Annotated in this window: 95 protein-coding genes, 2 pseudogenes and 1 riboswitch (2 of these 98 cut by a window edge); of the genes and pseudogenes, 29 read left to right on the forward strand and 68 right to left on the reverse strand. The window is 70.6% G+C overall.

Features of this window, described 5'->3' with window-relative positions:
• Both ACIBCU_RS20520 and ACIBCU_RS20525 read left to right on the forward strand, forming a co-directional pair.
• Nucleotides 1-45: the 3' end of an LLM class flavin-dependent oxidoreductase gene (locus ACIBCU_RS20520; RefSeq protein WP_399232916.1), read on the forward strand. The gene continues 1080 nt to the left of window position 1, outside the view; only the last 45 of its 1125 coding nucleotides appear in the window; its start codon lies beyond the left edge, outside the window; it ends in the stop codon at nt 43-45.
• Nucleotides 42-632 (forward strand): NAD(P)H-dependent oxidoreductase, encoded by a 591-nt coding sequence (locus tag ACIBCU_RS20525; RefSeq protein ID WP_362931017.1) that lies wholly within the window; start codon nt 42-44, stop codon nt 630-632. The genes ACIBCU_RS20520 and ACIBCU_RS20525 overlap by 4 nt, the downstream gene beginning before the upstream one ends.
• Before the next feature lie 102 nt (nt 633-734).
• On the opposite strand, the gene ACIBCU_RS20530 is transcribed toward ACIBCU_RS20525, so the two are convergent.
• Both ACIBCU_RS20530 and ACIBCU_RS20535 read right to left on the reverse strand, forming a co-directional pair.
• Entirely contained in the window at nt 735-1400 is a 666-nt protein-coding gene (locus ACIBCU_RS20530; RefSeq protein ID WP_362931015.1) for a TetR/AcrR family transcriptional regulator, read from the reverse strand.
• Nucleotides 1401-1558: 158 nt separating this feature from the next.
• Nucleotides 1559-2487 (reverse strand): annotated as a pseudogene (locus ACIBCU_RS20535) (LysR family transcriptional regulator).
• 69 nt (nt 2488-2556) lie between these two features.
• On the opposite strand from ACIBCU_RS20535, the pseudogene ACIBCU_RS20540 reads away from it, so the two are divergent.
• The 3 genes and pseudogenes from ACIBCU_RS20540 to ACIBCU_RS20550 form a co-directional block, all read left to right on the forward strand.
• Nucleotides 2557-2907, forward strand: a pseudogene (locus tag ACIBCU_RS20540) (SDR family NAD(P)-dependent oxidoreductase); the annotation flags it as partial.
• A 1239-nt stretch (nt 2908-4146) separates the two neighbouring features.
• Entirely contained in the window at nt 4147-5349 is a 1203-nt protein-coding gene (locus ACIBCU_RS20545) for a hypothetical protein (RefSeq protein ID WP_399233064.1), read from the forward strand.
• Nucleotides 5339-6622, forward strand: a complete 1284-nt coding sequence (locus ACIBCU_RS20550; RefSeq protein ID WP_399232917.1) for a hypothetical protein — start codon at nt 5339-5341, stop codon at nt 6620-6622. The genes ACIBCU_RS20545 and ACIBCU_RS20550 overlap by 11 nt, the downstream gene beginning before the upstream one ends.
• 101 nt (nt 6623-6723) lie before the next feature.
• Here ACIBCU_RS20550 and ACIBCU_RS20555 read toward each other — a convergent pair whose 3' ends face one another.
• The 3 genes from ACIBCU_RS20555 to ACIBCU_RS20565 form a co-directional block, all read right to left on the reverse strand.
• A complete protein-coding gene (locus tag ACIBCU_RS20555) occupies nt 6724-7470 on the reverse strand; it encodes an SDR family oxidoreductase (RefSeq protein ID WP_362931186.1) in 747 nt (248 codons plus the stop codon).
• A gap of 69 nt (nt 7471-7539) precedes the next feature.
• A complete protein-coding gene (locus tag ACIBCU_RS20560; protein WP_362931013.1) occupies nt 7540-8610 on the reverse strand; it encodes an aldo/keto reductase in 1071 nt (356 codons plus the stop codon).
• A gap of 69 nt (nt 8611-8679) precedes the next feature.
• A complete protein-coding gene (locus tag ACIBCU_RS20565; RefSeq protein ID WP_399232919.1) occupies nt 8680-9405 on the reverse strand; it encodes an SDR family oxidoreductase in 726 nt (241 codons plus the stop codon).
• Between the two features lie 138 nt (nt 9406-9543).
• Here ACIBCU_RS20565 and ACIBCU_RS20570 point away from each other — a divergent pair, with 138 nt between their 5' ends.
• Nucleotides 9544-10107: a TetR/AcrR family transcriptional regulator gene (locus ACIBCU_RS20570; RefSeq protein ID WP_217235502.1), complete on the forward strand. Its 564-nt coding sequence runs from the start codon at nt 9544-9546 to the stop codon at nt 10105-10107.
• A gap of 233 nt (nt 10108-10340) precedes the next feature.
• On the opposite strand, the gene ACIBCU_RS20575 is transcribed toward ACIBCU_RS20570, so the two are convergent.
• The 3 genes from ACIBCU_RS20575 to ACIBCU_RS20585 all read right to left on the reverse strand — a co-directional run bounded on the left by ACIBCU_RS20575 (nt 10341) and on the right by ACIBCU_RS20585 (nt 14666).
• Entirely contained in the window at nt 10341-11345 is a 1005-nt protein-coding gene (locus ACIBCU_RS20575; protein ID WP_399232921.1) for a tyrosine-type recombinase/integrase, read from the reverse strand.
• 562 nt (nt 11346-11907) lie between these two features.
• Nucleotides 11908-13212: a YncE family protein gene (locus ACIBCU_RS20580; RefSeq protein ID WP_399232923.1), complete on the reverse strand. Its 1305-nt coding sequence runs from the start codon at nt 13210-13212 to the stop codon at nt 11908-11910.
• Between the two features lie 728 nt (nt 13213-13940).
• Nucleotides 13941-14666: a glycoside hydrolase family 11 protein gene (locus ACIBCU_RS20585; protein WP_362931005.1), complete on the reverse strand. Its 726-nt coding sequence runs from the start codon at nt 14664-14666 to the stop codon at nt 13941-13943.
• Nucleotides 14667-15024: 358 nt separating this feature from the next.
• Here ACIBCU_RS20585 and ACIBCU_RS20590 point away from each other — a divergent pair, with 358 nt between their 5' ends.
• Nucleotides 15025-15288: a hypothetical protein gene (locus ACIBCU_RS20590; protein ID WP_362931003.1), complete on the forward strand. Its 264-nt coding sequence runs from the start codon at nt 15025-15027 to the stop codon at nt 15286-15288.
• A 780-nt stretch (nt 15289-16068) separates the two neighbouring features.
• Here the strand turns inward: ACIBCU_RS20590 and ACIBCU_RS20595 are convergent.
• Entirely contained in the window at nt 16069-17412 is a 1344-nt protein-coding gene (locus ACIBCU_RS20595; RefSeq protein ID WP_362943566.1) for a class I SAM-dependent RNA methyltransferase, read from the reverse strand.
• A 111-nt stretch (nt 17413-17523) separates the two neighbouring features.
• Nucleotides 17524-19572: an APC family permease gene (locus ACIBCU_RS20600; RefSeq protein ID WP_362943563.1), complete on the reverse strand. Its 2049-nt coding sequence runs from the start codon at nt 19570-19572 to the stop codon at nt 17524-17526.
• A gap of 367 nt (nt 19573-19939) precedes the next feature.
• Here ACIBCU_RS20600 and ACIBCU_RS20605 point away from each other — a divergent pair, with 367 nt between their 5' ends.
• Both ACIBCU_RS20605 and ACIBCU_RS20610 read left to right on the forward strand, forming a co-directional pair.
• Nucleotides 19940-20608, forward strand: coding sequence for a TrkA family potassium uptake protein (locus ACIBCU_RS20605; RefSeq protein ID WP_014153600.1), 669 nt, complete (start codon nt 19940-19942; stop codon nt 20606-20608).
• On the forward strand, nt 20608-21285 hold the full coding sequence (locus ACIBCU_RS20610) for a TrkA family potassium uptake protein (protein WP_362943560.1): 678 nt from the start codon (nt 20608-20610) through the stop codon (nt 21283-21285). Before ACIBCU_RS20605 ends, ACIBCU_RS20610 begins: the two co-directional genes overlap by 1 nt.
• A 117-nt stretch (nt 21286-21402) precedes the next feature.
• Here the strand turns inward: ACIBCU_RS20610 and ACIBCU_RS20615 are convergent, their stop codons facing one another.
• The 8 genes from ACIBCU_RS20615 to ACIBCU_RS20650 form a co-directional block, all read right to left on the reverse strand.
• Nucleotides 21403-22248: a DUF3159 domain-containing protein gene (locus tag ACIBCU_RS20615; RefSeq protein WP_362941892.1), complete on the reverse strand. Its 846-nt coding sequence runs from the start codon at nt 22246-22248 to the stop codon at nt 21403-21405.
• Between the two features lie 3 nt (nt 22249-22251).
• Nucleotides 22252-22668, reverse strand: a complete 417-nt coding sequence (locus tag ACIBCU_RS20620; RefSeq protein ID WP_362941889.1) for an OB-fold nucleic acid binding domain-containing protein — start codon at nt 22666-22668, stop codon at nt 22252-22254.
• A 70-nt stretch (nt 22669-22738) separates the two neighbouring features.
• Complete coding sequence (locus ACIBCU_RS20625) at nt 22739-23446, reverse strand: response regulator (protein ID WP_356710295.1); 708 nt, start codon at nt 23444-23446, stop codon at nt 22739-22741.
• Nucleotides 23447-23504: 58 nt separating this feature from the next.
• Nucleotides 23505-26048, reverse strand: coding sequence for a sensor histidine kinase KdpD (locus ACIBCU_RS20630; RefSeq protein WP_362941886.1), 2544 nt, complete (start codon nt 26046-26048; stop codon nt 23505-23507).
• Nucleotides 26049-26186: 138 nt separating this feature from the next.
• The gene (locus ACIBCU_RS20635; protein WP_399232927.1) at nt 26187-26921 is read right to left on the reverse strand and encodes an ABC transporter ATP-binding protein; all 735 of its coding nucleotides are present in this window, start codon (nt 26919-26921) and stop codon (nt 26187-26189) included.
• A gap of 139 nt (nt 26922-27060) precedes the next feature.
• Nucleotides 27061-27828, reverse strand: a complete 768-nt coding sequence (locus tag ACIBCU_RS20640; RefSeq protein ID WP_362941880.1) for a DUF3710 domain-containing protein — start codon at nt 27826-27828, stop codon at nt 27061-27063.
• A gap of 1 nt (nt 27829) precedes the next feature.
• Nucleotides 27830-28357 (reverse strand): dUTP diphosphatase, encoded by a 528-nt coding sequence (gene dut / locus ACIBCU_RS20645; RefSeq protein ID WP_014153608.1) that lies wholly within the window; start codon nt 28355-28357, stop codon nt 27830-27832.
• Nucleotides 28357-28941, reverse strand: a complete 585-nt coding sequence (locus ACIBCU_RS20650) for a PaaI family thioesterase (protein WP_362941877.1) — start codon at nt 28939-28941, stop codon at nt 28357-28359. Before ACIBCU_RS20650 ends, dut begins: the two co-directional genes overlap by 1 nt.
• Nucleotides 28942-28999: 58 nt before the next feature.
• Between ACIBCU_RS20650 and ACIBCU_RS20655 the strand changes: the two genes are divergently transcribed.
• Nucleotides 29000-29455, forward strand: coding sequence for a DUF3093 domain-containing protein (locus ACIBCU_RS20655; RefSeq protein ID WP_399232930.1), 456 nt, complete (start codon nt 29000-29002; stop codon nt 29453-29455).
• Nucleotides 29456-29459: 4 nt separating this feature from the next.
• Here the strand turns inward: ACIBCU_RS20655 and ACIBCU_RS20660 are convergent, their stop codons facing one another.
• From ACIBCU_RS20660 to ACIBCU_RS20675, 4 genes are all read right to left on the reverse strand, one after another.
• Nucleotides 29460-30419: a hypothetical protein gene (locus tag ACIBCU_RS20660; protein WP_399232932.1), complete on the reverse strand. Its 960-nt coding sequence runs from the start codon at nt 30417-30419 to the stop codon at nt 29460-29462.
• Between the two features lie 12 nt (nt 30420-30431).
• Nucleotides 30432-30728 carry a DUF4193 domain-containing protein gene (locus tag ACIBCU_RS20665; RefSeq protein ID WP_003965732.1) on the reverse strand — a complete coding sequence of 99 codons (297 nt, stop codon included), beginning with the start codon at nt 30726-30728 and terminating at the stop codon, nt 30432-30434.
• 403 nt (nt 30729-31131) lie between these two features.
• The gene (locus tag ACIBCU_RS20670) at nt 31132-32373 is read right to left on the reverse strand and encodes an ATP-binding protein (RefSeq protein WP_362941868.1); all 1242 of its coding nucleotides are present in this window, start codon (nt 32371-32373) and stop codon (nt 31132-31134) included.
• Nucleotides 32374-32380: 7 nt separating this feature from the next.
• A complete protein-coding gene (locus ACIBCU_RS20675; RefSeq protein ID WP_031089418.1) occupies nt 32381-33034 on the reverse strand; it encodes a response regulator transcription factor in 654 nt (217 codons plus the stop codon).
• A gap of 363 nt (nt 33035-33397) precedes the next feature.
• Here ACIBCU_RS20675 and ACIBCU_RS20680 point away from each other — a divergent pair, with 363 nt between their 5' ends.
• Nucleotides 33398-33571 carry a hypothetical protein gene (locus ACIBCU_RS20680; RefSeq protein ID WP_164992724.1) on the forward strand — a complete coding sequence of 58 codons (174 nt, stop codon included), beginning with the start codon at nt 33398-33400 and terminating at the stop codon, nt 33569-33571.
• Nucleotides 33572-33672: 101 nt separating this feature from the next.
• On the opposite strand, the gene ACIBCU_RS20685 is transcribed toward ACIBCU_RS20680, so the two are convergent.
• On the reverse strand, nt 33673-34473 hold the full coding sequence (locus ACIBCU_RS20685; RefSeq protein WP_362941865.1) for an inositol monophosphatase family protein: 801 nt from the start codon (nt 34471-34473) through the stop codon (nt 33673-33675).
• Between the two features lie 71 nt (nt 34474-34544).
• The gene (locus ACIBCU_RS20690) at nt 34545-35669 is read right to left on the reverse strand and encodes a ferrochelatase (RefSeq protein ID WP_362941862.1); all 1125 of its coding nucleotides are present in this window, start codon (nt 35667-35669) and stop codon (nt 34545-34547) included.
• Between the two features lie 114 nt (nt 35670-35783).
• Here ACIBCU_RS20690 and ACIBCU_RS20695 point away from each other — a divergent pair, with 114 nt between their 5' ends.
• Together ACIBCU_RS20695 and ACIBCU_RS20700 are read left to right on the forward strand one after the other, a co-directional pair.
• The gene (locus ACIBCU_RS20695; RefSeq protein ID WP_399232938.1) at nt 35784-37028 is read left to right on the forward strand and encodes an MFS transporter; all 1245 of its coding nucleotides are present in this window, start codon (nt 35784-35786) and stop codon (nt 37026-37028) included.
• Complete coding sequence (locus ACIBCU_RS20700) at nt 36988-38307, forward strand: D-arabinono-1,4-lactone oxidase (RefSeq protein ID WP_362941856.1); 1320 nt, start codon at nt 36988-36990, stop codon at nt 38305-38307. The genes ACIBCU_RS20695 and ACIBCU_RS20700 overlap by 41 nt, the downstream gene beginning before the upstream one ends.
• A gap of 31 nt (nt 38308-38338) precedes the next feature.
• Here ACIBCU_RS20700 and ACIBCU_RS20705 read toward each other — a convergent pair whose 3' ends face one another.
• Entirely contained in the window at nt 38339-39397 is a 1059-nt protein-coding gene (locus ACIBCU_RS20705; RefSeq protein ID WP_399232940.1) for a hypothetical protein, read from the reverse strand.
• A gap of 498 nt (nt 39398-39895) precedes the next feature.
• Here ACIBCU_RS20705 and sepH point away from each other — a divergent pair, with 498 nt between their 5' ends.
• Nucleotides 39896-40960: a septation protein SepH gene (gene sepH, locus ACIBCU_RS20710; protein WP_104789620.1), complete on the forward strand. Its 1065-nt coding sequence runs from the start codon at nt 39896-39898 to the stop codon at nt 40958-40960.
• An 83-nt stretch (nt 40961-41043) separates the two neighbouring features.
• Here sepH and ACIBCU_RS20715 read toward each other — a convergent pair whose 3' ends face one another.
• Nucleotides 41044-41871, reverse strand: a complete 828-nt coding sequence (locus ACIBCU_RS20715; protein WP_399232942.1) for a sulfurtransferase — start codon at nt 41869-41871, stop codon at nt 41044-41046.
• A gap of 242 nt (nt 41872-42113) precedes the next feature.
• Here ACIBCU_RS20715 and ACIBCU_RS20720 point away from each other — a divergent pair, with 242 nt between their 5' ends.
• Nucleotides 42114-42890: a VOC family protein gene (locus ACIBCU_RS20720; RefSeq protein ID WP_399232944.1), complete on the forward strand. Its 777-nt coding sequence runs from the start codon at nt 42114-42116 to the stop codon at nt 42888-42890.
• Nucleotides 42891-42973: 83 nt separating this feature from the next.
• On the opposite strand, the gene ACIBCU_RS20725 is transcribed toward ACIBCU_RS20720, so the two are convergent.
• From ACIBCU_RS20725 to ACIBCU_RS20745, 5 genes are all read right to left on the reverse strand, one after another.
• Complete coding sequence (locus ACIBCU_RS20725) at nt 42974-43525, reverse strand: nucleoside deaminase (RefSeq protein ID WP_362941845.1); 552 nt, start codon at nt 43523-43525, stop codon at nt 42974-42976.
• A 290-nt stretch (nt 43526-43815) separates the two neighbouring features.
• Nucleotides 43816-44466, reverse strand: coding sequence for a thymidine kinase (locus ACIBCU_RS20730; RefSeq protein ID WP_362941842.1), 651 nt, complete (start codon nt 44464-44466; stop codon nt 43816-43818).
• 56 nt (nt 44467-44522) lie between these two features.
• Nucleotides 44523-45710, reverse strand: a complete 1188-nt coding sequence (locus ACIBCU_RS20735; RefSeq protein ID WP_362941839.1) for a nucleotide pyrophosphatase/phosphodiesterase family protein — start codon at nt 45708-45710, stop codon at nt 44523-44525.
• Nucleotides 45710-46306, reverse strand: a complete 597-nt coding sequence (locus tag ACIBCU_RS20740) for a DUF5998 family protein (protein WP_104789602.1) — start codon at nt 46304-46306, stop codon at nt 45710-45712. The genes ACIBCU_RS20735 and ACIBCU_RS20740 overlap by 1 nt, the downstream gene beginning before the upstream one ends.
• 61 nt (nt 46307-46367) lie before the next feature.
• Entirely contained in the window at nt 46368-49253 is a 2886-nt protein-coding gene (locus tag ACIBCU_RS20745) for a GNAT family N-acetyltransferase (protein ID WP_399232947.1), read from the reverse strand.
• Nucleotides 49254-49418: 165 nt separating this feature from the next.
• Here ACIBCU_RS20745 and ACIBCU_RS20750 point away from each other — a divergent pair, with 165 nt between their 5' ends.
• Nucleotides 49419-49700, forward strand: a complete 282-nt coding sequence (locus tag ACIBCU_RS20750) for an HPr family phosphocarrier protein (RefSeq protein WP_356710256.1) — start codon at nt 49419-49421, stop codon at nt 49698-49700.
• A 172-nt stretch (nt 49701-49872) separates the two neighbouring features.
• Here ACIBCU_RS20750 and ACIBCU_RS20755 read toward each other — a convergent pair whose 3' ends face one another.
• The 4 genes from ACIBCU_RS20755 to ACIBCU_RS20770 all read right to left on the reverse strand — a co-directional run bounded on the left by ACIBCU_RS20755 (nt 49873) and on the right by ACIBCU_RS20770 (nt 54719).
• Nucleotides 49873-50571, reverse strand: coding sequence for a GntR family transcriptional regulator (locus ACIBCU_RS20755; protein ID WP_399232950.1), 699 nt, complete (start codon nt 50569-50571; stop codon nt 49873-49875).
• A 222-nt stretch (nt 50572-50793) separates the two neighbouring features.
• Entirely contained in the window at nt 50794-51585 is a 792-nt protein-coding gene (locus tag ACIBCU_RS20760) for a M23 family metallopeptidase (protein ID WP_362940955.1), read from the reverse strand.
• Between the two features lie 12 nt (nt 51586-51597).
• Nucleotides 51598-51766, reverse strand: a riboswitch (cyclic di-AMP (ydaO/yuaA leader).
• Between the two features lie 191 nt (nt 51767-51957).
• Nucleotides 51958-53340, reverse strand: coding sequence for a pitrilysin family protein (locus ACIBCU_RS20765; RefSeq protein ID WP_362940999.1), 1383 nt, complete (start codon nt 53338-53340; stop codon nt 51958-51960).
• A gap of 26 nt (nt 53341-53366) precedes the next feature.
• Complete coding sequence (locus ACIBCU_RS20770; protein ID WP_399232952.1) at nt 53367-54719, reverse strand: M16 family metallopeptidase; 1353 nt, start codon at nt 54717-54719, stop codon at nt 53367-53369.
• A gap of 246 nt (nt 54720-54965) precedes the next feature.
• Between ACIBCU_RS20770 and ACIBCU_RS20775 the strand changes: the two genes are divergently transcribed.
• A complete protein-coding gene (locus tag ACIBCU_RS20775) occupies nt 54966-57416 on the forward strand; it encodes a DNA topoisomerase (ATP-hydrolyzing) subunit A (RefSeq protein WP_399232954.1) in 2451 nt (816 codons plus the stop codon).
• 24 nt (nt 57417-57440) lie between these two features.
• On the opposite strand, the gene ACIBCU_RS20780 is transcribed toward ACIBCU_RS20775, so the two are convergent.
• Entirely contained in the window at nt 57441-58502 is a 1062-nt protein-coding gene (locus ACIBCU_RS20780) for a CobW family GTP-binding protein (RefSeq protein WP_399232956.1), read from the reverse strand.
• A 20-nt stretch (nt 58503-58522) separates the two neighbouring features.
• Nucleotides 58523-59686: a citrate synthase gene (locus tag ACIBCU_RS20785; protein WP_399232958.1), complete on the reverse strand. Its 1164-nt coding sequence runs from the start codon at nt 59684-59686 to the stop codon at nt 58523-58525.
• A 141-nt stretch (nt 59687-59827) separates the two neighbouring features.
• On the opposite strand from ACIBCU_RS20785, the gene ACIBCU_RS20790 reads away from it, so the two are divergent.
• Complete coding sequence (locus tag ACIBCU_RS20790) at nt 59828-61171, forward strand: citrate/2-methylcitrate synthase (RefSeq protein WP_399232960.1); 1344 nt, start codon at nt 59828-59830, stop codon at nt 61169-61171.
• Between the two features lie 27 nt (nt 61172-61198).
• Here the strand turns inward: ACIBCU_RS20790 and ACIBCU_RS20795 are convergent, their stop codons facing one another.
• The gene (locus ACIBCU_RS20795) at nt 61199-62209 is read right to left on the reverse strand and encodes a LacI family DNA-binding transcriptional regulator (RefSeq protein WP_399232961.1); all 1011 of its coding nucleotides are present in this window, start codon (nt 62207-62209) and stop codon (nt 61199-61201) included.
• A 191-nt stretch (nt 62210-62400) separates the two neighbouring features.
• On the opposite strand from ACIBCU_RS20795, the gene ACIBCU_RS20800 reads away from it, so the two are divergent.
• Both ACIBCU_RS20800 and ACIBCU_RS20805 read left to right on the forward strand, forming a co-directional pair.
• Complete coding sequence (locus ACIBCU_RS20800) at nt 62401-64125, forward strand: sensor histidine kinase (protein WP_362940972.1); 1725 nt, start codon at nt 62401-62403, stop codon at nt 64123-64125.
• Entirely contained in the window at nt 64122-64799 is a 678-nt protein-coding gene (locus ACIBCU_RS20805) for a response regulator (RefSeq protein ID WP_399232964.1), read from the forward strand. The genes ACIBCU_RS20800 and ACIBCU_RS20805 overlap by 4 nt, the downstream gene beginning before the upstream one ends.
• Before the next feature lie 14 nt (nt 64800-64813).
• Here the strand turns inward: ACIBCU_RS20805 and ACIBCU_RS20810 are convergent, their stop codons facing one another.
• The 3 genes from ACIBCU_RS20810 to ACIBCU_RS20820 form a co-directional block, all read right to left on the reverse strand.
• The gene (locus ACIBCU_RS20810) at nt 64814-66406 is read right to left on the reverse strand and encodes a cation acetate symporter (RefSeq protein ID WP_399232966.1); all 1593 of its coding nucleotides are present in this window, start codon (nt 66404-66406) and stop codon (nt 64814-64816) included.
• Nucleotides 66403-66873 carry a DUF485 domain-containing protein gene (locus tag ACIBCU_RS20815; protein WP_399232968.1) on the reverse strand — a complete coding sequence of 157 codons (471 nt, stop codon included), beginning with the start codon at nt 66871-66873 and terminating at the stop codon, nt 66403-66405. The genes ACIBCU_RS20810 and ACIBCU_RS20815 overlap by 4 nt, the downstream gene beginning before the upstream one ends.
• Nucleotides 66874-67164: 291 nt before the next feature.
• On the reverse strand, nt 67165-69288 hold the full coding sequence (locus ACIBCU_RS20820; protein WP_362940979.1) for a DNA topoisomerase IV subunit B: 2124 nt from the start codon (nt 69286-69288) through the stop codon (nt 67165-67167).
• 433 nt (nt 69289-69721) lie between these two features.
• On the opposite strand from ACIBCU_RS20820, the gene ACIBCU_RS20825 reads away from it, so the two are divergent.
• Nucleotides 69722-69955 (forward strand): hypothetical protein, encoded by a 234-nt coding sequence (locus ACIBCU_RS20825; protein WP_104789587.1) that lies wholly within the window; start codon nt 69722-69724, stop codon nt 69953-69955.
• Between the two features lie 134 nt (nt 69956-70089).
• On the opposite strand, the gene ACIBCU_RS20830 is transcribed toward ACIBCU_RS20825, so the two are convergent.
• The 6 genes from ACIBCU_RS20830 to ACIBCU_RS20855 all read right to left on the reverse strand — a co-directional run bounded on the left by ACIBCU_RS20830 (nt 70090) and on the right by ACIBCU_RS20855 (nt 78124).
• Entirely contained in the window at nt 70090-70920 is an 831-nt protein-coding gene (locus ACIBCU_RS20830; protein ID WP_399232971.1) for a S1 family peptidase, read from the reverse strand.
• A gap of 130 nt (nt 70921-71050) precedes the next feature.
• On the reverse strand, nt 71051-72598 hold the full coding sequence (locus ACIBCU_RS20835) for an RNA polymerase sigma factor (protein ID WP_099176733.1): 1548 nt from the start codon (nt 72596-72598) through the stop codon (nt 71051-71053).
• Between the two features lie 323 nt (nt 72599-72921).
• A complete protein-coding gene (locus ACIBCU_RS20840) occupies nt 72922-73788 on the reverse strand; it encodes a FadR/GntR family transcriptional regulator (protein ID WP_399233068.1) in 867 nt (288 codons plus the stop codon).
• A gap of 181 nt (nt 73789-73969) precedes the next feature.
• A complete protein-coding gene (locus ACIBCU_RS20845) occupies nt 73970-75730 on the reverse strand; it encodes an ATP-binding cassette domain-containing protein (protein ID WP_399232973.1) in 1761 nt (586 codons plus the stop codon).
• Between the two features lie 148 nt (nt 75731-75878).
• Nucleotides 75879-76643: an NUDIX domain-containing protein gene (locus ACIBCU_RS20850; RefSeq protein WP_399232975.1), complete on the reverse strand. Its 765-nt coding sequence runs from the start codon at nt 76641-76643 to the stop codon at nt 75879-75881.
• 131 nt (nt 76644-76774) lie between these two features.
• Nucleotides 76775-78124 carry a DUF4192 domain-containing protein gene (locus ACIBCU_RS20855; RefSeq protein ID WP_399232977.1) on the reverse strand — a complete coding sequence of 450 codons (1350 nt, stop codon included), beginning with the start codon at nt 78122-78124 and terminating at the stop codon, nt 76775-76777.
• A gap of 110 nt (nt 78125-78234) precedes the next feature.
• Between ACIBCU_RS20855 and ACIBCU_RS20860 the strand changes: the two genes are divergently transcribed.
• The gene (locus ACIBCU_RS20860; protein WP_399232979.1) at nt 78235-80406 is read left to right on the forward strand and encodes a RecQ family ATP-dependent DNA helicase; all 2172 of its coding nucleotides are present in this window, start codon (nt 78235-78237) and stop codon (nt 80404-80406) included.
• Nucleotides 80407-80622: 216 nt separating this feature from the next.
• On the forward strand, nt 80623-81255 hold the full coding sequence (locus tag ACIBCU_RS20865) for a hypothetical protein (RefSeq protein WP_362940996.1): 633 nt from the start codon (nt 80623-80625) through the stop codon (nt 81253-81255).
• Between the two features lie 57 nt (nt 81256-81312).
• On the opposite strand, the gene ACIBCU_RS20870 is transcribed toward ACIBCU_RS20865, so the two are convergent.
• From ACIBCU_RS20870 to ACIBCU_RS20895, 6 genes are all read right to left on the reverse strand, one after another.
• On the reverse strand, nt 81313-81951 hold the full coding sequence (locus ACIBCU_RS20870) for a hypothetical protein (protein ID WP_362930009.1): 639 nt from the start codon (nt 81949-81951) through the stop codon (nt 81313-81315).
• Nucleotides 81952-82009: 58 nt separating this feature from the next.
• Nucleotides 82010-82720 (reverse strand): ribonuclease HII, encoded by a 711-nt coding sequence (locus ACIBCU_RS20875; protein WP_362930011.1) that lies wholly within the window; start codon nt 82718-82720, stop codon nt 82010-82012.
• A 222-nt stretch (nt 82721-82942) separates the two neighbouring features.
• Nucleotides 82943-84733 carry a DUF4153 domain-containing protein gene (locus ACIBCU_RS20880; RefSeq protein WP_362930013.1) on the reverse strand — a complete coding sequence of 597 codons (1791 nt, stop codon included), beginning with the start codon at nt 84731-84733 and terminating at the stop codon, nt 82943-82945.
• A 248-nt stretch (nt 84734-84981) separates the two neighbouring features.
• Entirely contained in the window at nt 84982-85893 is a 912-nt protein-coding gene (locus tag ACIBCU_RS20885; protein ID WP_362930015.1) for an ADP-ribosylglycohydrolase family protein, read from the reverse strand.
• A gap of 12 nt (nt 85894-85905) precedes the next feature.
• Complete coding sequence (locus ACIBCU_RS20890) at nt 85906-86565, reverse strand: histidine phosphatase family protein (protein ID WP_399232983.1); 660 nt, start codon at nt 86563-86565, stop codon at nt 85906-85908.
• A 92-nt stretch (nt 86566-86657) separates the two neighbouring features.
• Nucleotides 86658-87263, reverse strand: coding sequence for a YdbC family protein (locus tag ACIBCU_RS20895; protein WP_362930019.1), 606 nt, complete (start codon nt 87261-87263; stop codon nt 86658-86660).
• A 201-nt stretch (nt 87264-87464) separates the two neighbouring features.
• Here ACIBCU_RS20895 and ACIBCU_RS20900 point away from each other — a divergent pair, with 201 nt between their 5' ends.
• Nucleotides 87465-87998: a TerD family protein gene (locus ACIBCU_RS20900; protein WP_362930021.1), complete on the forward strand. Its 534-nt coding sequence runs from the start codon at nt 87465-87467 to the stop codon at nt 87996-87998.
• Nucleotides 87999-88144: 146 nt separating this feature from the next.
• On the opposite strand, the gene ACIBCU_RS20905 is transcribed toward ACIBCU_RS20900, so the two are convergent.
• A complete protein-coding gene (locus ACIBCU_RS20905; protein WP_362930023.1) occupies nt 88145-91054 on the reverse strand; it encodes a vitamin B12-dependent ribonucleotide reductase in 2910 nt (969 codons plus the stop codon).
• A 156-nt stretch (nt 91055-91210) separates the two neighbouring features.
• A complete protein-coding gene (gene nrdR / locus ACIBCU_RS20910) occupies nt 91211-91726 on the reverse strand; it encodes a transcriptional regulator NrdR (protein ID WP_362930025.1) in 516 nt (171 codons plus the stop codon).
• Nucleotides 91727-92260: 534 nt separating this feature from the next.
• Here nrdR and lexA point away from each other — a divergent pair.
• On the forward strand, nt 92261-93058 hold the full coding sequence (gene lexA / locus ACIBCU_RS20915; protein WP_104789571.1) for a transcriptional repressor LexA: 798 nt from the start codon (nt 92261-92263) through the stop codon (nt 93056-93058).
• Nucleotides 93059-93127: 69 nt separating this feature from the next.
• On the opposite strand, the gene ACIBCU_RS20920 is transcribed toward lexA, so the two are convergent.
• The 5 genes from ACIBCU_RS20920 to ACIBCU_RS20940 are packed head-to-tail and all read right to left on the reverse strand — an operon-like array spanning nt 93128 to nt 101147.
• A complete protein-coding gene (locus ACIBCU_RS20920; RefSeq protein WP_399232987.1) occupies nt 93128-95095 on the reverse strand; it encodes an ATP-dependent DNA helicase in 1968 nt (655 codons plus the stop codon).
• Nucleotides 95096-95145: 50 nt separating this feature from the next.
• Nucleotides 95146-97005, reverse strand: a complete 1860-nt coding sequence (locus tag ACIBCU_RS20925) for an IucA/IucC family protein (RefSeq protein WP_399232989.1) — start codon at nt 97003-97005, stop codon at nt 95146-95148.
• Between the two features lie 60 nt (nt 97006-97065).
• Nucleotides 97066-97785 (reverse strand): GNAT family N-acetyltransferase, encoded by a 720-nt coding sequence (locus tag ACIBCU_RS20930; protein WP_362930031.1) that lies wholly within the window; start codon nt 97783-97785, stop codon nt 97066-97068.
• 31 nt (nt 97786-97816) lie between these two features.
• Nucleotides 97817-99727 carry an IucA/IucC family protein gene (locus ACIBCU_RS20935; protein ID WP_399232991.1) on the reverse strand — a complete coding sequence of 637 codons (1911 nt, stop codon included), beginning with the start codon at nt 99725-99727 and terminating at the stop codon, nt 97817-97819.
• A 28-nt stretch (nt 99728-99755) separates the two neighbouring features.
• Nucleotides 99756-101147 (reverse strand): diaminobutyrate--2-oxoglutarate transaminase family protein, encoded by a 1392-nt coding sequence (locus ACIBCU_RS20940; protein WP_362930035.1) that lies wholly within the window; start codon nt 101145-101147, stop codon nt 99756-99758.
• Nucleotides 101148-101485: 338 nt separating this feature from the next.
• Here ACIBCU_RS20940 and ACIBCU_RS20945 point away from each other — a divergent pair, with 338 nt between their 5' ends.
• Nucleotides 101486-102697, forward strand: coding sequence for a hypothetical protein (locus ACIBCU_RS20945; protein WP_362930037.1), 1212 nt, complete (start codon nt 101486-101488; stop codon nt 102695-102697).
• Nucleotides 102698-102796: 99 nt separating this feature from the next.
• Here ACIBCU_RS20945 and hflX read toward each other — a convergent pair whose 3' ends face one another.
• From hflX to ACIBCU_RS20970, 5 genes are all read right to left on the reverse strand, one after another.
• On the reverse strand, nt 102797-104305 hold the full coding sequence (hflX, locus tag ACIBCU_RS20950; protein WP_362930039.1) for a GTPase HflX: 1509 nt from the start codon (nt 104303-104305) through the stop codon (nt 102797-102799).
• Nucleotides 104306-104438: 133 nt separating this feature from the next.
• Nucleotides 104439-105929: a M1 family metallopeptidase gene (locus tag ACIBCU_RS20955; protein ID WP_399232995.1), complete on the reverse strand. Its 1491-nt coding sequence runs from the start codon at nt 105927-105929 to the stop codon at nt 104439-104441.
• Nucleotides 105930-106037: 108 nt separating this feature from the next.
• A complete protein-coding gene (locus ACIBCU_RS20960) occupies nt 106038-108185 on the reverse strand; it encodes a RelA/SpoT family protein (protein ID WP_399232997.1) in 2148 nt (715 codons plus the stop codon).
• Nucleotides 108186-108321: 136 nt separating this feature from the next.
• The gene (gene dapF, locus ACIBCU_RS20965) at nt 108322-109194 is read right to left on the reverse strand and encodes a diaminopimelate epimerase (protein WP_362930045.1); all 873 of its coding nucleotides are present in this window, start codon (nt 109192-109194) and stop codon (nt 108322-108324) included.
• Between the two features lie 97 nt (nt 109195-109291).
• Nucleotides 109292-109729 (reverse strand): hypothetical protein, encoded by a 438-nt coding sequence (locus ACIBCU_RS20970; RefSeq protein WP_399233070.1) that lies wholly within the window; start codon nt 109727-109729, stop codon nt 109292-109294.
• Nucleotides 109730-109980: 251 nt separating this feature from the next.
• Between ACIBCU_RS20970 and ACIBCU_RS20975 the strand changes: the two genes are divergently transcribed.
• Nucleotides 109981-110124 (forward strand): hypothetical protein, encoded by a 144-nt coding sequence (locus ACIBCU_RS20975; protein ID WP_399232999.1) that lies wholly within the window; start codon nt 109981-109983, stop codon nt 110122-110124.
• A 214-nt stretch (nt 110125-110338) separates the two neighbouring features.
• Complete coding sequence (locus tag ACIBCU_RS20980) at nt 110339-110947, forward strand: transposase (RefSeq protein WP_399233001.1); 609 nt, start codon at nt 110339-110341, stop codon at nt 110945-110947.
• A gap of 538 nt (nt 110948-111485) precedes the next feature.
• Here the strand turns inward: ACIBCU_RS20980 and ACIBCU_RS20985 are convergent.
• Together ACIBCU_RS20985 and ACIBCU_RS20990 are read right to left on the reverse strand one after the other, a co-directional pair.
• Nucleotides 111486-112451, reverse strand: coding sequence for an isopenicillin N synthase family dioxygenase (locus ACIBCU_RS20985; protein WP_399233005.1), 966 nt, complete (start codon nt 112449-112451; stop codon nt 111486-111488).
• Nucleotides 112444-112971, reverse strand: a complete 528-nt coding sequence (locus ACIBCU_RS20990) for a nucleoside deaminase (RefSeq protein ID WP_362930055.1) — start codon at nt 112969-112971, stop codon at nt 112444-112446. Before ACIBCU_RS20990 ends, ACIBCU_RS20985 begins: the two co-directional genes overlap by 8 nt.
• A gap of 113 nt (nt 112972-113084) precedes the next feature.
• Between ACIBCU_RS20990 and ACIBCU_RS20995 the strand changes: the two genes are divergently transcribed.
• Nucleotides 113085-114407 (forward strand): PucR family transcriptional regulator, encoded by a 1323-nt coding sequence (locus tag ACIBCU_RS20995; protein ID WP_399233007.1) that lies wholly within the window; start codon nt 113085-113087, stop codon nt 114405-114407.
• 92 nt (nt 114408-114499) lie between these two features.
• Here the strand turns inward: ACIBCU_RS20995 and ACIBCU_RS21000 are convergent, their stop codons facing one another.
• A protein-coding gene (locus ACIBCU_RS21000; protein ID WP_399233009.1) for a purine-cytosine permease family protein crosses the window boundary here: on the reverse strand, nt 114500-115343 show its 3' portion. Its footprint extends 593 nt past the window's final position; only the last 844 of its 1437 coding nucleotides appear in the window; its start codon lies beyond the right edge, outside the window; it ends in the stop codon at nt 114500-114502.

The raw sequence follows: 115343 nt of genomic DNA on the forward strand, positions 1-115343 counted from the left end.
ATGCCCCGCTTCCGTACCTCCGCGCCGGCAGGAGACAAGCGATGAGTCACCTGATCGTTGGAATCGGCGGCACCACCCGCCCAGGTTCCAGCAGCGAACTCGCCGTGCGTGCGTCGCTCGCCGCCGCCGAGCGACGCGGCGCCCGCACCGAACACTTCGGCGGGGAGTTCCTGGCCTCCCTCCCCCACTACGCACCCGAGCGCACCGAACGTACGGACCGCCAACGCCAGTTGGTGGATGCCATCCGACGGGCGGACGGCCTGGTCATCGGGTCGCCCGGCTACCACGGCGGCGTCTCCGGCCTCGTCAAGAACGCCCTTGACCTGCTCGAAGACCTGCGTGCGGACCAGCGCGTGTACTTCGACGGACGCGCCGTCGGCCTCGTCGTCACCGCCGCGGGCTGGCAGGCGTGCGGCACCACACTCACGGCCCTGCGCAACATCGTCCACGCGATGCGCGGCTGGCCCACGCCGCTCGGTGTCACCCTCAACTCCGGTCAGGGGCCGCTCTTCTCACCCGACGGCGACTGCACCGATCGCAGCGCCACAGCCCAGCTCGACCTGCTCGGTGACCAGGTACACGCCTTCGCTCTCCGGAGCAGCACACTGGTGCCGTCCGTGCGCGCCGCCTGAGAACCAGACCGGCCGCCACCCACCGACCCCGGTGTACGCGCGTGACGACAACGCCCCGCAGCGGCGCGCGTACACCGGCATCGGCAGCCGGCTCCGCTCCCGTCAGCCTTCGCTCCTGAGGAACGCGAGCGTCATCCCGCCCAGGTCCTCGATGATCGTCGGCAGGTCCGTGCCGCTGCCCTTCGAGGCCTCGGCGGACACATCGAGCGCCATCGCCCGCGCGAGCGTGGCATAGGTGGTGACGAAGGAGGACAGCACCGCGCGCGCCGGATCAGGATGCCGGATCTCGTCACGACGGCTGAGCACCAGTTCCACGAAACGATCGCGGCCGTCGCGGTACGCCGCCTTGCCGGCCTCTGCGATGGCCTCGTCCACCGCGCCCCGCTGCAGAAAGGCGCCGAGCACCTTGCCGCGCCGGTTCAGCAGCTCGGCGAACGACGCGATCAGCTCCGGTACCAGCTGGGCGAGCCGTTTGCCCTCCCAGCGGTCGAGCCGCGTGAGCTCCTCCTGCTCGAAAAGCAACTGCTCCTGGAACCGGATCTGGGCCGCACGCAGCAGGTCGTCCTTGCCGTCCACACGCGTGTAGATCGACCCCACGGAGACGCCCGATCGCCGGCTCACCTCCGTCAGCGCGAAACCTTGGTAGCCCTTCTCGGCGAGCAGTTCAAGGGTCGTGTCCAGCACCCGGTCGAAGGACCGCTGACTGCGCTCCTGCTTCGGAGCACGGATTCCACCGGAGCTGCTCATCTGCCTCTGCGCGCTGGCCATTGGGCAATCCTACGCGGCAAGCAGCGCCTACCATCCGCGACTGTGCGTGCCAGGCGACCAGCCAACCGCTCCCGGAATGAGCGGATCTCCGGATACTGCAGATCCACCGGATCGATGTCCTCCCGTCGCGCCACCGCGAGCGCAACCACCTCGCTGCCTCAGGCAGGGATCTCACTCTCACGTACCTTTGCCAGTCTCCTGCCGACCCGGGCAGCTGTCTCACGCAGCCAGATGTGGGCCGCGTCATGGGTGTGCACGGGATGCCACCACATCGCTTCTTGCAGGGGGACTGCCGCGTACGGCGGCTCGATGACGCGCACGCCCGCCAGTGGTCCCAGCACCTGAGCGAGGCGGGCCTGAATCAGGGCGATCCGCCGGGTACCCGCCACCAGCAGCGGCAGGAGTGGGAAGCTGTCCACCGAGACCTCCACCTGCGGCGCGATGCCGAGCATTCCGAGCTGACGTACGGCGGGCGCGTCGTAGGTGCGCTGATACGTGACCCACGGCAGACGGGCCAGGTCCTCCCGCGTGAGCCGGTCGTCGACGCTCGGGTGGTCCTGCGCCACGAGGAAGACCCAACGATCGTCGTAGAGGTCGGTCGCGGGGAAGTCACTGATGATGCCGTGCGGCATCAACAGCCCATCGACCGTGCTGAGCAACATGGCGGTGTCCTCGACCGCGGTGGATGGGGTCTGCGTGAAGCGGAGCCGCATGCCGGGGGCCTCCTCGTGCACGACGCGGGCGAGTTCGGCGCCGAACACGGACACGGCGTAGTCGGACGCCACCAGCTTGAACTCGCGATTCTCGTTGGCCGCGTCGAACTCGGCCTGGCTGGCGAAGAGGCGCTCGAGCACGTCGTAGGCGGTGGACGTGCGGTCGAGGAGGACCTGGCCGAGGGCGGTCAGCTCGTAGTGACGCCGACCCGGGCGAGCAGGTCGTCATCGAAGTGCCGTCGCAGGCGGGCCGGAGCGGCGCTCATGGCGGGCTGGCTCAACCCGACGCGATGCCCGGCGCGAGTGACATTGCGCTCTTCCAGCAGGGCACGCAGGGCGACGACGAGGTTGAGGTCCAGGCGGGCCAGGTTCACGGGCTGCCCCTTACTGTTCGGCGCTGACCAGGTGAAATCTGTGCGATGGATAGCCATCATCCACATAATGCGCTCACCGCCCACTACCCGGTCGCGTACAACACCAGCAAATGGGCGCTGCGCGGCCTGTCCCGCACCGCGGCGATGGAACTCGGCCCGCGCGGCATCCGCGTCAACACCCAGCACCCCGGCTTCGTCGAGACCGAGATGACCGCCACCGCGCCCCCGGCCTTCCGCGACACGACCCTGCGCTACACCCCGCTCGGCCGCACCGGCACCGTCGACGACATCACACCGCTGGTCACGTTCCCGCTGTCCGACGAGTCGTCGTTCATCAGCGGTGCCGACATCCCCGTCGACGGCGGGTACACGACGCACGGCGGAGCCAAGGCGGTCTCCGACGCCCTCCGCCAGAACTGAACCATATGAACACGCTGACTCAGCACGCACCGGAAGGGCCCTTCGCATCACCAAGAGACGGTAAAGACGGGCTTCCCACAGGGAGCACCTGACCGTCCGTCACCTGCAAGAACAGCTGCCTGACGCCCCATCAGAACATGCGTCAAACGTGCGTCATGTGCGTCGTTCATGCGTCAAGATATCGCCCGTGACGCACGCAACGCCCATCATGCACACTGGACGAAACTGCAGTTCAGCGGCCCTTTTCAGCAGGCTCAAGGTTCGCGACACACTCAACATGGTGCGTCATCGGAAAGACGTTGGCCTGGGCGAGTCACGGAAAAGCCCAGGTCAGATGCTCTTTCTCGACTCATCGGTCTGTATACGGACGCCCAGAGCGTCAAACGAGCGTCATGGCCGACAGTCGAGACCAAGATCCATACCCTCCCCGATCGCGAAGCGCCCTGCGCCCTGATCGACCTGTTCGCAGTCTCCCACTGCTGGTCCAATGCCAAGCTCGAGGAGGTCGGCCGCCGCCATGCCCGCGGCCGCTTCGAGCACGAGGACCTGCAGGCGAACGTCACGGGCGCCGAGCGGACTGACGACCAAGCCTCGCCGCCTACGGTGTGGAGGAGGTAGGTCACCATTACCGCTCTCCGTATCTGGGCCGCGGAGTGGGCCAACAACCTCGCGGCCCAGCTCCTCAAGAAGTCCCATGATCCAGACATCGGGGCCGACTCCACCAGCTCCTCAATGTGGTTCCGGCAGGAGCATCGCCGAAACCAGCCGGGGCTACCGACAGTGCGGTGAGCGCCAGAAGGGCTCCGGCGACCAGGGCCGGAAGACATCCGAGAAACCTCACGATTGCTCCTAGGTGGGGAGGCGGCCCGGCCGGAACGCCGGGCGAAGCGCGGTGGGACGTCGGGAACGTAGCGGTGGTCCGGGACGCTGACAAGCGTGCGACGGGCTTCTTCGACCAGGAACGAATGGGTTGCGCGTCGGCCTGGTCCCCAGCACTCTGACGCCACGTGCCACAGCGTCACCGGGCCGCCGGCCGGGTGCGTCCGCGCCCCGAAGGAGCCCCCCACCCCCATGCCCCCGCTCCGCCCCGCCCGCCGTCCCCCACTTCCCGTCACCGTCCTCGCGGTGGTCGGGCTGCTGATCGCCGCGTTCACCGGACCGGCGGTGGCCGCACCCACCACGGCCCCGCCCTTTCCGACCGCCGCCGCCGGCAACGCACCGTCACCCGTCGGGCCCACGATGGCGGACGCCGGTGCCGGGCAGGTGACGGACAGAGCGAGGACCAGCACCGTCGTGGACATCCCGGCAGGCGTCACGGCGGGAGTCGCCGTGTACGACAGGCTCACCGGCCGCTTCACCGAGCAGTACCAGGCGGACCGCGCCTTCCGTGCCGCCTCGGTGGTCAAACTGTTGCTGGCACTGGACTTCTTATGGAACCGGGGCCCGGCCTACGACCTGCCCCAGGCCGACCGGGACCGCCTCGACGCCATGTTGCGCAGCAGCTACGACGACGCCGCGAACCACTACTGGTCCACGGGTGGCGGCAGTGCCGTGATCACCCGCATGGCGCTCCGCCTGGCACTCACCGGCACCACGCCACCGCCGGCCGCCCACCCCGGCTACTGGGGCTACACGGCGACCACCGCCGCAGACACCGTCCGGGTCTACCGCTACCTCCTCGACGAGGCGCCGACGCCGGTGCGGAGCCTCGTCCTGGGGGCCCTGCACCGGTCCACCCGCTGCGCCACCGACGGCTTCGACCAGCACTTCGGGCTGCCTTCCGCGTTCGACGCGCCGGGGGCGGTCAAGCAGGGCTGGTCCGGCTTCGCTTCCGGGGGCTGCACCGCCGCCGGGACCCGGACGGCCGCACCCGGCACGGCGTCCGCCGCGCCTCCCGGCACGTCCGTGTCCGCCGCGAACGGCACCGGCGGGAACGGGCCGCGGGGGACATCCGCCGGCGCCGTCGCGCCCGCGCTGGATCTGACGTCCGACGCGCTGCACACCACCGGCGCCGTCGGCCCCGACGACCGGACGGTGGTCGCCGTCCTCACCCTGCACCCCGACGGCACTCCGTACGGGTCCGCCTACAGCAAGGTCACGGCGCTCACCGACTCCCTGGACGTCCCCGGAGCCGTCCGCCCGTCCGGCACCCGGTTCACCACCTGGGGTAGTGGTGTCCGGGTCCGCAGCGACGCCACCACGTCGTCCACCGCCCTCACTACCCTGCCCGCCGGGGTGGACATCCTCGTCGGATGCCAGCGGCAGGGCGAACGGGTGTCGGTCCCGCCCTACGTCAACGACTGGTGGACCTACCTGCCCCAGTACGGCGGCTGGATCACCAACATCTACGTCGAATCCCCCGACAACACCCTCCCGGGCGCCCCCACTGCTCATGACGCCCCACCCACCCCCGCCGAGAAGGAGGCGCACCGTGCGCCATGACCACAGACCCCGTGCCGCCGCCGTCCACGTCCGCCGCGGCCCGGCCATCGCCGTGTCCCTGCTGGCCCTCGCCGCTCTGACCCTCGCCTCGGGGCCCGCCGCCGCCCGCGACGCCGCGCCCGACGACGACGCCCCGCTCGGCAGCGTCGGCTGGCGGGTGGACCTGTCCGCGCCGACCGGCGACGAGACCAACGTCAGCCGCGCCGACGGCACGCTGCGCCTCCGCGACCGCACCCTGCGGCCCGCGTCCGCCCGCTCCGCCCGGGGACAGGGCACGGTCCTGATGCCCGAACGCGTACTCGACCGCGCGGTGGACCGGATCACCCCGGAACTCGACGCAGCCCTTCCGGCCGGATCCGAGGTCGCCGTCGACGTGCGCGGGCGGGACGGGCTGGGCGCCTGGACCGAATGGCGTGAAGCGAGCGCCGACGCGCCGGCACTGCTCCCACGGGCCGCGACCCGGGTGCAGACCCGGATCACCCTGATATCCGCCCCGGGCGGCGCCGCACCGGTCGTGCGCGACCTGCGCCTGAGTGCCGAGCTCGACGACGAGGCACCGGGGGCCGTCGCGGCCGCCCCCTACACGGCCACCGTCTATGCCACCCGCGAGGGCCTGGTCGGCGGAACCACCGCGAACGGGCACATGATCGTGGCCGACGATCACTTCGTGGCGCTCCCGTCCCGTCGCGGCCTCTCCCCGAAGGGCAGCGCCCAGTACTCGGTCCGCGTGTGCGGTCCGGCGCGCTGCGAGACCGCCCCGGTTTGGGACGTCGGCCCGTGGAACACCCACGACGACCACTGGAATCCGTCCTCCGTCCGCGAGACCTTCAAGGACCTGCCGCAGGGAAAGCCGGAATCGCAGGCCGCCTACCAGGACGGCTACAACGGCGGGCTGGACGAATTCGGTCGCCGGGTGCTCAACCCTGCCGGCATAGACCTCGCGGACGGTACGTTCCACAACGTCGGCCTGAACAACAACGGTTACGTCATCGTCACTTACCTGTGGACAGGCACGGGCGCGACGACCACGCCCTTCCCGACCTGGGGCACCGACGTCAACGTCCGTCAACAGCCGGCCAGCACGTCCACCCGGGTCGCACAGCTCCCGGCTCCCACGACGGTGCGCGTGCAGTGCCAGGTGCACGGCCAGCTCGTCCGGGCCGACGGCCACAGCAACGACGCCTGGTCCTACCTGCCGGACCACGGCGGTTACGTCTCCAACATCTTCATCGACGTCACCGACAGCTGGCTTCCGGGCGTCCCGACCTGCTGATGCCGGACGGACGGCGAGCACGTCGCCGCACACGACCACGTGTTGCAGCTCCCCGCTGAAACCGCCGTGGCCTTACGCCCGCGGCGGGACGGCAGACAAGCTCAGAGCTGGGTTTCGCCGCCATCCACGGCCAGCTCGATGCCGGTGGTGTACGTGGCATCGAAGGCGAGGAATGCGGCCGCCTTGGCGAACTCTTCGACGGTGCCGTAGCGCTTCATAGGGTTGCTCGCGGTCCGCTCCGCCCTGAACTGGTCAGCGGCCTCTTTGGACAAGTTCATCGTTTCCAGAATCCCCGAGTCGATGGGACCCGGGCTGATCGCATTGACACGGATTCCCCGCGGAAGCAGCTCCCGGGAGAAGGTGCGGGCCATCGAGCGCAGCGCAGCCTTGCCGGCCGCATAGACGCTGGTGTCCACCATGCCGATGACGTTCGCGATCGAGGTGGTGAGGACGATGCCGGCGTTCGCGCTCAGCAGCGGAGCGAGCTTCTGCACAGTGAAGAAGGCGCCCTTGACGTTGATCGCGAACAGCTCGTCGTACACGTCCTCGGTCGTCGACTCGAGGGGCGTGAGGGGTGAGATGCCGGCGTTGACGAACAAAGCCCCGATCGAGCCGAGCTCGCTCTTCACACGGCCGACGAGCATATCCAGGTCGGACAGTGAGGCCACATCCGCCCGGACAGCCACGGCATTCTCGCCGAGCCGCTCGCGTGCCGCGTCGAGCTTGGTCTGAGAACGGCCGGTGATCACCACGCGGGCTCCGCCTTGCACCAGCAGCTCCGCCAGCGCGAGCCCCATGCCGCTGCTGCCACCCGTGATCACCACATTCTTGTCGCTGTACTTACCCATACCGAGGTTGCTCCGTTCCATCATCAAAAGCATGTCGATATATCTGGATGTCGCCATTCATGAAGCGAATCAGCCGAGGGTTTCGATCTTCATGTCGCCTGTGGTGACCGTGCGGATGTGATCGCTGGCGAGCAGGTCGTGCGGATTGCCGAGGTCGATGGAGCTGACCTCGTCGAGGCGGGCCAGCTGGGAAGGAGTGAGGTCGATCTGCAGAGCACCCAGGTTGTCCTCCAGCTGCGCGATGGTGCGGGCGCCGATGATGGGTGCCGTCACGCCCGGGGCGTTCAGGGTCCAGGCCAGTGCGACCTGGGCGGGTGTGCGGCCTAGCTCCGAGGCCACCTCCTTCACCACATCGGCAATGGCAAGGTTGCGGTCGGTGACCCATCCCAGGGCGACGTTGAGGCTCTTGCGGTTGCTGGCGGTTTCGCCGACAACGGAGCCCGCCTGGTTCTGGTCCTCCCGGCTGTACTTGCCGGTGAGCACCCCGCCGCCCAATGGGGAGAAGGGGACCACGCCGAGTCCCATCTCGCGTGCCATCGGGATCAGGTCACGCTCCGCGGTGCGCTCGATCAGGCTGTACTCGGTCTCCAGTGCGACCAGTGGTGACCAGCCGCGCAGGTCGGCGATCGCCTGCATGCGCGAGACCTGCCAGGCCGGGGCGCTGGAGATCGCGACGTACAGCACCTTGTTCTGCCTCACCAGGTCGTCCAGGCCCCGAAGGATCTCCTCCACCGGCGTCCTGAAGTCCCATACGTTCACGTAGAGCAGATCTATGTAGTCGGTGTTCAGCTGCCGCAGACTGGCTTCCACCGACGCCAGCATGCTCTTGCGGTGGGTACCCCCGGAATTCGGGTCACCGGACTGACGCAGCGTCGAGTACTTCGTCGCCAGCACCATCTTGTCGCGGTTGGTGCGGGCGAATTCGCCGAGCAGTCGCTCGGAGCTGCCGTTGGTGTAGGTGCTGGCGGTGTCGAAGAAGTTGCCGCCGAGCTCGGTGTAGCGGTCGAAGAGCTTGCGCGCCTCGTCGCGCTCGGCGCCCCAGCCCCACTCGGTGCCGAAGGTCGCCGTGCCCAGCGCCAGCGGTGAGACCCGGAGTCCGGAACGGCCCAGCAGCCGATAGGTGTCGAGAGTGAGTGCCATCGTGTTCTCCTGTGAGGTGCGGTCCGTGCCGTTCGAGAGGTGCGGATTGGTGGTCGACTCGCCCGGGTTTCAGGCGCCGAGCCCGTAGCCGCCGGCCACGGTGATGTCCTGGCCGGTGATGTAGCCGGCTGCGTCCGAGGCGAGGAAGGCGACTGCTTCCGCGACCTCCTGGCTGGTTCCGAAGCGCTTGAAGGGGATCTTCGAACGCATGGCGTCCCGGCCGCTCTCGGGCACCCCCAGCTTGTTGAGCAGCGGGGTGTCGGTGGCCCCGGGGCTCACGGCGTTGACGCGAATCCTGCGCGGGGCCAGTTCGAGCGCGAGGGAGGGCAGCATGGCCAGCAGCGCGCCGCGTGTCGCCGCCCCCACCGTGGCGCCAGGGGTGCCGCGACGGGATCCGATGCCGACGGTCAGCACGATCGAGCCGCCGTCGTTCATGAGGGGAAGGGCCTTCTGGAGAGAGAAGTACTGGCCCTTGAAGTTGAGGTCGGCGTGCTCGTCGAACGATTCCTCCGTCACCTCGGCAACCGGTGCCGGACGGAAGATCCCGGCGTTGAGGAAGAGCAGGTCCAACGATCCGAACCGCGCCGACACCGCCGACATCAGGGCGTCGGTGTCGGAGAGCACGCGCCCGTCGGATCGGACGACGAGCACGTCACCGGGGAGCTCGGACTGCGCCCGCGCGACGGATTCGGGATGCTGTCCGGTGACCGCGACCTGGTAGCCGCGGGCGTGCAGCAGCTCGGCCGTCGCTCTGCCGATCCCGGTCGTCCCCCCGGTGATGACCGCTGTAGGCATGGCAAACCTTTCGTCGCTGAAGCGATAAGTGAGACCACCCGTAATCGGGGAACTCCCCGGTTGTCTCACCGTACACTGAACCGGGGACTTCCCCGAATCGTTGCCGAGCCTCATCCGACACTCACGATCGCGAAGGTCATGACACCTCCACGCAGCACCCTGCGCGCCGACGCGCAGCGCAACCGCGAGCAGCTGATCGCCACGGCCGCCGAAGCCTTCGCCTCCGGACGCCCGATCTCGCTGGACGCGATCGCCAAACGCGCGGGAGTGGGGAACGCCACCCTGTACCGGCACTTCCCCACCCGAGAGGATCTGGTCGAAGAGGTCTACCGGGACCAGATCCGCCCCTTGCGCGAAGACGCGCGCACCCTGCTGGCTACCAAGCCGCCCGCACAGGCCCTCCACGCGTGGATGCTCCGATTCGCCGACTGGGCCGGCGAACGACGCGGCATCTGCGAGGCCCTGGTCGCCATGAGCGCTTCCGGCCGCTTCGGCACCGGACCGGTCTGCGACGAGGTCCAGCAAGTCCTGGCGATGGTGCTCGAGGCCGGCGCCACAGCAGGAGAACTGCGCAGCGACATCGACCCGGTCGAGGTAGGCGGCATCCTCGCCGGTTTGCTCTCCGTGGCCGGCGCACCCGAGCAGCGCCCCCAACTGAACCGCATGCTGGATGTCGTCGTCGACGGACTCAGGCCCCGCTAAGCGATACGCCAGCGGTTCGGCGAGGCGTCGGCCTATGCCGGACGGCATGGCTGCGGCCGCGGCGGTCGTGGCGCCCCAGACCTTGGTCAGGACCGTCGGGATGGTTGCCTACGTTCGGCTCGTTCCCCACCTCGCGACAGCGCCCGAACGGCTCGTCAGGTGTTCCTGCCGTCGCCGCTCAAGGGGGATCACCGAGGTGGACCCAGAGCCGCCAGTAGTTGATCTCGGAGGCGTCAGCGCTTCCGGCGGGCGGCGGCGTCGCGTTCGGCGACGTGTCGGGCGACTGCGTCGACGCTGGGGCGGGCGTAGCGTTCCAGGGAGCGGACGGATGCGTGGCGGGAGCGGGCCAGCAGCATCGGGGTGGAGGTGCCGCCCTCAGCGTCGTGTGTCAGGGCACTGTGGCGTAGCCGATGGAGCGTCCAGCCGTTCAGATCCTCGATGTCCTCGGGCGAGGCGAGAGGGTTGGCCAGTAGCCGGGTGTTCTCCTCGAAGATCTCCTCGGCCCGGCGATAGAAGAGCCGGGCCCGGCCGGTCTCGGAGCACACGTCCAGCGTGGGTGTTCCGGTCGGGGCCTTGCGGTCGGTGAGGAACAGCGGGCCGCGGGTGCGACGGGCGATCAGTCGGGGCAGAAGCTGGGCGGTGCCGGACTGCCAGTGAATCCACTCGATCGCCCCGCCCTTGGCGGTGATCCTGCCGCGCTTGTCCTGCGGATATAGGTCCTCCACGTTCAGGCACAGCACCTCATCGGCGCGGGCCGCCGACTCGTAGAGCATCTTCCAGAACGTCTTCTCCCGCAGCGAGACGTCCAGCCGCCACAGGGCGGCGATCTGTTCCTCAGCAAGGGCCTTGGTGCGGTCGGGCGGTGCCGGCCGTCGCTCGATGCCGATCGCGGGGTCGGATTCGATCCATCCCTGGCGCTGCCACCAGCCGATTGCCTTGCGCCCGATGGACAACTCCCGGTTGACGGTGTCGGCGTCCATCTCGTCCGCCCGCGCCGCCGCCAGCTCGGCCAGCACCTCGGGCAGGGCTGGGTCGTCGATCGCGGTGAGGGGGAAGACGGGCGGCTTCGCGCCTCGGCGGGTGGGTCCGGTCGGCGCCGGTTTGCCGGCAAGCATCCATCCCCATGTCGTCAGCGAGATCCGGTAGATCCGCGCGGAGGACTTCGCGATGCCCGCGCCGGTGAGGTACCGCTCGACCGCTGCGGTGTACGACGAGGACGGGGCGGACAGAGGGATCACCCGGACGCGCGGCGGCCGGAGCGCGCCCCGCTGGTTCGATCGTCACGTCCGTCCCGCCCTTCCAGTGCTGCCGCAGTAAATGCGTACACCTCGCCCCGGTGGCCGGAATCGTCCGTCGCAGGTCGCGATGATCACGGTAGGTGCTCTGCCGCAGTAAATCCGGTAATTACAGCCTGGGGCTGGGATGGCGGCTCGCACCGCCGCTGTAAAGGCGCAGCGGAATGCCGTACCGGCGTCCCTCCCCACCTCCGTGCCGATGGTCCGGTCCGCACGGCCACAGCCGAAGAGGTCCACGAGGTCGAGACTTCTGCTCGAGCACCATCCGAGCGCCGAGAATCTCCGGACGACACCCTGAAGATATCGCCGACGCAAGCGTCCCCCTCATGAATTCGCAGGCAGGAGGCTTGCGATGGTCGTTCCGTCCGCTCGGCCCGCCGCAGGAAGGGGAAAGAGGTCGAGCGATCCACCCGGGCCACAAACCCGTCGGATCCGGTGCGGCGGGGCGAGACCGGATCCGGCGGGTGCGGGTCGGAGCGGCGTGAGACTCGGGCCCCGAAGCACCTCAGCCCGTGGTGGGGCCGGTCCAGTCCGTGGGGACATGGCCGAGGCGGACCCGCTGCGGGTGGTCGCCGACGGGGATCGAGGTGACCTTCCTGCCGGTGGCAAAGTCGATCGCCGTCACCTGGTCGGCGCCGCTCTCGGACACCACGCAGTGCTTGCCGTCTCCGCTCACGGTGGCCCAGTACGGCTTGGAGGTGGTGACGAGCGGGCCTTCCTGGAGCGTCTCGCGGTTCACGACGGTGACGTAGTCGTCCATGGTCCCGGCGATGCAGAGCTTGTCACCCCGGGGGCTCATGGACATGCCGTGGTGGCGGGAGTCGTTGACGTAGGTGGTGCGTTCGTCGCTGGTGTCCGGGTTCTTCGGCAGTGTCTTCACTCGGGTGATCTCGTCGTTGCGCACGTCGTACTCGACGAAGCCGTTGAAGAAGGAGACCTGGAAGTACATCTTCGACTCGTCGGGCGTGAAGGCGACGGGGCGCAGCGCGTCGGACAGGTCCTTGCGGCCGAAGGCGTCGAGCCGCTCGCGCATGTCGATGATCTTCTTGACCTCGAAGGTCTCCGCATCGGCGACGGTGATGCGGCGGTCGCCCTTGGTGAAGTCCTGCCAGGGCGCGTCCATGTCGGTGTTGACCTCGCCGATGGCCATGTTCCAGATGTTCTTGCCGCCATCGGTGTACACGTTCTCGTGCGGCTTGTCACCCGTCTTGAAGTTGCCCGCTTCCTTGCCCGTCGCCATGTCGAGGACGTGCACGGTGTTGGAGATGGAGGAGGAGACGGCGACCTGGGTGCCGTCGGGGGAGACCGCCATGTGGTCGGAGCGGAAACCGGACACCGGGAAGCGCCAGTTGACCTTGCCGCTCTCCACATCGATGGAGACCACGTCGGCGAAACTCGGCCGGGAGGCGACGACGGACCTGCCATCATTAGTGGTGTACATGTCATCCACGTACTGGTCGTGACCCTCGCCCGGGCCGAGCCGGACACCGAGGAAGAAGGCCAGCTTGACGGGGTTGAGATAGATCTCCCGCAGACGCTCCTTCTTGTCGGGGATCATATCGATCCGGCCGATTTTGGCGTAGTCACCACGGGAGTTGATGATGTCGGCGGTGCCCTCCCAGTTGTTGCCGACGAAGAACACCTCCTTGAGATCCTCCGAGGCGGCCGCCCGCACCTGCTTCGGGGTCTCGCTCGCGCCGGCCGGGCCGGGGACGGTGGGCAGCGCGCCTGCGGCCAGTCCCGCGGCGACAAGGGCGACTGCGGCGATGGGGCGCCTACGGCGAGGGCGACGGGTGGCGGAACGCGTCATGGCGAACTCCAGAGGCAGGAATGGGCGGCGCGCCGTCAGACAGGCCCGCATCTGTTACTGGAGGTAACGTATCCAGGAGAGGGGAGCTTGAACAGGGTCCGATCGAGATCCCTCGGCGGGTGCGATCGGGCCTCCCGAGGATCCGTCACCATGGGCAGGCTCGCCCGAGCCGCCTCGTGCACGATGGACGAGCTCCGGTTGACGGCGCGGCATCCGTCTCGTCCACCCTCGCCGCAGCCGACTCGGCCGGCGTCCCTCGGGGCGTCGGACTCGACGACAGGGCAGACGGGCGGCTTCGCGACCCGGGCGGCGGGCCAGGGCGATGCCGGTTCTCCAGCCGCAGTCCCGCATGTCGTCAGCGGGATCCGGAAGTCCCCCGCTCACGCCGGACGCGGGTTCGCGCGTCATGCCCCGCGACGAGCGGGGCTCTCGGACCCGGCCTCCGAGGACCTCGCGCTGCACCAGGAGAAGTTTCGGCGACGTCCGCCGGAGTCACCGGACGAGTTGCGCGGCCCGGCACGGGGAATCGCGGAGGAAGCGGGAACCTGAAGCCGGTCCGCCCGCCGCAACGACGTCCCGCAACGAGTTGCCGAGCGTCGCGCCGCGACTGGGACGCCGAAGTGGCAGGAGTTCGCGCCCGCCTTGAACCCACCCCGGCGTCCGCAACGACCACGGCTGCGGGACCCGTCACGCGGACGGGACCCGCAACCGTGATCGCCGGACGGAGGTCAGCCGCTGACCGTGATGTTCGAGCTTCCGCTGCTCTGGTAACCCTCGGTGGCCATGATCATGTAGTACTTGAACTGGCCCATGTTCATGCCCGCGCGGGCCCAGGCGTCGAAGTGGTTGCCGGTGGTGATGGTGCCGGAACCGCTGGTCACCTTCGACTGCCGGACGCTCCAGTACTGCTGGAAGGTCTTGGTGCCTTCCACGGAGGGGGCGTTGTACCGGGTCGTCTGGTAGATGTCGTACGTGCCGCCGTCACTGGAGACGGTGCCCTTGTAGGTGCCGGTGGGCCGGTAGCTGCCCCAGTTGTCGACGATGTAGTACTCCACCAGCGGGTTCGAGGTCCAGCCGTAGAGGCAGCCGTAGCCGTTGCCCGACGGGTTGAAGTAGCCGCTGTAGCGGACCGCCCTGCGTCCGCCGGTGCTCCAGCCCTTGCCGGCGACGAAGTTGCCGCAGTTGGTCCACCTGGTGCTGTAGCTGCCGCCGCCGTTGAGCGTCATGGAGACGGAGCCGCCGCCGTCGGTCCAGAACGAGTAGTACATGCCGTCGGTGCCGGTCTGGTTGGTGGTGATGGTGGTGGCGGCGTGGGCGGTGCCGGGCAGCAGCAGCCCGGACGCGGTTGCGAGCGCGACGGTGCCGGCGCCGCCGAGGAAGCCTCGTCGGCTCCAGCCGTTGAGGGGAGCGGGGTTCTGCTGGATCTGGTCCTGCTGCGTGCCGTCCTGCTGCATGCATCCTCCCGATGAAGGCTGGTGGGGACCGGGCGGCTTCTGCTGCCCGGCGGCCTTGCATGAAACACGGCGGGGGTCGCCCGTCGTCGTGCGGTAACGACCGACCGCCATCCCGGTCACATGACACGAGGGGAACGACGGACTCCTGTCGTCCGGTGGCCACAGTTTTCGTAGAGCCTCATGACCCTGTCAATACTTTCGGCAATCTTTCGGAAAGATTGCCTTACTAGAGGAAGTCTTGAAGAGTGCGTCCTCGCTGGTCAAGCCGCCTTTCACGCGAATTGACGTGAGGGGTGGGCTGGAATCCAGGAGAGGTGGGGTGCAAGCAGGTGCGCGGCTTCGAAACTTTCGGACAGGCGTGGACGCGACCAGGGTGATCTGCCACCGGGAACGACTGCGCGTGATCGGCCTGGCCTGGTACACCGCGTACGACGCGGCGAAATCCGCGACCGCCGCCTACGGCGAGGTGCGGTGCCGCGCGCGGACCCTCGAATCCGTCAGCCTCGCCCTGGCCGGCATGCCCTGGGTCTTCACGTCGACGAGACCGCGGGTGACTTCGATCTCCTGGCGTCGGTCGCCGCCACCGACCTGTCGTCCTCCGACCGCTCGGTCCACGGCCTGATCGGCGGTCCGGGCAGCGCACGGCCCACCGCACCCGCTTCGGGACCACGCTGCACATCGCAGGGCGGCGACTGGCGTATGCGGGCCATGGAACCCGCCGGGCACGCGGAGCTCTCCGCTCCGTTCGGCGTACCTCACGCTCGACCGTGTGCAGCGCCCACATGCACCACCCGCCCGCGCCGGGGACCAGGCCACCCTTCTGACCGACCCCAGCGGCCGGACCCCGAAGACCCCAACAGCCCAGGAGCGATCCTGGGAGACTTCGGCTCGGACTTCCTCCAAGGGCTGAAGGCGCCCTTCCAGTTCCTCGGAGACGCCCACGACGCCGTCACCGGCCAGAACGGCGGCGCCGGCGTCTTCCTCGACAAGTACCTCCCCGTCCGCCCCGCCTACCGCCTCTACCGCGCGGAATACATGCTCCGCCGGCAGAGCTGCGACGCACTCGCCGACCTGTACGCGGAAGCAGCCGACGAGCTGACCCGGCAAGTGGCCCTCGTCGGGGGTCGGCGACCTCACGGGGTGGAGGCGACAGGCGTACGAACCGGAGACCTCCGTCCTGAGATCCGGGGGACCGCCGAACAGCTCCGCCGGGTCGAGACTTCCGCTGCGAGCGTCATCCGAGCGTCAAGAATCTCCGGACGAGTCCCTGAAGGCGTCGCCGCTGCAAGCCCTCAGCTCGTGAATTCGCAGGTCAGTGGCCTACAAGGGTCGATCCGTCCGCTCGACCCGTTACACAGAGGGAAACAGGTCGAGAAACCCACCCGGACCACAAAACCGCAGGTCAGGCGCCCTTGTCAGCAGGCTCCAGAATGGCCACGCACTCCACGTGCGACGTCATCGGGAACAGGTCGAACGCCCGCAGCGTCCGCACCTTGTACCCCCCGTCGCGGAAGTAGGCGATGTCCCGCGCCAGCGCCGCCGGGTCGCACGCCACGTACGCGATGCGGCGGGCGCCCAGCGACGCCAGGTGCTTGACCGTGGCCTTGCCGGCGCCGGCGCGCGGCGGGTCCAGGACGATCAGGTCGCACTCGGTGATGCCCGTGCGCGGCAGCACCTGGTCGACCTTGCCGTGTTCGATGCGGACCCGGTCGAGGTCCTTCAGGTTGTGGCGGGCGTCCTCGACGGCGCGCTTGCCGGACTCGATGCCCAGCACCGCGCCCTTCTCGCCGATGCGCTGGCCGATGGCGCCGGCGAACAGGCCGACGCCGCAGTAGAGGTCCAGCGCCATGTCGTTCTTGCGCGGCAGCAGACCCTGCATGACCGCGCGGACCAGCGTGTCGGCTGCCTGCGGGTGAACCTGCCAGAAGCCGCCCGAGCCGACGCGGTACGTACGGTCGTCGGCGCGCTCGCGGACGAAGGCGCGGCCGTGGACACGGTGGACGCCGCCGTCCTTCTCGTCGACACGGAGCACGGAGACGGGCTTGTCGAGCTCGACGAGCGGGAGGCGGCCGCCCTCGCGGGGGGTCAGGATGACCTGGCGGTCGTGGGAGCCCGTGGCGGAGATGGCCTCCACCGTGGCCATCTGCGGCCAGTCCTGCTTCTCGATGCCGAGCTCGGAGACGCCGGGAGCGGCGATCAGGCAGTGGTCGATCGGCTGGACCTCGTGCGAACGGTGCTTGCGCAGTCCGACCAGGCCGTCCGCGTCGACGGCGTACTGCACGCGGGTGCGCCACGCGGGGACCTCGCCCGGCGGGAGCTTGTCGCCCTCGGCCGGCATGACCGTGCCGTCCCAGCCGGCCTCCTCGGGCGTGAGACCCGCCAGGCGCTGGAGCTGCTCGGCGATCACTTCGCCCTTGAGGCGGCGCTGGGCGCCGGGCTTGGCGTGCTGCCAGTCGCAGCCGCCGCACTTGCCGGGCCCTGCGTACGGACAGGGGGCCTCGACCCGGTCCTTGGAGGCCTCGATGACCGTGACCGCGTCGGCGCGCAGGAAACGGGAGTCGCTCCCGCCCTCGGTGACCCGGGCGACGACCTTCTCGCCGGGGAGAGTGTGGCGCACGAAGAGCACCTGGCCCTCGGACGTACGGGCGATGCAGTGGCCGCCGTGGGCGACGGGTCCTACCTCGACCTCGTACTCCCGACCGATCAGATCCTCCCCGGCCTGCGACGACGTTGATTCGTTCTGCATGAGGGGGTGGCTCCAGAGGTCAGGAAAAAGGAAAACGGCAAAACGGCCGGACAACAGCCCACCAGTCTACGTGGGCGGAAGCCGGCCGCTTACCACAGGCGGAGCGTGGAGTCAGCCCTTCTGGCTCGGATCCTTGTGACGCCGCTCCACGGGGCCGCGACGCACCGATCCGGGGGCGATCCAGTCCGCGCGCCTCCTGGCCCGCACCTTCGCGGCCTCGGAGGACTCCAGCTGGTAGGGCACCGAGGTGACCATCACGCCTGGCGTGAAGAGGAGCCTGCCCTTGAGCCGCAGCGCGCTCTGGTTGTGCAGCAGGTGCTCGTACCAGTGGCCGACCACGTACTCGGGGATGTAGACGCTGATCACATCGCGCGGGCGGTCCTTGCGCAGGCTCTTGACGTAGTCGATGACCGGCCGGGTCACCTCTCGGTAAGGCGAGTCCAGGATCTTCAACGGGATGTCGATGCCACGCCTCTCCCAGTCGTTCCTGAGCGCCTTCGTCTCGTCCGGGTCGACGCTGATGGACAGCGCCTCCAGATGGTCCGAGCGCACCAGCTTGGCGTACGCGAGTGCGCGCAGCGTGGGCCGGTGGAGCTTGGAGACCAGGACGATCGAGTGGACCCGCGAAGGCCTCACGGTGTCGTCGGACGGGGTGTCGGACGCGGCGATCTCCTCGGCGACCCGGTCGTAGTGCTTGCGGATCGCGGTCATCGTGCCGAAGAAGATCACCATGCCGAGCAGCGCGACCCAGGCGCCGTGGGTGAACTTGGTGGCCAGGACGACGACCAGGACCAGTCCGGTGAAGAACGCGCCGAAGGTGTTGATCGCCCGGGAGCGGACCATGTGCCGGCGCGCGGCCGGGTCCTTCTCGGTACGCAGATGGCGGTTCCAGTGCCGCACCATGCCGGTCTGGCTGAGCGTGAAGGAGACGAAGACACCGACGATGTAGAGCTGGATCAGCCGGGTCGAGTCGGCCCCGTAGATCCAGACGAGCAGGATCGCGGCCCCGGCGAGCAGCACGATGCCGTTGGAGAAGGCGAGCCGGTCACCGCGGGTGTGCAGCTGGCGGGGCAGATAGCGGTCCTGGGCGAGGATCGAGCCGAGGAGCGGGAAGCCGTTGTACGCGGTGTTCGCGGCGAGGAAGAGCACGAGGGCGGTGGCCGTCGCGAGGAAGACGAAGAAGAACGTCCCGTCACCGAAGACCGCCGCGGCGACCTGGGAGATGACCGGGTCCTGGGTGAAGTCCGCGCCGACCGCGACACCGTTGTGGAGCAGGTCCTTCGCGGGGTTCTCCGCCATCTTCACGTCGGTGGCCATGGCCAGGCCGATGATGCCGCAGAACATGGTGACGGCCAGCAGGCCCATCGCCGCGAGGGTGGTCGCGGCGTTCTTGCTCTTCGGCTTGCGGAAGGCGGGGACGCCGTTGCTGATCGCCTCGACGCCGGTGAGGGCCGCGCATCCGGAGGAGAAGGCGCGCAGGAGCAGGAAGACGAGGGCGAAGCCGGCGATCCCCTGGTGCTCGGGCTTGATCTCGTAGTCCGAGGTGGGCGCGTGCATGGTGTCGCCGAGGGCCAGCCCCCGGAACGCGCCCCAGAGGATCATCACGAAGACCCCGGCCACGAACAGGTAGGTCGGGATGGCGAAGAGCTTGCCCGACTCCTTGACGCCCCGGAGGTTCATCAGCGTCAGCAGCACGATGGCGCCGACGGCGCAGAGCGTCTTGTGCTCGATGACGAAGGGGATGGCGGAACCGAGGTTCTCCACGCCCGAGGAGATCGACACGGCGACGGTGAGGACGTAGTCCACGAGGAGGGCGCTGGCGACGGTCAGACCGGCCTTGGGGCCGAGGTTGGTGTTGGCGACCTCGTAGTCGCCTCCCCCGCTCGGGTACGCGCGGACGTTCTGCCGGTACGAGGCGACGACGGTGAACATCAGGACCACGACCGCGACCGCGATCCACGGGCTGAAGTGGTATGCCGACACGCCCGCGATGGACAGCACGAGGAGGACTTCTCCGGGTGCGTACGCAACGGAGGACAGCGGGTCGGACGCGAAGACGGGGAGCGCGATGCGCTTGGGGAGGAGGGTCTCCCCCAGCTTGTCGCTGCGCAGCGCCCGGCCGATCAGGATCCGTTTGGGCACGTCGGTCAGTTTGGACACGGTGAGGATCGTAAGCGCTGCTGGGACACGCCGCCGAAGCACCACCCCCTCGGCACCCGGAAAACCTTCATAATTACCCGCCCTCACCGCAAAAGTCCATGGAATCCTTAACGAAATCCTTGCGGTACGGACCGCACCGCGGCCCGCGGCGGCTCCCCCTCCCGCCCGGCGGCCCGCCTCCCTTTGCTCATCGGCCCGTGGGATACGCACACTCGGATGAGGCGGTCCGGGCGTCGCCGCATAAGCTCGTCCACGGGCAACGCCGAAGGTGGTTGCCCGATTGTTTGCCCCGCAAGCTGAGAGAGAAGTGTGAGCAGGGTGTTTTCGCAGGTCATCGGGACGACCAGGACGGCGAGGTAGGCGCACGGTGCACATCGTCATCATGGGCTGCGGGCGCGTCGGAGCCGCTCTCGCGCAGACCCTGGAGCAGCAGGGGCACACGGTCGCCGTGATCGACCAGGACCCCACGGCGTTCCGCCGGCTCGGTTCCGGCTTCGGCGGCAGGCGGGTCAGCGGGGTCGGCTTCGACCAGGACACCCTGCGTGAGGCGGGGATCGAGGAGGCCGGAGCGTTCGCGGCCGTCAGCAGCGGCGACAACTCCAACATCATCGCCGCCCGGGTGGCCCGCGAGATGTTCGGCATCGAGAACGTCGCGGCGCGTATCTACGACCCGCGGCGTGCCGAGGTCTATCAGCGTCTGGGCATCCCCACGGTGGCCACGGTCCGCTGGACGGCGGACCAGATGCTGCGGCGGCTGCTGCCGTCGGGCGCCGAGCCGCTGTGGCGCGACCCGAGCGGCGGTGTGCAGCTCGCGGAGGTGCACACCACGCCGTCCTGGATCGGGCACAAGATCAGCACATTGCAGGAGGAGACGGGCGTCCGCGTCGCCTTCCTCACCCGGTTGGGTGAGGCCATACTGCCCACGTCGCAGACGGTTCTGCAGGAGGGCGACCTGGTCCACGTGATGATGCGTACGGACGAGATCGCGAAGGTCGAGGAGGCCTTTGCCGAAGGTCCCGAGGAGGGCGGTCACTGATGCGCGTCGCGATTGCCGGGGCCGGTGCGGTGGGCCGTTCCATCGCGGCCGAGCTCCTGGAGAACGGGCACGAGGTGCTGCTGATCGACAAGGCGCCGACCGCCATCTCGGTGGAGCGCGTCCCGATGGCCGAGTGGCTCCTCGCGGACGCCTGCGAGATCACGTCGCTCGACGAGGCGGCGCTCCAGCGGTGCAACGTCGTGATCGCCTCGACGGGTGACGACAAGGTCAACCTGGTCGTCTCACTGCTCGCGAAGACCGAGTACGGCGTCCCGCGGGTCGTGGCCCGGGTGAACAACCCGAAGAACGAGTGGCTGTTCAACGAGTCCTGGGGCGTCGATGTCGCGGTCTCCACTCCGCGTCTGATGTCCGCCCTGGTCGAGGAGGCGGTGAGCGTCGGCGATCTCGTCCGGCTGCTGCGCTTCAGCCACGGCGACGCCAACCTGGTCGAGCTGACACTGCCCCCGGAGTCGGCGCTGGCCGGCATCCGGGTGAGTGATGTGGCCTGGCCCGAGGACACCTCGCTCGTCACGATCATCCGCGGCACCCGGGTGCTGACGCCGAGCCCCGAGGAGAGCCTGGAGGCCGGTGACGAGCTGCTGTTCGTGGCCGCCCAGGCCCGCGAGGAGCAGCTGGAGGACCTGCTGTCGGTCCGCCGCGAGCCCGCCGAGGACTGAGGCAGGGCTGAGGCAGGGCGTCCCGAGCACATCGGAAGGGGCCCGGACCGTACGTCGATGACGTACGGTCCGGGCCCCTTCCTGCGGGCGACGGAGGAAGCCCCGGCCCGCCCGAACTCAGTCCGTACGGCGGTGCCTGGCGGGGCCGGCGTCGCGCTCCGTGCCGGCGAGGCCCGTGGCCAGGTCCTGTTCGGCCTGCGCGAACCCGGGGGCCAGGCCGTCCTCGACCGCCTTGCGGGCCTTGCGGTCCTTCTCCGCCTGCTCCTCCGCCTCCATCTCCGCGAAGACGTCGATGGGCGGCGGCGCCTTGGCCAGGAAGACCCACGTCAGATACACGGCGAGCAGGAACGGCGGGATCTTGAGCGCGACCAGCACCCACCCGAGCTGAGCGGTGTCGGCCCACCAGTACAGCGGGAAGAGGATCGCGCACTTGGCGAGCAGGATCAGCCCCCAGGCGTAGCTGGCCTTGGCGTACGCCTTCTTGCGGCCGGGGTTCCTGGTGCGCCAGGAGAGGTTCTCCTTGAAGACCGGGCCGAGGATCAGCCCGATCAGCGGCACCCCGGCGACCGTCGTGACGAGGTACGCGAGGGCGAGTCCGAGCGTGTAGATCATGCCCGGCAGATAGAAGTCCTTGGCGTTGCCCGTCATCATCGCGAAGACCACACCGAAGCCCACGCCGAAGACGCCGCTGAAGGCGTGCTTGACGGTGTCCTTGCGGATCAGCCGCACGGCGACGAGGGCCAGGGAGACCACCAGGGCGGCGATGGCCGAGGCCTTGAGGTCCTTGTTGATGGTGAAGATCGTGACGAAGAGCAGCCCGGGCAGGACTGTCTCCACCATGCCGCGCACGCCGCCGAAGGCCTCGAAGAGCGCGGCTTCCGTGACCGCCTTCGCGTCGGCGTCCTGCTGGTCGGTGCGGTGGGGCTGGTCCGTTTCGGACGTCGGCTTGTCGAGAGACGTCACCGGCTACTCCTTGCCGAGCGGTCGGAGTTCGTATTTGGGATTGAACAGCACCCGGCGGCCGTGGCTCATGGCTACGCGGCCCGACGCGATGAGCTTGCGGCCCGGCTCGATGCCGACGATGGAACGCCGGCCCAGCCAGACCACGTCGAGCGGCGCGGTGCCGTCGAAGAGCTCCGCCTCCAGGGCGGGCACTCCGGCACGCGGCCGCAGGGTGACCGTCCGCAAGGTACCAGTGACCTTGACGATCTGGCGGTCCGAGCACTCGGAGATGCGCGTGCAGCCCGAAGCGTGCGTGTCCTCCCGCAGCTCCTCGGACTCCAGATCCTCCTGGGAGCTGGACAGCCGGTCGAGCATGCGGCGGAAGCGGCCGGACGGCTTCGAGGTCCCGCCTGACTTCTCGGATCGGGGAACAGCGCTCATACCCGAAGGGTACCGGTCTCCTGTGGTAAGGGCTGGCCCGGACGGATGCCACCCGAACGAGTGACGCCGATCACTCCGGGACGGACCGTCCCCGCTCGAAGCGGTAGCCCATGCCGGGCTCGGTCACGAAGTGCCTGGGGTGCGAGGGATCGGCCTCCAGCTTGCGGCGCAGCTGCGCCATGTAGACCCGCAGATAGTTGGTCTCGGTCCCGTACGAGGGCCCCCAGACCTCCTGGAGCAGCTGCTTCTGGCTGACGAGCCGCCCGGCGTTGCGGACGAGGACCTCCAGCAGGTGCCACTCGGTGGGCGTGAGCCGCACGTCGCGGCCCTCACGGTGCACCTTCTTCGCCGACAGGTCGACGGTGAACCCCTCGGTCTCGACGATCACCAGGTCGTCGCCGACGTCCTGGCCGACCGGTTCCGCCCTGCGTACGGCGGCGCGCAGCCGGGCCAGCAGCTCGTCCATGCCGAACGGCTTGGTGACGTAGTCGTCGGCACCGGCGTCCAGGGCCTCGACCTTCTCGTCGGAGGTGTGGCGTGCGGAGAGCACGAGGATCGGCACCCGCGTCCAGCCGCGCAGGCCCCTGATCACCTCGACGCCGTCCATGTCCGGCAGCCCGAGGTCGAGGACGACGACGTCGGGGTGCCGCGCCGCCGCGAGCTGGAGGGCGGTCGCCCCGTCGGGCGCCGCGTCCACCTCGTACCTGCGCGCCTTCAGATTGATCACGAGGGCGCGCACGATCTGCGGCTCGTCGTCGACCACGAGCACCCGGGTCATCGCGGACCTGCCTTTCCTGAAAATGTGTACGGGACGGGGGTGCGCCGCCGCGGGGATCTCACGAGGCGACGCGTACGGGCGGTACGGGGCCGGCCCGCACCTGCCCCGGCGCGGCCGTGAGCGTGAGGACCATGGTGAGACCGCCGCCCGGGGTGTCCTCGGCGTCCAGCGTGCCGCCCATGGACTCCACGAAACCGCGGGCGACGGCGAGCCCGAGTCCGACCCCGGCCCCGCGCGGGGCGTCACCGTAGCGCTGGAACGGCTCGAATATGCGTTCCTTGGCCTCGTCCGGGACTCCGCGGCCGCGGTCGGCCACCCGCAGCTCGACGCGGTCGCCCAGGGCACTGGCGGCGACGGTGACACGTTCCCGGCCGGGGCTGTACTTGACGGCGTTCTCGACGATGTTGGCGACGGCCCGCTCCAGCAGTCCGGGGTCCACGGCGACCATGGGCAGCGTCTCGGGGATGTCCAGGTCCACGCTGCCCTCGGGCACGCCGCCGAGGGCCATCGGGACGACCTCGTCGAGGTCGAGTTCGCGGATCAGCGGGGTCACCGTGCCGGTCTGCAGACGCGACATGTCGAGCAGATTGCCGACCAGGTGGTCCAGGCGGTCCGCGCCGTCCTCGATGGCCGCGAGAAGCTCCGCCTCGTCCGCGTCGGACCAGGAGACGTCGTCGGCGCGCAGGGAACTCACCGCGGCCTTGATGGCGGCCAGCGGGGTACGCAGGTCGTGGCTGACGGCGGCGAGCAGCGCGGTCCTGATCCGGTTGCCCTCGGCGAGCCGTCTGGCAGCCTCCGCCTCCCCCACCAGCCGCTGCCGGTCGAGCACCACGGCGGCCTGCGCGGCGAAGGCGCCGAGGACCCGGCGGTCCTCCGCGGGCAGCACGCGGCCGGAGAGCGCCAGCGCCATGTGGTCGCCGACAGGCATGTCCACGTCCGCGTCGTCGGGCCGGGCCACCGGCGCGGGCCCGACGGATCCGGCGCAGGTCCAGGGCTCGACGTCGCTCTGCCGCTCCAGGAGGGCGACGGACTCCATGCCGAAGGTCTCACGGACCCGGTCGAGCAGGGCGTCCAAGGCCGTCTCGCCCCGCAGAACGCTGCCGGCGAGCGTGGAGAGGATCTCCGACTCGGCTCGCAGCCGTGCGGCCTGGTGGGTGCGCCGGGCCGCCAGGTCGACCACGGAGGCGACCGCCACCGCCACCGCGAAGAAGATCACGATGGCGACGAAGTTCTCCGGATCCTGGACGGTCAGGGTGTGGGTGGGCGGTGTGAACCAGTAGTTCAGGAGCAGGGAGCCCACCGCGGCGGAGGCGAGCGCGGGGGCCAGACCCCCGAGCAGCGCGGCGGCGACGGTCAGGAAGAGGAAGAGCAGGACGTCGTTGGCGAGTCCCGGCCCGTTCTCCATTCCGTGCAGGAGCAGGGTCAGGAGGGCCGGTCCGCCGACGCCGGCGAGCCAGCCCGAGACGATCCGGGTGCGGCTGAGCCGGGCCCCGCGCGCGATCGGCAGCCCGCGCCCCTTGGCGACCTCCTCGTGCGTGACGATGTGCACGTCGAGGTCGGGCCCCGACTCGCGGGCGACGGTGGCGCCGACCCCGGGGCCGTAGATGTACTGCCAGGTCTTGCGGCGGCTGGAGCCGAGGACGATCTGGGTGGCGTTGACGCCCCGGGCGAACGCGAGGAGCGCCGAGGGTATGTCGTCGCCGATGACGTGGTGGAAGGTGCCTCCGAGGTCCTCCACGAGGGTGCGCTGGACGGCGAGCTCCTTGGGCGAGGCGGAGGTCAGTCCGTCGCTGCGGGCGATGTACACCGCGAGGATCTCGCTCCCGGAGCCCTTCGCGGCCATCCGGGAGGCGCGGCGGATGAGCGTACGGCCCTCCGGTCCGCCGGTCAGTCCGACGACGATGCGCTCACGGGCCTGCCAGGGGGTGCTGATGTCGTGTTCGCCGCGGTACTGCTGGAGGTACTCGTCGACCCGGTCGGCGACCCAGAGGAGGGCCAGCTCGCGCAGGGCGGTCAGGTTGCCGGGGCGGAAGTAGTTGGACAGGGCGGCGTCGACCTTGTCCGACTGGTAGATGTTGCCGTGGGCCATACGCCGGCGCAGCGCCTGGGGCGACATGTCGACAAGCTCGATCTGATCGGCGCGCCGGGCGACCTCGTCGGGGATGGTCTCCTGCTGCCGCACCCCTGTTATCGACTCCACGACGTCGCCGAGGGACTCCAGGTGCTGGATGTTGACGGTGGACACCACGTCGATGCCGGCCTTGAGGAGTTCCTCGACGTCCTGCCAGCGCTTGGCGTTGCGGGAGCCGGGCACGTTGGTGTGGGCGAGCTCGTCCACGAGGGCTACGGCCGGCGCCCTCTCCAGGACGGCGTCGACGTCCATCTCGGCGAAGACCGCGGAGCGGTGTTCGATGTCCCGGCGCCGGATCTGCTCCAGGCCGTGCAGCAGCACCTCGGTGCGCGGACGGTCGTGGTGCTCGATGAACGCGACGACGCAGTCCGTGCCCCGCTCCACCCGTCGATGGGCCTCGGACAGCATCGCGTAGGTCTTGCCGACGCCGGGTGCCGCACCCAGGTAGATCCGTAGCTTGCCGCGTCCCATGGCCCCATTGTCTTCCCTGAACCGGCCACCGCAGACACGGGGAGCCGGACTCGAAGCTACCCCGGGAATTTCTCGCACAGGGGCCGGAGGGGTGCGCCGGGGGTCCGTATTGACGGGATTCTGACGCGGCTCAGCAGGTCAGACGTGCTCGACGATGTGCCCGTCGCTGAGCTCCAGGACCCGGTCGGCGAAGCCGAGCAGCTGGGGGTCGTGCGTGGCGACGAGGACGGTGACGCCCTCGCTGCGCACGACGGCCCGCAGCAGCTGCATGACCGCGAGCCCGGTCTCCGCGTCGAGCTGCCCGGTGGGTTCGTCGGCGATCAGGAGGGCGGGCCGGTTGGCGAGCGCGCGGGCGATGGCGACACGCTGCTGCTGGCCGCCGGAGAGCTCTCCGGGGCGCTGCTTGGCGTGGTCACCGAGACCCACCAGGGAGAGCAGCAGCGCCACGCGCTCCTCGCGCTCGTGCGGGTCGGTCCTGCGCAGGCGCATGGGCACGCCGACGTTCTCCGCCGCGGTCAGGATCGGGATCAGGCCGAACGACTGGAAGATGAAGCCGATCCTGTCCCGGCGGAGCTCCAGCAGCCCGTCCTCACCGAGCCCGGAGAGGTCTGTGCCGCCGACGGTGATGCGGCCACTGTCCGGTGTGTCGAGCCCGCCGACGAGGTTGAGCAGGGTGGTCTTGCCCGACCCCGAGCGGCCCTTCAGCGCGACGAGCTCTCCGCGCGGGATCTCGAAGGAGACCCCCCGCAGGGCGTGCACGGCGGCAGCGCCGCTCCCGTACGAACGGTGCAGGTCCTCGACCCTCACCATGGGGCCGTCGGCCGGGCTCTCGGCCAGGGCCGTGCCGGTCTGTCCGTCGGTGGTCCGTGTCATCGCTCTCCCCCGTGCGTACCGCTCTCCTCAGGCGGCCGCCAGTATGTGCATGAGGCAGCCGGTGAGGCAATGGAAAAGCCGGTGGGCCGCGCCCCCTCCCCGGGGCGCGGCCCACCGGCCGGAACGAACTGGGGTGCGGTCAGCGCACCTCGGTGATCTCGGGCCCGCGCTGGAGCTGGCCCATACCGCCGGAGAACTTCGAGCTCTCCTGGTCCTCCTGCTGCACACCCTCGGGCACCATCTGGGCGTCGTTGGGGAGCTTCAGGACGATCGGGTCACGCGGCGCCATCGGGCCGTCACCGCGTACGACGACGGTGTCCTGGAAGATCGTCTCCAGCAGCCCGGCGGCCTCCGGCTGGACGGCGCCCTGGCCGGAGATCACGCCGCGCAGGAACCAGCGCGGTCCGTCGACGCCGATGAAGCGCACCATCTGTACGCCGTTCTTCCCGTCCGGAAGCTGTACGGGGACCTGGGCGCGCAGCTCCCAGCCCAGCGGGCCCTCGACCTCGTCGATGATCCCGCCCTGCTGGGTGATGCCCGAGGCGATCTCCTCGCGCACCTCGCCCCAGATGCCCTCCTTCTTGGGAGCGGCGAAAGCCTGCAGCTGGACCGCGCTGTCGCGCAGCACGACGGTCGCCGCGACGATCGCGTCACCGGCGACCTCCACGCGGAGCTCCATGCCCTCGACCCCGGGCACGAAGATGCCGCCCAGGTCCACCCGGCCCTCGCCGGGCTGGGAGACCTCGGAGATGTCCCACGGCCCGTCGGGGCGGGGAGCCGGCGGAAGGTTTGTACGGCGCGAGCCGCCCTCGGCGGTGTCGTCGAGCTCGTCGGCGACCTGCTCGGCCTCGCGCGCTTCGTCCGCCGTGTCCTTGGCGGAACCACTGTTCTTGCGACGTCCGAACACGTCAACGTCCTTCCCGGTCGGATACGACCGAAGCGTAGCTGTTCCCACCCTGGGTGTTACCGCCCGTGACGCCGTCCACTGCGGCGTGACCGCCGGTGGATCCGAAGCCCCCCTCGGCCCGCGCCGAGCCGGGGAGCTCCGTCACCTCGTGGAAGCGCACCTTCTCGACCTGCTGGACGACCAGTTGGGCAATCCGGTCGAACCGTTCGAACCTCACGGTCTCGCGTGGGTCGAGATTGACCACGATGACCTTGATCTCCCCACGGTACCCGGCATCGACCGTCCCCGGGGCGTTCACGAGGGCCACTCCGCAGCGGGCAGCGAGGCCGGAGCGGGGGTGGACGAAGGCGGCGTAGCCGTCGGGCAGGGCGATCGACACCCCGGTGGGGAGCACCGCCCGCTCGCCCGGGGCGAGCTCGGCCGCCTCGGTGGTGACCAGGTCGGCACCGGCGTCACCCGGGTGTCCGTACCCCGGAATCGGCACGTCCGGGTCGACCCGGCGGATGAGTACGTCGACGGGGTGGCGCATCAGGGGTTCACCTCGAAGGCGCGGGCGCGCCTGACCTGGTTCGGATCGGACATCGCGGCCTGGATCTCCTCCGGCCGTCCGTTGTCGATGAAGTGGTCCACCTTGACCTCGATGAAGAGGGCTTCCGCACGGACCGCGACGGGCCCTTCGGGGCCGCCGGTCCGTCCCGTCGCACGGCAGTAGATCTTCCGGCCGTGCACCGCGGTGACTTCGGCCTCCAGGAAGAGCACCGTGTCGACGGGCACCGGCAGGACGTAATCGGTCTCCAGCCGGCCGGTCACCGCGATGACCCGCAGCAGCCAGCTCAGCGCGCCGAGCGTCTCGTCCATCGCCGTGGCCAGGACACCGCCGTGCGCCAGCCCCGGAGCGCCCTGATGGGCGGGCTTCACGGTGAACTCGGCGGTGACGCTCACGCCCTCTCCGGCCGTCGCCTGGAGATGCAGTCCGTGCGGCTGCCCGCCACCACAGCCGAAACAGTGTTCGTAGTGGGATCCGAGGAGCTCACCGGGCGCGGGAGCATCGGGATGGCGGACAGGCCTCACCGCGCCGGCCGGGGGTGTCAGACGTGCAGATGTTCCACTCACAGCCGCAGACCTTACCCGCGCGGCCGACCGCGGGTCGCGCCGTGCCAAGCTTGCTTTCATGCAGCCTTCCGCACCTCCCTTCGACGAACGTCTCACCGCACCCCGCTCGTGGTGGCTCATCGCCTTCGGGATCGGTGTCGCCTGTGCGCTGATGCTCCTGCCGCTCGGCGCCCTGCCGATGCTCGGCGGCCTGGTCGCCGGTACGGCCGCGGCATGCGTGGGCGTGAGCTCGTACGGCTCCGCGCGCATCCGGGTCGTGGCGGGCGCCCTCGTCGCCGGCGATGCCCGGATCCCCCTGGAAGCACTCGGGGACGCCGAGGTGCTGGACGGGGACGAGGCGCGCGCCTGGCGCTCGTACAAGGCTGATCCACGGGCGTTCATGCTGCTGCGCAGCTACGTCCCGACGGCGGTGCGGGTGAAGGTCACGGACCCGGCCGACCCGACGCCGTACCTCTATCTGTCGACCCGGGAGCCGCAGGCTCTGGTGGCGGCCCTCGCGCCCGTACCCGCCTGAGCGGTCAGCGGCCGGGGTCGTCCAGACCCTTGGGCAGCTCCTTGGCGGGCTCCGCGGGCTGTTCCAGCGGGGGAAGCTCCGGGAGACGGTCCCAGGGGACCTGTCCACGCCGCAGGTCGTTCCTGACCCGGTCGGCGAGCCTTCTGGTGTCCCGTCGGTTCATCAGCGCGCCGACTGCGGCACCGATCATGAACGGGATGAGGTTCGGCAGGTCGCGCACGGTGCGCTTCATGATCTGCTGGCGGAGCTCGCGCTTCATCTGCCCGCCCAGCGCCGCGTTGAGCGTGGTGGGGCGTGAGACGTCGATGCCTCGCTCTTCCGTCCAGGACGTCAGATACGCGGTGCTGCGCTGGCCCAGGTTGCCCGGCGGTCGCTGGCCGTAGACCTCGTGGAGCTCGGCGACCAGCTTCATCTCGACGGCGGCCACTCCGGTGATCTCGGCTGCCAGCTCGGCGAGCATGGCGGGGGGTACGGGCATCATCGCCGCTGCCCCGATGCCCGCGCCGACGGTCGCGGTGGCGTTGCAGGCGCCCGCGACGAGCTTGTCGGCGAGCTGTTCCGGGCCGAGCCCCGGGAACTGTTTGCGCAGGGTGGCCAGGTCCCGGACAGGGACACGGGGAGCCGTGTCGATGATGCGGTCGGCCACCATGCCGACCGCCGCCGCGACGCTCTCCCGGCTCTTGCGTACGCCTCGTTTCAGTGTGTGCAGGCGGCCGGAGCCCTCCGGGGACTCTGCCCGTCCGTCCTGCCCTGGCTCGGGTGACGGATCCGTCGCCCTTACCGCTTCGAGCGAGGCCGGACGGCCCCGCTCGTCGTCAGGTGGTGTGCCGGGAGAGGCAGGCAGGGCGGCCTGGTGCTCGGCAGTGGGGCTCTCGCCCTCTGCCGGGCCTGCGCCGCCCTGATATGCCTCCGACGACTTCGTGCGCCGCAAGCGCCGCTTCCGGAACGGTGTGTCGCCTGCCACGGCCGGCCGGCCTCAGTCGCAGTCGCGGCAGATGGGCTGGCCGTTCTTCTCGCGCGCCAGCTGGCTCCGGTGGTGCACGAGGAAGCAGCTCATGCAGGTGAACTCATCGGCCTGCTTGGGCAGAACCCGCACAGCAAGCTCTTCGTTGGACAGGTCTGCGCCGGGCAGCTCCAGTCCCTCTGCCGCGTCGAACTCGTCCACGTCGACGGCGGATGCCGTCTTGTCGCTCCGACGAGCCTTGAGCTCTTCGAGGCTGTCCTGGTCCACGTCGTCGTCGGTCTTGCGTGGGGTGTCGTAATCCGTTGCCATGTCGCTCTCCCCCTCATGGGTGTCTGCGGTGTCTCAGCGCACGTAACGCGTGAGAGGCCGGACTTGTGCCCGACCTGAGGCGGAGATTTTGCCTCACATCAAGGTCTGTTACTCAATCGACACCCAACCGGATCCCTCGTGAGCGATCGGCTTGGGTGGCGATGGGGACCGTACACGGTCCGATTGCTGCAGTTCACGGGCGCCACCCCGTGTACTTCCCGTGATATCGACCCCCGGAAACCCGGACGTTTCCAGGCTTTCGGACAGAGTTGTGATCACGGAGAGTGGAGGGGCCGGAATATGCCCCTGTGATCGATCACACAAGGACGGAACGGAAACAGGGTCCGAAAATTCCGCCCAAAGCGAACAGAGCGATCCAATGCCGCTCACACCGTGAAGCCTCTCAGACAGGCAGGGTGACGCGCATCACGAGACCGCCGCCCTCGCGGGGCTCCGCGATGATACGGCCTCCGTGCGCCCGCGCGACGGATCGCGCGATCGACAGGCCGAGCCCCACCCCCTTGTCGCTGCCCGTGCGCTCCGTGCGCAGCCGCCTGAACGGCTCGAAGAGGTTGTCGATCTCGTAGGCGGGCACCACGGGCCCGGTGTTCGAGACGGTCAGGAGCGCCTGTCCGTGCCGGAGCTCGGTGGTGGCCTCCACCCAGCCGCCCTCCGCCACGTTGTAGCGCACGGCGTTCTGCACGAGGTTCAGCGCGATCCGCTCCAGGAGTACCCCGTTGCCCTGGACGACGGCCTGGGCCCGCTCTCCGCGCACCTCGACCCCCTTCGCCGCCGCCTCGGCCCTGGTCTGGTCGATGGCGCGGTCGGCGACCTCGGCCAGATCCACGGGCTTGCGTTCGACGATCTGGTTGTCGCTGCGGGCGAGCAGCAGCAGCCCTTCGACCAGCTGTTCGCTGCGCTCGTTGGTGGCCAGGAGCGTCTTGCCCAGCTGATGAAGCTCCGGTGAGGCCTCCGGATCGGAGAGATGGACCTCCAGGAGCGTGCGGTTGATCGCGAGGGGCGTACGCAGCTCGTGCGAGGCGTTCCCCACGAACCGCTGCTGGGCGGTGAAGGCCCGCTCCAGACGGTCCAGCATCTCGTCGAAGGTGTCCGCGAGCTCCTTCAGCTCGTCGTCGGGGCCGTCCAGCTCGATCCGGCGGGAAAGATCCGTGCCCGCCACCCGGCGGGCGGTGCGGGTGATCCGTCCCAGCGGGGACAGGACGCGGCCCGCCATGGCGTAGCCGAAGGCGAAGGCGATGATGCTGAGGCCGACGAGAGCCAGCAGCGCCCTGTTCAGCAGGGAGTCGAGGGCGTGCTGGCGCTGGGCCGCGGTGCAGTTCTTGATCGCGTCGTTGAGCTGGCCGTTGTTCTGCGCGGAGCCGAGCTGCGGACAGGTGTCGCTGGAGATCTGGACGTTCGTGCCGGAGACCTGGAAGGCCGGGCCGCCGGCGTCGTGCAGGGCCTGTGCCGCCAGCATGTAGATGATCGACAGCAGGAGGATGCCCGCGATCAGGAACATGCCGCCGTACAGCAGCGTGAGCCGTATCCGGATGGTCGGCCGCAGCCAGGGGTACGGGGACTCCTGCGCCTTGGGTTCCCAGGTCGGCTTCGGGGGTGCCTTCATGGGGGCCGGGGAAGCTGCCATCACGCCCTCAGATCCGGTATCCGGAGCCGGGGACGGTGACGATGACGGGCGGCTCGCCGAGCTTGCGGCGCAGGGTCATGACCGTCACGCGCACCACGTTGGTGAACGGGTCGGTGTTCTCGTCCCACGCCTTCTCCAGCAGCTGCTCGGCCGAGACGACCGCGCCCTCGCTGCGCATGAGGACCTCCAGGACGGCGAACTCCTTCGGAGCGAGCTGGATCTCCTGCTCGTCCCGGAAGACCTCGCGGCGGTTGGGGTCGAGCTTGATGCCGGCCCGCTCCAGCACGGGCGGCAGCGCGACCGTGGTGCGGCGCCCCAGAGCGCGCACCCGCGCCGTCAGCTCGCTGAAGGCGAAGGGCTTGGGCAGGTAGTCGTCCGCACCGAGCTCCAGGCCTTCCACCCGGTCGCTGACGTCACCGGAGGCGGTGAGCATGAGCACCCGGGTGGGCATGCCGAGCTCGACGATCTTGCGGCAGACGTCGTCCCCGTGCACCACCGGAAGGTCCCGGTCCAGCACGACGACGTCGTAGTCGTTCACCCCGACGCGCTCGAGGGCCGCCGCTCCGTCGTAGACGACGTCGACGGCCATGGCCTCCCGGCGCAGCCCGGTGGCCACCGCATCGGCGAGCAGCTGCTCGTCCTCGACGACGAGTACGCGCACGGCGCAGTCCTTCCCTAGATCTTCGAAAAAACGGCGAGTGGCCCTCGTTCCGGCTGCTCGCAGCACGTCAGCGGCACCGACTGTGCGCGTCCATCCTGCCCGTAACGCGCATAAACCGGCGGTAAGACGGCGCGGCCCGGTCCGCCGCTCCAGGGAATGGAGCGGATTTCCACGACAGTTGAGGTTTCTCGCGGGCGGGCGGCGGGGAGGACGCTCTCACACCCGCGATCACGCCCTGCATGTGGCGTACCACAGCCCGTCCTGCTTCCAGAGGGACTGCGTGATCACCCGCACTCCGGCCCACGGGCCGGAGGACCACCGGGCACACCCCCGTGCCACCGACCCACGACGAGGGGGCGCTTCATGGACGCTTTCACCGCAGGTCTGCTGCAACGAATCAAGACCACCGAGTCCGACCTCACGAGGGCTCGCGAGACGGGCGACGACTTCCTCGCGGATGTCGAGCAGGGAGAGCTTGACGACCTGCACCGCCTCGCCGCCGAGCACGGCGTGGAAATCGGCGCCACAAGCGTCTGAGCCGCCATGAGAGGGCCCCGGGAGCCGTGATGGCTCTCCGGGGCCCTCTCTCGTGCCGGCACCCTCCCTGGGGGCCGCAAGGGGCTCAGGGAGGGCGTACGTCAGTCGTGCCAGGCGCCCAGTTCCTCCAGGAGCGCCTGCAGCGGCTCGAAGACGCCGGGGGTCGCCGCGACCGTCAGGTCTCCGTCGGCCGGCCTGCCCGGCCGTCCCCCGGTGAGGGCTCCCGCCTCCCGGGCGATGAGATCGCCCGCCGCGACGTCCCAGGGGTGCAGTCCGCGCTCGTAGTAGCCGTCGAGCCGGCCGGCGGCCACGTCGCACAGGTCGACGGCCGCGGACCCCCCGCGGCGGATGTCACGCAGTCGCGGGATGAGCTGCTGGGCCACGGCGGCCTGATGGGCGCGGACCTCGGTGACGTAGTTGAAGCCGGTCGACACCAGCGCCTGGTCGAAGGGGGCCGTGGGGCGGCAGCGCAGCGCGTCACCGTTCCCGTACGCGCCGCCGCCGAGCACCGCGTGGAACGTCTCCCGCCGCATCGGGGCCTCGACGACGCCGACGACCCGTTCGCCGTCCCGCTCGGCCGCGATGGAGACGGACCAGGTCGGAAGTCCGTAGAGGTAGTTCACCGTGCCGTCGAGCGGGTCGATGACCCACCGGATGCCGCTGGTGCCCTCGGCGCTGGCGCCCTCCTCCCCGAGGAAGCCGTCGGCGGGGCGGTGCTCGGAGAGGTAGCCGGTGATCAGCTTCTCCGCCCGGATGTCCATCTCGGTGACGACGTCGATCGGGCTGGACTTCGTCGCGGCCACCCCGAGGTCGGCGGGGCGGCCGTCACGCAGGAGCGCGCCCGCCCGGCGGGCCGCCTCCAGGGCGAGGTCGAGCAGTTCGGACAGGAGGGGGTCGGTCACAACGCTCCAGAGGTGGTTCGCGGGCCGGGCGGGCCTGTCGGCGCCCGCGCGGCCGGGGATGCGGACGGTGGTCAGAACGGGCTGTCGGCGCCTGCGGCGGCCGGCTTGGGGACCCTGGCCGGGCAGCAGCCGACCGGACAGAGGTCGTGGGAGGGGCCGAGCGCCCCCAGGGCGCACGGCGCGACCGGGCGGTCCTGCTCGGCGGCGGCGCGCTCCAGGAGGAGCTCACGCACGGCGGCGGCGAACCGGGGGTCCGCGCCCACCGTCGCGGAGCGGCGCACGGGCAGTCCGAGCTCGGCGGCCTTGGCGGTGGCCTCGGTGTCGAGGTCGTACAGCACTTCCATGTGGTCCGACACGAAGCCGATGGGGGCCATGACGACCGCCGGGACACCGTCGCCGTGGAGTGCCTCCAGGTGGTCGCAGATGTCGGGCTCCAGCCACGGGATGTGCGGGGCGCCGCTGCGCGACTGGTAGACGAGCTGCCACGGGTACTCGACGCCGGTCTCCTCGCGCACGGCCTCGGTGATCAGCCGGGCGACTTCCAGGTGCTCGGCCACGTAGGAGCCCCCGTCGCCGTGGGTCTCCACCGGCCCGGAGGTGTCGGCCGCCGACACCGGGATGGAGTGGGTGCTGAACGCGAGGTGCGCCCCCGCCCTGACGTCCTCGGGGAGATCGGCCAGCGACGCCAGCACGCCGTCCACCATGGGCCGCACGAACCCGGGGTGGTTGAAGTAGTGCCGCAGCTTGTCCACCCGGGGCACCGGGAGCCCTTCCGCCTCCAGCGCGGACAGCGACTCGGCCAGATTCTCGCGGTACTGACGGCAGCCGGAGTACGAGGCGTAGGCGCTGGTGGCGAGCACGGCGATCCGGCGGTGGCCGTCCGTGATCATCTCCCGCAGGGTGTCGGTGAGGTACGGAGCCCAGTTGCGGTTGCCCCAGTACACCGGGATCTCGAGGCCGTGTTCCGCGAAGTCCTTGCGCAGTGCGTCCAGCAACGCCCTGTTCTGTGCGTTGATCGGGCTCACACCGCCGAAGAGGAAATAGTGCTTGCCGACCTCCTTGAGCCGTTCTTCGGGGATGCCCCGGCCGCGCGTCACGTTCGCCAGGAACGGGACCACGTCGTCGGGGCCTTCGGGACCGCCGAAGGAGAGCAGCAGCAGGGCGTCGTAGGGAGCTGGACCACGCAGATCGGACATGCACCCGATCCTGCCACCCGCCTCCGACAGTGCGGCAACCGCCGTCGGCGGGTACCCCGCGCCCGTAAGCTGTATCGGCCATCCATACACCTGACAGGCTTCCCGGAGCGTCCCTTGCCCAGCCCCTACCGCGCCATCTTCGCCGCCCCCGGGACCCTGGGGTTCTCGGCGGCGGGCTTCTTCGGCCGGATGCCGCTGGCCATGATGGGCATCGGCGTCGTGACGATGGTCTCCCAGATGACCGGCCGCTACGGGCTGGCGGGAGCGCTCTCCGCCACGCTCGCCATGGCTGCGGCCGTGATGGGCCCGCAGGTCTCCTGGCTGGTCGACAGGTACGGGCAGCGGCGTGTGCTGCGCCCGGTCACCCTGGTCGCGGGGGCGGCGGTCGCGGGGCTCCTGGTCTGCGCCCAGCAGCGGCTGCCGGACTGGACCCTGTTCGTCTTCGCGGCCGGCGCGGGCTGTGTGCCCAGCATGGGCTCGATGGTCCGGGCCCGGTGGGCGGAGATCTACCGGGGGTCCGGCCGTCAGCTGCACACGGCGTACTCCTGGGAGTCGATCGTCGACGAGGTGTGCTTCATCTTCGGACCCATCGTCTCCATCGGCCTGTCCACCGCGTGGTTCCCGGAGGCCGGCCCCCTGGTCGCGGGTGTGTTCCTCGTGACCGGCGTCTTCTGGCTGACGGCCCAGCGGGCCACCGAACCCAGGCCGCACCCGAAGGAGCACCACACGGGCGGCTCGGCCCTCCGCTCGCCCGGGCTCCAGGTGCTGGTGACCGCCTTCGTCGCCACCGGAGCGATCTTCGGAGCGGTCGACGTGGTGACCGTGGCCTTCGCCGAGGAGCGCGGCCACAAGGCCGCGGCCAGCCTCGTGCTCGCCGTCTACGCCCTGGGGTCCTGCCTCGCCGGTGCCGTCTTCGGCCTGGTGCACCTGCGGGGGAAGCCGTCCACCCGGTGGCTGGTGGGGGTGTGCGCGATGGCCGTGAGTATGATCCCCCTCCAACTGGCCGGGAGCCTGCCGTTCCTGGCCGTGGCGCTCTTTGTCGCGGGCCTCGCCATCGCACCGACGATGGTCACCACGATGGCCCTCGTCGAACAGCACGTACCACGCACCCAGCTGACCGAGGGCATGACCTGGACCAGCACCGGACTCGCCGTCGGAGTGGCGCTCGGCTCCTCCGCCGCGGGCTGGGTGGTCGACGCCTCCGGGGCCGGGGCGGGGTACGCGGTGCCCGCCGTGGCGGGAGCGCTCGCGGCCGCGGTGGCGTTCCTGGGGTATCGCCGGCTCGCGGAGCCGGTTCCTAGGGGAGGGCGCGGGGAAGATGACCGACACCTACGCACGGACGGCGAACACGTGGCGTAACTGGGCGGGCAACGTCACCGCCCGGCCCGCACGCGTCGAGTCCCCCGCCTCCGTCGACGAGCTCGCCGACGTGCTCCGCAGGGCGTCCGAGGAGGGCCTGACGGTCAAGCCGGTCGGCACCGGTCATTCGTTCACCGCGACCGCCGCCACCGAGGGCGTCCTCATACGTCCGGACCTGCTCACCGGCATCCGCGGCGTCGACCGCCGGGCGATGACCGTGACGGTCGAGGCGGGCACACCGCTGAAGCGTCTCAACGCCGCACTCGCCCGCGAGGGGCTCTCCCTCACCAACATGGGCGACATCATGGAGCAGACGGTCGCCGGGGCCATCTCGACCGGCACCCACGGCACCGGCCGCGACTCGGCGTCGGTGTCCGCGCAGATCCGCGCGCTGGAGCTGGTCACGGCCGACGGCACCGTGCTGTGCTGCTCGGCCGACGAGCACCCGGACGTGTTCGCGGCGGCCCGGATCGGGCTCGGGGCGCTCGGCGTGATCACCTCGGTCACCTTCGCGGTGGAGCCGGTCTTCCTGCTGACGGCTCGCGAGGAGCCGATGACCTTCGACCGGGTCACGGCCGATTTCGATCAGCTCGTCGCCGAGAACGAGCACTTCGAGTTCTACTGGTTCCCGCACACCGGCAACTGCAACACCAAACGCAACAACCGGAGCGCGGGCCCCACCGCTCCGCCCGGGCGGGTGAGCGGCTGGATCGAGGACGAGCTCCTCTCCAACGGCATCTTCCAGGTCGCGTGTTCGCTCGGCCGGGCGGTCCCCGGGGCCATCCCCTCCATCGCCAGGATCTCCAGCCGCGCCCTGTCGGCCCGTACGTACACCGACATCCCGTACAAGGTGTTCACCAGCCCGCGGCGGGTGCGCTTCGTCGAGATGGAGTACGCCCTGCCGCGCGAGGCGGCCGTCGAGGCGCTGCGTGAGCTCAAGGCGATGGTGGAGCGCTCGCCGCTGCGGATCAGCTTCCCGGTGGAGGTCCGCACGGCGCCCGCGGACGACATCGCGCTCTCCACGGCCTCGGGCCGGGAGAGCGCGTACATCGCGGTGCATCTGTACCGGGGCACGCCGTACCAGGCGTACTTCACCGCCGTCGAGCGGATCATGACGGGATACGACGGCCGCCCGCACTGGGGCAAGATCCACACCCGTGATGCCGGCTACCTGGCCGGGAGCTATCCGCGGTTCGGCGAGTTCACCGCCGTACGCGACCGCCTCGACCCGGACCGGCTGTTCGCCAACGACTACCTGCGTCGCGTGCTCGGGGACTGAACGAAGGCGGAGCGCACACCCGGGGACCGGTTCACCGGCCCGTGTCGCTCCCGGCCGTGTCGCTCCCGGCCGTGTCCCCGCCCTGCTGGTCCGGGACTTCGTCGGCCCCGGTCGGGTCCGGTGCGGCCGGCGTGGTTCCGGCGTCGCCCGGTTCCGCCGGGGTGGTGGCTCCCGGGGTGGTGGTCCCGCCGGACGCCGAGGGCGTGGGGGCGGGGCCGGTGGCCGGACCGCCGCCGCCCGAGGGGTCCGGCTGCGCGCTCCCGCCGTCGCCCTGCCCGGTGCCGGGCGACGTCGAGCTCCCGCTGCCGGGCGCGTTCCCGTCCCCCTGGTCCCCCTCGTCCTTCCGGCCCGTGCTGTCCGAGGGCGAGGGGGAGGGCGAGGTCGTCCCCCCGTGGCGCTCGCCGCTCACGACGGTGCCGATGGTGGTCCGTCCGTTGCCTCCCAGATCATGCCCGGAGACCATTTCGTACACGGTGATGCCGGCCATCGACAGGACGAAGACCCCCGTGGCCGCGAGGGCCGAACGCTTCCAGCCGCGGACGCGGGTGCCGTGCGTACGGGCGTCGGAGTAGGAGCCGTCCGTGAGCGCGTCGCCGGGGCGCGGGGCACCCGGGGATGGATCGCCGAGGGCCGGGCCCCCGGGAGACGCACCGCCGGGGCCGGCCTCCCCCGGCCGGACCTGTCGCAGCACCGTGGTGCGGTCCGCGTCGGGCCCCACCGTGCGCAGGACCCGCGTCGCGTCGTCCTCCGGCCGGCGCAGGGCCCGTGTCGCGTCGTCCTGGGTCTGCCGCGCGGCGGGGACCGTCTCCCGTGTGTGCACGGTCACCTGACGGCCCGCAGGGTGCTTCACCTGGACGGTGACTTCACGGATCTGTTCGCCGGTGCGGCGGAAGAAGTGCTGGAAGACCGAGCCTCCGCAGGTGGCCACCACGCTCATCACGCCGGCGCCGGCGATGGTTCCGTACACGCCGAGCTGTGAGGCCATCACCGCCGCCGCGACCGCCGCGACGGCACTGCCCGCAACCTGCGGGAGGCTCAGATCTATGCGCCTTTCCTTGCCTTCCGCACCGCTCTGCGGCTTCTGAACCATGATCAGCCCCTGCTCGACAACTACCCCACCTTGCACCAGGAAGGGACATTTGAGCGAATCAAATAGTTCCGATTCTGGAGATTTTGTGAAGCAGCCCACGCATTGAGGGCATACCGCAGACATCCGGGTAACCCAACTCCCGTACCCGGTGAGAACTTCGGCGGCGCGCCGGTCCACCCACGTGGCCCGAATGGAGTACTGTGGCGAGCCCTGGGGCCGGACTCCCACACGGGTATCCGGAACCTACGGGAGGGGGCCGAAGGACGGCACCCGAACCGGCGGCGCCGCGGCATCGCACGGGCGCCTGCTACATGGAGCGACCAACCGGTCACTCCGCGTCGTAAACAGGTAACCGTGCCATCGTGGCGTTCCAGGGCCAAGGCCCGACACGCCGGGTAACTTGGCAAGGTTGTGGCAGGCTGAACCCGGGCAGGTCACACTCGACTAGCGGAAGCAGCGACGCACGTGACGTCGGCAGGCACCACCCGGGAGGTTCCCATGCCCGAACTGCGTGTCGTGGCCGTCTCAAACGACGGCACACGACTGGTGCTCAAGGCTGCGGACAGCACGGAGTACACGCTTCCGATCGATGAGCGGCTGCGTGCCGCCGTGCGCAATGACCGCGCCCGGCTCGGCCAGATCGAGATCGAGGTGGAGAGCCATCTCCGCCCGCGCGACATCCAGGCGCGCATACGCGCCGGCGCCTCCGCCGAGGAGGTCGCCCAGTTCGCCGGCATTCCGGTGGACCGGGTACGCCGCTTCGAGGGCCCTGTGCTCGCGGAGCGCGCGTTCATGGCCGAGCGCGCCCGGAAGACTCCTGTGCGCCGTCCCGGCGAGAACACCGGGCCCCAGCTCGGCGAGGCGGTGCAGGAGCGGCTGCTGCTGCGCGGAGCCGACAGGGAGACCGTCCAGTGGGACTCCTGGCGCCGGGACGACGGCACCTGGGAAGTCCTCCTGGTCTACCGCGTCGCGGGCGAACCGCACTCCGCGAGCTGGACGTACGACCCGCCGCGGCGGCTCGTGCAGGCCGTGGACGAGGAGGCGCGCTCGCTGATCGGCGAGACCGACGACGTCGCGGCTCCGGAGCCGAGCTTCCCGTTCGTACCCCGGATCGCGCGGCTGCCGCGCGACCGGCCGCTGGACCGTGCGCTGGACCGGCAGATCGAGCGTCCCGCTCCCCCCGCACCGGAGCCGGAGGAGCGCGTCAGCGGTGTGTCCGCCGGCGAGCGCGACTCGCTGACCAGCCTCCTGGAGGCGGTGCCGAGCTTCCGTGGCGACATGGTCGTCCCGGAGCGGCCTTCACAGCCCGAGCCGCCGGCCCTCGAGCCCGCACAGCAGGAGGAGCCCGAGGCCGACGAGCCCCCGGCCGCGGCGGCGTCCGCCGGTGCGGGATCCGCCTACGCCGATGTGCTGATGCCCCGCGCGGTGGCCGGCCACCGCGACAGGCTGACCGGGACGACGGACCGCCAGGCCGAGGCGGACGGCGTGCGTCCGGGCCGCCGGGCGGCGGTGCCGAGCTGGGACGAGATCGTCTTCGGCACGCGCCGGAAGAAGCAGGACTGAGGACCGGTCCGGGTGATCGTGGCATGAGGAGGGCCCGTACGCAGCCGCGTGCGGGCCCTCACTCCGCCCGGATCCCGGTCGTGTCAGGCGGGGTCCGGCCCGGTGGCGACGGGGCGGGACTCGTCCGAGGACCACTCCGACCAGGACCCCGCGTACAGGGCGGCCCGGTGTCCGGCGAGCTCCAGCGCCAGTACCTCATGGGCACCCGAGACGCCCGAGCCGCAGTAGACGCCGACCCGGGTGTCGCCGTCGGCCCCCAGAGCGGAGAAGCGGGAGGCGAGGGTTCCGGCGGCCAGGAAGCGTCCGTCCTCGCCGACGTTCTGCGTGGTCGGTGCCGACACCGCGCCGGGGATGTGGCCGCCGACACGGTCGATCGGTTCCACGTCCCCGCGGTAGCGCTCCGCGGCCCGTGCGTCGAGCAGCAGACCGGAGCGGGCCAGTTCCGCGGCCGCGTCCGCGTCGAGAAGGCCGAGCGCGCCCGGCCGGGGCCGGAAGTCACCCTCGGCGGGCTCCGGGATACCGGTGGTGAGCTCACCCGTCCATGCGGCGAGGCCGCCGTCCAGGACCCGGACGTCGGCGTGTCCGGTCCAGCGCAGCAGCCACCACGCACGGGCCGCCGCCCAGCCCTGGCCGCCGTCGTAGACCACGACCGGGCTTTCCTGGCCGACCCCCGCCCGCCGCATGACGGCCCCGAAGGCCTCCGGGTCCGGCAGAGGGTGACGGCCGCCGCTGCCCGCCGGGCCCGCGAGCTCGGAGTCGAGGTCGACGAACACCGCGCCCGGGATGTGCCCGGCCTCGTAGTCGGCGCGGCCGTTCGGTCCGCCGAGCTGCCAGCGGATGTCCAGGAGCACCGGCGGGCGCGGACCCGCCGACTCGCTCAGGTATTCGGATGCGGTGATGATGGGCTTCATGGGTGCCATCTTCGCGCAGGGGCGACCGCCCTTGGCGCCGTAGTGCCGAATTGGATGTATCGCACCAAAACGGGCTTCGACCTGAGCGGAAGCCGGGAAACGCGGCGCGGCCGGGGTGCCTCGAAGGCTCAGTGGTGCGAGCATCTGCACGGAGCGTACGCACCCGTATCCGTACCGCTGGGCACCGCACAGGCTCCGTCCCCCCGTACGGCCACCCCGATGGTACGAGGAGAGAGAAGAAGATGACCGAGGCTGCCGCCCGGCGCACGCCTGGAGCACCGTGCTGGGTGAGTCTGATCGTGCACGGCCTGACCGCGACCCAGGCGTTCTACAGCCGGCTGTTCGGCTGGGAGTTCCAGCCCGGCCCCGAGCAGCTGGGGCCCTACGTCCGAGCGCTGCTGTGCGGCAAGGAGGTCGCGGGGATCGGGCAGCTGCCGCCCGGCCAGCACCTCCCGATCGCCTGGACGACCTATCTCGCCACGGAGGACGCGGACGCCACTGCGGAGTCGATCCGCTCCTGCGGCGGGACGGTGGCCGTCGGCCCCCTCGACGCCGGGAACGCGGGCCGCCTCCTGATCGCGTCCGACCCGAGCGGCGCGGTCTTCGGTGTCTGGCAGGCCGCCGAGCACCTCGGTACCGCCCTCGCGGGCACACCGGGCACCCCCGTCTGGAACGAGCTGGTGACCCGGGAGACCGCGTCGGTCGCCAAGTTCTACCAGGCCGTCTTCGGGTTCGAGACCGAGGCGGTCGTCTCGGCCGACTTCGACTACCAGACGCTGCACCTCCAGGGCCGCCCGGTGGCCGCCCTGCACGGTGTGGGACACGCCCTGCCGCGCCACCGGGGGCCCCACTGGATGACGTACTTCCAGGTCGCCGACACCGACGAGGCGGCGGCCCGGGTCGTGGAGCTCGGCGGGCACGTGCTGCAGCCGCCGCGTGAGGCCTCCAGCGGCAGGCTGGCCACGGTGGCGGACCCGGAGGGTGCGGTGTTCACGATCGTGCGGCCGCCCGGCAGCTGACGCCCGCCTCGACGCAGCCTTCGGGGGAAGCGACCGCGTGCCGCTCCCCCCGGACCTTCGCAGTTGTCCTGTCCGTTGCGGTGTCAGCCGGTGGCGCCGGCCCCTCCTGTACGGGAACGGAGCATCAAGGCGCGCACCTGTTCGGCGAGTTCAGGCACAGGGCCGGCGATCTCGAGTCCGGGGACGACGTCCCGGATGGACAGCGGGCTCAGGGGCGAGGTGACGGGGACACCCCACTCGGCCTTCCAGTCGCGGGCCTGCCGGGACGAGCTCGCGTACACGATGCGGCCCAGTCCGACCCACCCGTGCGCAGCGGCGCACATCGGGCAGTGCTCACCCGATGTGTAGACGGTCGCCGTGGCCCGTTCCTCGGGACTCAGGTGGTTCGCCGCCCACCGCGCGAGTTCGAACTCCGGGTGCATGGTCGGGTCGCCGGTGGTGGACTCGCGGTTGCGGTCCTCCGCCAGGACCTTGCCGTCCGCGTCGACCAGCACGGAGCCGAACGGCCCGTCACCGGCGGCCACCGCCTCAGCCGCCAGTTCGACGCAGCGGCGCAGATGTGTCAGGTCGGCTTCGGTGACAGCGGCGGCGCGATCGGGGTCGCTCCCGGGAAGGTCGTGGTCGTTGAGTGCCACTGTTACTCCGTCTCTGTGGGGTATCGGTGGGACCGGCGCGCGGCGACGGCGGCCAGCGCCTGCCATGCCGCCTCGGGCCGGAGGGCCTCGTCCGGGTCACCGGTGCAGGGGTCGAGCAGCACGGTGTCCGTGTCGGCGAGGCGCGCTGCTCGATGTCGTCGGGGATCCGGTCGAAGTTACCCGGGACCGGCGGTGAAACGGCTCCCCTGCACGTGGAGTTCACGGTACGGCGCGGGATCGGGCAGCCGCCGGCCGGGAGCGGGCCCCCGGCGGAAGCCAGGGGCGGACAGTCAGGCGGAAGCGACCGGCAGGACGTCGGGCGACAGCACACCCGCGTGGGCGGCGGCACTCGTCATGTGGCGGCGGTGGTGACGGCGGCAGAGGACCTCGTAGCCCACGTCCGTGGCGGGCTGGTCGACGTCCCCGACCACGACCTGCTCCCCCTCGACCACCATCACCCCGCCGGCCGTCCGGGCGTTGTGCGTGGCACGGGCACCGCACCAGCACAGGGCCTCGACCTGCAGCGTCTCTATCCGGTCCGCCAGCTCGATCAGCCGCTGCGAACCGGGGAAGAGCTTGGTGCGGAAGTCCGTGGTGATGCCGAACGCGAACACGTCGAGGCCGAGGTCGTCGACGACACGGGCCAGTTGGTCGATCTGCTCGGGGGCGAGGAACTGGGCCTCGTCCACGATCACATGGTCGACCTTGTCGCCCTTCGACATCCGGCTCACGAGATAGCCGTACAGATCCATGCCCGGGGAAGCCTCGACCGCCTCCGTCACCAGTCCGAGCCGCGACGACAGCTTCCCCTCCCCCGCCCGGTCGTCCCGGGTGAAGATCACTCCCCGCAGGCCGCGCGCCGACCTGTTGTGGCCGATCTGGAGAGCCAGGGTGCTCTTTCCGCAATCCATCGTCCCGGAGAAGAACACGAGCTCGGGCATGAGAGGGGGCGCGCCTTTCGGAGGAGTGTGCGGGTGCGGGGGAAGGAAGAGGTCGGCTACGAGCGTACTTCGAGGAGCGGAACCAGCTGTTCCACGGGGGTCAGCGAACCGTGCATCCCCACCATCGCGGACTCGTGGGGCTCCTTGACCGAGGCAGTGATCACCACGTCGTCGTGGGCGGCGGCCACCACGTCGCCGATCCTGCCGTGGACCCGCTCGTCGATCCGCGGGCCGAACCAGCCCGCCGCGACGGCCTCCTCACGGCTCGCCACCCAGAACTGCTCGCCGAGCACCTCGCGCCAGACGGTCAGCACGTCCGCCTCGGCCCCGGGCACCGCGTACACATGACGGGCCCGGCCCTCGCCGCCCAGCAGGGCGACTCCGGCGCTCAGCTCCCAGTCCTCGTCGAAGTCGATCCGGGAGTGCTCGTCGAACGGGATGTCGATCATGCCGTGGTCGGCGGTGATGTACAGCGCCGAGCGGGGCGGAAGCTGCTCGGCGAGGCGCCGGGAGAGTCCGTCGACGTACATCAGCTGGCCGCGCCAGGCGTCGGAGTCGACGCCGAAGCGGTGCCCTTGGCCGTCGACCTCGCTGTAGTACGTGTAGACGAGGGACCTGTCGCCTGCGGCGAGCCGCTCCGCCGCGAGGTCCATCCGGTCCTCGCCGGTGAGCCGGCCGAGGAAGGAACCACCGCTGAGCGCGACCTTGGTCAGGGGCGTCTGCTCGAAGCCGGGGGCGGAGACCTGAGCCGTGCGCACTCCGGCGGCGTCGGCGAGCTTGAAGACGGTGGGGTGCGGCTGCCAGGCCTTGAGGTCGGTCCACGGCTTCCAGCGGAGCTGGTTCATGAGCGCGCCCGTCGCCGGGTTGCGGACCGTGTAGCCGGGCAGGCCGTGCTCACCCGGGGGCAGGCCCGTACCGACGGAGGCGAGCGAGGTCGCCGTGGTGGACGGGAAGCCCGATGTGACCGGCCGGCCGGTGCCACCGCGGGAGGTGGGGAGCAGCGAGTGCAGGAAGGGGGCCTCGTCCGGGTGGGCCTTGATCTGCTCCCAGCCGAGTCCGTCGATCAGGAAGACGCAGTTACGGTCGGCGGGGGTGAGCTCCGGGATCGTCGCCTCGAAGCCGGGCACGCCCTGTCCCGCGACCAGCGTCGGCAGCAGGTCCGCGAGCGAGCCGGTTCCGTATTCGGGTACGGGCGCGCTCTCGGGGGCGAGCAGGACGGGGTCCTGCCATGCGGGCTGGACCATCAGCGCGGGGCCGCCGCGGTCGCGGCCGTGGCCTCGGAGAGGGACTGGGCGAAGGCGAGGGTCTGGCGCACGGTGTCCGGGCCGTCCCCGGCCTCGCTGACACGGAGGCTCAGGTCGTCGGCGGTGGAGCTGCCGGTGTAACCGTGGTCGGCCTCGCAGTTGGGGTCGCCGCAGGCCGCGGGCTCCAGGTCGATGCGGGAGACGGCGCCCCATCCGATGGTCAGGACGACCTCGCGGGGCAGCGTGCCGGGCACGTACTTCTCGGGGTTGGCGACGACGCGGCTGACCACGACGGACGAGATCCGGTCGAGCTTGACCGACTCGGTGGACGTCGTGGCGTACGGCGTCGGGGAGCTGGTGTCGGCGGCCTGCTCGTCGGTGTGGCTCACGATGAAGCGCGTGTCCGTCAGGACGAGGACCGTGACATGGCGCCGGACCTCGTTGGAGTCGAAGGTGGTCTCCTGGTGCACCAGGTACGAAGCGACCGGCTCCCCGCCGACGGCGGCCTCCACCGCCTCGGCCACGAGGGCCGGGTAGTAGCCGCTGCGCTCGATCGCCGCGCGCAGCCCCTGGGTCGTCGTACCGGTCTTTGCCATGGGAACCATCCTACGGGGGGCCGGTGACTGCCGGGGACGCTGTGCGGGGGTCCGTGGGCGTTCAGTAGCTGGGGAGCCGGCGGGGGCCGAGGTCGCTGCGGGCGGGGGGCGGGGCGAGCCGGACGCTCGCTCCGAGCACCGTCAGGCCGTGCGTGGCGACGACGACGGGTTCCAGGGCGACCGAAACCACCTCGGGGTGGTCGTCGACCAGCCGGGACACCCGCAGCAGGAGCTCTTCGAGCGCCCCGGTGTCCGCCGGAGCGGACCCGCGCCAGCCGAACAGCACCGGAGCCGCCTTGATGGAGCGGATCAGCTCGGCCGCGTCGCGGTCGGTGGCGGGGACGAGACGGTGGGCCGTGTCGCCCAGGAGCTCGGAGGGCGCGCCGGCCAGGCCGAAGGAGAGGACCGCACCGGCGGCAGCGTCGATGGACGCCCTGACGACGGTGTCGACACCCCTGGGCGCCATGGCCTGGACGACGGGCCGGAGTTCGGCGGGCGTGCCCAGCAGATCGGTCAGTTCGTCGTACGCCCGGCGCAGCGCGTCCTCCCCGGCGAGATCGAGCCGGACACCACCGAGGTCGGCGCGGTGCCGGAGATGGGGGGCGGTGGTCTTGAGGGCCACCGGGTAGCCGATCTTCTCGGCGGCGGCGACGGCTGCCTCCCGATCGGGGGCGGGGAGCGCGGGCCGTACGGTGACGCCGTAGCGGGCGAGCAGCTCGCGGGCCTCGTCATGGGTCAGCGGACGGCCGCGCGGGCCGGGGCTCGGGCCGAGCAGCGTCTCGATCAGCGCGGCGGTCCCGTGCTCGTCGATGGTGTCGTCCAGGAATTCGGGCACCCTGCCGGGGGCGGCCGCCTGGCGCCGCCACTGGGCGTACTTCACCGCCTCGGCGAGCGCGCGGACTGCTCGCTCGGCGGCGGGGTAGGCGGGGATGCGCCCGGCGGCGCAGGAGCCGCCCGTACTCCTGTCGGGCGCGGTCGGCACCGGGGCGCCTGTCTCGTCCGCCGGGGGGGCGGGGGCGGGCGGGCTCGGGGCTGCCGCGGGGCCGGCCGGCCGCCGGGTCGCGCGCGGGGCGGCCGTGCTCGTGGCGGCGGCGAGGGCCTGCGCCAGGCCGCCCATCTCCACGTGCACCACGGCCACGGGCTTGGCGGGGCCGTGGGCCGCCGCCTCGCGCAGGGCGGCGGCCAGGACCTCGCCGTCACCGGTCTCCGCCTCGCCGTTCTCCCCCACCCAGGGGATCGCGGTCACGATCACGGCGTCGCACGTCCGGTCGGCGAGGGCCTCGGCCAGCGCGTCCCGGAAGTCCTGCGGGCTCGCGACCGTGGTGAGGTCGCGGGGCGGGCGCGGGCGGAGCCCTTCCGCCATGCAGGCGTCGTAGGCGAGGAGGCCGAGCGACTCCGAGTTGCCCAGGATCGCCACGCGGGGGCCGTCCGGCAGGGGCTGGCCGGCGAGGAGGAGACCGACGTCGACCATCTCCGTCACGGTGTCGACGCGGATCACGCCCGCCTGGCGCATCAGCGCGGAGACCGTCGCGTCGGGGATACGGCTGACGGGCACCGCGTGGCCCGGCGGATTGGATCCGCTGTGCCGGGCGCCCTTCACCACGACCACCGGCTTCACGGCGGCCGTCCGGCGGGCGAGCCGGGTGAACTTGCGCGGGTTGCCCAGTGATTCGAGGTACAGCAGGGCGACATCGGTGTCCTGGTCCTCGTACCAGTACTGAAGGAAGTCGTTGCCGGAGACATCGGCGCGGTTGCCCGCGGAGATGAAGGCCGACAGCCCGGCGCCCCTGCGGTGGAGACCGGACAGGACGGCGATGCCGATGGCGCCGGACTGGGTGAAGAGCCCGATGCGCCCGGCCTGGGGCGACTCGGGGTCGAGGGAGGCGTTGAGGCGGACCGTGCCGGACGTGTTGATGATGCCGAAGGCGTTCGGGCCGATGATCCGCATGCCGTAGGAGCGTGCCTGCCGGACCAGTTCCCGCTGCCGTTCCCGGCCTTCGGTGCCTCGCTCGGCGTAACCGGCGGAGAGGACGACGAGGCCCTGGACGCCGTTCTCGCCGCAGTCGGCCACGACCTCGGGCACCCGGTCGGCCGGAACGGCGACGACCGCGAGATCGACCCGCTCGCCGGTCTCGCCCACCGAGCGGTGCGCGGGCACCCCGTCGACCGTTCCCGTATCGGCGGCGAAGGAGGTGTTCACGGCGTACGTGCGCCCGGTGAAGCCCGAGCCCAGGAGGTTGCGCAGCACGGTCCGGCCCACACCGCCGGGCGCGCGGCCGACGCCGATGACCGCGACGGAGCCGGGGGCCAGCAGGCGCTGCACGGAGCGCGCCTCGGCCCGCTGCTCACGGGCGCGCTGGACGGCGAGGGACTCGGCCGTGGGCTCCAGATCGAGGGTGAGATGGACGGAGCCGTCCTCGAAGCTGCGCTGCTGGGTGAAGCCGGCGTCCCGGAACACCTTGATCATCTTGTTGTTGGCGGGCAGCACCTCTGCGGCGAAACGGCGGATCCCCCGCTCCCTGGCCACCGCCGCGATGTGTTCGAGGAGGGCGGACGCCACGCCGCGGCCCTGGTGGGCGTCCTGCACGAGGAAGGCGACCTCCGCCTCGTCGGCGGGGGCCGAGGCGGGCCTGCCCTGCTCGTTGATCCGGTCGAAGCGGACGGTGGCGATGAACTCGCCGCCGATCGTGACGGCCAGTCCCACCCGGTCGACGTAGTCGTGATGGGTGAAGCGGTGCACGTCACGGGCGGAGAGACGCGGATACGGGGCGAAGAAGCGGTAGTACTTCGATTCGTCGGACACCTGCTCGTAGAAGCTGACCAGCCGCTCGGCATCGTCCGTGGTGATGGGCCTGATCCGCGCGGTGCCACCGTCGCGGAGTACCACGTCCGCCTCCCAGTGGTCGGGGTACGCGTGATGCGGACTCTGCTCCGGAGTGGGCTCCATGGGCAAAGCCTACGGCTCGTGGCACCGGTAGCGGCGGGATCTCGACAGGGGCACGCTGGGGGTGCCGGCGGACGGCGGGCAGGCCGGTGACGGTGCCGGGCACGGCAGCGCGCACTGCATGAGAGACTGGTCTAGACAACCCATTGTTACGTGAAGGGCAGAACCATGGCTGAGCGCCGCGTCAACGTCGGTTGGGCCGAGGGCCTGCACGCCCGCCCCGCTTCCATCTTCGTCCGTGCCGCCACGGCCTCCGGCGTCCCCGTGACGATCTCCAAGGCCGACGGCAACCCGGTGAACGCCGCCTCCATGCTCGCGGTGCTCGGCCTGGGCGCCCAGGGCGGCGAGGAGATCGTGCTCGCATCCGAGGCGGACAACGCCGAGGCCGCCCTGGACCGTCTGGCCAAGCTGGTCGCCGAAGGGCTCGAGGAGCTCCCGGAGACCGTCTGATTCCGGCCACTTCGAACCGGATTTTTTTCTGCGAAAAGCCGCGGCACCCCCGACCGGGAGCCGCGGCTTTTCCGTTTCCCGAAGCGGAGCGGACAGAGCTCCGGAAAGAATGGATCAGGGCAGCAAAAAGAAAGCCCTCCGATAATTACTCTCTTTGTATACGGCGCAATTGTTAATGACGGACTCCCCCGATGTTTACGGGGTGTTGCGAAGTCCTCACCCGGGCCTGGCCGGGCGTGTGCCCCGGCGCGAGCCGCAGTCGGTGGGCCGCTGTCGCCCGCTCGGCGTGCTGGATGGCGAGCGCCCTGGCCCGCTCCGCGTCGCGGCGGGCGACGGCGTCGACAAGAGCGCCGTGCTCGGCCCAGGAGTCCGCGGGGCGGACCGGCTGCTCGACCGCGTACATCCAGGCGATCTTGTGCCGGAGCTGGGTGAGCAGAGCGATCAGCGCGGGGCTCCCCGAGGCCTGCGCCAGCGTCTCGTGGAACCAGCCCCCCAGGGAGCGCAGGTCCTCCCCCTCGCCCCGGCGCACCCGCTCCTGGCCCAGCCTGACCAGGCCGCGGAGCACCTTGAGATGCGCCTCGGTGCGGCGCTGCGCCGCGCGCGCGGCCCCGAGGGGCTCCAGGAGCATGCGTATCTCCAGGAGGTCGGCCGCCTCCTGCTCGGTGGGCTCGGCGACACAGGCACCCGCGTGCCGGCGGGTGACGACGAACCCTTCGGACTCCAGGGTGCGCAGCGCCTCGCGTACCGGGACGCGGGAGACGCCGTATCGACGCGCGAGCACCTCTTCGGTGAGGCGGCTGCCGCGTTCGAAGACACCGGAGACGATGTCGTCACGGATTGCCGTGCATACCGAATGCGCGGGAATGCGCATGTCCGAACCTCCGCCTTAATCCCCGCGAAACGCGGCCGATCGACGCCTGTTCTGTGACTCTATTGCAACCGGCCGGAATTTCCGATGGCGGGGTGGAATCCATGGATATCTTTTGGCCAGGGAGCACTTCCGCGGGGGCTATGGCACGCATCTGCCCCGGGGCACGGCGAAGGCCCCGGCGGGTGCCGGGGCCTTCGTCGGAGATCGCGGTGCTGCGTGGGGTCAGACCTGGACGCCGTGGGCGCGGAGGTAGGCGACGGGGTCCATGTCCGAGCCGTACTCGGGGGTCGTCCGGGCCTCGAAGTGCAGATGCGGCCCGGTGGAGTTGCCTGTCGAGCCGGAGAGGCCGATCTGCTCGCCGGAGCCGACGCTCTGGCCGACGGAGACGCCGATCGAGGAGAGGTGGCCGTACTGGGTGTACGTGCCGTCCTTCATCCTGAGCACGATGTTGTTGCCGTAGGCGCCACCCCAGCCGGCCTCGACGACCGTACCGGCGCCGACCGCGACGACCGAGGTGCCGGACGCGGCCTGGAAGTCCACGCCGGAGTGGGAGCCGGAGGACCAGAGCGCGCCACCGGACTTGTAGCCGGTGGTGACGTGGGAACCGGCGACCGGGAGGTGGAAGGCGTTGAGCCGGGCGCGCTCGGCGGCGCGGGCGGCGCGCGCCTTCTCCTCGCGGGCCTCCTTGGCGCGGGCCTCCGCCTTGCGCTTGGCCTCGGCCTTCGCCTTCGCCTTGGCCTTCGCTTCGGCCGCGGCCTTCGCGGCGACGTCGGCCTGGTGCTTCTGGGCCTTCGCCTGAGCCTCGATCTGGGCGGCGAGGGTGGTGTCGAGGGCGACCGTCTGGGTCAGGCCGGTGCTGCCCGCGGTGACCTCGGAGTCCGCGGCGAGGGCCGGGGAGGCCGTGGCACCGAGTACGCCGGTGGTGGCCAGGGCGGCGACGCCGGCGACCCTGGCACTCTTGCGCGTCAGGCGGCTCGGGGCACGGTGCTTCCCGGTGGCACGGATGAACGCCATGGAGGGGCTGGTCCTTTCCTTCCTTCTCGCCTACCGGGTTAGCTGACGGGTTCGGAGCAGGAAGGTCTCCTACGGGCCCCTGAGCCTCCGACGAGGTACAGGGATCCGATTCACCCCAGGGACTTCATGGGTCCCCGGCTCCCCAGGCTCGCGCCTGACGGGGACTCGGCGATGGCTGTCCGGCGCCGCGGGCGCGGCAATCGTCCGGCGGACAGCCGCGCCGACGCTAGATCGGGAGACTTTCCCCCGCCAAACGGAAAGGGCCTTTTGTCGCACATCCCACAGGACGAATTGCTACCTTCTCTGCAATACGGACAAATGACGGAACCCCGGCGGAAGTACAGCCGCCGGGGTCCGTCATGTCCGGTTCTTTCAGCCGCTGACGACCGACACCTCACCGATACCGAGCGCCTCCACGGGCTCCTTGATCTGAGCGGCGTCCCCGACCAGGACGGTGACCAGCCGGTCGACCGGGAACGCGTTGACCACGGCGGCGGTCGCCTCGACCGTGCCGGTGTCGGCCAGGCGTGCGTACAGCTTCGCCTGGTAGTCGTCCGGGAGGTGCTGCTCCACCTGGTCGGCCAGGGTGCCCGCGACGGACGCCGCCGTCTCGTACTTGAGCGGGGCGACGCCCACGAGGTTCTGCACGGCGGTCTCCCGCTCGGCGTCGGTGAGCCCCTCGGCCGCGAGGGTGCGCAGGACCTTCCAGAGGTCGTCCAGCGCGGGACCGGTGGACTCGGTGTCGACGGAGCCGCTGATGGCGAGCATCGCGGCACCCGCCGCCCCGGACGAGGAACCGGGCGCCGTCGAGCGCAGCACCTGTCCGAAGGCCCGGACGCCGTAGGTGTAGCCCTTCTCCTCACGCAGCACGCGGTCCAGCCGGGAGGTCAGAGTGCCTCCCAGGCAGTACGTGCCGAGGACCTGGGCGGGCCACACGCTGTCGTGCCGGTCCGCGCCGATCCGGCCGATCAGCAGCTGCGTCTGCACGGCTCCCGGACGGTCCACGATGACCACACGGCCGGTGTCGTCCGCGGTGATCGGAGGCACGGGCCGGGCCTGGCCGGCATTGCCCGACCAGTCACCGACGGTGTCGGAGAGCAGCGCGTCCAGGTCCACGTCGGTGAGGTCGCCGACGACGACCGCCGTCGCCGTGGACGGGCGCACATGGGCGTCGTAGAAGGCGCGTACGGCGGCGGCGTCGATGCGCCGGACCGTCTCCTCGGTGCCCTGGCGCGGGCGTGACATCCGTGCGGTGGCGGGGAAGAGCTCCTTGGAGAGCTGCTTGGCCGCGCGCCGGGCCGGGTTGGCCTGCTCGTGCGGGATCTCGTCGAGGCGGTTGCCCACCAGGCGCTCGATCTCGCTCTCCGCGAAGGCCGGGGCCCGCAGAGCCTCTGCGACCAGGCCGAGGGCCTTGGTCAGCCGGGAGACCGGTACCTCCAGGGAGACGCGGACACCCGGGTGGTCCGCGTGGGCGTCCAGCGTGGCGCCGCACCGCTCCAGTTCGGCGGCGAACTCCTCCGCGGAGTGCTTGTCCGTGCCCTCGGACAGCGCGCGCGCCATGATCGTGGCCACACCGTCCAGTCCCTCGGGCTCCGCGTCCAGCGGGGCGTCGAGGAAGATCTCCACGGCGACGACCTGCTGGCCGGGCCGGTGGCAGCGCAGCACGGTCAGCCCGTTGGGCAGGGCGCCGCGCTCGGGCGCGGGGAAGGCCCAGGGCCTGGCCTCGCCGGCGGTCGGCTGCGGGTGGTACTCCATCGCTACTCCAGTCACGGCGGCGTCGGTCACTTGTCGGCCCCCTCGGGCGCGTCGGTGCCCTCGGTCTCGTCGGCCGGTTCGACCGGCTCGTAGACCAGGACCGCACGGTTGTCGGGGCGCAGGTGCGCCCGGGCGGCTGCCTTGACCTCGTCGGCCGTCACTTCGAGCACACGGCCCACCGCGGTCAGGGCGAGCTGCGGGTCGCCGAACAGGACGGCGTAACGGCACAGTTCGTCCGCGCGGCCGGCGACCGTGCCGAGACGGTCGAGCCACTCGCGCTCCAACTGCGCCTGAGCGCGTTCCATCTCCTCCGGCGTGGGGCCCTCCTCGGCGAAGCGGGCCAGCTCCTCGTCGACGGCCGCCTCGATCTGCGGCACCTCGACGCCACCGGACGTCTTGACGTCCAGCCAGCCGAGCGACGGCGCGCCGGCCAGCCTGAGCAGCCCGAATCCGGCGGCCACCGCCGTACGGTCGCGGCGCACCAGCCGGTTGTGCAGGCGCGACGACTCGCCGCCGCCGAGCACGGTCAGGGCCAGGTCCGCGGCGTCGCACTCGCGGGTGCCGTCGTGCGGCAGCCGGTAGGCGGCCATCAGCGCACGCGCGGGGACCTCCTCCTGGACCACTTCGCGCAGCTGCTCGCCGATGATGCCGGGCAGCGTGCCGTCGCGCGGGGGCTGCTTGCCGTCGTGCGAGGGGATGGAGCCGAAGTACTTCTCGATCCAGGCGAGCGTCTGCTCCGGGTCGATGTCCCCGACCACGGAGAGCACGGCGTTGTTCGGCGCGTAATACGTACGGAAGAACGCCTGCGCGTCCTCCAGCGTCGCCGCGTCCAGGTCGGCCATCGAGCCGATCGGCGTGTGGTGGTACGGGTGGCCGGCCGGGTAGGCGAGAGCGGTGAGCTTCTCGAAGGCCGTGCCGTACGGGACGTTGTCGTAGCGCTGGCGGCGCTCGTTCTTCACGACGTCCCGCTGGTTCTCCATGGACTCCTCGTCGAGCGCGGCGAGCAGGGAGCCCATCCGGTCGGCCTCGAGCCACAGGGCCAGCTCCAGCTGGTGCGTGGGCATCGTCTCGAAGTAGTTGGTGCGTTCGAAGCTGGTCGTGCCGTTCAGGGAACCACCGGCCCCTTGCACCAGCTCGAAATGCCCGTTCCCCTTGACCTGGCCGGAGCCCTGGAACATCAGGTGCTCGAAGAGGTGAGCCAGACCCGTGCGCCCCTTGACCTCGTGGCGGGAGCCGACGTCGTACCAGAGGCAGACCGCGGCGACGGGGGTCAGATGGTCCTCGGAGAGCACCACGCGCAGGCCGTTGGCCAGACGGTGCTCGGTCGCCGTCAAGCCGCCGGAACCGGCCTGGGCTGTGGCCGTGTGACCCATGGGCATGTACGTCCCTTCGATCGGTACAGGATTTCCTGCCGGACCTGCCACTCTAGGCAAGCGCACGGGCACCTGGCGAAGTTCCCGCCGGGTGATTGTTGTCGTAGATACTGCCGTGAACGGGGGCTCCGCGGAGGCCCTGAGGACCGCTTCGGACGGGTCGAGGTCGGTGTTGTCAGTACGGCGGGCCACAATGGTCCGCGTCAGAACCTGAGGTTGCCCGACAGAATCTGTGAAGGAGTCGCAGCCGCGATGGCCCGCCGCAGCACGAAAACCCCGCCGCCGGACGACTTCGAGGAGAAGATCCTCGACATCGACGTCGTCGACGAAATGCAGGGCTCCTTCCTCGAGTACGCGTACTCGGTGATCTACTCCAGGGCTCTGCCCGACGCCCGCGACGGCATGAAGCCCGTACACCGCCGCATCGTGTCCCAGATGAACGAGATGGGGCTCCGCCCCGACCGCGGCTACGTGAAGTGCGCACGCGTCGTCGGCGAAGTGATGGGCAAACTGCACCCGCACGGTGACGCGTCGATCTACGACGCACTGGTGCGCATGGCACAGCCGTTCTCGATGCGCCTGCCCCTCGTCGACGGGCACGGCAACTTCGGCTCGCTGGGCAACGACGACCCGCCGGCCGCCATGCGGTACACCGAGTGCCGGATGGCCGACGCCACGTCGCTGATGACGGAGTCGATCGACGAGGACACCGTCGACTTCCAGTCGAACTACGACGGCCAGGAGCAGGAGCCGGTCGTCCTCCCGGCCGCGTACCCGAACCTCCTGGTCAACGGCGCTTCCGGTATCGCGGTCGGCATGGCGACCAACATGCCCCCGCACAACCTCGGCGAGGTCATCGCCGCCGCCCGCCACCTCATCCGGCACCCGGGCGCGGACCTCGAGACGCTGATGCGCTTCGTCCCGGGTCCCGACCTGCCCACCGGCGGCAGGATCGTCGGTCTCGGCGGCATCAAGGACGCCTACGCCGCCGGACGCGGCACGTTCAAGATCCGCGCCACGGTCGCCATAGAGAGCGTCACGGCCCGTCGCAAGGGTCTCGTCGTCACCGAACTGCCCTTCACCGTCGGTCCGGAGAAGGTGATCGCCAAGATCAAGGACCTCGTCGGTTCGAAGAAGCTCCAGGGCATCGCGGACGTCAAGGACCTCACCGACCGGGCGCACGGTCTGCGTCTGGTGATCGAGGTCAAGAACGGCTTCGTGCCGGAGGCCGTGCTGGAGCAGCTCTACAAGCTGACGCCGATGGAGGAGTCCTTCGGCATCAACAACGTCGCGCTGGTCGACGGACAGCCGCTCACCCTGGGGCTCAAGGAGCTCCTCGAGGTCTATCTCGACCACCGCTTCGACGTGGTGCGCCGGCGCAGCGAGTTCCGCAGGACCAAGCGGCGTAACCGGCTGCACCTGGTCGAGGGCCTCCTCGTGGCGCTGATCGACATCGACGAGGTCATCCGGCTCATCCGGGACAGCGACAACTCGGCGCAGGCGAAGGAGCGCCTGATGGAGCGCTTCTCGCTGAGCGAGATCCAGACCCAGTACATCCTGGACACCCCGCTGCGCAGGCTCACGCGCTTCGACAGGATCGAGCTGGAGAGCGAGCGCGACAAGCTCACCGAGGAGATCGCCCAGCTGACCGCGATCCTGGAGTCGGACGCCGAACTGCGTAAGCTGGTCTCGGCCGAACTGGCCGCGGTGGCGAAGAAGTTCGGCACCGAGCGGCGCACGGTGCTGCTGGAGTCGGCGGGTTCGCAGGTCGCCTCGGTGCCGCTGGAGGTCGCGGACGACCCGTGCCAGGTGCTTCTCTCCTCGACCGGCCTCCTGGCCCGTACGGCCAACGCCGAGCCGGTCCCCCAGGCCGAGGACGCCAGGCGCACGAAGCACGACGCGATCGTCTCCGCCGTCCCCGCGACGGCGCGCGGGGACGTGGGCGCGGTGACGTCCACCGGACGGTTGCTCCGGCTCTCGGTGATCGACCTGCCGCAGCTGCCGGACACCCATGCCGCTCCGAACCTGTCGGGCGGTGCCCAGATCTCGGAATTCCTGACGCTGGAGCCGGACGAGGAGCTGATCTGCCTCACCACCCTCGACGAGGAGCCGCAGGGCCTGGCCATCGGCACCCTGCAGGGCGTGGTGAAGCGCGTGGTGCCCGACTACCCCGCCAACAAGGACGAGTTGGAAGTCATCTCGCTGAAGGACGGTGACCGGATCGTCGGCGCCAAGCAGTTGCGTACGGGCGAGGAGGACCTGGTCTTCATCACGTCCGACGCCCAACTGCTGCGCTATCCGGCCGCGTCGGTGCGTCCGCAGGGACGCCCGGCGGGCGGCATGGCGGGTGTCAAGCTCGCGGCGGGCGCCACTGTTCTCTCGTTCGCGGCGGTGGATCCCTCCGCGGACGCGGCTGTGTTCACCGTCGCCGGATCGCACGGCACGCTGGACGACTCCGAACGGACCTGGAAGCTCACCCCGTTCGACCAGTATCCACGCAAGGGCAGGGCCACCGGCGGGGTGCGCTGCCAGCGCTTCCTCAAGGGGGAGGACGTCCTGGTGTTCGCCTGGGCGGGCGAGACCCCGGCACGGGCGGCCCAGAAGAACGGCGCACCGGCCGAGCTTCCGGACCCGGATCCGCGCCGTGACGGTTCGGGCACACCGCTGACGAGTCCGGTCGCGGTGATCGCCGGGCCTCTGTAGGACATCCGGCCGGGCGGCAGGGGCTCAGCCCTCGTCGTCCGGCTGCCGTACGTACCGCAGGACGCCCCACATGCTGCGCTCCAGCTCCTCGGTGGCGTCCTGCCACGCGTCCTGGCATGCCTCCAGCTCCTTGTGCAGGGCCGCGGCCTCGATACCGGAGCCGATCAGCACCAGCTGGGTCCGTCGCGGTTCGTCACGGGCCCAGCGCTCCGGAACGAAGCGCAGGAACCTCCCCACGGCGTGCAGGGCGTAACGGTTACCGGGGTCGCCCGCACCGAAGTCGGCGAACCCCTTGATCCGGTAGAGGCCCGCCGGCCTGGAGTCGAGGAACGCCATGAAGCGGCGGGGGCTGAGCGGCACGTCCGCGGTGAAGGAGACACTCTCGTACGCCGCGTGCAGGTGCTCCTCGTGCGCGCGGTCGGCCTCGGGGAGCAGGTCCTCGAACGTCAGCTGGCGGAACGAGTCGTCCTCGTCCGGCCGGAGCACGGGATCGAAGAGCAGCTCCGGGTCGATCCTGCCGTACGCGGCGCGGATGACCGCCGCCCTGGCGCCCGCCGTCCCGACCGTCTCCCGCACCGCCGCCAGTTCCGCGTCCGAGACCCGGTCGGTCTTGTTCAGGACGATCAGGTCGGCGGCCACGAGGTGGCGGTCGATCTCGGGGTGGCGCTGCCGCGTGGCGGGGAATTCGGCCGCGTCGACGACCTCGACCAGTCCCCCGTACCGGATGTGCGGATTGTCGCTGGCCAGCAGCATCCGTACGAGTTCCTGGGGCTCGGCGAGACCGCTGGCCTCGATGACGATCACGTCGAGGCGCGCGGCGGGCCCGGTCAGTGTCTCCAGATAGGTGTCGAGCTCGCTCGCGTCGACCGCGCAGCACAGACAGCCGTTGCCCAGTGAGACCGTCGATCCGACCTGCCCCGCGACGGTCATGGCATCGATCTCGATGGACCCGAAGTCGTTGACGATGACGCCGATCCTGTTGCCCGCCCTGTTACGGAGCAGATGGTTGAGCAGTGTCGTCTTGCCGGATCCGAGGAACCCCGCCAGGACGACGACCGGGATCTGCGGGGCGTGGGGCGGGGTCAACGGGGCCTTCCTCGGGTCGTTCAGAGTGCCGGTACGGGCTGCGGAGGCGGGGGCCCGGCATAACGGGCCGCCGGGCGGATGATCTTCGGGTCCTCCGCCTGCTCCAGGATATTGGCGCTCCAGCCGACCATGCGCGCGGCACAGAAGGTGGGCGTGAACATCTCACGCGGCAGCCCGCAGAGCTCCATGACGACACCGGCGTAGAACTCCACGTTCGTGTGCAGCTCGCGTCCCGGCTTGAGCTCGGCGAGGATCGCCTCCACTTGGCGTTCGACCTCGACGGCGAAGTCGACGAGCGGACCCCCGAAGCTCTGCGCGACCGAGCGGAGCATCCGTGAGCGCGGGTCCTCGGTGCGGTAGACGGGGTGCCCGAATCCCATGATCCGTTCCCCCGCGAGGACCCGTCCACGGATCCAGCCGTCGATCCGGTCCGGGGTGCCGATGGCGTCCAGGGTGTCCAGCGCCCGGCTGGGCGCGCCGCCGTGCAGCGGGCCGGAGAGCGCGCCGACGGCTCCGACGAGGCAGGCGGCTACATCGGCGCCGGTGGAGGCGATCACTCGGGCGGTGAACGTGGACGCGTTGAAACCGTGGTCGACGGTGGAGACGAGGTACCGCTCGACGGCCGAGGTCCGTACGGCGTCCGGTTCCTCGCCGGTGAGCATGTACAGGTAGTTCGCGGCGAACGGGAGGTCGTCACGCGGTTCGACCGGCTCCAGTCCCTGGCCGAGGCGGTACAGGGAGGTCAGCACCGTGGGGACGGCCGCACATACGGCGAGGGCGTCCTCACGCCGGCGGTCGGCCCCGATGTCGTACACCGGACGGAACCCGGCCGAGGCGCCGAGCAGCGAGAGCGCCGTACGAAGGCCGGCGAGCGGGCCGGAGAGAGCCCCGGCCCGGGCGATGGCGGGCAGCGCCTCCCGCACCTCTGCGGGCAGCCGGCGCAGGCCGGCCGTGCGGGCGGCGAAGCCGGCGCTCTCGGTCCGGCCGGGCAGCTCGCCGTGGAACATCAGGTACCAGACGTCCTCGAAGCTGCGGCTCTGTGCGAGCTCGACCGCCGAGTACTGCCGGTAGTGGTAGAACCCCTCGCGCCCGCGCACGTCGCCGAGCGCGGTGTCGGTGACGATCACGCCGGCGAGACCCCGGGGGACGTCGAGCGGGGCGGTTTCCGTATGCGAGGCAGGCATGGCAGGTCTCTCCTCCACCGATGAGCGATATATTGATTCGACTGTCCATGGTTGACTTTGTCATTGTCAATATTGATTGAATCAATATGAAACGTCGTTGGAGGTGATCCCCCATCCATGGACATGGATACGGTGGGCGCCATGACGCATGACTCGGCGCACGGAACCGGTACGCAGGACTTGGGAGCCGAGGGGGCGCCCCACAGGCTCACCACCCGGGAGGCGGCCGAACGCCTCGGGGTGAAGTCCGAGACCGTGTACGCCTACGTGAGCCGGGGGCAGCTGACCAGCAAACGGAACCCCGGCGGACGCGGCAGTACGTTCGACGCCACGGAGGTCGACGCCCTGGCCCGCCGGACGGGGCGCAGGGAGCCTGCGCCGTCCGCCGCGGGCGACCTGGTCTTCCGCACCGGCATCACGCTCATCGAGCCGGACCGCTATTTCTTCCGCGGCGTCGACGCGACCGAACTCGCCCGTCACCACGGCTACGAGGAGGTCGCCGAGTGGATCTGGACCGGCGAGCTCCGTCCTGGCATCCGCTTCACCGCGGCGCGCGAGTCCCTCGCAGCGGCCCGGCGGACGGCCGCCTCGATGCCGCGGCACAGCAGCGCGACGGACCGGCTCCGTGCCGCTGTCGCCGCGGCCGCGTCCGCAGACCCCCTGCGGTTCGACCTCTCTCCCGAGGGGGTGCTCAACAGCGCACGCAACCTGATCCCCACCCTGGTCGGCGCGCTGCCGGCAGCCGGGGGCGCGGCCGACGGCGAGGTCGAGGCCGAGGGCTCTCTGGCCGCCCGGCTGTGGACGAAGCTCTCCGCCCGGCCCGCGGACGCTGCCGCACTGGCCGTGCTCGACACGGCGCTCGCACTGCTGGCCGACCACGATCTCGCGGCCTCGACCCTGGCGGTACGGGTCGCCGCCTCGACCCACGCGAACCCGTACGCCGTGGTCTCCGCGGGACTCGGCGTGCTGGAGGGCCCCCTGCACGGCGCCGCGAGCGGGCCGGCACACCGGATGCTGGCCGAGGTCGTGGACCGGGGCGGCGCGGCTCCGGTCGTCGCGGACCACCTGCGCGCCGGCCGACGGGTACCAGGGCTCGGCCACCGCCTGTACAGGAGCGAGGATCCGCGGGCGGGCGAGCTCTTCTCGCTGCTGGACGAGATTCCGCAGGCGGCCCCGGCGGTGGCGGCGGCCCGTGACGTGGTCGCGACCACCGCCCGCCACACACCTCTGCACGCCAACGTCGACCTGGCCCTGGCCGCCCTCTCGGTCGCGTACGGCATGCCCGCCGAAACGGGTGAGACCGTGTTCGCCGTGTCCCGCACGGCGGGCTGGATCGCCCACGCGATGGAGGAGTACACGGAACGGCCGCTGCGCATGCGTCCCAGCGGGCAGTACACCGGCCCGCGCCCGCCCCAGCCGCTGCCTGCCCCGAAGGCTGCCACGCCGGAGGGTGCGGGGCCGGAGGGTGCGGGGCCTGCAAATTAGCTACAACCGGCGGAAATTCTCACCGGGCTACGACCGGGGCGGGCGGGCCGTGGAGCCACGGACGACCAGTTCCGGCTCGAAGAGGAGCTCGTCCGACGGCACCGCGCGCCCCCCGATCTGCACGGAGAGCAGCTCGACCGCGGCCCTGCCCATGGCCTCGATCGGCTGGCGCACCGTGGTCAGCGGCGGTTCGGTGCAGTTCATGAACGCGGAGTCGTCGTAGCCGACGACGGAGACCTCCCCGGGCACCGACAGTCCCCGGCGCCGCGCCGCGCGTACCGCACCCAGGGCCAGCGGGTCGCTGGCGCAGATGATGCCCGTGATCCCCTGGTCGAGCAGCCGTGTGGCGGCGGCCTGGCCGCCCTCGAGCGAGAACATGGCCCGCGAGACGCACTCGTCAGGCACGGTGGCCCCCGACTGTGCGGCCAGTGCGCGGGCGGCGGCGAGCTTGCGCTGCGAGGGCATGTGGTCGGCCGGGCCGAGGACGAAGCCGATCCGCTCGTGGCCGAGCGAGACGAGATGACGCCAGGCCTGCTCGACGGCCACCGAGTCGTCGCAGGAGACCGCCGGGAACCCGAGATGCGCGATGGCGGCGTTGATCAGGACGACCGGGATCTTGCGGTCGGCGAGCACCTTGTAGTGGTCGTGGGGGGCGTCGGCCTGGGCGTACAGACCACCGGCGAACACGACTCCGGACACCTGCTGCTGCAGGAGGAGCTCCACGTAGTCGGCCTCGGAGACCCCGCCCTTGGTCTGCGTGCAGAGCACCGGGGTCAGGCCCTGCTGGGCGAGCGCGCCTCCGACCACTTCGGCGAAGGCCGGGAAGATCGGGTTCTGCAGCTCGGGCAGGACCAGTCCGACGAGCCTTGCACGCTCACCGCGGAGCTGCGTCGGACGCTCGTAACCGAGCACGTCCAGGGCGGAGAGAACGGCTTGGCGTGTGGCGTCCGAGACACCCGGCTTGCCGTTCAGCACGCGGCTGACCGTGGCCTCGCTGACTCCTACTTTCTGGGCAACCTGAGCAAGTCGTCGCGTCATGAACGCAAGATTAGCGCAAGAATCGCAAAAATATTGCGTCAGGGTGGATACCCATGGAACGCTCACAGATGGAGGGGCGGGAGGGCAAGAGCCCGGCCTGACCGGCGATCGGAGAACGGTCGGCAGGCGAACGACGGGCGATCGGCCTCCGAGATTTCGGTGAGCGCGGATTGCCCCTTACCGTTCGTACGATGAGCGCCCTACGGACCACCCCACGGGGACCGCGCCGGTTCGGCTGGCCGCGGCGGGTCTTCTCGCAGGTCCTGCTGATGCAGCTGGCCATCATCACCGGCGTCACGGTCCTCGTCACGGGCCTCTTCCTGGCACCCCTCAGCGCCCAGCTCGACGACCAGGCGATGCGCCGCGCCCTGGCGATCGCTCAGTCCACGGCGGCACAGCCGCAGATCTCCGCGTCGCTGCTCACCACCGAGCCGCGCCCGGGCGGCGCCGTCCAGGCCGCGGCGGAGCGGATCAGGCGGGCGACCGGTGCCGAATACGTCGTGGTCATGGACAGGCAGGGTGTGCGCTGGTCGCACACGGACTCCTCCCGCATCGGCGACGTCGTCTCCACCGACCCCAGTGCGGCGCTCGCCGGCAGGTCCGTGATGGAGATCGACAGCGGCACGCTCGGACGTTCGGCGCGCGGCAAGGTACCGCTGCTCGACGGATCGGACCGGGTCGTCGGTGCCGTCTCGGTGGGCATCGCGTACGACAGTGTCCGCGCCCGGCTTCTCGCCGCGATCCCCGGGCTGCTCGCCTACGCGGGCGGGGCGCTGGCCGTGGGAGCCCTCGCCGCCTATCTGATCTCCCGCCGTCTCCAGCGGCAGACGCATGACCTGGCGTTCTCCGACATCGCGGCGCTTCTCACCGAGCGCGAGGCCATGCTGCACAGCATCCGTGAGGGCGTCGTCGCGCTCGACCGCACAGGGCGCATCAGGCTCCTGAACGACGAGGCCCAGCGACTGCTCGGGCTCGGCCCCGAGGCCTCGGGGAAGCAGCTCGACGAGGCACTGGGCGAGGGGCGCACAACCGACGTGCTGGCCGGGCGGGTGGTCGGCGACGACCTGGTGACGGTCCGCGGCAACCGCGTGCTCCTCGCCAACCGGATGCCGACCGACGACGGCGGGGCCGTCGCCACGCTGCGCGACCGTACGGAACTGGAGTACCTCGGCCGTGAACTCGACTCCACCCATGGCCTGATCGATGCGCTCCGCGCCCAGGACCACGAGCACGCCAACCGGCTGCACACCCTCCTGGGGCTGCTGGAACTGGAGATGCACGAAGAAGCGGTGGAGTTCGTCACGGAAGTCGTCGGCGTCCACCGGGCGACGGCCGAGCAGGTCACCGAGAAGGTCCACGACCCCCTGTTGGCCTCGCTCCTGGTGGGCAAGGCGACCGTGGCCGCCGAGCGCGGTGTCGCTCTGCGCATGGCGGCGGGAACCCTCCTGCCGGACCGGCTGGTGGACCCACGCGGACTCGTCACGGTCCTCGGCAATCTGGTGGACAACGCCCTGGACGCGGCCGCGGGGACCCCCGACGCACGGATCGAGGTCGGGCTGCGGGCCGAGGGCCGTACGGTGGTACTGCGGGTGCGCGACAGCGGCCCCGGCGTTCCGGCCGGTGATCACGAATCCATCTTCACGGAGGGCTGGTCGACCAAGGAACTCCCGGCCCACGGAAAGCGGGGCCTGGGGCTGCCGCTGGTGCGGCGGCTCGCCGAGCGACAGGGTGGCAGCGTATCCGTGTCGAGCGCCCCCGAGGGCGGGGCGGTGTTCACCGTCGTCCTTCCGGAGGCTCTGGGCGGCACGGAACGGCAGGGCGTCCAGGCGCCCGGAAGCCCGGAACGGCCCGGCTCCCCCACCGCGGGCGGCCCGTCGGCCCCCGTACGGCCCGCGACGTCAGGAGACGCCCAGTGATCGAGGTTCTCGTCGTGGACGACGACGTACGGGTCGCCCGGATCAACGCCGCCTATGTCGCCAAGGTGCCCGGGTTCCGGGTGGCCGCGATGGCCCACTCCGCGACAGAGGCTCTCGCGAGGATCGGCGAGGTGCCCATCGATCTGATCCTGCTCGACCACTATCTGCCGGACCGCAACGGCCTGGCCGTGGTGCGTGAGCTGCGTGCCCTCGGTCATCACACCGATGTGATCATGGTGACGGCCGCCCGCGACGTGGCGACCGTACAGGCGGCGATGCGCCACGGCGCCCTCCAGTACCTGGTCAAGCCGTTCGCATACGCCGGGCTTCGCACCAAGCTGGAGGCGTACGCGGCGCTGCGCCGCACCTTCGAGAACGGCGGCGAGGCCGAGCAGACGGAGGTGGACCGGCTGTTCGGGGCCTTGTGGGCCACGGGCGGGTCCGACCTCCCCAAGGGCCATTCGACGACGACCGCGGAACTGGTCCGCCAGGCCCTGCGTGCTGCCGACGGGCCGCTCTCCGCTCAGGAGGTCGCGGAGAGCGCCGGGATGAGCCGGCAGACGGCCCAGCGCTATCTGAAGCTGCTCGAACGCACGGGCCGCGTGCGGCTCTCCCTCAAGTACGGCGAGACGGGCCGCCCCGAACACCGGTACATCTGGGCCACCGGTTCCTGAGGGCGCGGCCCCGCCTATGCCGCCCCCGCCCCGGTGAGCGACCGGACCTCCGTCTCCGCGTGCTTGGCCGGGTCCGGCGGCTCGGGTGAGGTGACCGTGCCGATCCAGCCGGCCAGGAAGCCCGCCGGGATCGACACCAGTCCCGGGTTCTCCAAGGGGAAGAGGGCGAAGTCCACGCCGGGGAAGAGCGAGGTGGCGCTCCCCGAGACGACCGGCGAGAGCAGGACGAGCAGGACGGCGGGGATCAGTCCGCCGTAGACGGCCCAGACCGCGCCCCGGGTGGTGAAGTTCCGCCAGAACAACGAGTAGAGCAGCGCCGGGAGGTTGGCCGAGGCGGCGACCGCGAAGGCCAGGCCGACGAGGAACGCGACGTTCAGATTCTGGGCCAGGAGGCCGAGTCCGATGGCCACCACCCCGACGCCCGCCGCGGCCACCCGGGCCACGCCCACCTCGCTGCGCTGCTTGGCACCCGGCCTCCGGAACGAGGCGTACAGGTCGTGGGCGACGGAGGCGGAGGAGGCGAGGGTGATCCCCGCGACCACGGCGAGGATCGTGGCGAAGGCGATGGCGGCCACGACGGCGAAGAGCACCGTGCCGCCCGTGGATCCCTCACCGCCTCCGAGGACGAGCGCCAGGAGCGGGACAGCCGTGTTCCCGGAGGCGTTGGACGCCCGGACGTCCGCGGATCCGACGAGCGCGGCCGCTCCGAACCCGAGCACGATGGTCATCAGGTAGAAGCCGCCGATGAGCCCGATGGACCAGACGACGGAGCGCCGGGCCGCCCGGGCCGTGGGGACGGTGTAGAAGCGCGACAGGATGTGCGGCAGCCCGGCCGTGCCGAGGACGAGCGCCAGCCCGAGGCTGATGAAGTCGAAGCGCGCCGTCCAGCTCCCGCCGTACCTCAGGCCCGGCGAGAGGAAGTCCCGTCCGTGGCCGCTGCGTTCGGCGGCGGAGGTCAGCAGGGCGTTGAGGTCGCCGTGGAAGCGGAGAAGGACGAGCACGGTGAGCGCGACGGCGCCCGCCATCAGCAGGACCGCCTTGACGATCTGGATCCAGGTCGTGGCGCGCATGCCGCCGAGCGACACGTAGACCACCATCAGCGCTCCGACCCCCACCACCGTCCAGGATCGGGCGGTGTCGCTCGTGCCTCCGAGCAGCAGCGCGACGAGGCTCCCCGCACCCACCATCTGGGCCACCAGATAGAGCACCGAGACGGTGACCGACGAGGTGCCCAGCGCCGTGCGCACCGGGCGCTCCGCCATCCGGGCGGCGACCACGTCGGCGAGCGTGAACCGCCCGCAGTTGCGCACGAGTTCGGCGACGAGGAGCAGGACGACGAGCCAGGCGACGAGGAACCCGACGGAGTAGAGCATGCCGTCGTAGCCGAACAGGGCGATCAGCCCCGAGATGCCGAGGAAGGACGCCGCGGACATGTAGTCACCGGCGATGGCGAATCCGTTCTCCATGGGGGAGAACAGACGTCCGCCGGCGTAGAACTCCTCGGCGGACCCCTGCCTGTTGCGGCTGACCCAGGTGGTGATGCCGAGCGTCACGGCGATGAACACGCTGAACAGCAGCAGCGCCAGCGTCTGATGGTCCCCCCTCACCGGCGGATCCCTCTTGTCATCTCCTGTGTGTCCCAGCGCAGTTCCAGAGCGGCACGGTCCCGGTGCAGACGCGCGTGTCGGGCGTACGCCCAGGTGAGCAGGAAGGTGGTGAGGAACTGCCCGAGTCCGGCGACCATGGCCACATTGAGCGCGCCGGCGACGGGACGCGCCATAAGGTCGTGGGCGGTGGTGGCCGCGATGACATAGGCCAGATACCAGAGCAGGAAGGCGACTGCGGCGGGAACCACGAACCGCCGGTAGCGACGGCGCACTTCGCGGAATGCGGGGCTGTCCTGCACCTCCAGATAGATCTCTGCCGCGCTCCGGCCCTGCTCCTGTGACCGGGGCCCTCCGTCGGGCGCACCGGCCTCCGCACCGTCCGGCTCGCCCCACACCGTGCCCGACGCCTCGTACCACGGGTCGTCGAGCCGCATCGCTGCGGCCCCCGGCCCTGCTTCCTTCTCCACCGATAACTCCCTTGTCCACGAGCCTCTTCGGCCGCGTAGCCAAGAATGGGCAGACCGGGAAGATCCCGGGCACTTCATTCGCCGTGCTTCACCATTTCAGGTGACGGAAGTGCCGGGTGGGTGTGCGAGTCCCCGGCCATAGGCGTAGCGCACGGCCAGCGCGTTCTTCCGCGAAGCGGCCTGGCTGCTGATCGAGCGGGATCTTCGACGCTACGGAGGCACGGCGGTCAGGGGATCGGCTCAGAGGCTGACCGTGGGTGGAGAAAGGTCTCCACCCACGGGTGGAGAGCCTCAGACATCGATGCGCGAGCGGTCCAGGGTGGCGGCGGAGCTGGTGATGAACTCCTTGCGTGGGGCGACCTCGTTGCCCATCAGCAGATCGAAGACCTGCTCGGAGGATTCCAGGTCGCCGATGTTGATCCGGCGCAGCGTGCGGTGGCGCGGGTCCATCGTGGTTTCCGCGAGCTGGTCCGCGTCCATCTCACCGAGGCCCTTGTACCGCTGGATCGAGTCCTTGAACCGCACGTTCTTCCGCTGCAGCTCCAGCAGGGTCTGCCGGAGCTCGTTGTCGGAGTAGGTGTAGATGTACTTGTCCTGGCCCTTCTTCGGCTGGACGAGCTCGATCCGGTGCAGCGGGGGCACGGCCGCGAAAACCCGCCCTGCCTCGACCATCGGCCGCATGTACCGCTGGAAGAGCGTGAGCAGCAGGGTGCGGATGTGCGAACCGTCGACATCGGCGTCCGTCATCATGATGACCTTGCCGTAGCGCGCCGCGTCGATGTCGAAGGTGCGTCCGGAGCCTGCTCCTATGACCTGGATGATGGCTCCGCACTCGGCGTTCTTGAGCATGTCCGAGACGGACGACTTCTGAACGTTGAGGATCTTCCCCCGGATCGGCAGCAGCGCCTGGAACTCGCTGTTGCGGGCCAGCTTCGCGGTGCCGAGGGCCGAGTCGCCCTCCACGATGAAGAGCTCGCTGCGCTCCACGTCGTCGCTCCGGCAGTCCGCGAGCTTCGCGGGCAGCGAGGAGGACTCGAGCGCCGTCTTGCGGCGCTGCGCGTCCTTGTGCTGGCGGGCCGCGATGCGGGTGCGTGCGGCGGCCACCGCCTTGTCCAGCACTGCCCTGGCCTGAGCCTTGGCATCGCGCTTCGTGGACGTCAGGAATGCCTTGAGCTCCTTGGCGACCACGTTGGCCACGATCCGGTTGGCCGCCGAGGTGCCCAGGACCTCCTTGGTCTGCCCCTCGAACTGCGGCTCCGCCAGCCGTACGGTGACGACCGCGGTCAGGCCCTCCAGGGCGTCGTCCTTGACGATGTCGTCCTCGGCCACCCGCAGCAGCTTGGAGGAGCGCAGGACCTCGTTCACCGTCTTCGTGAGGGAGCGCTCGAATCCGCTGACGTGGGTGCCGCCCTTGGGGGTGGCGATGATGTTGACGAAGGACCTGAGAGTGGTGTCGTAGCCGGTACCCCAGCGCAGGGCGATGTCGACACTCAGCTCACGGGTGACCTCGGTCGCCGTCATGTGCCCCCGGTCGTCCAGGACCGGCACGGTCTCCTTGAAGGTTCCCGTTCCACTGAGGCGCTGGACGTCGCAGACAGCCTTGTCCTGCGCCAGGTACTCGCAGAATTCGCTGATCCCTCCGTCGTAGTGGAACGTCTCCTCCGTCTTGCCCTCGCCGTCGATGCCCCGCTCGTCGCGTACGACGATGGTGAGGCCCGGCACGAGGAACGCGGTCTGGCGTGCCCGCTGGTACAGGGTCTCCAGGTCGAGCTTCGCGTCCTTGAGGAAGATCTGCCGGTCCGCCCAGTACCGCGTACGGGTACCCGTACGCGTCTTGGGGACGCGCTTGCCCTTGCGGAGGCCGTTGGCGGGGTCGAAGGGGCTGTCCGGCCCCTGTTCGGTGAAAATGCCCGGGACACCACGCCTGAAGCTGATGGAGTGGGTGACACCGCGGTCGACCTCGATGTCCAGCCGGGCGGAGAGCGCGTTCACGACCGAGGCGCCCACACCGTGCAGGCCGCCCGACGCCGAGTAGGACCCGCCGCCGAACTTTCCGCCGGCGTGCAGCTTGGTCATGACGACCTCGATGCCGGACAGCCCGGTCTTGGGTTCCACGTCGACCGGGATGCCCCGGCCGTTGTCGCGGACCTCGACGGAGGAGTCGTCGTGGAGGATGACCTCGATGCTGTCGCAGTAACCGCCGAGAGCCTCGTCGACCGAGTTGTCGATGATCTCCCAGAGGCAGTGCATCAGTCCGCGGCTGTCCGTGGACCCGATGTACATCCCGGGGCGCTTACGAACCGCTTCGAGCCCCTCGAGGACGAGGAGGTGCCGCGCGGTGTAGTTGGAGCTGTCCCTGTCTGAGCCGCCTGCTCCGGTCAGCAGCGCAGTGGACGGCACGGAATCGGCGGTCACGCGGTTCGCTCCTCGCTGAATTTCATTTGGGGGCCCGGTGGGTATCGGGCTCGGCCTCGGTAGCCGCTGAGAGCCTACCGAGGCCTGGTAGAGCGGTTGTAACGCCACCCAGGGGGAATCCTTATGCTAGTCCAGCCTCGCATACGCGTTCGATCATTCGTTAGGGTGACGTGCACATCACGTTCCCTTCGAGGCATGAACCATTTAGGCTCCGGGCACGTCCTCATGAACAACCGGCAAGCCAGCCGGCGGACCGGCCCACACAAGCAACGCGAAACCGTAGCGCTACGCAATACGGCACATTCGCCGCCAACCGGCAACAGACAGCCATCCTGAGAAGAAGTTTCGAAGAAATGCCACGAGCGGGAACGTTTTCGGCCTGGTTGGATGTTGACCCTGGTACGACAGCTCGTCGAGCTAGAGAAGAGGCGACGTGACTACTGTTCTGACCCCCGCGAGCCCGCTGACCGCAGCAGACCGCTGTGACCGTTGCGGCGCCCAGGCATATCTGCGCGTCGTCCTGATCAGCGGCGGTGAACTGCTCTTCTGTGCCCACCACGGGCGCAAGTTCGAGCCGGAACTCAAGAAGATCGCCGCGGAAATACAGGATGAGACAGATCGGCTCACTGCCGTGCAGGCCAGTGCCGCCGACGAGGATCAACACTGACACCTCGCATCCACGACGAGCTATGGGCACGGTCCAGGACCGGCCGGCGGGCGGCCTCCCCTCGGGGAAAGCCGCCCGTTCTCATACGCTCCGACGCGATGTGGCGGTGATCGTGGCTGTGCGGTCTCCGCGGTTCAGCTCCCGTCGGCCATCCACCGGATCGCCGCGGACACCCGGGTGTACACCCCGGGGCTGCCGGGGCTCCCGCAGCCGCTGCCCCACGAGACCAGCCCGATGAGGCGCCCACGGGCCACCAGCGGGCCTCCGCTGTCCCCCTGGCAGGCATCCCGCCCGCCGGCGGTGTCACCGGCGCAAAGCATCGATGAGGCGTCGTACGCGCCCTGTGTGCCGCCGGGGTAGGCCCGGGCGCAGTCGCCGTCCGCCAGCACCCGTACCGTGGCCGCGCGCAGCCCTGAGGCGTAGGCGCCGTACCCGGTGGTGTCCCCCCAGCCGTACACGGTCGCCTCGGTGCCCGGCTCGTACGCCGCATTCCCGGCCCCGGCCATCGGGATGACGCTGCCCTTGGGCAACGTCCTGGCCAGGGTGAGGACCGCCAGGTCCGCGGCGTTCGTGTGCGGGTCGTACCCCGGATTGACCCACGTCGATCGCACGGGGATCTCCTGGCCGCCCGGCCCGCTCAGCTCGTCGCGTCCGGCGATGACCCGCAGATCCCGGATCTCCGGGACGGCGGCCCCCAGGACGTCCTCCCTGAGGCAGTGTGCCGCCGTGAGTACCTTGGTGGGCGCGACCGCCACTCCCCCGCAGAACTGGCCCGCGCGGGTTCCTCCGAACCGGTCACGGCTCGACAGGGCCACGACCCACGGGCTGTCCGCGACGGCCACCGGCCTCCCGCCCACGATGATGCTGTCCGCCGCGGCGGGCGCCGGAGGGCCGAGGGGTATCAGCGCCGCCGCGACCGCAAGGGCGGACGCGGCGGGAAGGACACGGACGAGAAGGCGGGGCATGGAGACTCCTGACGCCGAGGTGAACAGTGCCCACTCAGCGTCATCCGCCCCGGTGCCGACCGCATGCGCACATGGCCCGGGGCCCGGAACCTGAAGAGGTTCCGGGCCCCGGGCCATGTCTGTCCGCGATCTAGTCGAGGTAGTCGCGCAGAACCTGCGAACGCGACGGGTGGCGCAGCTTGGACATCGTCTTGGACTCGATCTGACGGATGCGCTCACGCGTCACGCCGTAGACCTTGCCGATCTCGTCCAGCGTCTTCGGCTGGCCGTCGGTGAGACCGAAACGCATCGAGACGACGCCCGCCTCACGCTCGGAGAGCGTGTCGAGCACGGAGTGCAGCTGCTCCTGGAGCAGCGTGAAGCTCACCGCGTCCGCCGGCACGACCGCCTCGGAGTCCTCGATCAGGTCTCCGAACTCGCTGTCTCCGTCCTCACCCAGCGGGGTGTGGAGGGAGATCGGCTCGCGACCGTACTTCTGGACCTCGATGACCTTTTCGGGGGTCATGTCGAGCTCCTTGGCCAGCTCCTCCGGGGTGGGCTCACGGCCCAGGTCCTGGAGCATCTGGCGCTGCACCCGCGCGAGCTTGTTGATGACCTCGACCATGTGCACCGGGATACGGATGGTGCGGGCCTGGTCGGCCATGGCGCGGGTGATCGCCTGGCGGATCCACCACGTGGCGTACGTGGAGAACTTGTAACCCTTGGTGTAGTCGAACTTCTCGACCGCGCGGATCAGCCCGAGGTTGCCCTCCTGGATGAGGTCCAGGAAGAGCATGCCTCGACCGGTGTAGCGCTTGGCCAGCGAGACCACGAGGCGGAGGTTGGCCTCCAGCAGGTGGTTCTTGGCGCGGCGGCCGTCCTCGGCGATGATCTCCAGCTCGCGCTTGAGCTTCGGCGCGAGCTTGTCGGAGTTCGCGAGCTTGTCCTCGGCGAAGAGGCCGGCCTCGATGCGCTTGGCGAGCTCGACCTCCTGCTCGGCGTTGAGGAGGGGGACCTTGCCGATCTGCTTCAGGTAGTCCTTGACCGGGTCGGCCGTGGCGCCGGCGACGGCCACCTGCTGCGCAGGCGCGTCGTCCTCGTCGTCGTCGGAGAGGACGAAGCCCTTGTTCTCGCCCTCGCCCTCCTCTTCCTCACCCTTGCCGGCCTTGACTTCCTCGACCGCCTCGTCACCGTCGAGGAGCTCGTCGTCCTGCTTGCCGGACTTCTTGGCGGCGGTCTTCTTGACCGCGGTCTTCTTCGCGGCTGTCTTCTTGGCAACCGTCTTCTTGGCTGCTGTCTTCTTCGCAGGAGCGGCAACGGCAGCGTCGTCGGCCGCCACGTCCGCGCTCTCGGCCGCCGGGGCGGCAGATGCCGCGACGGTCCGCGTCACGGCGGTCTTGGCCGCGACAGTCTTGGTGGCGGTGCGCTTGACCGGGCTCTTCGCTGCGACGCTCTTGCGGGCGCGCTTAGGCGACTCCGCGGCACTGACCATCAGCGTCACACCCTCTTCCTCGAGGATCTGGTTGAGGCTGCGCAGAACATTCTTCCACTGGGTTGGCGGAATCTGGTCAGCCTCGAAGGCCCGACGCACGTCATCGCCGGCGATCTGCCCATCAGCCTTTCCCCGCTCGATGAGCGCCATCACAGACTCGGACTCGGCGATCTCCGGCGGGAGCGTACGGGATGTGCTGGCCGACACGAACAACCTCTCGGAACGATGGAAACGGCTTCCGGCCCGGCCCTGGAGAGGGCTGGAACCGACGACCGTCGGCTGGGGATGTGCCAACGGCGCGGGCTTGGCCTCAGAACTGCACAGCGCACTGTGTGGCTGCTGTATTCCTTCCGCGGCGGTCACCTCTTAAGTCATCGCACTGTTTCGAGGAGTGTTACGCCCAATTCGCGTGGCCCCAGTCACACCTCATTCGCGACAAACAGACCCAGAGGTCACATCTCCGCGCGAACCTGCCGCCGAACCGCCTGGGCCCGGCAGCACATGGTTCGCATACCCCGGTCTGGCGGCGTTCAGTGCTCGCGAGGCGCGGGAACCACTCGCTCGCCATCGGTGTGGCCGACCAGCAGCTGTCGCATCGCGGCCTCGGCGCCGGCGGAATCGCCTGACGCGAGGGCTTCCACGATCCGTGCGTGGTGACCGAGGGACGCCTCGGCGGGCCGGTCACAGCCGGTGACGGGTCCGCCCGAAACGTGCAGGGCCGCCGACACGATCCCGGAGAGGTGTTCGAGCATGCGGTTGCCCGCCGCCTGGATCAGCAGGGCGTGGAACTCCGCGTCGGCCCTGGAGAACGTGATGGCGTCTCCCTGCCCCATCGCGTGCCCCATGATCTCGATCATGTCGTCGAGGCGCTGCTGAATGTCCTCACGCCCGTGACCGGCCGCCAGCCGGGCGGCCAGCGGCTCGATGGTCCAGCGGAGGTCCTCCAGTTCGCGGCGCTGATCATCACGCTGCGGACCGAAAGCGCGCCATTCGATGATGTCGGCGTCCAGCAGGTTCCAGTCGCTCACCGGGCGGACCCGCGTGCCCACGTTGGGCCGGGCACTCACAAGGCCCTTGGCCTCGAGAACGCGCAGGGACTCCCTCACAACGGTGCGGGATACCTCGAATCGCTGACCGATCTCCTCCGGGACGAGCGGCCGGTCGGCACCGAGGTCACCGGAAACGATCATCTGGCCGAGCTGCTGGACCAGTTGGCCGTGAAGTCCACGGCCGCGGCTGGCCGTGCCGCGTCGGCTCACCCGCCCCAGTTCGGATTCGGCGCCACCCCACGAACGGAGGGCGGCACGCTCGCCGGCCGGCGCCTCCGTGTACGGGTAGCGGTCGAGTTCGCCCGGACCGGCGAGGCCGGAGTCGGCAGAGCGGGCGGCGGTCATCATGGTGTGCGCAAGGGTACTCACGCATCCTTTGTCGGCGCGGCTCACCCGCCCCTTGAGGTCTTTGCTGAAAAGCACACGAAAGGGTGATCGGCATCCGCCTCTCAATTGACGCCTTATCGGTAGAAATCGCATCTTTTCAGGAGAGTTGCCTGCAAGTAGCTGCAGGTGCCGGGCCAAACGATCACCAACGGGCTCTCCCTCGAAGGCTGGTGAACACATACGCACAGATCAAGGCAGACAACGACAGGGAAAGCGCCAGCCCCACGGGTTGGGCCACGACCCGCACCGCGGCCATGGCCCAGCGGTCCGTCTCGTACGGCCACTGCGCCCAGCCCAGTTCACGCAGCCGGCTCGGCAGTCCTGTGATCGAACCCGCGGACGGTCCCGCGAGAAGCTTCTGCATCAGCGGCACCACAAGGACCGGGACCGCCAGTACGGCAGCGACTCCGGCAGCGGTCAGCCGGAACACACCCGCCCCGAGCAGGCCCGCCCAGGCACACCCGACCGACAGGCCCGCCCAACTGGCGGCGAGCTGAGGCGCGTCAGCCGGGACGGTCACCAAGTCGGAGCCGTAGACGAGACGCAGGGCTTCGGCGTCCGCCAGTACGGAGAGCAGGGCGAGCAGCAACGCGACGCCCGCCGAGACCACCAGCTTGGCCACCAGGAGTCCGAGGCGGCGCGGGACCGTCCCCCGCCCGGCGGCGAGCGCCGGGTAGCGGAACTCGTCACCGAAGGAGAGGGCGCCCAGCAGCCCGGCCGCGAACGCGGCGGGCGGTAGCGGCAGCAGGTCCGGCCAGGCCACCAGCAGATCCGGCAGGGGTGTCCTCCCGGAGCGGGCCAGCAGCACGGAGAGGGCCGCCGACACGACCAGAACGGCCGCCACGATCAGGGCGGTTGTCCTGACGCCGAAGAGGCGGCGCAGCTCGTACCGCATGGGCCGGAGCGGACCACGGGCCGGGCGCACGGGGATCGGGGGCGGCAGCTTCGAGATCGCCACGGCCGAGGCGGGCTCCGGTAGGACGGCCCTCACCGGACCGCCGCCCGGCCCTCGGGCCGGGGCGGCCACCGGGCCCGCGTCCCCGGTCTCGTCGGCGAGTTGATGGAGGGGGAGGCCGTGCCGGTACGCCGTGTCCCCGACCTCCGCGCAGCTGCTGCCGTACACCGAGAGCCGACTGCCGTCCTCGGCGACCACCTCGACGGAGCGCTGGGCGGCGCGGGCTTCGCGGCTCACCACTGCGGCCAGCCGGGCGGCGTGCGGCGTCCGCACGGCGACCCGGGGCCGCAGACGGGTGCGGGAGAAGTCGGCGACCTCCTGGTCGGCGACGAGGCGCCCCTCGTCGATGGTGATCACGCGGTCGGCCGCGCGAGCGGCCTCCTTGGGATCGCCCGTCGTGTGCAGGACCGTGCCGCCCTCGGCCGCGTGTGCGCGGAGCAGACCGTGGAGCCAGCTCCTCTCGCGCGGCGAAAGGCCTTCGGTGGGCTCGTCCAGTACGAGCGTATGGGGGTCGCCGAGCAGCGCCGAGGCAAGGCCGAGCCGCCGGTCCATGCCGGCGGAGAGGGTTCCGATGCGCTGGTCCCCCAGCCCTGCGAGGCCGACGACTTCGAGCAGTTCGTCCGCCCGGGAGGCGGGAACTCCCGCTGCGGCACAGAGCATGCGGAGCTGGCCGCGCGCGGTGCGCGCAGGATGCCCCGGCACATCCCCGAGCAGCACCCCGACCTCGCGGGCGGGATGGCCGATGCGGTGCAGCGGGCGGCCCTTGAAGTAGGTGACGCCCCTGCCCGCTTCGAGCTCGAGCATCAGCCGAAGGGCGGTGGTCTTGCCGGAGCCAGGAGCGCCGAGGAGTGCGGTGACACTTCCGGGCGGGGCTTCGAAGGTCAGGTCGTCCACGACGGGCGGACGGTCGCGGTGGGGGGCGCTGGTGAGTCCGATGGCCTGGAGCATCGCTTCTCTCGCTGAGGGTGAGACCGCTCGGCGGCAGGGTGGATTACCCCAGCAAGATAACGCGACATTTCAGACTTTGTGTGCACCGGTGCTTCTATGGGCGTTCCGCAGGTGCGTGTGCCGCCGGCCCCGCGGCACACGGCCCCGCTCAGACTTCCGGCCTCAGCATCGGAGGGTTGAGCACGGTCGCCGCCCCGGCCCGGAACAGTTGGGCGGGCCGGCCCCCCTGCCGCGTGGTCGTCCCGCCGGACGGCACCAGGAAGCCGGGCGTACCCGTGACCTTGCGGTGGAAGTTCCGGGGGTCGAGGACCACACCCCACACCGCCTCGTACACCCTGCGCAGCTCCCCGACCGTGAACTCCGGCGGGCAGAACGCCGTGGCCAGCGAGGAGTACTCGATCTTCGAACGGGCCCGTTCCACCCCGTCGTCGAGGATCCTCGCGTGATCGAAGGCCAGCGGCGCGGACTGGTCGCCGTCGCGGGCGAAGCTGCCCCCTGGCCCGAGCAGGTCCTCGACCGGTGCCCAGCGGGCGCTGTTCGCGTCCCCGCCCGCACGAGGAGCCGGGAGGTCGGGCGCGAGCGCGAGGTGCGCGACGCTGACGACCCTCATCCGAGGGTCACGCCCCGGGTCGCCGTAGGTGGCGAGCTGTTCGAGATGTGCGCCGTTCCCGACGGCGGGGGCGGCCGGATCGTGAGCACAGAGCCCGGTCTCCTCGACGAGTTCACGCGCTGCCGCAGCACCGAGGTCCTCATCGGCCCTGACGAATCCGCCGGGTAGTGCCCACCGCCCCTGGAACGGCGATTCGCCACGGCGTACCACCAACGCACAGAGGGCGTGACGTCGCACCGTGAGGACAACCAGGTCGACGGTGACAGCAAAGGGCGGGAAGGTCGACGGGTCGTAGGGCGGCATGCGGAAATCATAGTCGTCTTCCTGACGATAAACACTCCCTTCGCGACACCTGTTCCGCGCCCGGCTCCCGGTTGCCTCCCCCGCGTGGCCGGGCCGGAGGAGGGCTTCCGTCCACCCCCGCGGCATCTCCGTCAATCGCGGCTCCTTGCACCACGCTGACCCAGCCGCCGGGTGGTGTCACGGGCCCGGCCCCGGCTCACGGACGAGCCCGGACGAGAGGCGACGCCCGGTGCCGGCCGCTCCGTCGCCCTCCGTTTGCGCCTCGCCGCCGGAGTGTGCGGGGGCCGGGACTCGGTCCTTCGCTCCGGACGGCGCCCGCTGCCGCGTTCCTGCGGGGCGCCGGCGCCTCCGCTCTCGCGCAGCATGCGCTCCCCGCGGAGACAGCGACGCAGCGTCTCCGGATCCAGTCCTTGATTGCACGCCTGGTGCAGCAGCTGAGCGAAGGTGTAGTCGGGGTCCGCGCGCAGAGCGAGCCCCAGTGCCACCCTGGCGCCCGCCTCGTCGCCGGTGGACCACGAGACCCAGCCGGCCAGCGTGAGCGGCGCCGCGGCGTGCTCCACGTACGGCCCGACACACCGGCGGGCGAGAGCGCGCCACAGCCGGAGTGCTGTCTCGGCCTCGGAGCCCTCCATCCACTCGGCGGCCCGGTCCCTGGTATCGCGGTCCTGAAGGCCCAGGATCAGCGCCGCCGCCTCGTCGGGTGCGATCAGGACATCGTCACCGCCGTCCGTCCCTGCCGAACCGGAGGGCGGTGCGTTCCCCATGCGTTCCATGAGGTCCCGCGCGAGCGCGAGAGTCTCCCGCGCCACCTCCCCGCGCCCGTCGACGTCAAGGATGCGGGAGACCAGGACGGCACCCGCCGAGTCCAGGGCTCGCTCCTGCTCCTGTGCCGCCGCGGAGTCCCACGGCACGAGCCGCGCCTCCATGTCCCGCAGCGACCCACGCACCTGGACACCGGCGTACGCGGCTGCGGCCGCCATCACCGTCGTGCCCGGGAGCGCCAGCGGATTGCCCTCGGGCGGACAGCAGCGGTCGTCGGGGCAGCAGTAGGACCAGTAACGGCCGTCCGAGATGCAGAGCGCTTCGAGGACGGGAACGTCGAGCGCCCCGCAGGCCGTACGCAGGCGCTGGGCGAGCGGCCTCAGCCGCTCCATGGTCTGCGGCGCGCTCTCTCCCTCCGCAGGGTCCTGGCAGAGGAAGACGACGATCGCGTCAGGGCGGGATTCGCGCCTCTCGCTTCCCGCGATCAGGCAGCGCGCCAGCTGGTCGGCGACCGGCGCCCACTCCTCCGGTTCCTGCGGGATGCCCAGCCTGAGCCGGCCGCCGAAGCGGCCCCGGCCGCCGTGCAGGGCCACCATGACCACGCTGTCGTTCGGATGGAAACCCATCAGGTACGGAAGAGCATCGGCGAGTTCGGCGGGGCCCCGCAGGGTGACCTGCTGGGCCCCGGACGGTCCGGTGGTTTCCTCGTGCTTGTTCATGGCACGACCGTCCCGCGGGCCACGGATTTCCGCGACCCCTGTGGATAACTTTGTCCACAGGCATGGCCCACCGTTCGCGGTTTGTCGTAGGCATCGGGTTGCATGGGGGCATGACCAACGCAGACCGCGCAGAGCTCAGGGCCTCGGCCGACTCCGTACTCGCCCGTCTGGTCGGGGACGCCACCGGCACCGCCCGGCTGCGCGAGGACCAGTGGCGGGCCGTCGAGGCCCTCGTCGCCGACCGGCGCAGAGCCCTGGTCGTCCAGCGGACCGGGTGGGGCAAGTCCGCGGTGTATTTCGTGGCGACATCGCTGCTGCGCGCCCAGGGCAGCGGGCCGACGGTCATCGTCTCGCCCCTGCTCGCCCTCATGCGCAACCAGGTGGCGGCCGCGGCCAGGGCCGGTATCACCGCCCGAACGATCAACTCCTCCAACACCGAGGAGTGGGACACCGTCCAGGCGGAGGTGGCGGCGGGCGAGGTGGATGTGCTGCTGGTCAGTCCTGAGCGACTCAACAACCCCGATTTCCGGGACCAGGTGCTGCCGCGCCTCGCCGCGGCCACGGGTCTGCTGGTGGTTGACGAGGCGCACTGCATCTCCGACTGGGGCCATGACTTCCGGCCGGATTACCGAAGGCTGCGGACCATGCTCGCCGATCTTCCGGCGGGCGTTCCCGTGCTCGCCACGACGGCCACCGCCAACGCACGGGTGACCGCGGACGTCGCGGAGCAGCTCGGCACGGGGGCAGGCACGGACGCGCTGGTGCTGCGGGGCCCCCTGGACCGGGAGAGTCTCAGCCTCGGAGTGCTCCAACTGCCCAACGCAGCGCACCGTCTGGCCTGGCTGGGCGACCATCTCGGGGAGCTGCCGGGCTCGGGCATCATCTATACGCTCACGGTCGCGGCCGCCGAGGAGATCACGGCCTACCTCCGCCAGTGCGGACACACGGTCGTGTCGTACACCGGCCGGACGGAGAACGCCGACCGCCAGCAGGCCGAGGACGATCTCCTGGCCAACCGGGTCAAGGCGCTGGTGGCCACGTCCGCGCTCGGCATGGGGTTCGACAAGCCCGACCTGGGCTTCGTCGTGCACGTGGGGTCGCCGTCCTCGCCCATCGCCTACTACCAGCAGGTCGGGCGCGCGGGGCGCGGAGTCGAGCACGCCGAGGTCCTGCTGCTCCCGGGCAAGGAGGACGAGGCCATCTGGCAGTACTTCGCCTCGGTCGCCTTCCCTCCGGAGGAGCAGGTCCGCCGGACCCTCGACGTCCTCGCCCAGGCCGGCCGGCCCCTGTCGCTGCCCGCCATGGAACCGCTGGTCGACCTGCGGCGCACCCGCCTCGAGACGATGCTCAAGGTGCTGGACGTCGACGGTGCGGTGAAGCGTGTGAAGGGCGGCTGGATCTCCACGGGCGAACCGTGGATGTACGACGCCGAGCGCTACGCCTGGGTCGCGCGGCAGCGGGCGGCCGAGCAGCAGGCGATGCGCGACTACGCGTCGGGGGCCGGATGCCGCATGGAGTTCCTCCGGCACCAGCTGGACGACGAGGAGGCCGCGCCGTGCGGGCGCTGTGACAACTGCGCGGGTGCGCGGTTCGACGACAAGGTCTCCACCGCCGCCCTCGACGGGGCGCGCGGCGAGCTCGACAGGCCGGGGGTGGAGGTGGAGCCGCGCAAGATGTGGCCCACGGGGCTCTCCGCGGTGGGGATCGATCTCAAGGGCCGCATCCCCGCCGGCGAACTGGCCCTCCCGGGCCGTGCGCTCGGCAGGCTCTCGGACATCGGCTGGGGCAACAGGCTCCGTCCGCTGCTCGCGGCGCAGGCACAGGACGCCCCCGTCCCCGACGACGTGTCGAGCGCGGTCGTCACGGTGATCACCGACTGGGCGAAGGGCCCCGGCGGCTGGGCCTCCGGAGCCCCGGACGCTGCACCCCGGCCGGTCGGAGTCGTCACGGTCGCCTCACGCCGCAGGCCCCAACTCGTCCACTCACTCGGCAGCCGTATCGCCGAGGTTGGCCGGATGCCCCTGCTGGGCACGGTCACCTACGCTCCGGGCAGCGAGGACCTGCGCATCTCCCAGACCAACAGCGCGCAGCGGGTGAGGGCGCTGCACGAGGCCCTCGTCGTGGAGCCCCCGCTGGCGGAGTCGCTCGCGTCCGCGGGAGGGCCGGTCCTGCTCGTGGACGATCTCTCCGACACCGGGTGGACCCTCGCCGTCGCGGCACGGCTGCTCCGGCGCGCGGGAGCGGAGGGAGTGTTTCCGCTGGTCCTCGCAGTCCAGGCCTGACGATTGGCTTCGTTCGACGCCGAACGGGCAGGGATATCTGTGTCATTCCGTCAGATACCAGTCAGCCGCGCCAATTGCTCGTTGCCGCCTGCCGATGCGACAGGAAGAATTGGAATCGCTCCCCGCACGGTCTCTTCGCGGGCCCGGAAGGGCTGTGCTGCGGCGCGCCCTCACTCGACCCTGCCCGCACCGTGGGCGCGTAGCGAAGGGAGGACCGTGACCTTCGGATTCGCTCCGTCCGCAGCCACTTCACTGTCGGCGTCCGCGGGCTCCGTCAACCACGTCGCCAGGATGCTCGAACCGGCCGAGTGGGCTGCGGCGGGCATACCTCTGCTGCGCAGTCCGCGTGAGGTCGTCAGCGGCCTCCACGCACGGCACCGGCCGACTCCGGCGACCGCGGTCGTCGCCGTCCTCGATCATGAGGAACGCCTCACGGCGAGCGCCTCGTTCGCCCGGCGGCCCAGCCTGGCCACGGACGGCTGGGAGTTCCGCAACGCCCTGCTGGCGCATCTGCGCCGGGTGATCCCGCACGATCTGCGCCGCCGCACCCCGGTGCGTACCGCCGTACTGCTCTACTGCCGCGAGGGCGACGAGCGTTGGACGGAGGAGGACGGGGCCTGGATGTGGGGGCTCAGGGACGCCTGCACGCTGCACGGCCTCCGTTGCGGGGCCTACATCACTCTGACGCGTGGAGGCTGGCAGGTCCTCGGTGAGGGCCGGGGCGGACGCAGGCCGACGCTCCTGTCGACGCCGTCGGCCCTGGCGGACGCCTCCGCCGACCATGACCCAGGCCCGCTCCGCACCGGGGGCGGTGCGGCCGAGGCACTGCGGCGAAGCGCCGCCCGTTGAAACGGGACGTGGGCCCCGGCCGTCCTCACGGATGGCCGGGGCCCACGGACGTACGGCTCAGACTCCCGCGCCGAGTGCCGAGTTGATCTGCTGCGGGTCTCCGCACACGATCAGCAGCGCGCCGGCGCGCTCCCGCACACCGGACAGCGCCCGGGCAGCCGCGTCGTCGAGGTCACTGTTGACCGCGACGACGACGACGGAACGGGTGGCGTACCGGCCGGCGTTTGCCGTGCGGGCGAAGAAGACGTCGTCACCCGCGTCGTGCTGGGCCCAGTACCTGGCTTCTCCGAAGGAGAGTTCGTGCGCGGCCCAGGGGTGCTGTTCGCCGGTGGTGAGCACCAGGATGTCGCCAGGTGCCCGCCCGGAGTCGAGCAGCAGGTCGACGGCCTCGTCGGCGGCGTCGATCGCGCCGTCGGCCGGGGCCGGGATCAGCTGGAACTGTGCTGCCGGACGTTCCTCGGGCAGCTTCTGCCCGGCAGGGGCCGGAGCAGCGGGAGAGGCGGAGGTGGGGTGCGGGCGCGGCGCCGGGGGCGCGGGCCTGGCGGGGCCACGGCCCGGGCTTCCGGGACGCGGCGTGGCCGCGGAACGCGGGCCGGGTACGGGACGGGGGGTCGGCGCGGTGCGGCCGGCGGCCGGAGTGACGCGGGGACCCTGGGCGCTCTCGGGAATCTGAGGCTCCTCGGGGATGAGAGGCATGAATGGTTGTCTTTCGCAGCCGACGCGAACACGTCGGCGGTGGGGTGCGCCTGTGCGATCAGAAGTCGAAGCCGAGCTGGCCCCCGCTTTCAAGTGCCGCCGCCTCGGCGGAGAATCGGACCTTCTTCAGGTGCTGCCATTTGGGCAGCGCGTCGAGGTAGGCCCAGCTGAGGCGATGGTGAGGCGTAGGCCCCCGCTCCTCCAGCGCGGCCCGGTGTACCGGTGACGGATAACCGGCGTTCGCGCCGAAGGCGAAGTCTGCGTACTCCCCGGTGTCCGCGCCCAGTTCGGCCATCACCGTGTCCCGGTGGACCTTCGCGATCACCGAGGCCGCGGCCACGGCGATGCAGGACTGGTCGCCCTTGATCACGGTACGGACGTTCCAGGGCGTTCCGAGGTAGTCGTGCTTGCCGTCGAGGATCACGGCGTCCGGCCGCACGGGCAGAGCGTCCAGCGCCCTGACGGCCGCGAGACGGAGCGCCGCGGTCATGCCGAGGTCGTCGATCTCCAGTGGTGACGCATGCCCCAGCCCGTAGGCCGTGACCCACTTCTCGAGCAACGGGGCGAGTTCCGCCCGGCGCTTGGGACTGATCAGCTTGGAGTCGGTGAGTCCCTCAGGGGCTCTACGGAGACCGGTGACGGCCGCGCACACGGTGACGGGGCCGGCCCACGCTCCGCGTCCGACCTCGTCGACACCGGCGACGGTCCTGGCACCGGACGTAGCGCGCAGTGAGCGCTCGACGGTGTGCGTGGGTGGTTCGTACGGCATGGCGCCTGCCAGGTTACGCCGATGGGCACGGCAAGAACACCCCGGGGCACCGTGCAGCGCTTCGGCACGTGTCCGGCCACGTCCGGAACACCCCGGGCGGTGCGCGACGAGGTGACCAGGCCGCCTCACAAGGGGACCTCTTCACGCGTCACTGACCTCGCCGGGCCGGGCGCGTTCCCCGAACACCCCCTGCCGCAACCAGGTGTCCGGGGGCGGGCCGCCTCAGTACGGGTCGTAGGAGTCCTCCTCCTCGTGTGCGTCCCGCTCGTCCGTCTCCGTCCCGAGGCCGCGGCAGTCGATCCCACGGTCCTGTACGGGGTGTTCCTCCAGGATGTCCCGGGCCCTGACCTCTCCCCAGCTGGAGGCGTACCACGGAGTGTCCAGGAGGGCGAGGTCGCGCTGGTACTTCTCCAGCACACAGGACCGCAGAGGTTCCGGCAGCCCGTCCAGGGCCGGTACGGCGTCCGCGGAGAGCCCCTCGAGGTACTCGAGGTCGATCGTCCTGTGGCTGCCGTACCGCTCGACGTTCTGTTCGGCGATCAGTCCGTCGGGCGAGAGCAGCCCGAAGGCGAGCACGCCGACGGCCGCACTCGCGGCGACCGCGCGCGGCAGCAGCCTGGCGCCGAAGACTCCGGCCGCGAGGATGAGGATCAGCACCACTCCGAGCCAGAGCTCCACAGCGGCCACGGAGATCCGCAGCCTGGTCAGCCCGAAGGCGTCCACGTAGAGGTCCATGCGGCGCAGGGCCGATGCCACGACGACGAGTGTCAGTACGCACAGTGCACCGAGAACGCTCCGGACCAGGACCCGGTCGCGCGGTCCGCCCCGCGGGGCCCAGCGCAGGGCGAGGGCGATGACGAGCAGGGTCAGCACGGTGGCCCAGAGGAGCTGCCAGAAGCCCTGCCGGGCGTACTCGGCGGGCAGCAGGCCGGTCTCGTCGAGCACCTTGTCGTACCCGCCGAGCAGGACGACGAGCTGGAGCGTGATGAACGCGGCGAAGAGCAGGTTGAGCACGATCAGCGGAAGCGCCCACTCCGCCCTGTTCCTGGCCTTGCCCGGTCGTACGGTGATCCCGTCCCAGCGCACCGGCGCCGCAGCGCTGTACGCAGCGGCAAGTGCTCCGACGAGGCCGAGCGCGAAGAGGAAGAGCCGCCAGGGGCTGTCGCCGACGGACACGTCGGGGGTGAGGCTGCCCAGGAGATCGGCGAAGGCGGCGTCCGCGGAGGCGAAGAGCGCGCCGAACACGACGAGCAGGACCACCGCCACCGCCGTGCTGCGCACCACGGTGCGCACCCGTCCCCGGGAGTCGTCCGCGCGGTCACGTACCCCGTGCCACCCCCAGCGCACACCGGCCGCGACCGAGGGGAACAGTCCCAGCGAGCCGAGCAGCACGCCCGGCCAGGTGCGGCTTCCGTGCAGGGCCAGCGAGCCGAGAGCGAGCGCCGACACCACGGCGAGGAAGACCGGCCACCCCGCTTCCCGGAGCGCCGGAATCGCCAGGAGCGCCAGGCCGCCCACCGCCCACACCGCGGTCCAGGGGCGCAGCCTGCGCCCCGCCGAGCGTGCGGCGAAGAACGCCCCCAGGGCGGCGGGCACCGCCACGATCAGCAGATTGGGCCCGAGGCCGTCACCGAGCAGCAGGGCGCTGAGCAGGCCCGTGGCGAGGACCGCCCAGAGCGTGGCGGGCCCGATCGCGCGCGGGGACGGAGGCCTCAGGCGCGACATCACGCCGACCGGCTGATGCCGTCCAGGGCGCTGCCAGACGTCCGCCGGGGGCGGCGGCTGGAGATAGGAGGGCACCTTCGGCACATCGGGGCCCGCCTGCTGCGGCGGCACCTGGGTGGAAGCCCTCGCAGGCTTGCCCGCCGCCTTCGCCCCTCCGGGACTCCCGGACGCTGTGCGGGGCGCCTCGCTCCCCGCCCCGGATGCGGTGTCCGCAGCGGATTCCGCCGCGTTACCGGACTCCGGTGACGCGTCGGGCCGGCTGGACGCATCGGACGACTGATCGGACATGGGACCCCTCCCCCCACCGGGGTCCGCTCGCGCTGCCACATCGCGGCGCGCCTGCCCCGGCGTCTCTAGGCGCACACCCACCAAGATCGATGAGGGCGGCGTGGCCGAAAGAGTAAGTCGCGCCCGGACCGTTCAACCGGTCGGGGCCCCTGCTGTGGCAGGACCGTGACAGTAGAAGTGCCATGCCCCGTGGCCGTGAAGGGGACACGACAGCCGCCAGGACCGCTGAGCGCACACCCCGCGTTCGGTCAGCGGCGCGCCGGAGCGAGGGGCATCCAGTCGGGCAGCTCCTCCGTCCTGGCCAGCCAGTCGGCCGGAGGGGTGCCGCCAGGCTGGGCGGCGACGATCCCGCCGACGATGGCGCAGGTGGTGTCCACGTCGCCGCCTGCCTGTGCCGTCACCCAGAAAGCCTCTTCGAAGTCACCGAGGCTCCGGGCCGCCGACCAGAGGGCGAAGGGCACGGTGTCGTGCGCACTCGTACGGCGGCCGTTGCCGAGCACCGCCGCGACCGTCCCTGCGTCCCGGTAGTCGAGCATGTCGCGCGCCCTGCGCAGCCCGGCACCGACAGCGCTGCGCGGGACGAGGGCGACGACGCCGTCGATCAGGTCCTCCGGCGTCGGCGGCCCTCCCGGCGCGGCGACGAGGGCGGCGGCCGCCGCGACGGCCATCGACCCCACGACCGCCTCGCGGTGCTGATGGGTGGTGTAGGAGGAGATCTCGGCCTGGTGGGTGGCCTGCTCCGGATCGTCCGCGTACCAGGCGCCCAGCGGTGCGATGCGCATCGCCGAACCGTTCCCCCAGGAGCCCTGGCCCTGGAAGAGCGCCGATGCCAGCTCCCGCCAGTCGCCGCCTTCCCGCACCAGCCTGAGCAGCCGGTTCACCGCGGGCCCGTAGCCCCGGTCGAAGTCGTGATGCCGAGCGAAGGAGTGGGCGAGCTCGTCCTGGTCGACGCGCTCATGCGCGGCCAGCACGGCGAGCACGGAGCACGCCATCTCGGTGTCGTCGGTCCACTGCCAGTCGCCGGGCGGCAGGTCGCGGCTCTTGAGCAGGGGGTAATGGGCCGGGACGAAGAACTGGGAGCCGAGGGCATCTCCCACGGACAGTCCACGCAGGCTGGCCAGAGCGCGTTCGAAACGTTCGGAAGCGGATTCAGCGGTCATCGCTCGGCCACTCTATCCGGTGATGCCGTAGGGCTCAGGGGTGCGCCACCGCCGAAAGGGCCGGTCGAGCGTATAGCGGCCGTCCTGACCCAGCAGCAGCGTCCTGGATTCGCCGTTCCCGGGATTGGACAGCGACTCGAATTCCGCCACCGACCAGTGAAACCAGCGCATGCAGAAGAGCCTCATGGTCAGCCCATGGGTGACCAGCAGGACGTTCGGCGGGTGGCCCGGGTCCTCGAAGCTGCGGTGGAGGCTCTCCAGGAACGCGTCGACCCGGTCGTACACGTCGGCGCCGGACTCGCCCTGCGCGAAGCGGTAGAAGAAGTGCCCGTACGCGTCCCGGTAGGCCTTCTGCAGCCTGACGTCGTCACGGTCCTGCCAGTTGCCCCAGTCCTGCTCGCGCAGCCGGGGCTCCTCCCTGACACGCACGTGCTCCAGTTCGAGGCCGAAGGCCCGGAACGTCTCGTGGGTGCGCCGGTAGGGCGAGATGTAGACGCTGACACGCTCGTCGCCGAACGTCTCACGCAGCCGGGAGCCCGCCGCCTCTGCCTGACGCAGCCCCTTCGCCGTGAGCCTGAGCGCATGGTCGGGCTCACGTTCGTAGACCGTGTCGTCGGCATTGCCCTCGGACTCACCGTGCCGGACGAGAACGATGCGTTGCGGTCGTGCCATGTACCGACCCTAGATGCCGTACGGCCCGATCGAGCAATTGTGCGGGCTCCATCGGGCGTATGTGACCAAGGAAACGGACGTACGGGGCCGGGTCAGACCGTCCACGAGGGATCGAGCTGCACCACGTCACCCGTAAGCGACTCGACATCCCGCTCGGTCTCCGCCCGTGCCGAGAGCCGGGCGACGCTCTCCGGCCGGTACTTGCCGCGTTCGGCGCTCGACTGCCACATCGACAGCACCAGGAACTCGTGCCCCGGGGCCTGGCCGAAGACTCCGCGCAGCATCCCGGGAGAACCCGCCATGGCCGGGTTCCACACCCGCTGCTGCATGAGCGCGAAATGGTCGACGCGGTCCTCGTGCACCTGGCTGTGCGCGACCCTGACCACATCCGCGTCGGTGAAGTCCGGCACGAATCCGGTCTTCACATCGAAGCGGTACTCGAACAGCTTGACCTGCATGTCCTTGTACATGCCGGACTGTGCGGCGGCCAGCCGGTCATGCCCGCGGGCCATGAAGGAGTCATAGAAGACCCGGTTCTCCCAGAACGCGAACACATGGGCGACTTCGGGCTGCCCTCGGCTCCACCCGCCGCTCTGACTCCGGAATCCCGGCTCCCCGAGCAGCGCCGCCCACTTCCGCTGCCCCCGCTCGAAACCGCGGCGGTCCACCACGGTGCAGCGAATCCACTTGACCAGCACTGCGCCATCGTACGGCGCCCGGCGTGGCGCGGTTCACGCTCCGGGCGGCGGGGAGCCCGCCGACACCGGCAACGCACAACTCCGGCCACACGATGGCCCGAATGCGATGCCCGTTTCCAACGCGGTTGGATCCACGGACAGTTACGGACATGATCTGAGGGGCAAGCGGTCCGTCGGTCCAGCAGCGAGGAGGCACGTCCGATGAGCACTCCCAACAAGGACATCGAGAAGGTCGAGGTGAGGGTCAAATGGGACCCCAGCGACTTCGGTGAGCCCGCCAACGACCTCGACATCATCGCGGCCACCTACAGGACGGAAGCGCCCTACGGGAGTCCCGCCTATCTCGTGCACTTCGACAGCAGGTCACCGGACGGGACGATCACGCTGAACCGGGACAGCCGGACGGGACAGGGCTTCGGCTTCGACGAGGTCATGACCCTCGAACTGGACCGGCTGTCGGACGCGTACGCCAGGGTCGTGGTCGGCGTGGCCATCCAGCAGCGCGACGGCCACAAGACCTTCGGCCAGATAGAGCACACGGCCGTACAGATCCGCGAGGGCTACACGAACCTGGCGGAGGACGACTTCTCCGCGGTGTCGGCAGCCACCGCGGCGGTCGTCGCGGAATTCGTCCGGGACACCTCCGGGGCCTGGGGCTTCCACGGTTCCGTCCGCGGGTTCGACGGCGATCCCGGTTCGTTCGCCACGGAGATGGGGAACCGCCCGGGGGCATGACCGGGTTCCGCTCGCCACGGCCGGCCGTCCGGCGAACCGGCAGCCCGAAAGGGGACCGGCCACCCGCCGGTCCCCTTCGTGAGCTGCTGGTCAGCCGCCCGGGCGGGCCGCACAGGACGTCCCGTCCGGTGCGGCCCCGATCACCCTCAGCTGCAGCCGCTGGTCGAGCCGCAGCCCTCGCAGATGTAGCAGGACCCGGCGCGCTGCATCTTCGTACCGCACGAGAAGCACAGCGGCGCGTCCGCGCTGATGCCGAGCTGCATCTCGACCAGTTCGGCCGAGGTGTGCGCGGTCTTGGGGGCCGGCTTCTCCGCTGCGCTCTCCACCGGCGACGCGACGGCCTTCAGCGGCTCCACGTGCACAGGAGCGGACTGGGCCAGGCTCTCCGAGTCGAGGTCGTCGTCCCCGAAGGCGGGCTCGTACGAACCGGTGTCGAGGTGACGCTGACGCTCCTCGGCCGAGTGGATGCCGAGCGCGGAGCGCGTCTCGAACGGCAGGAAGTCGAGCGCCAGGCGGCGGAAGATGTAGTCGACGATCGACTGCGCCATCCGCACATCCGGGTCGTCCGTCATACCGGCCGGCTCGAAACGCATGTTGGTGAACTTGGAGACGTAGGTCTCCAGCGGCACGCCGTACTGCAGACCGACCGAGACCGCGATCGAGAAGGCGTCCATCATGCCCGCGAGGGTGGAACCCTGCTTGGACATCTTCAGGAAGACCTCACCGAGACCGTCGTCCGGGTAGGAGTTGGCGGTCATGTAACCCTCGGCGCCGCCCACCGTGAAGGAGGTGGTGATGCCGGGGCGGCCCTTGGGCAGACGCTTGCGGACCGGGCGGTACTCGACGACCTTCTCGACCGCGGCACGGATGGTGTCCTCGGTCTTCGCGGTCACCTCGTCCTTCTTCTCCTCCCACTTCTTGGTGGAGAGGGGCTGGCCGACCTTGCAGTTGTCGCGGTAGATCGCGAGCGCCTTGACGCCCATCTTCCACGCCTCGAAGTAGACCTCCTCGACGTCCTCGACGGTGGCCGTCTCCGGCAGGTTCACCGTCTTGGACAGCGCGCCGGAGATCCACGGCTGGATGGCCGCCATCATCCGGACGTGGCCCATGGCCGAGATGGAGCGCTCGCCCATCGCGCAGTCGAAGACCTCGTAGTGCTCGGTCTTGAGACCGGGGGCGTCGATCACGTTGCCGTTGTCGGCGATGTGGGCGACGATCGCCTCGATCTGCTCCGGCTGGTAGCCGAGACGGCGCAGGGCCTGCGGCACCGTGCCGTTGACGATCTGCATCGAGCCGCCGCCGACGAGCTTCTTGAACTTGACCAGGGCGAGGTCGGGCTCGAGGCCGGTGGTGTCGCAGGACATCGCGAGACCGATGGTGCCGGTCGGGGCGATGACCGACGCCTGGGCGTTGCGGAAGCCGTTCTTCGCGCCGAGGCGGAGCACGTCCTGCCAGGCCTCGGTGGCGGCGGCCCAGACCGGCGAGTCCAGGTCGTCGACGTGGACGGCCACGGCGTTGGCGTCCGAGTGCTGCTTCATGACGCGCTGGTGCGGCTCGGCGTTGCGGGCGTAGCCGTCGTACGGGCCGACGACCGCGGCGAGCTCGGCGGAGCGCCGGTAGGACGTACCGGTCATCAGCGAGGTGATCGCGCCGGCGAGCGCACGGCCGCCGTCGCTGTCGTACGCGTGCCCGGTGGCCATCAGCAGGGCGCCGAGGTTGGCGTAGCCGATGCCCAGCTGGCGGTAGGCGCGGGTGTTGTCGCCGATCTTCTGGGTCGGGAAGTCCGCGAAGCAGATCGAGATGTCCATCGCGGTGATGACCAGCTCGACGACCTTGGCGAAGCGCTCGGCCTGGAAGGACTGGTGGCCCTCGCCGTCGTCCTTGAGGAACTTCATCAAGTTCAGCGATGCCAGGTTGCACGAGGTGTTGTCCAGGTGCATGTACTCGCTGCAGGGGTTCGAGCCGTTGATGCGGCCGGACTCCGGGCAGGTGTGCCAGTGGTTGATGGTGTCGTCGTACTGGATGCCGGGGTCCGCACAGGCCCAGGCGGCCTCCGCCATCTTGCGGAAGAGGGACTTGGCCTCGACCTCTTCGATGACGTCACCGGTCATGCGGGCCCGCAGACCGAACTTCCCGCCGGCCTCGACGGCCTTCATGAACTCGTCGTTCACACGGACCGAGTTGTTGGCGTTCTGGTACTGGACGGACGTGATGTCGTCGCCGCCCAGGTCCATGTCGAAGCCCGCGTCGCGCAGGGCGCGGATCTTCTCCTCCTCCTTCACCTTGGTCTCGATGAAGTTCTCGATGTCGGGGTGGTCGACATCGAGGATGACCATCTTGGCCGCGCGGCGCGTGGCGCCACCCGACTTGATCGTTCCGGCGGAGGCGTCGGCGCCCCGCATGAAGGAGACCGGGCCGGAGGCGTTGCCGCCGGAGGAGAGCAGCTCCTTGGAGGAGCGGATGCGGGACAGGTTCAGGCCGGCGCCGGAGCCGCCCTTGAAGATCATGCCCTCTTCCTTGTACCAGTCGAGGATCGACTCCATGGAGTCGTCGACGGCCAGGATGAAGCAGGCCGAGACCTGCTGCGGCTGGGGCGTCCCCACGTTGAACCAGACCGGCGAGTTGAAGCTGAAGATCTGGTGCAGGAGGGCGTACGCCAGCTCGTGCTCGAAGATCTCGGCGTCGGCGGGGGAAGCGAAGTAGTTGTAGTCCTCGCCGGCTTTCCGGTACGTCTTCACGATCCGGTCGATGAGCTGTCGCAGACCGGTCTCGCGCTGCGGCGTGCCGACAGCCCCCCGGAAGTACTTGCTGGTGACGATGTTGACCGCGTTCACCGACCAGAAGTCGGGGAACTCGACGCCACGCTGCTCGAAGTTGATCGAGCCGTCGCGCCAGTTGGTCATGACGACGTCACGGCGCTCCCACGCGACCTCGTCGTACGGATGCACGCCGGGAGTCGTGTGGATGCGCTCGATGCGCAGGCCCTGCTTGGTCGCAGTCGACTTGGCTCCCTTGGTGCGGGAACCTCGTGCCGGGCCGCTCGCCGTCTCTGTCATGCCGCCTCCCATATGTGGGCAAAAACGCCCTGAAGTGCCCAGTTCTTCCCAGGGCACAGTGTGTGTCTGATGCTCCGGACGCCACGCACAGCGTCTCGGAACAGGTCTGGTGCCGCCTGCCGCCGGCTCCGCCGCCCCCGGCGGCCGGCCCGGTGATCAATCAGCGGCGACTGCGGCGGGCGCGGGGACCTCGAGGGTCTCGCCGCTCCCGCATTGCTCTGCGCGGGGCCGCTCTTCACGGAGCTCCGCGATCGCGGTCTCGAAGTCTTCGAGGGAGTTGAACGCCCGGTACACCGACGCGAAACGCAGGTACGCGACGAGGTCGAGCTCCTGCAAGGGGCCGAGTATGGCCAGACCCACGTCGTGCGTCGTCAGCTCGGCGCTCCCCGTGGCCCGCACGGCTTCCTCGACCCGCTGGCCGAGCTTCGCCAGTGCGTCCTCGGTGACGGGCCGGCCCTGGCAGGCCTTGCGGACCCCCGAGATGACCTTGGTGCGGCTGAAGGGCTCGGTCACGCCGCTGCGCTTGACCACCATCAGCGAACAGGTCTCCACCGTCGTGAAGCGACGGGAGCAGTCGGGGCACTGACGGCGCCGTCGGATCGACGTCCCGTCGTCCGTCGTGCGACTGTCCACCACCCGACTGTCGGGGTGCCTGCAGAAGGGGCAGTGCATGTCTCCGAACCCTCCCTCACAGCACGACTGAATAGCCCTCCGTGCCCTGTTCAGGCCCCTGAGGACAGTCACCAGCATAGGCGATGAACTCGGCCCTGACGGACCGGGGACCACTACTTATGGGCAGCGACAGCAAGGCGACCACTACATCTAGGGTTTTGCTCCACCTCCACCCCCCGCGCGTGTCGCGCTTCCCCGGGGGCCGGGTGGCAGCCTACGGCCCGGCACGAGGGTACGGGAAACGCACACACGCCCGGGCTGCGGGGGCCGCCCGGCAGGCAGCCAGGGACGTGCCCCGGAGGGCACGCCACGGCACGCCGGGGACGCACCCCCGCGCACGGGAACGGACCGGCGGAACGCTAGCGTGGACCTCGGGAACCGCGCTCGATTCCGGTCCACCGCATTCAGCTCATACACCTCTCGGCAAGCGCGCGACAGCCCTTTATTTGTTTTTCACTCGAACGTGTGTTTGGCGCAACCTTTCGAAAGCTACTACCGTTGCCTAACTAGGGAGACCATTCGAGAGGGGCCGACGTGACCACCACCGCAGACAGTGCCACCATCACTGCCCAGGACCACCGCTCCCAGAGCCGACTTGAGCCGGTGCATGCCATGAATGACTCAGTCATGAACGCGGAGGGGCCGGAGCCCACACGCCCCGCACGCTCCTTGCCCGGCCGACCTCCTGGAATCCGGGCGGACAGCTCAGGGCTCACGGACCGGCAGCGGCGTGTGATCGAGGTGATCCGGGATTCCGTGCAGCGGCGGGGCTATCCCCCGTCGATGCGCGAGATCGGCCAGGCGGTGGGTCTGTCGAGCACCTCGTCCGTCGCCCACCAGCTGATGGCTCTGGAGCGCAAGGGCTTCCTGCGCCGCGACCCTCACCGGCCGCGCGCCTACGAGGTCCGGGGCTCGGACCAGCCCAGCACCCAGCCGACCGACACCACCGGGAAGCCCGCGGCGTCGTACGTGCCGCTGGTCGGCCGGATCGCCGCCGGCGGGCCGATCCTCGCCGAGGAGTCCGTCGAGGACGTCTTCCCGCTCCCCCGTCAGCTCGTCGGTGACGGCGAGCTCTTCGTGCTGAAGGTCGTCGGTGACTCGATGATCGAGGCGGCGATCATGGATGGGGACTGGGTCACGGTCCGGCGCCAGCCGGTCGCGGAGAACGGCGACATCGTGGCAGCCATGCTGGACGGCGAGGCCACGGTCAAGCGGTTCAAGCGCGAGGACGGCCATGTATGGCTGCTCCCGCACAACTCCGCCTACCAGCCGATCCCCGGTGACGAGGCGACGATCCTGGGCAAGGTCGTGGCGGTGCTACGGCGGGTGTGAGCTCCGCCCGTTCGGACTGGGCCCCGGGATCCCTGCGCCGATCCCGGGGCCCTGGCGCGTCCGCGGTGCTCACTGAGCGGTCTTGGCCGCCGCGTCGATGGCCGCGAGCGAGCGCCGCGCCTGGTCGCGGTCCGTGGTGTACCAGAAGTCGGGCAGCGAGGCCCGGAGATAGCTCCCGTAGCGCGCGTTGGCCAGCCGGGGGTCGAGCACCGCGACCACCCCCTTGTCGCCCATGGCCCGGACGAGCCGGCCCGCGCCCTGTGCCATCAGCAGCGCCGCATGGGTGGCCGCCACCGCCATGAATCCGTTGCCGCCCGCGTCCTCGACCGCCTTCTGCCGGGCGCTCATCAGCGGATCGTCCGGCCGGGGAAACGGAATCCGGTCCATGATCACGAGCTGGCAGCTCGGGCCGGGGACATCGACGCCCTGCCAGAGGGACAGCGTCCCGAACAGACACGTCTCGGGGTCCGCCGCAAAATTCTTGATCAGCTCGCCGAGGGTCTCCTCGCCCTGCAGCAGAATCGGCTTGTCCTGCCTGCCACGCAGCTCCTCGGCTGCCGCCTGGGCCGCCCGCATGGACGAGAACAGGCCCAGGGTGCGGCCGCCCGCCGCCTCCACCAGCTCCGCGAGCTCGTCGAGCATGTCGGCGCGGGAACCTTCCCGTCCGGGCGTGGCCAGGTGCCGGGCGACGTACAGAATGCCCTGCTTCGGATAGTCGAAGGGCGAGCCGACGTCGAGCCCCTTCCACTGAGGGATGTCGTCACCCGCCGTGCCCTCGGGCGCGAGACCGAGTGAGGCCCCCACCCCGTTGAAATCGCCGCCGAGCTTGAGGGTGGCCGAGGTCAGCACCACCGAGCGGTCGGCGAACAGCTTCTCCCTCAGCAGCCCGGAGACGGACAGCGGGGCGACCCGGACCGACGCCCCGAAGCGGTCATGGCGCTCGTACCAGACGACGTCGTACTCGGAGCCCTGGGTGATGCGCTCCGCGACACTGTGGATGGACTCGACCGACGCCATCGCCTGCTTGCGCACCGCGTCCTCGTCCTGGACGTTCTTGTCCCGGGTCCCCCCGAGGGCGGAGATCACCGTACGCGCGGCGTCACGCAGGGCCATCAGTGCGTAGCCGAGGTCTTCGGGCACCTCTTCGAGGCGCCCCGGGAGCGCCAGCTCCATGACCCGCTCGAATCCCTCGGATGCGGTCAGCAGGGCGTCGGCCGCCTTCTCGTTGACCAGCTTCGCCGCACGGCGCACCGCCCTGTTCACCTGGCCCGGGGTGAGCTCACCGGTGGCCACCCCGGTGACCCGGGAGACCAGCTCATGGGCCTCGTCGACGATGAGCACCTCGTGCTTGGGGAGCACCGGGGCGCCTTCGATCGCGTCGATCGCGAGCAGGGCGTGGTTCGTGACGACGACATCGGCGAGCTTGGCCCTCTCCCTGGCCGCCTCCGCGAAGCACTCGGCGCCGTACGCGCACTTGGTGGCGCCGAGGCACTCGCGCGAGGAGACGGAGATCTGGGACCATGCACGGTCCGAGACACCCGGCGTCAGGTCGTCCCGGTCGCCGGTCTCCGTCTCGTCCGACCAGTCCCGCAGACGCAGCAGGTCCTGGCCCAGCTTGCTCGACGGCGCCGCCGCTTCGAACTGGTCGAAGAGCCCTTCCTCCTCGTCCTGCGGCGCCCCCTCGTGGAGCCGGTGCAGACAGAGGTAGTTCGACCGGCCCTTGAGCATCGCGAACTGCGGCCGACGGCGCAGCAGCGGGTGCAGCGCGTCGACCGTACGCGGAAGGTCCCGCTCCACCAGCTGGCGTTGGAGGGCCAGGGTGGCCGTGGCCACCACGACCCGCTCGCCGTGGGCCAGCGCCGGCACCAGGTAGCCGAGGGACTTGCCCGTGCCGGTGCCGGCCTGGACGAGCAGATGGGCGTTGTCGTCGACAGCCTCGGCGACGGCTTCGGCCATGGAGACCTGGCCGGGGCGTTCCGTACCGCCGACGGCGGTGACGGCGGCGTGGAGGAGCTCGGGGAGAGATGGCTTCGTCATAGCCCGTCCAGCCTACGGCGCCCCACTGACACCATCGATCGCTCCCGGACTCACGCGGAGGGGTGGAGCGGGTTGCGGACAGAGCCGTGGACGGCGGCGTGCGGGCGCTGCGGGCGGTCGCGGTAGCCGTCCAGATGCAGACGGTTGCGGTTGAGACACAGGCGCTCGATCGTCGGCGTCAGCATGTCGAAGATCTCGAACCGCTCCTTGAGGTCGGGGAACCGGGCGTGGTGCCTCAGGATCTCGGCACGGACGAGTGACCAGAATTCACCCTCCGGTACGTCCAGTTGCTCCTCGCACAGGGGCGACAGATAGCGGAAGACGCCCACGAAGAGCCCGGAGTGGATGAACTGGGTGAGGAAGGAGGGGTCCTCCGTGAGCAGGATGTCCCGGACGTGCGCGGGCATCGTGTCGTGCTCGGGCAGCGGCCGGGCGCTGACGTTCACGTCGTCGACGAAGTCCTTGATCGCGAGCCGTACGGGTACGTCGTGCTCGTCGAAGACGACGATGGCGTTCTCGCCGTGCGGGGAGAAGACCGTGCCGTAGCGGTACAGGAAATGCAGCAGCGGTGGCAGCAGCGCGGTGAAGAGCCGGGTCAGCCAGGCGGCGGGGGCAAGCCCCGAGCGTGCGACGAGCTCGGCGGTGAAGGAACGGCCGTCGGGGTCCGTGTGCAGCAGCGAGGCCAGCGTACGGGCGCGTTCGCCGGGTGCCAGCCGCGGCTGGAGGGGCTCCCGCCAGATCGCTCCGAGGATCTCCTTGAACTGGTACGGAGACTCCGGGAGGTGGTCGTAGAGCGGGTGTTCGACGGCCACCGAGGCGACCTCGCCGAGCAGGATGACGCCGCAGGTGTCCCGGAGGAACGAATCGCCGTCGCACAGCCCCTGGACCCACGCCGTGACGGCCGGGGCGGCGAGCGTGCGTTCGGTCGGCAGGCCCCGCCAGACGAGGGTGTTGAGGATCGACAAGGGCAGCTTGACGGTGTGCCGGTCGGGCCGCCCCACATTGGTGAAGGTACGGATGGACTGCTGCGGCAGCCGGAGGTCGTCGTCGGTGTGCAGGGGAACGATCTCGGCGTCCGCGATCGCGGGGGCGAAGAGGGGGACGATCCATTCGTCCCACTGCCATGGATGCACGGGGAGGAACAGGTAGTCCGCGGGGTCGAGCCCCCGTCCGCGCAGGATCGCGGCGAAGGATTCCCGGACACCCGGGTCCAGTTCCTGGTCGTAGAGGTCTCCGGGGGCGGCGACACGGCCCACTCCCCGGTAACCCGCTATGCGGGTGCTGACGGCGATCCAGGGCAGCGCGGTCGCGGACCGGGCTTCCGGTGCGAAGAGGGCGGCGTCGGTGGCGGAGAATCCGAGACGGCCCTTGTTCGCCACGAGCCAGGGGTGCCCTGTCTGGTGTCCTTCGAGCTCGGCGTACGGGAGCTCGACGAGCTGCGCCGCGGTGAGCGCCGTGTGGTCGAGGCGGGCGTCGGCGGTGAGGGTGGCGGTGAGCTCGCGGATGAGGTGGCCGAGCGTGGCACCGTCGAGACCGAGAAGACGGCGTCCTCGGGCGAGGAATCGCAGGGGGTCCCGGAAGGGTGTGCCGTCGGTGCTGCCGGCCCCGGTGTCCCCGGCGGAGAACTCACGGATCGTCGCCGGGTCGACACGCCAGCTGCCGTAGACACCACGCCGGGCGTGGAAGCTCAGGGTCGCGCCGTCGTCGAGCGTCAGGGTGTAGTCGCCGGTCCGCTCCGCTCCGTCGTCCGTCCGGGGTACGGGCTCGATGACTTCCTCGTAGGCGAACTCACCGAGCATCTTGGCGAGGAGCCTCGCCGCAGCCCGGTCCCAGACGGTCCGGTTGAGTTCCGGAGTGTCGAGCGGCGTATGAGGCTTCGCCGGATGATGGCTCGCAGGATATGTCGGCACGGGGACTCCTCCGGGTGGGACCGATGGGGTTCGAGCAGGCTGTGCGGTGCGGCGAGTTGTTCACAGGCGGTCACGGTGGGCTCGGTCGCGGACCATCAGGGCGGCTCGCTTGTCAGGAAGGTCCACTTCCGCGCAGAAGCGGAAGCCGGCGCTCAGGAAGGCGGAAACGGACGGGGTGTTGCGCAGATCCGGCTCCGCGACGACACGTCCGCAGTGCGGCCGGTTGTCGAGTACGAGATCGGCTACGGCCCTGAGCAGTACGGTGCCGATGCCCCGTCCTCGGTTGCCCACACCGCCGATGAGAAGGTGGATCCCCATGTCGTGGGGCCGTGCCGGGTAGTGGCGGGCGAGCGGGTCCAGATCCGCGCGGTAGATCTCCCAGTAGCTCATGGGGGCACCCGCGAGGACGCCGAGGCAGGGGACGCTGCGGCCGTCCCCTTCGAGCTGCCGGCGGAGGTGCGCCGCGGTGACCGGCTCCGGTCCTGCGAGCTCCCAGAAGGCGGCTACCGCGGGATCGTTCATCCAGCGGCTGATCACCGCCAGATCGCGTTCGGGTTCCACCGGGACGAGTCGGAACACCCCGGCGGGAGTGGTGACCGGGCTCCACCCGCCGGGGTCTCCCACGAGAGCGGAGGCGCCGGCCCTCGCGGCGGACGCCGCCGAGCCGTCACCGAGCAGGGCGAGGAGCTCCTCGGTGAGCCGCAGCTCCAGGGTGTCCTCGGTGCCGGTGCCGTCGGGCGGGACGGCACCGGTCCCGGTGCGGGCATCGGCTTGGTGCACCGTGACGCTCTCCTCTCGCTGGCTCAGACCGTCATGCCTTGCCGCTGGTGAGCGGATTGGCGATGGTGACGTACACGGACTGGGTGTCGACCGGGCCGACGAGTTCGTCGAGGCCGTGCATCCGGGTCAGCAGGTTGGCCTTGCAGCGGAGCTGGCCGGTCTCCAGAAGGTAGGCGGGCAGGGAGGATCCCAGCGGGACTGCGCCTTCGAGGAAACGGCGGAACGCGGCGAGGAGCAGCTGCTCGTCGGCGAGCCGCTGGGCACCGAAGGCGCCGATCAGCCCGAACACGTTGTTGATGCCGAGGTAGTAGGCGAGCCGTTCGTCCGTGACGGCGTCGGTGACGAAGGTGTCGCTGACGGCACCGATGCCCGGGAGCCGGCGCTCGAGTGCGGTCCGGTGGGACTCCCGGAAGTAGTAGCCCTGGTTGTCGCGGTACCTGCCGCCGACGGGCCAGCCGTCCGGGTCGAGGATGACGAGCGTGTTCTGCTGGTGGGCCTCCAGGGCGACACCCGCGTTGGCGTCGAGCCAGAGGACGGGGAGGACGACGCGGTCGAGGTAGCGCAGGAACCACTCGGCGCACACCGCCCCGGTCGTCCGGCCTGTGCGCGCGGCCAGCGAGAAGACCGTGTCGGCGAGCCGCGAGTGCGTGCCGGGACGGCCGGGCCACGGCCGCGGGGCGGTGAGTCCGGCGATGCACACGGCGTCGTCGGCGGGGCCGAAGGGATTGTGGCGGAGCACCACGTCGAGGCCGGGGACGGGGCTGCCGTCCGGTTGGTCGACGGCGATCCAGGCCGGGTCCCGGACGATGTCGAAGCCCGGGTGCGCCTCCTGCCACCGGTCGGCAAGGCCGGTGCGCAGCAGCCGGTGTACCTCGGCTCCGCGGTGGAGCTCCTTACGGAGGTTCTCCCGGCGGGAGTTGGTGATGCGTACGCCCAGGGACAGCTTCAGCATGAGGTCGGATCCCGGGCGGTGCACGGTGCGGACGGACGAGGTGGGGTGCCAGCGTTCGCCGTACGGGCCGAGGTCGTGCAGGATGCCCTTCTCGCACAGGGCGACGACCTCGGGGCGGCGCAGGACCTCCGCGGCCTGCCAGGGGTGGAGCGGAAGGGCCGTGGTCCCGTCGGGGAGGTCCAGCCCTTCGGCGTGTGGTGCGAGGAGCGTCTCCGCCGAGACCGGCCGGCCGGCCTTCGTCCACGCCGACTCCGTGGCCAGCACGGAACGGTCCACGGCCATCCAGTGGAGCGGGAAGGAGCCGCGCAGCTCGGGTGAGTAGAGCAGCGCCTCCGACTCGGAGAGGCCTTCGCGGCTCTTGGGGGTGGGGTGCAGGGGGTGGCCGAGGACGAGGGACTGCTCGGCGGTGAGGAAGAGATCGGCCTCGGGAGGCGCGGTGGGTGTGCGGCGCCGGTCGGCGATGAAGGCCGCCGTGTGCCGTACGGAGTCGGCCACCCTGGCCACCAGGTCGACGCCGGCGTTCCGCTCGCTCTCCCGGCTGAGCAGCGCGGCCACGGTGACGGCGTCGACGCCCGGGGCGCCGTCGGGCGCGTTCTCCAGGGACGGCGTCCCGAAGCGGTGCCAGCCCGTCGCGGACCAGTGGGCGACCGGGACGAGCAGGGCGATGCCGCTCGCCGGGAGCGGAACGCGCAGGGTGTTTCCCCGGGGGCGGGGCAGGTCGTTCTCCCTGGTCCAGCAGCGCAGCAGATTCTCCGTACCGGCCGAGTCCGCAGCCCGGAACGGGTCCGGATGGTCGAGCGGGTCCCGCATCGTGTCGCCGGGGCGGTCCGCCGGGACGGCACCCGAACCGGCACGCGGGGTGCCGTGCGGACCGGCCTTCTGTCGCGGCACGGTCGTCGACTCGACGGCGAGGGGGCCCTCCGGCAGGTCATGTCCTCGCTGCTGGCTGGTGAGGGGGCCGTCGGCCTCGGGCGCAGGGGTGGGGTTCACGGCGGTCTTCCTTGTGAGGGGTCCGGGATCAGCGGGTAGGCCCGGCAGCGGCCCGGCGGTACGGAGAGCGCTCGGCCGCTCTCAGCGCGTCGGCCAGGCGGTCGACGACCGCCGTTGCCTGTTCGTCGGTGAGAGTGAGGGGAGGGAGCAGTCGGACCACGGCGCTGTGGCGTCCGCCGAGTTCGACGATGAGGCCGCGGCGCAGGCACTCCTGCTGCACCGCCGCGGCGAGGGCCGGATCGGGCGGCGGGGCGGAGCCGCTCTCGGCGGTGACGGTGAGCGGCTCGGCCTCGGGGTCGACGAGTTCGATGCCGATCATCAGGCCGCGGCCACGGACGTCGCCGATGCTCGGATGGTCCGCGCCGAGCGCCTGGAGCCGGGCGAGCATGCGCGCGCCGAGTGTCCCCGCGCGTTCGGCGAGCCGGTTCTCCCGTACGTACGCGAGGGTCGCGGCGCCGGCAGCCATGGCCAGCTGGTTGCCCCGGAAGGTGCCGGCGTGGGCGCCCGGCTGCCAGAGGTCGAGCTCGGATCGGTAGACGATCACCGCGAGGGGCAGCGAGCCGCCGATGGCTTTCGAGAGCACCATCACGTCCGGCACGATACCGCTGTGCTCGACCGCCCAGAAGGTGCCGGTCCTGCCGACTCCGGTCTGCACCTCGTCCGCGATCAGGGCGATGGAACGCTCCTGGGTGATCTCCCGCATCCGGCGCATCCAGCCGTCCGGGGCCGGGTTCACCCCGCCCTCGCCCTGGACCGGCTCCAGGATCATGGCGGCCGGAGCGGGCACCCCGCCCTTGGGGTCGTCCAGGAGGTATTCCGTCCAGTGCGCGGCGATGTCCGCGCCCCGCTCCCCGCCGGCTCCGAAGGGGCAGCGGTAGTTCTGCGGGAAGGGCAGCCGCGTCACCCGGACGTCCGTGGCCCCGCCCGAAGCGGCCAGCGCACCGGCGGTCATTCCGTGGTACGCGCCGGTGAAGGCGAGGAGTTCACTGCGCCCGCTCGCTGCCCGGACCAGCTTGAAGGCCGCCTCGACGGCGTCCGTCCCGGCCGGACCGCAGAACTGGATCCGGGCGTTGTCGGCCAGTTCACGGGGCAGGGTGGCGAACAGCTCGGTCGTGAAGGCGTCCTTGACGGGTGTGGCGAGATCGAGCACATGCAGTGGTGCGCCGGAGTCGATGACCTTCCGGATGGCCTCGAGCACCACGGGGTGGTTGTGTCCGAGAGCCAGCGTGCCCGCACCTGACAGACAGTCGAGATAGCGCCGGCCGTCCGCACCCTCGATCGTCATGCCCCGCGCGCGTACCGGCACGATCGGCAGGGACCGCGCGTAGGTGCGGGCCGCCGATTCACGTAGTGCCTGACGCCGCAGAATCCCTTCGTGCGCAGGAGAAAGGGCCACCGGAGCTGGTTCGGTCACGGCCACGGCTGTTCGGTCCTCCTGCTGTAACAGTTGCGTTGCGCATCGGTACGGCCCCCCGGGGCGGACTGCGCCGATGAACGGTGTCCGGGTGTCCCCCGTACGTACCAACGAGGCGGAACGCGGGAGATCACGGGTAAATCGGAAGATCCTTGTGCAGGCGGAACCGCGGCCCTGCCGCGCACCGTCCCCAACGGCACCGGCATAGTAGGGGCCGCACTCGGGACGGAGCCGCCGCTCCGTGGGTGCGCGATGCGGCCGGACGGCCCTGCCGCGCACGCCAGGTCCGCAGTGCGGTACCGAAGTCAGTGACGAAGTCCCAGGGGGATCACCAGATGCGACCCATGCGCCCGACCGATACCGCACACCGCGGGGGGAGCGCCCGCCGCACCCCTCGGGTGTTCGCCGCGGCCGCCCTTGCCGCTCTCCTGACGCTCTCCGCCACGGCCTGCGGGCCGGAGGAGGACGGCGCTATCAGCGAGCCGAGCAGCTCCACCGGCCAGTCCTCCGACGGAAAGGTCGTGATCCCGGACGATCTCAAGGACCGGCTCAAGGAGCACGGGATCGACCTCGACAAGTGGAGGGACGGCGAGTGGAAGAACTGGGACAGGGACAAGTGGCTGCGTGAGGCCAAGGACTACGTCAACCCCATCATCGAGGACCTCTGGGACCCGGAGCGGATGCGGGACGCCGACAAGGCCCCGGAGAACCCCGTCGACAACGACATCTCCGGCGACGAGGGCGTGACGGACCCGACCCCCGCACCGGTCGAGGCCGCGAACCTGCAGACGCCGTACCACGCGAGCGCGCCCGAGTCCGGCAAGCTCCTGTTCGACGGTCCCGAGGGCTCGATGGTCTGCTCCGCGACCGTGGTGCAGGACCCGGCCCACCCGGGCAAGTCCAACATGGTCTGGACGGCCGGGCATTGTGTGCACGCGGGCAAGAACGGCGGCTGGTACCGCAACATCGCCTTCGTCCCCTCGTACAACGACAGCGGTATGTCGACGGCCGAGCTGCAGAACGCGACGAAGGAGGAGATCGCTCCGTACGGCGTGTGGTGGGGTCAGTGGGCGCAGACCTCCGACCAGTGGATCAACCAGGGCGCCGCGACCGGCGGCCAGGGAGCCCCGTACGACTTCGCGGTGCTGCAGGTCGCTCCGGAGAAGGGTTCGACGGGCAAGTCCCTGGAGGAGACCGTCGGTTCGGCGCTCCCGGTCGATTTCAACGCCCCGGCCGTCCCGGAGATCGACAGCATGACGGCCACCGGCTATCCGGCGGCCCCGCCGTTCGACGGCCAGAAGGCTCTCCGGTGCACCGATGAGCCGGGCCGCCTCGCCGTCTTCGAGGAGCAGCCGACGATGTACCGCATCGGGTGCACGATGACCGGTGGTTCCTCCGGTGGCGGCTGGGTCGCGAAGGGCCAGGACGGTAAGCCGGCGCTGGTCTCCAACACCTCCATCGGCCCGGTGACGGCGGGCTGGCTGGCCGGCCCCCGCCTGGGCGAGGAGGCCAAGGGCGTCTACGAGGCCGTCAGCAAGAAGTACGCGGGACAGTAGGACCGCGGGCCCCGGCCCGGCGGTTGCGGGCCGGAGCACAAGGAGGCCGGGCTCCCCTTCAAGGGGGGGGGGAGCCCGGCCTCCTGCATGTCTACCGCGTCAGTGAGCCACCGGCACGAAGACGGCGAGCTCCGCAGCGAGTTCCTCGTGGACCCGCGCCTTGAGCAGCGTGCCCTCCGGCGTGTGCTCCTCGGAGATCACCTCGCCCTCGGCGTGCACCCGGGAGACGAGCGCACCCTGGATGTAGGGCACGAGCGCCTCGATCTCCACGGACGGCCGCGGCAGCTCGGCGTCGATGAGCGCGAGCAGCTCGTCGATGCCGGCGCCGGTCCGCGCCGACACCGCGATCGCGTGCTTCTCGGCGCGCATCAGGCGCTGCAGCACGAGCGGGTCGGCCGCGTCCGCCTTGTTGATCACGACGACCTCGGGTACGTCGACCGCGCCGACTTCCCGGATGACCTGACGTACGGCGGCGAGCTGCTCCTCCGGCACCGGATGGGAACCGTCCACCACATGCAGGATCAGGTCGGACTCGCCGACCTCCTCCATGGTGGAGCGGAACGCCTCGACCAGGTGGTGCGGCAGGTGCCGCACGAACCCGACGGTGTCGGCCAGGGTGTAGATACGGCCGCTCGGCGTCTCGGCCCGGCGCACGGTCGGGTCGAGGGTCGCGAACAGGGCGTTCTCCACGAGGACACCCGCACCGGTGAGCCGGTTGAGCAGCGATGACTTCCCGGCGTTGGTGTACCCGGCGATCGCCACCGAGGGCACCTTGTTGCGCTTGCGCTCCTGGCGCTTGATCTCCCGGCCGGTCTTCATCTCCGCGATCTCCCGGCGCATCTTCGCCATCTTCTCGCGGATCCGTCGCCGGTCCGTCTCGATCTTGGTCTCACCGGGACCACGGGTGGCCATGCCGCCACCGCCGCTGGAACCGCCGCCGCCCATCTGCCGGGACAGCGACTGACCCCAGCCGCGCAGGCGCGGGAGCATGTACTGCATCTGTGCCAGCGACACCTGCGCCTTGCCCTCCCGGGACTTGGCGTGCTGGGCGAAGATGTCGAGGATCAGGGCGGTCCTGTCGACCACCTTGACCTTGACGACGTCTTCCAGGTGGATCAGCTGGCCGGGGCTGAGCTCACCGTCGCAGACGACGGTGTCGGCCCCCGATTCGAGAACGATGTCGCGCAGCTCCAGCGCCTTGCCCGAGCCGATGTAGGTGGCCGGGTCGGGCTTGTCCCGCCGCTGGAACACGGCGTCCAGCACCTGTGCGCCCGCCGTCTCGGCCAGGGCCGCGAGCTCCGCGAGGGAGATCTCCGCGTCATGGACGGTCCCCGATGTCCAGACACCGACGAGAACCACGCGCTCCAGGCGCAGCTGTCGGTACTCGACCTCGGTGACGTCCTCGAGCTCGGTGGAGAGGCCTGCCACGCGGCGCAGAGCCGCACGCTCGGAACGGTCGAGCTGCTCGCCGTCCCGCTCTCCGTCGATCTCGTGGCTCCAGGCGACGTCCTCTTCCATCAGGGCGTCGGCCCGAAGGCTCTCGGAGTTGGCTTCCGTGGCGCTCTGCGCGTCCTGCGCGTCCTGGGGAAGGGAAGAAGAGGAGGTCATTGGATCCTTACGTCGATAGAAGTCCGATACGTCACTCACAACGCGTGACCCCGCCGGAAGATTCCCATGGAGAGGATCCACCGGCCGGCCGCCGTGCCGACGCGTCGATAGTGGCATGTCCCCGCCCGGGCCGTCACTCGGGTTTCGGCGCCCGCGCGGGGCTCTGCCCGGCCGCGGCGCTCCGGGGCGTCTCGCTGCGCCAGTCCGGGTGCCCCGGCATCGAAGGGGTCTTCTTCCCGTACAGCCACCCGTCGAAGAACGCCGTCAGGTCCCGTCCCGCGATCCTCGACGCCAGGTCCGTGAACTGCTCGGTGGTCGCCGATTCGTTCCGGTGGACGCGCACCCAGGTCCGCTCGAGGCGGTCGAACGCGGCCTCGCCGATCTCCTCACGCAGCGCGTACAGGATGAGCGCGCTCCCGTCGTACACGACCGGCCTGAAGAGGCTGATCTTGTGGTCGGGGGTGGGCACATCGGGGCGTGCGGGCGGACCGCCCGCCGCGCGCCAGGTGTCGGAGCGGGCGTAGGCCTCGCGCATCCGGCGCTCCATGGGCTTCTGCGCGTGTTCCTCGGCGTAGCGGGCCTCGTACCAGGTGGCGTGTCCCTCGTTGAGCCACAGATCGGACCAGGACCGCGGGGAGACGCTGTTGCCGAACCACTGGTGGGCGAGCTCGTGCACCATGACCGAGTCGACGTACCACTCGGGATATCCGTCCCCGGTGAACAGGGAGCGTTCGAAGAGCGAGAGGGTCTGCGTCTCCAGCTCGAAGCCCGTCTCGGTGTCCGCGACGAGGAGCCCGTACGTCTCGAACGGGTACGGGCCGACCTGCTTCTCCATCCAGGCCAGCTGCGCCGGGGTCTTCTCCAGCCAGGGCTCCAGCTTCGCGCGGTCGGCCGAGGGCACCACGTCGCGCACCGGCAGTCCCCGGGGCCCGGTGCGGCGGAGGACGGTGGAGCGGCCGATGGACACCTGGGCGAGTTCCGTCGCCATCGGGTGCTCCGTGCGGTAGGTCCAGGTGGTCGCGCCGGCGTGGTCCCGCTTCCCGGCGGGAAGGCCGCCCGCCACGACCGTGAGGTCCTTCGGCGCGGTCACCCGGAAGGTGAAGAACGCCTTGTCGGCGGGGTGGTCGTTGCCGGGGAAGACCCGGTGGGCGGCGTCGGCCTGGTTCGCCATCGCGAGGCCGTCGGCGGTCGGCACCCAGCCCCCGTTGGCCCGGTCCCCCGAGGGGTCGCTCGTATGCCGGACGGTGATCCTCACGGGCACCCCGGCCGGGATCCGGGAGGGCGCGTCGACGATCAGGTCCTCACCGGCGGTGGCGAACTCCGAGTTCAGCCCGTCGACCTCGACGGAGTGGACGGCGCCCCGCGCGAAGTCGAGGTTGATCCGTTCCAGCGGTGCGGTGGTCCGGGCGTCGATCGTGGTGACGGCGTCGAGGGGCTCGGTGTTGCGGCCCTTGTAGGTGAGAGAGATGTCGTACGAGAGGACGTCGTAGCCCGGGTTGCCGAGGTGGGGGAAGAGTCGGTCGCCGATGCCGAGCGGTTCGGCTGCGGGCAGGGTGGCGGCGACGAGGGTGACCGACGCGGTGGCCAGCAGAGCTGCACGCAGTCGGCGGGAGGTGAGCGGCATGGACTACGGCTATCAGCGCGCACCGTCCACGCGGCGGTGGCGCGCGCCGCACCACCCGAACGGGGTCGCCGGTGAGCGGCAAGGAGAGGTCCCGGACGGGACAGGGCGTCAGCCGGTGGCGGCGGGCTGCTGGGCGCGGCTCACGTCGTACACGCCGGGTACGTCGCGCATCGCCCGCATGAGGCCCGGCAGTCCCGCCGCGTCGGGCAGCTGCAGCGTGTAGGTGTGCCGGACGCGCTGTTCGCTGGGCGGCTCGACGGTCGCCGAGACGATGGCGGCGTCCGCGGTCGCGATGGCCTCGGTGAGGTCGGCGAGGAGCCGGGGGCGTCCGAAGGACTCGGCGACGAGGGTGACCCGGTAGTCGGGGGTGCCGCTCCGGTCGCCCGGGTCGTTCCAGTGCGCCTCTACGGCCGGCCGGCCGATCGCCCGCATCCGGGCCACCGCCGGACATTCCTCGCGGTGCACGGTGACGGCGCCGCCGCGCACCGTGAATCCGATGATGCCGTCGGGCGGGACGGGGGTACAGCATCCTGCGAGCCGGACCGGTGCGCCCGGCGTGCCGATCGCCACGATCGGAGCCCGGCCGGCTGCCCTGGCCCGGCTGTCCGCCGCGTCTTCGGCGGGCTGGGCCTGCGGCCTCGGGGCGTCGGGCCTGCTCTTGTGGGGGCCCTGCGCACCGCCCGGATGGGCGTCGAGCCATGCCATGATCGCGATCCGGGCGGCAGGCGTACGGGCGTGTTCAAGCCACTCCGGGGAGGGCCCGGAAGAGGCGTCCTGGGCGAGCAGCAGCTGCACGGTGTCACCGTCGTTCAGCGCGGTGCTCAGCGTCGCCAGCCGGCCGTTGACGCGGGCTCCGATGCAGCCGTGCGCCTCGTCGCCGTACTGCGCGTAGGCGGCGTCGACGCAGCTGGCGCCGGCGGGCAGCCCGAGGGTCCCGCCGTCGGTGCGGAAGACCGTGATCTCCCGGTCCTGTGCGAGGTCGGCTCGCAGCGTGGCCCAGAACGTGTCGGAGTCGGTCGCCGACTCCTGCCACTCCAGGAGGCGGGAGAGCCAGCCGGGCCTGGTCGGGTCGGCGCGCTCGCCGTCGGCGGGTTCGGCCTGGTGCGCGGCGTTGGTGCCGTCCTGGGTGTACGGGTTGCCGAGCGCGACGACACCCGCCTCGGCGACCTTGTGCATCCGGTGTGTACGGATCAGGACTTCGGCGACCGCGCCCTCGGGTCCGACGACCGCCGTGTGCAGCGACTGGTAGAGGTTGAACTTGGGCGCCGCGATGAAGTCCTTGAACTCGGAGATGACCGGGGTGAAACAGGTGTGCAGCTCGCCCAGGACCGCGTAGCAGTCGGCGTCCTCCCCGACCAGCACCAGCAGCCGTCCGAAGTCGGTGCCCCGCATTTCGCCGCGTTTGATCCTCACCCGGTGCACGGAGACGAAGTGACGCGGTCTGATGAGCACTTCGGCGCTGATACCCGCTTCCCGCAGGGTCGATCTGACGCTGCCGGCGATCTCCGTGAGAGGGTCCGCCGCTCCGCTCCAGGCGGAGATCAGGGCCTGGGTGCGCTCGTACTCGTCCGGGTGCAGGATCGCGAAGACGAGGTCCTCGAGCTCCGTCTTGAGCGCCTGCACGCCGAGGCGTTCGGCGAGCGGGATGAGCACGTCCCGGGTGACCTTGGCGATCCTGGCCTGTTTCTCGGGGCGCATGACGCCGAGTGTCCGCATGTTGTGCAGCCGGTCGGCCAGTTTGATCGACATGACGCGGACGTCGTTCCCGGTGGCGACGAGCATCTTGCGGAAGGTCTCGGGCTCGGCGGCGGCCCCGTAGTCGACCTTCTCCAGCTTGGTGACGCCGTCGACCAGGTAGCAGACCTCTTCGCCGAACTGCTCCCGCACCTGATCGAGGGTCACATCGGTGTCCTCGACCGTGTCGTGGAGCAGCGAGGCCGTCAGGGTCGTCGTCTCCGCGCCGAGTTCGGCGAGGATCAGGGTCACCGCCAGCGGATGGGTGATGTACGGCTCACCGCTCTTGCGCATCTGGCCGCGGTGGGAGGTCTCGGCGAGGACGTACGCCTTGCGCAGGATGGCGAGGTCGGCGTCCGGGTAGTGCGCGCGATGAGCCTCCGCGACATGCCCGATGGCGTCGGGAAGCCGGTCACGGGAGACCGGCCCGAGCAGGGCGACACGGCCCAGCCTGCGCAGGTCGATCCGTGGACGACCGCGTTTGCGAAGGGGAGCACCTGGATTGGTGGCCTCTGCGCTCATGGGGCACCTCCGGCAACGTCGACCGGCGGTGGATGCGGTTACACCCCCGAGCCGGTGCTTGATGCTATCGACCCCACCACGTGGCGCAGTCCAGCTCTCGCTCAGCGTGAAACGGATCACCCATTCGAGCGAAGCTCTAACCGCTCATCGTTTCGAGCCAGGCGGGGTCGATCACGCCCTCCGCGACGATCACGGCGGGCCCCGTCATGTCGATCCCGCCGTCAGGGTATTCGGTGATCACCAGGGTGCCGCCGGGCAGGTCCACGGTGTATGCCGCGGGGGCGCCGGTCTCCGACGGGTCCACGCCGTCCCGGCGTGCGGCGGCGACGGCCACCGCACAGGCGCCGGTGCCGCACGACCGGGTCTCACCGGAACCGCGCTCGTGGACACGCATCGCGACGTGCCGGGGGCCGCGGTCCACGACGAACTCGATGTTGACTCCGTCGGGGTAGACGGACCGCGGGCTGAACGGCGGTACGGAGGAGAGCTCTCCGGCGTGGTCCAGGTCCTCGACGAACGCGACGGCGTGCGGATTGCCCATGTTCACGTTGCGTGCTTCCCAGCTGCGGCCGTCCACGGTCACCCTGACGCCGTCGTCCGGCAGCAGGGCACGCCCCATGGAGACCGTGACGTCGCCGTCCTTCGCGATGTGCACCCGCTTGACCCCGCCCCGCGTGGCGACGGACAGATCACCTTCGGCGACGAACCCGGCACGCTGGAGGTAGCGGGCGAAGACCCGCACCCCGTTGCCGCACATCTCGGCGACCGAGCCGTCCGAGTTGCGGTAGTCCATGAACCACTCGGCCTGCTCGGCCATGCCGCGCGCCTCGGGGTGCGCGGCGGACCGCACGACGTGCAGCAGCCCGTCGCCGCCGATGCCCGCCCGGCGGTCGCAGAGCCGGGCGACGACGGAGACCGGCAGGTCGAGGGCGTTGTCCGGATCGGGAACGATCACGAAGTCGTTCTCCGTGCCGTGACCCTTGAGGAAGGTGATCTGCGAAGTGCTCACGAAACAACTGTACGAGGCTCCGCCGACAGTCCGCGGGTCCGGGCCACGTCGCGGGCCGGCGCCTGCCCGCAGAAGGGGCTCCCGGGGTCCGGGCCGGTCAGCGGAGCCGGGCCACGCGCCAGACGGCGAGGGCCACCAGCACGGCGCAGACGGCCACGTACAGCGTGACCACGCGCCAGTCGGGGCGTTCGTTCGATCCTCTGGCCGGCAGGCCGGGCCAGGTGTGGCCGACACGGCGGGCGGCCATCATGCCCCAGCCCGCGGCACAGCCGCTGATCAGCAGGCCCAGCATCGCCACGACGGCACCGCCGCCGCCGAACTCGAAGGCGAGCGGGAAGGCGAACATCAGGGAGCCGACCGCAGCCAGCCCCACGATGGGTGCCAGCTGCCAGATCCGCAGCCGGCGGGCGGGCCGGAGCTCGACCTCGACCTCGGGGGCCACCTCGTGCTCGTCCGGCCCGTCAGGGCTCAGGCGTCCTGCCTCGTGCTGCGCATCCGGTGCGTCTCTGTCTGTGTCGCGAGGGCCGGCCTCCATCGCCACGCGCCCTCCCAACTCGGACTCCACTGGTCGATCGATGCTCGATGATGGCACGGCCCCGGCCGCCGAAATGACGGGCGGAGCTTCCCGATGCCATCACGTGATCAGGCTGTTATAGCCCCGCTTTAGGGTTTATGCAGGTCAGACGCCTGCTGCTGGTCGGCGAGTCAGCAAATGGTCAGCAATAGCCCCAGGTCAGCGCCCGATTGGCCGGTCGCGGCCAGCCCGGAGAAGGAACCATCTCAACCATGTCGAACAGGCTTGCGCGGGGTATGGGGAGCTTCTTCAAGCCCTGCGAATGCCGCAGGCCGTCGAGCTGCCCGCACCTCTACACGATCCGCTTCCGCAACACCCGGGGCAAGCAGGCCGAGGAGTCCGGCTTCCCCACCTAGGACGCCGCCATCGAGCGACTGACCGAGCTCTACACGGCCCGCTTCGTGGTGGAACGCTTCATCACCGCCATGGAACGCAGCGACGTCGGTGCCGCGACCCAGACACAGGTCTTCCTGCGGGTGAAGGGAATCCTCAAGGACGCACCGCCGCGGACTCATAGGTCTCGACCCGCTGCTCGACGTCAGCCCGCCGGAATACCGCCCGGGCCCGACCGTGATTCCCACCAAGGAACAGGTCGGCCTCCTGCGCGTGGCCCGCGACGACGACGCCTTCCGCCTCATCGTCGACAACGGAATCAAGTGGCGGGCGATGCCGGTGGACCTCCCCGCCTGGGACCGGGTCTACGCGCTCTTCCGCCGCCGGAGGGACAAGGGCCTGGTCAAGGAATTCCACGAGCGGCTGCGTGGGAAGGCCCGCGAGGCGGCCGACCGGGATCCGGAGCCGACCGCGGGCAGCATCAACGTCCAGTCGGTCAAGGCCGCCGCGTCCGTGCCCGCGTCCTCACGGGCTTCGACGGCGGGAAAAAGATCAATGGCCGTAAGCGGCACATCGTGGTCGACACGACGGGGGCTGCTGCTGACGGTCATGGTCACCGCGGCGAACGTGACCGACCGGGAGGCGGGCCAGGTTCTGCTGGCCCGGCTGGCTGAGCGGTTCTTCCTGCTGAGGCTGGTCTGGGCTGACGGCGGTTACACCAACCCCCTGGCCGACTTCGCAGCGAAGATGCCGCGTCTCGCACTCACGGTCGCCCAACGCGATGCGGACGCTTCGGGCTTTGTGGTGCTGCCCCGCAGGTGGGTGATGGAGCGGACGTTCGGGTGACTGATGCGTTCGCGCCGTCTGGTCCGCGACTACGAGAGGCGGGCCGACACGTCCGAGGCGATGGTGCTGTGGTCGATGACCATGGTCATGAGCCGCCGCCTTGCGAAGCGGCGACGTTGAAGGAGCCCTGGGTGTTCTCGACGAGCAAGCCCCGTGCGGGCCAGGCGCTTCGCCTTGGACCTCACCCCTTCGATCTTCGCCGGGACCAGTTCGAGGTCCAGCGCGTCAGCGAGTTGCCGGCAGATCGTCGGCCCTTCGCCGGACCACGATCGGCCAGGACGTGCATGATCCGCTGGTAGTCCGGCGACAGCACCGTCACGTCAAGCCCCTCCCGTCGCACGGGCACCACTGGATGGGGCGCCGTCCCGGGCGCCGCCGACTCTCTCCACAGCACCCCAGCGCCGACGCCCTGTCAGATCTGCCAAGGTGTCAACAATCGGACACCAGCAGCATGTTGGAGTCAGGTGAAGATTTTCGAACGACCGGGACGGTGCGTCGATGGCTTCCGGTCCCGCAGCCGCCTTTCAGTCGTCGACCTTCAGCCGACCGAGATCGCGTCCAGCTTCTCGCGCAGATACACATGCGAGTCCACCGGCGGGTGGGCGATCCGGCCGGTCGGGGCCGGCACGGACTCGACCGTGGTGCGCGGGTCGCACTCGTAGAAGTAGACGAGCGACATCAGCTCCTCGGCAGGAGCGTCGGCGGGCGGCGGCAGCACCCGGTGCCGGCCCGAACGCCAGCGGTCACCCGTCCAACGCGCCATCAGATCACCGATGTTGATGGTGAACGCCGCCGGATCGTACGGAGCGTCCTCCCAGCCGCCCTCGTCCGTGAAGACCTGCAGCCCGCCCTTGCCCGCCTGCCGGTCGAGGACCGTGACGGTGCCGAAGTCGGTGTGCGGGCCGATCCGGAACTGGCCGGGCTGCGGCTCGCCGACGACCTCCGTTCCCGGATACCAGTTGATGTTGAAACCCCAGGTGGGGTGGGCGGTGTGCCGGGTGAAGAAGTCCTCGGGCTCGCCGAGAGCGGCACCCAGCAGCTCCAACAGCTGGTCCGAGAGCGTCCGCATCTGCGCGAGATACGTCGTCACCAGGGCCTTCAGCCCAGGGGCCTCGGCCGGCCAGGAGTTGGGCAGGAACCACTCGGCGTCGACCGCCGCGTCCCCGGTGGGATCCTCGGCCGCGAAGGACAGCGACTCCTTGAGGTCGGGGGGCGTCTGCGTACCCTCCGCGTAGCCATTGGCCTCGGCGCCGGGGCCGAGCCACCCGCGGCCGCCGACCCTGACGGAGTACGGCTCCTTCGTCGCGGCCGGCAGCCGGAAGAAGTCCCGGGCCCCGTCGCGGATCGCCGTCCGCAGCGCGGGATCGATGCCGTGCCCCGTCACCAGCAGGAAGCCTGCCGTCCGCAGCGCCCGGTCGACGGTCGTGGCGATCTCCTTGCGGGCTGCGTGGTCTCCGGAGAGCCACGGGCGCAGATCGATCGTGGGAATCCTGGGCTCACTCATCGCCGATGTCCTCGTTCCATACGTCGGGGTGCTCCTGGATGAAGGCACGCATCAGACCGGTGCACCCGGGGTCGTCGAGCAGCACGATCTCCACGCCGTGCCGGGCCAGCCAGTCGTGCCCGCCGTGGAAGGTCTCCGCCTCGCCGATCACCACCCGGGAGATCCCGAACTGGCGCACCAGACCACTGCAGTACCAGCAGGGCGAGAGGGTGGTCACCATCGTCGTACCGCGATACGAACGCTGTCGCCCGGCCGCCCGGAACGCCGCCGTCTCGGCGTGCATGGACGGGTCGCCGTCCTGGACGCGGCGGTTGTGGCCGCGACCGAGGAGCGTGCCGTCCGCCCCGTACAGTGCGGCACCGATCGGAACGCCGCCCTCCGCCAGTCCGGCGCGTGCCTCGGCGACCGCGGTCGCCAGCCACCTGCGGAAATCCGTCCCGTCGGCTGCCGTCTCCGGCCCGCCTGCTGTGTTCGCGCGGCCCGCACCGTCCGTGCCGCCGGTGCCGTACGTACCGTTCATGTGGTCCACTCTCCCGGTCGCGAAACACCGGGGCAACGTGCGGAAAGTACTCTCCCGGCAGCCCGTCGCCGGACGAACTGTCAGCGCCCGGGACACGCCCCAGGGAGGCCGCCGTGCCCGCACTCACCCTCCGCGAGATCCTGGCCCTCGACACGGTCGGTGCCACGGAGCCCGAACTGCTGGCGGGCGCGAGCTCACTGGACCGGCCGGTCCGCTGGGTCCATTCCAGCGAGGTGTACGAGGGCGCGAACTTCCTCGACGGCGGCGAACTCCTGCTCACCAACGGTTTCGGACTCGTCGGCGCGGACGCCGAGACCCGCCGTCGCTACGTCCGGGAACTGGCCGCCCGGGGCGCCGCCGGACTCGCCGTGGAGGTCGGCCGCTCGCTGCCCGTCATGCCCGAGGAGGTCGTCGCCGAGGCCCGCCGCCTGGAGCTGCCGCTGCTCGCTCTGCACCGCGTCGTGCCGTTCGTGCGGATCGTCGAGGCCGCCAACCGGGCCATCGTCACCCAGTCCCTCGCGACCAGAGCCGTACGCACCTGGGAAACCGATCACGCCGCGGCGCTGCTCGCCGACCTGGCCGACGGGCGGGCCCTGAACCAACCGGAGGTGACGGCCCGCTCGGAGCTGGCGGGCTTCCGCCCGGGGGAGGGGAGCCTGCTGGTGGGGATCTCGGTGCACGGACCGCAGCGCGCGGCGGCGGCGCTGCTGCGGGGCGCGGTACGTGGCCTCGGCGGGCGGCCCGTCCTTCAGGCGTCGTTCCCCGGGGACACCCTGGCCCTGCTCGCGGTGGTGCGGACGGCGGCCCGCCCGGGGGTGACCCGGGACCCGGTACGGGATCCGGTACGGGCGGTGCAGATGGCCCTGCGGGCGGCAGCCCACGGTACGGAGAGCGGCGGTTGGGCGATCGGCGGTGAAGGCGTCACCGCCGCGGTCGGCCATGCCGTGCCCGCCGCCGCGGCCTGGCTGCGCCGCAGCGAGACCCTGCGCGCCGCACGCGCCGCACTGGAACTCGCCCTCACCGTTCCGCCCGCCGAACCCGCCCCCGAACACGGCCCGTTGATCACCTCGTCGCGCGCCCTCGCCCTCGAACGCGAACTGACCCGAGGTGGCCTCGACGCCAACCGGGACCGGCTGGCCGCCCTGGTGCAGCAGACCCTCGGCCCGCTGCTGGAGTGGGAGGCGGCCCACCCATCCGATCTGGTCCGCACCCTGGAGGTCCACCTCAGGAACGGCTGCAGCCCGACCCGGACGGCGGCACTGCTGCACATCGGCAGACAGTCGCTCTACCAGCGCCTCGAACGTATCGAGATGCTGCTCGGTCTCGCACCCGACGATCCGGAACTCCAGGGCGCACTGCTGTCGGCGGCCTGCGCCCACCGCATTGTGCGTGGCGCGCAGGCGGCCGCCGCGCCAGGGCGGCGTCCGGCTGCCTGAGACCGGCCGGGGGGGGTGTCCGCGAGGTCAGGCCGGGCTCGCTGGCGCTGGTCGCAAACGTTCACCGGGCAGCGCGGGGCCGCGCTGTGTCCTCAATCCCCAGACTTCGTCCGGGGGGAGCCCCACGGGCTTGATTTCCCTGCGCCGACTCGAAGCGCCGCGTACACGCCCGCGCTCACCACGAACCCCACCACGCAGGTGATGTCACCCAGGTCCGGCCACCGTCCGGCGGCCCACCCCACGTACTGCTCCTGCCGGGAGAAGAGCGGCACCGACACGGCCACCCCCGCGAGGAGGGCCACCACACCCGGCCACCCGCTGTACGTACGGTCCGTCAGCCGCGCCGCGAGCACCTCGTCGGCGGTGGAGCGCGTCAGCCACCGCGCCGTCAGCACCACACCCAGCCAGGGCCCCACCCAGTAGGCGATGACCAGCAGGAACGCCTCGTACGCATGCCCCGCGTCCGCCAGCGACGACCAGGCGGCCGCCGTGCCCACGACACCCGTGACCAGCACCAGCGTGCTGCGCCCCAGCCACCGCGGAAGCCGCAGCCCCAGCGCGGTCAGTGACATCGACGAGGAGTAGATGTTCAGGGCGTTCGCGGAGACCGCGCCCAGGATGATCGCCAGCAGGACGAGATGACTCAGCCAGCCCGGCAAATGACCGGTGAACGCGGCAGTCGGCGTGGCGTCGGCCGGTGCGGCGATCGTCGCCGAGGCCGCGCCGATCAGTGCCACTGTCGCCACGGACACGAACAGGCCGATCGCCGGATACAGGGCCGTACGCAGCCGGGAGGCGCCCTGCGGCAGATACCGGGTGTAGTCGGAGGCGAACGGATTCCAGCCCGCCGTGTAGCCGAAGGCCGCGCTGAACGCGAGCAGGAAACCGCCCACGCCGCCGCCCCCGCCGGCTGCCGAGAGCTCCGCCCCGTCGAAC

This window comes from Streptomyces sp. NPDC051064 (assembly GCF_044455985.1).
GTDB lineage: Bacteria > Actinomycetota > Actinomycetes > Streptomycetales > Streptomycetaceae > Streptomyces.

Excerpts from the sequence above, each read along its gene's own strand:
- ACIBCU_RS20525 (WP_362931017.1), top strand. The coding sequence starts at position 42 with ATGAGTCACCTGATCGTTGGAATCGGCGGCACCACCCGCCCAGGTTCC.
- ACIBCU_RS20530 (WP_362931015.1), bottom strand. The coding sequence starts at position 1,400 with ATGGCCAGCGCGCAGAGGCAGATGAGCAGCTCCGGTGGAATCCGTGCT.
- ACIBCU_RS20545 (WP_399233064.1), top strand. The coding sequence starts at position 4,147 with ATGGCGGACGCCGGTGCCGGGCAGGTGACGGACAGAGCGAGGACCAGC.
- ACIBCU_RS20555 (WP_362931186.1), bottom strand. The coding sequence starts at position 7,470 with ATGGGTAAGTACAGCGACAAGAATGTGGTGATCACGGGTGGCAGCAGC.
- ACIBCU_RS20560 (WP_362931013.1), bottom strand. The coding sequence starts at position 8,610 with ATGGCACTCACTCTCGACACCTATCGGCTGCTGGGCCGTTCCGGACTC.
- ACIBCU_RS20565 (WP_399232919.1), bottom strand. The coding sequence starts at position 9,405 with ATGCCTACAGCGGTCATCACCGGGGGGACGACCGGGATCGGCAGAGCG.
- ACIBCU_RS20570 (WP_217235502.1), top strand. The coding sequence starts at position 9,544 with ATGACACCTCCACGCAGCACCCTGCGCGCCGACGCGCAGCGCAACCGC.
- ACIBCU_RS20580 (WP_399232923.1), bottom strand. The coding sequence starts at position 13,212 with ATGACGCGTTCCGCCACCCGTCGCCCTCGCCGTAGGCGCCCCATCGCC.
- ACIBCU_RS20585 (WP_362931005.1), bottom strand. The coding sequence starts at position 14,666 with ATGCAGCAGGACGGCACGCAGCAGGACCAGATCCAGCAGAACCCCGCT.
- ACIBCU_RS20595 (WP_362943566.1), bottom strand. The coding sequence starts at position 17,412 with ATGCAGAACGAATCAACGTCGTCGCAGGCCGGGGAGGATCTGATCGGT.
- ACIBCU_RS20610 (WP_362943560.1), top strand. The coding sequence starts at position 20,608 with ATGCGCGTCGCGATTGCCGGGGCCGGTGCGGTGGGCCGTTCCATCGCG.
- ACIBCU_RS20620 (WP_362941889.1), bottom strand. The coding sequence starts at position 22,668 with ATGAGCGCTGTTCCCCGATCCGAGAAGTCAGGCGGGACCTCGAAGCCG.
- ACIBCU_RS20625 (WP_356710295.1), bottom strand. The coding sequence starts at position 23,446 with ATGACCCGGGTGCTCGTGGTCGACGACGAGCCGCAGATCGTGCGCGCC.
- ACIBCU_RS20630 (WP_362941886.1), bottom strand. The coding sequence starts at position 26,048 with ATGGGACGCGGCAAGCTACGGATCTACCTGGGTGCGGCACCCGGCGTC.
- ACIBCU_RS20635 (WP_399232927.1), bottom strand. The coding sequence starts at position 26,921 with ATGACACGGACCACCGACGGACAGACCGGCACGGCCCTGGCCGAGAGC.
- dut (WP_014153608.1), bottom strand. The coding sequence starts at position 28,357 with ATGCGCCACCCCGTCGACGTACTCATCCGCCGGGTCGACCCGGACGTG.
- ACIBCU_RS20655 (WP_399232930.1), top strand. The coding sequence starts at position 29,000 with ATGCAGCCTTCCGCACCTCCCTTCGACGAACGTCTCACCGCACCCCGC.
- ACIBCU_RS20665 (WP_003965732.1), bottom strand. The coding sequence starts at position 30,728 with ATGGCAACGGATTACGACACCCCACGCAAGACCGACGACGACGTGGAC.
- ACIBCU_RS20670 (WP_362941868.1), bottom strand. The coding sequence starts at position 32,373 with ATGGCAGCTTCCCCGGCCCCCATGAAGGCACCCCCGAAGCCGACCTGG.
- ACIBCU_RS20680 (WP_164992724.1), top strand. The coding sequence starts at position 33,398 with ATGGACGCTTTCACCGCAGGTCTGCTGCAACGAATCAAGACCACCGAG.
- ACIBCU_RS20690 (WP_362941862.1), bottom strand. The coding sequence starts at position 35,669 with ATGTCCGATCTGCGTGGTCCAGCTCCCTACGACGCCCTGCTGCTGCTC.
- ACIBCU_RS20700 (WP_362941856.1), top strand. The coding sequence starts at position 36,988 with ATGACCGACACCTACGCACGGACGGCGAACACGTGGCGTAACTGGGCG.
- ACIBCU_RS20705 (WP_399232940.1), bottom strand. The coding sequence starts at position 39,397 with ATGGTTCAGAAGCCGCAGAGCGGTGCGGAAGGCAAGGAAAGGCGCATA.
- sepH (WP_104789620.1), top strand. The coding sequence starts at position 39,896 with ATGCCCGAACTGCGTGTCGTGGCCGTCTCAAACGACGGCACACGACTG.
- ACIBCU_RS20715 (WP_399232942.1), bottom strand. The coding sequence starts at position 41,871 with ATGAAGCCCATCATCACCGCATCCGAATACCTGAGCGAGTCGGCGGGT.
- ACIBCU_RS20720 (WP_399232944.1), top strand. The coding sequence starts at position 42,114 with ATGACCGAGGCTGCCGCCCGGCGCACGCCTGGAGCACCGTGCTGGGTG.
- ACIBCU_RS20730 (WP_362941842.1), bottom strand. The coding sequence starts at position 44,466 with ATGCCCGAGCTCGTGTTCTTCTCCGGGACGATGGATTGCGGAAAGAGC.
- ACIBCU_RS20735 (WP_362941839.1), bottom strand. The coding sequence starts at position 45,710 with ATGGTCCAGCCCGCATGGCAGGACCCCGTCCTGCTCGCCCCCGAGAGC.
- ACIBCU_RS20740 (WP_104789602.1), bottom strand. The coding sequence starts at position 46,306 with ATGGCAAAGACCGGTACGACGACCCAGGGGCTGCGCGCGGCGATCGAG.
- ACIBCU_RS20745 (WP_399232947.1), bottom strand. The coding sequence starts at position 49,253 with ATGGAGCCCACTCCGGAGCAGAGTCCGCATCACGCGTACCCCGACCAC.
- ACIBCU_RS20750 (WP_356710256.1), top strand. The coding sequence starts at position 49,419 with ATGGCTGAGCGCCGCGTCAACGTCGGTTGGGCCGAGGGCCTGCACGCC.
- ACIBCU_RS20755 (WP_399232950.1), bottom strand. The coding sequence starts at position 50,571 with ATGCGCATTCCCGCGCATTCGGTATGCACGGCAATCCGTGACGACATC.
- ACIBCU_RS20760 (WP_362940955.1), bottom strand. The coding sequence starts at position 51,585 with ATGGCGTTCATCCGTGCCACCGGGAAGCACCGTGCCCCGAGCCGCCTG.
- ACIBCU_RS20765 (WP_362940999.1), bottom strand. The coding sequence starts at position 53,340 with ATGGAGTACCACCCGCAGCCGACCGCCGGCGAGGCCAGGCCCTGGGCC.
- ACIBCU_RS20770 (WP_399232952.1), bottom strand. The coding sequence starts at position 54,719 with ATGCCCATGGGTCACACGGCCACAGCCCAGGCCGGTTCCGGCGGCTTG.
- ACIBCU_RS20775 (WP_399232954.1), top strand. The coding sequence starts at position 54,966 with ATGGCCCGCCGCAGCACGAAAACCCCGCCGCCGGACGACTTCGAGGAG.
- ACIBCU_RS20785 (WP_399232958.1), bottom strand. The coding sequence starts at position 59,686 with ATGCCTGCCTCGCATACGGAAACCGCCCCGCTCGACGTCCCCCGGGGT.
- ACIBCU_RS20790 (WP_399232960.1), top strand. The coding sequence starts at position 59,828 with ATGACGCATGACTCGGCGCACGGAACCGGTACGCAGGACTTGGGAGCC.
- ACIBCU_RS20795 (WP_399232961.1), bottom strand. The coding sequence starts at position 62,209 with ATGACGCGACGACTTGCTCAGGTTGCCCAGAAAGTAGGAGTCAGCGAG.
- ACIBCU_RS20800 (WP_362940972.1), top strand. The coding sequence starts at position 62,401 with ATGAGCGCCCTACGGACCACCCCACGGGGACCGCGCCGGTTCGGCTGG.
- ACIBCU_RS20830 (WP_399232971.1), bottom strand. The coding sequence starts at position 70,920 with ATGCCCCGCCTTCTCGTCCGTGTCCTTCCCGCCGCGTCCGCCCTTGCG.
- ACIBCU_RS20840 (WP_399233068.1), bottom strand. The coding sequence starts at position 73,788 with ATGATGACCGCCGCCCGCTCTGCCGACTCCGGCCTCGCCGGTCCGGGC.
- ACIBCU_RS20845 (WP_399232973.1), bottom strand. The coding sequence starts at position 75,730 with ATGCTCCAGGCCATCGGACTCACCAGCGCCCCCCACCGCGACCGTCCG.
- ACIBCU_RS20850 (WP_399232975.1), bottom strand. The coding sequence starts at position 76,643 with ATGCCGCCCTACGACCCGTCGACCTTCCCGCCCTTTGCTGTCACCGTC.
- ACIBCU_RS20855 (WP_399232977.1), bottom strand. The coding sequence starts at position 78,124 with ATGAACAAGCACGAGGAAACCACCGGACCGTCCGGGGCCCAGCAGGTC.
- ACIBCU_RS20860 (WP_399232979.1), top strand. The coding sequence starts at position 78,235 with ATGACCAACGCAGACCGCGCAGAGCTCAGGGCCTCGGCCGACTCCGTA.
- ACIBCU_RS20870 (WP_362930009.1), bottom strand. The coding sequence starts at position 81,951 with ATGCCTCTCATCCCCGAGGAGCCTCAGATTCCCGAGAGCGCCCAGGGT.
- ACIBCU_RS20875 (WP_362930011.1), bottom strand. The coding sequence starts at position 82,720 with ATGCCGTACGAACCACCCACGCACACCGTCGAGCGCTCACTGCGCGCT.
- ACIBCU_RS20880 (WP_362930013.1), bottom strand. The coding sequence starts at position 84,733 with ATGTCCGATCAGTCGTCCGATGCGTCCAGCCGGCCCGACGCGTCACCG.
- ACIBCU_RS20885 (WP_362930015.1), bottom strand. The coding sequence starts at position 85,893 with ATGACCGCTGAATCCGCTTCCGAACGTTTCGAACGCGCTCTGGCCAGC.
- ACIBCU_RS20890 (WP_399232983.1), bottom strand. The coding sequence starts at position 86,565 with ATGGCACGACCGCAACGCATCGTTCTCGTCCGGCACGGTGAGTCCGAG.
- ACIBCU_RS20900 (WP_362930021.1), top strand. The coding sequence starts at position 87,465 with ATGAGCACTCCCAACAAGGACATCGAGAAGGTCGAGGTGAGGGTCAAA.
- ACIBCU_RS20905 (WP_362930023.1), bottom strand. The coding sequence starts at position 91,054 with ATGACAGAGACGGCGAGCGGCCCGGCACGAGGTTCCCGCACCAAGGGA.
- nrdR (WP_362930025.1), bottom strand. The coding sequence starts at position 91,726 with ATGCACTGCCCCTTCTGCAGGCACCCCGACAGTCGGGTGGTGGACAGT.
- ACIBCU_RS20920 (WP_399232987.1), bottom strand. The coding sequence starts at position 95,095 with ATGACGAAGCCATCTCTCCCCGAGCTCCTCCACGCCGCCGTCACCGCC.
- ACIBCU_RS20945 (WP_362930037.1), top strand. The coding sequence starts at position 101,486 with ATGCGCCCGACCGATACCGCACACCGCGGGGGGAGCGCCCGCCGCACC.
- hflX (WP_362930039.1), bottom strand. The coding sequence starts at position 104,305 with ATGACCTCCTCTTCTTCCCTTCCCCAGGACGCGCAGGACGCGCAGAGC.
- ACIBCU_RS20955 (WP_399232995.1), bottom strand. The coding sequence starts at position 105,929 with ATGCCGCTCACCTCCCGCCGACTGCGTGCAGCTCTGCTGGCCACCGCG.
- ACIBCU_RS20960 (WP_399232997.1), bottom strand. The coding sequence starts at position 108,185 with ATGAGCGCAGAGGCCACCAATCCAGGTGCTCCCCTTCGCAAACGCGGT.
- ACIBCU_RS20970 (WP_399233070.1), bottom strand. The coding sequence starts at position 109,729 with ATGGAGGCCGGCCCTCGCGACACAGACAGAGACGCACCGGATGCGCAG.
- ACIBCU_RS20975 (WP_399232999.1), top strand. The coding sequence starts at position 109,981 with ATGTCGAACAGGCTTGCGCGGGGTATGGGGAGCTTCTTCAAGCCCTGC.
- ACIBCU_RS20985 (WP_399233005.1), bottom strand. The coding sequence starts at position 112,451 with ATGAGTGAGCCCAGGATTCCCACGATCGATCTGCGCCCGTGGCTCTCC.
- ACIBCU_RS20990 (WP_362930055.1), bottom strand. The coding sequence starts at position 112,971 with ATGAACGGTACGTACGGCACCGGCGGCACGGACGGTGCGGGCCGCGCG.